Origin of the sequence: Vandammella animalimorsus (assembly GCF_002285285.1) — a bacterium.
GTDB lineage: Bacteria > Pseudomonadota > Gammaproteobacteria > Burkholderiales > Burkholderiaceae_C > Lampropedia > Lampropedia animalimorsus.
In genome coordinates this window covers 1-112550 of record NZ_NSJF01000005.1, presented here as the reverse complement: position 1 = coordinate 112550, position 112550 = coordinate 1, and the positions used below count along the sequence as shown (strand labels likewise).

Here is a 112550-nt window from a genome sequence, read left to right as displayed (position 1 = left end):
TTGGGGGGCACTGATAGAATCGCCTCTCGTTGAACAGGGCCGGGCGGTGCATTGCATTGACCGGCTTGTTTTTTCGTCGTGCGCCTTCAATGAAGTTTCCCACTTTGGCGCGCCGCTCGAAATGACGAAAGCCCATGCCAACGGTGGCCGCGCCAGGCCCACTGTGGCGCGCGGCACCAGCGGCCCGGCCCAGACGCACCGGGCTTGTTCGAGTCGTCCATGGATCAGGATGCGATGTCTGATTTGAGTCTTCCCCTGCAGCAGGCCAAAAGCCAGTTGCCCGTCTCCAGCTATTTTGACCAGGCGCTGTTCCAGCGTGAGTTGCAAACCCTGTTTGCCGCCGGGCCGCGCTACATGGGCCACCAGCTGGCCGTGCCCGAGCCCGGCGACTACTTTGCCCTGCCGCAAGAGCAGCAAGGCCGTGCGCTGGTGCGCCAGCGCGATGGCTCCGTGGCGCTGATCTCCAATGTCTGCCGCCACCGCCAGGCCGTGATGCTGCAAGGCCGTGGCAATCTGCAAAACAACGCCAAGGGCAGTGCGGCAGGCAACATCGTCTGCCCACTGCACCGCTGGACCTACAGCGAAAACGGCACGCTGCTGGGCGCGCCGCATTTCCCGCAAGACCCGTGCCTGAACCTCAACCAGTACCGGCTGCGCGAGTGGAACGGCCTGCTGTTCGAGGACAACGGCCGCGACATCGCCGCTGACCTGGCCCGGCTGGGCCCGCGCCACGCACTGAGCTTCGAGGGCTTTGCGCTGGACCACGTGGAAATGCACGAGTGCAACTACAACTGGAAGACCTTCATCGAGGTCTATCTGGAGGACTACCACGTCGGCCCCTTCCACCCTGGGCTGGGCAACTTCGTCACCTGCGACGATCTGCGCTGGGAGTTCGGGCAGGAATACTCCGTGCAGACCGTGGGCGTGGCCAATGCGCTCAAGCAATCGGGCAGCGCCGTTTACCAGCGCTGGCACGAAGTGCTGCTGCGCTACAACGAAGGCCGCCTGCCCGAGCACGGCGCCATCTGGCTGACCTATTACCCGCACATCATGATCGAGTGGTACCCGCACGTGCTGACGGTCTCCACGCTGCACCCCATCAGCGTGGACAAGACCATGAACGTGGTGGAGTTCTATTACCCCGAGGAAATCGTCGCCTTCGAGCGCGAATTCGTCGAGGCGCAGCGTGCGGCCTACATGGAAACAGCCATCGAGGACGATGAAATCGGCGAGCGCATGGACGCCGGGCGCAAGGCCTTGTTCGCGCGCGGCGATAACGAAGTCGGCCCCTACCAAAGCCCGATGGAAGATGGCATGCAGCACTTCCACGAGTGGTACCGCCGCGCCATGGCCTTCGAGGACGCGGCAAGCTAGAGCGTGTTCAAAGCGCCAACCCACAAAAGACAAAGCCCGTGCCGGCAAGTGAGAGCGGCACGGGCTTTGTTTTTGTGCAGATGCTGACTCAGCGGTGCTTGAGCCAGTGCACATAGGCATCGCCCAGCCACTGCACCAGCGTCACCAGAACGATCAGGATGGCGATGACGATCAGGCTGACCTGGTTGTCAAAGCGCTGGTAGCCGTAGCGGATCGCCAGATCGCCCAGCCCGCCCGCGCCCACCGCGCCAGCCATGGCGGTGTAGCTGATCAGCGCCACCAGCGTGACGGTAAAACCGCCAATGATGCCGGGCAAGGCCTCGGGCAGATAGACATGGCGCACGATGTGCCATTTGCGGCAGCCCATGGCCTGGGCCGCTTCGACCAGGCCGCGGTCCACCTCACGCAGGCTGACTTCGGCAATGCGGGCAAAGAACGGCGTGGCGCTGATGGACAGCGGCACGATGGCGGCCCACACGCCGATGGAGGTGCCCACCAGATAGCGCGTGACTGGCAAGAGCGCCACCAGCAGCACGATGAAGGGCACGGCGCGAAAGCCGTTGACGACTGCGCCAAATACGCGGTGCACCGCCGGCGAGGCCAGCAGCCCGCCCGGCGCCGTGAGGATCAGCAGCAAGGCCATGGGGATGCCGCCCAGCAGCACGATGGCGCCCGAGACGGACACCATCAGCAGCGTATCCAGCAGGGCCTGCCAGTAAGTGGCCAGCGGAATGCTGAGTTCAAACATGGCGCTCTCCTGAAATTGCGGCCAGGCCGGCATCGCCCAGCGCGACGTGCTCCAGCGCGATATGGCCCAGCAGCTGGGCGCTGTGGGCGATGGCCTGCTCGCCCTGGCACAGGGCCTGCAAATCGGGCAAGGGGGCGCTGCCGCCCACGGCCAGCAGCAGGCGCCCGTAGGCATGGCCCTGGATGCGATCGACCCCGCCGTGCAGCAGGCGCACCGGGCCAGGCAGCGCCTGGGCAATGCGCAGCAGGTCGGGCTCCAGAGCGCCCGCGCCGGTGTAGCCCAGCTGCAGCACGCGCGCATGGCCTGCGCCATTGGCCGGGGCCTGGGGCAGCAGCCGCGCGCGCAACTCATCGGGCAACTGCTGCTGCAGCGGCGCCAGCAGCGCCTGCGTGGCCGGGTGCTGCGGCGCGCCAAACACCTGCCAAACGGGGCCCAGTTCGGCAATGCGGCCCTGCTCCAGCACCAGCACATGATCGGCAATCTCACGGATCACGCTCATCTCGTGCGTGATGAGGATGACGGTAATGCCCAGGCGGCGATTGATGTCGCGCAGCAACTGCAAAATGGCCTGCGTGGTCTCGGGATCCAGCGCCGAGGTGGCCTCATCGCACAGCAGGATCGGCGGGTTGTGCACCAGCGCCCGGGCAATGCCCACGCGCTGCTTTTGCCCGCCCGAGAGCTGGCGCGGGTACATGGATTTCTTGTCGGCCAGGCCCACCAGCTCCAGCAGCTCCTGCACGCGCGCATGGGTCTGCGCCGCACTGCAGCCGGCCACCTGCATGGGCAGCGCCACGTTGTCCCACACGGTCTTGAAGGCCAGCAGGTTGAAGTGCTGGAAGATCATGCCGATGCGCCGCCGCTGGCGCACCAGCTCATGCTGCGACAGACGGCCAATATCCACGCCCTCGACCAGCACGCGGCCCTCGGTGGGCTCTTCGAGCCGGTTGATGGTGCGCAGCAGGCTGGACTTGCCCGCGCCACTGCGGCCAATGATGCCGAACACGCTGCCGCGTGCAATGGCCAGGTCAATGCCGGCCAGCGCCTGCAAGGGCCCGGCCGAGGACTGGTAGGTCTTGCCCACGCCCTCGAACACCACGGCCGCATCGGCATGACCAGGGGGCCGCGGCGGCTGCGGCGGCATGGCTTCATGCGTCATTTCTTACTCTCATTCATCAAGGGCATTCAGAGGGAATCATGGGGCGGCCTGTGCGGCCAACGCGCCCACACCGCCCAGGCCACGCCAGCGTCAGGCTTGCCAGACCCTGGCGGCAGGTTCAGGCCAGCTCCTCAACGCCACGGTTGGCCAGCGCATCGGCGCGCTCGTTGCCGGCAATGCCTGCATGGCCCTTGACCCAGCGCCAGTCGATCTGGTGGCCGCGCTCGTGCACCAGCGCATCGAGCTCGCGCCACAGCTCGGCATTCTTGACCGGCTGCTTGCTCGCCGTCTGCCAGCCCCTGGCCTTCCAGCCATGGATCCATTCGGTGATGCCCTTGCGCACGTACTCGCTGTCCAGATACAGCGTGATGCGGCAGGGGCGCTTGAGCAAGGCCAGGGCCTCGATCACGGCGCGCAGCTCCATGCGGTTGTTGGTGGTGCTGCGCTCGCCGCCCCAGATCTCCTTGCTGTGCCCCTGCGACTGCAGCAGCGCCCCCCAACCGCCCGCGCCGGGGTTGCCTTTGCAGGCGCCATCGGTGTAGATCGTGACCTCGTTCAGGGCGGGGGGCATATCAGCAAGGAAAACAAAACGCTGGCCGCGCCAAAGACGCGGCAAAAGCGCGCATTCTATGCGGCTGCGTTACCAGGGATGAACTTGCGCCCTGGCCATCCAGGGAATTTGCAGCGCCAGAAAAAGGATTGAGACTGAGCATCAAAACCACTTGCAGCTCATGTATGGTGGCGGCCTGATTGCAACGCGCCGGTCGACCTGGCCGGTGGCCCATCCACCCTGCCCCTTTAAGGAGTTTTTGTGAGCCCTATTCGCCCTTTGAAATCACCAACCCGCCCTGGCCTGCTGCGGCGCGCCCTGTGCGCTGCCCTGCCCGCTTTGCTGGCCATGCCGGCGCTTGCCCAGGCCCAGCAGGCAGCCGTCCCATTCCCCAGCCGCACGGTGACGCTGATCGTCAACGGCGGCGCCGGCAGCCTGCCCGATTTGTTTGCCCGCCCGCTGGCCGAGAAGCTGCACGCCACGCTGGGCCAGCCCGTGGTGGTGGACAACCGCCCCGGCGCAGGCGGCATGGTGGCCATGAAGCAACTCAAAGAGAGCGAGCCCAGCGGCCACACGCTGGCCATCATCACCAACGCCCATGCGGTCTGGAGCCCCTACATCTTCCCCAAGCTGAGCTATGAGCCTGCGCGCGATCTGCTGCCCGTCAGCCCCATTGCCGTGCTGCCCATGGCGCTGGTGGCCCACCCCGGCCTGGGTGCGGCCAACGTGGCCGAGCTGGTCGAAAAAGCCAAGGCGCAGCCCGGCGTGCTGAACTATGCCAGCTCGGGCAATGGCAGCCCGCCGCATGTGCTGTTCGAGTTCTGGCGCCGCCAGGCGGGCATCGAGCTGCAGCACATTCCCTTCAAGACCGGCCCGGACGCGCTGACGGCCACGCTGGCAGGCGACACGCAGCTGTACTTTGCCGGCACGGCGCTGGTCGAGCCCATGGTGCGCCAACAGCGCCTGAAGGTGCTGGCCGTCAGCCCCAAAGTGGACAGCCCCAGCTTTGCCGGCGCGCCCACGCTGGAGCAGGCCGGCTACCCCGGCTTTGAAAGCGCCGTCTGGCTGGGCGTGGCGGCCCCGGCGGGCACGCCGCAGGCGGTGGTCGAGCAGCTCAACCAGGCCATTGGCCAGGCCCTGCGCGACCCAGGCTTTATCGACACCATGCGCCGCAACGGCTCCATCCCGCTGCACGAGAGCGCGGCCGCGTTCGCGCAGCGCATTGAGCAGGAGCGCAGCCACTGGGGCCCACAGCTGCAAAAACTCGGCATCCTGCCCGATTGATTTGGGGCGCCGCTTGCGGCTGCGCGCGGCGGCTGGGGCGGCCCCTCAAGCCGCCAATCAAGCCGCCGCAGGCGCCAGCCAGCGCTCGGCCAGCCGCGCCAGATAGCTGGCCCCCAGCGGCAGGATGGCATCGTTGAAGTCGTAGCTCGGGTTGTGCACCAGGCAAGGGCCATCGCCATGGCCGTCAAGGCGATGGCCTCCATCGCCATTGCCGATGAAGGCATAGCAGCCCGGGACTTTCTGCAGCATGAAGGCAAAGTCCTCGGCGGCCATGATGGGCGTCTGGCGCAGCACGCGCTGCGGCCCGACCAGCTCCTGCAGCACGGCCTGTGCGAACGCCGTCTGCGCTTCGTGGTTGACGGTTGCCGGGTAGATGCGGTTGAACTCCAGCTGCCCATTGGCGCCGTGGGCGCGGGCCGTGAACTCCACCAGCTCGCGCATGCGCTGTTCGATCACGTCCAGCACCGGCTCGGTGTAGGCGCGCACCGTGCCGCCCATGCGGCATTGCTCCGGGATGACGTTGAAGGTATCGCCGGCCTGCAGTGTCGTCACCGAAACCACGGCCGACTCCAGCGGCGGCTTGCTGCGGCTGACGATGCTTTGCAGCGCGCCGATCAACTGCCCAGCCACGACGATGGGATCGACCGCCAGATGCGGCATGGCCGCGTGCCCGCCCTTGCCCTGCAGCGTGATTTTGAACTCGCTGTTGGAAGCCAGCACCGGCCCGCTGGACAGCGCAAACGAGCCCGCCGCAATGCCCGGCATGTTGTGCATGCCGAACACCGCCTCCAGCGGATAGCGCTGCAGCAGCCCCTCACGCAGCATCACGTCCGCGCCGCCGCCGAACTCCTCGGCCGGCTGGAAGATCAGCGCCACCGTGCCAGCGAAATCGCGCGTCTGCGCCAAGTACTGCGCCGCGCCCAGCAACATGGCCGTGTGCCCATCGTGGCCGCAGGCGTGCATGCGCCCGGGCATGCGGCTGGCGTGGGCAAAGCGGTTGTGCTCGTCCATCGGCAGCGCGTCCATGTCCGCGCGCAACCCCAGCATGCGCGGCTGCGGCGCAACATGCCGGCCCTCGATCAGCCCCACCACCCCGGTGCGCGCCAGGCCCGTGTGCACCTCAATACCCCAGCTGCGCAGCCTGTCGGCCACCAGCCCGGCTGTGCGAAATTCCTCGAACCCCAGCTCCGGGTGAGCATGCAGATCGCGGCGGATGGCCGTCAACTCGTCATGGCGCTCAGCAATGGCAGCAATGGGGGACATGGGCTCTCCTGGTGCAATCGAAAGCCGGGCATTGTAGGAGCCCGTGCAAGAACAGCCGAAAAGCAGCGACAGCCCCGGCCGCTGCGACCCAGCTTGCGCGACAATCGCGCCCGTCAACACGCCCATGCCCGCAGCCGTCATGCCCATCGTCACCCACATCCTGCCCTTTGCCGCCGTGCATGGCATGCAGGCCTTTTTCTCGGCCAGCGGCGCGCAGCTGCAACTGCCGGCGCTGCAGGCCCTGCTGGGCCAGGTGGCTGCGCCGCAGTGGCTGGACCTGCCAAGCGACAGCCCGCTCATGCCCCACGAGCTGGCACTGCTGCAGGCAGCCTGGCCCGATACGGCCGAGGCCGCTGCCGCTGCCGCCACGGCTGCGGCAAACGCACCCGGCGCCGCCCAGGGCCTGCCCGCGCTGGCGGCGCTGCGCGCCTTGCAGCATGGCCTGGCCGTGCAGCCCGGCCAGGGCTGGGCGCTGGTCACCCCCTGCCACTTGCAGATCCGCACCGATGCCATCGTGCTGCACGACCCAGCCCAGCTGGCGCTCAGCCCGGCGCACAACGCCGCGCTGCTGGCGGCGCTGCGCGCGCTGTGGAGCGACGACGCACAAGGCCAGGCCGAGGATGGCCTGCAACTGTGGCCGCTGCCCGATGGCCAGTGGCTGGCGCAAGCGCCGTGGCTGGCCACTCTGGCCATGCCCTCGCTGGAGCGCGTCATCGGCCAGGATGTGCGCCACTGGCTGCCCGGCCTGGGCGGCGCACGCGGCCCGGCCAGCACCTTGCAACGCCTGCAGACCGAGGCGCAAATGCTGCTCTACACCCACCCCGTCAACGACGAGCGCGCCGCGCAAGGCCAGGCCCCGGTCAATGCGCTGTGGTTCTCCGGCACGGGCGTGGTGCCGCCGCAGGCCGCCGCCGCGCAGCCGCGCCTGGCGCACATCCACCTGCACACGGCGCTGCGCGACGCCGCGCTGGCGGGCAACTTCCACGCCTGGGCCGCGCAATGGCAGGCGCTGGACGCCAGCCTGCTGCAACAGTTGCTGGCCACGCCGCCCAGCGCCGAAGGCCCGGCCTGGCAACTGCTGCTGGCCGGCGAGCGGCGCGCCGCCTGGCTCAGGCCGCAGGCGCCGCACTGGCTCCAGCGCCTGCGCCAGGCCCTGGGCCTGCGCCCGCGCGACGCTGCCATGCAGCTGCTGCAGCAACTGTAGATCGGCCGCCAGCGCCCCGAACACCTCGATCACAGCACAGCCCAACAGGACAGCCCCGCCTTGAAATACCGCCAGCGCCCCACAGCCCCGCAAGCCCAGCAGGCCCTGCAGCAAGCCGGCATTGCGCCGCTGCTGGCCCAACTCTATGCCGCACGCGGCATTGCCGATGCCCGCGAGCTGGACACCCGGCTGCAGGCCCTGCTGCCACCGACCACGCTCAAGGGCGCGGCCAGCGCCGCCGCCCTGCTGGCCCAGGCCATCGCCCAGCGCCAGCGCATCGGCATCGTGGCCGACTACGACTGCGACGGCGCCACCGCCTGCGCCGTGGCGCTGCGCGGGCTGCGCATGCTTGGCGCGCAAGACCTGCACTACCTGGTGCCCAACCGCATCGAAGACGGCTACGGCCTCACCCCCCGGCTGGCCGAACGCATGCACGCCAGCGGCACGCAGCTGCTGGTGACGGTGGACAACGGCATCGCCAGCATCGAAGGCGTGGCCCGCGCACGCGCGCTGGGCATGCAGGTGCTGATCACCGACCACCACCTGCCCGGCCCGGCCCTGCCCCAGGCGGACGCACTGGTCAACCCCAACCAGCCCGGTTGCAGCTTCCCCAGCAAACACCTGGCCGGCGTGGGCGTGATGTTCTACACCCTGCTGGCGCTGCGCAGCCTGCTGCGCGAGCGCGGCCAGTTCACGGCCCACAACCAGCCACGGCTGGACAGCCTGCTGCCGCTGGTGGCGCTGGGCACCGTGGCCGACGTCGTGCCGCTGGACGCCAACAACCGCCTGCTGGCCAGCCAGGGGCTGGCGCGCATCCGCGCCGGGCACATGCCCGCTGGCATGGCCGCGCTGTTCGAGCTCAGCCGCCGCAACCCGGCGCGCGCCCACGCCAGCGACCTGGGCTTTGCGCTGGCGCCGCGCCTGAATGCCGCCGGCCGCCTGACCGACATGACCATCGGCATCGAATGCCTGCTCACCGACGACGCCCAGCGCGCCGCCGAGCTGGCGCAGATGCTCGACGACATCAACCGCCTGCGCCGCGACCTGGAAGCGGACATGAAGCAAGTGGCCATCGGCAGCGTGCTGCAAAACCTGGCCCGCGCCCCCCGCCTGCCCGCGGCCATCACCGTCAGCGACGGCGGCTTTCACGAAGGCGTGGTTGGCATCGTCGCCGCGCGCGTCAAGGAGCAATTTCACCGCCCCACCTTCGTCTTCGCCCCCAGCGCCGCCGAGGACGGCGCCGGCCTGCTCAAAGGCTCGGGTCGCTCCATCGCCGGCTTTCACCTGCGCGACGCGCTGGATCTGCTGGCCAAGCGCCACCCCGGCGTGCTGGAAAAATTCGGCGGCCACGCCATGGCCGCCGGCTGCACGCTGCGCAGCCAGGCCCTGCCCATCTTTCAGGACGCGCTGCAACGCATCGCCGAAGAATGGCTGGACGAAGCCGCCCTGCACGGCCAGACCTGGTGCGACGGCCCGCTGCCGGCGCAATACCGCAGCATCGAAACGGCCGAACTGCTGCAAACCCAGGTCTGGGGCCAGGGCTTTGCCGCCCCGCTGTTCATGGAGCCGCTGCACGTGCTGGAGCAGCGCGTGGTCGCCAGCCGCCACATGGCGCTGAAAGTGCTGCACCACGGCCAGGTGGTCGAAGGCATCTGGTTCGGTCGCACCGAACGCCTGCCCGAACAGGCCGAGCTGGCCTATCGGCTGGAGACCGACGAATGGATGGGCCGCAAACGCCTGCGCTTTCTGGTCGAAGCCATGGCCGATTGAGCGCCGTCACAGTGATGGAAATGACGGTGTAGGAGGCTATTGGCCCAGCTGGCCGCTGGCCCACTGCCTGGGCGGCATTCCCAGCTGGCGGCTGAAGACCTTGCTGAAATGGCTTGCGCTGCCAAAGCCGCAGCGCTGCGCGGTCTGGGCGATGGAGTGGCCCTGGGCCAGCAGGCTCTGGGCCAGATCCAGCCGGATGGCGGTCAGGCGCTCGTGCACGCTGCATGCGTATAGGGCCTGAAAACCCGCTTGCAGGCGTTTCTCGTTCAGGCCCACGGCCTGGGCCAGCGCGGCCACGCTCCAGGGCTGCTCGCAGGCGCTCTCCAGCAGGGCATTGGCCCGCAGCAGCCGAGGCCGGTCGGCCGGTACGGCGCGCCGCAATTGGCCGTGGCCTTGCTCGATGCTGCAATGCTGGAGCACGGCGGCCAGGGCCTCGGCGGCCTTGGCGCACAGCAAGGCGCTCTTGGCCTTGCAATCGGGCAAGCAGCCCTGCTGGCGCGCCAGCTCCACGGCGATGCGCTGCAACTGGCTGAACACTGGCAGCACGGCTGCACAGGCATCGAGGTGGCGCATGCCATGGCGGGCCTGGCGCAGCAGGGCCTGCATGTCCTGCATGCCCATGCCGGTCAGGCCCCGCAGCGCCTGCGGGCTCAAGTGCAGATTGAGCAGGCGAAACGGCCCGGCGCCAGAGAGCACGTTCCAGCCGCGGGTGTGCTGGCCAGCGGCCATCAGCAAGGCCTGGCCCGCGCCCAGGCCAAAGACGGCACCATCCTCGAATGCGGCCTCCATCTGGCCTTCGAGCAGGATGCTCAAGGCCAGCGCAGGCGCCGAGGCGGACTCAAAGGCCCAGTCCTCGCCAGGCCGCCCATTCATGCCGCAAAGGTTGATGCCCTCGTTGGGGCGCTCCAGCCAAATGGCCTGCCGCCAAGCCTGGGGCACGCCGCCCAAGGCGCTATCCATCAGCCGGGCCGGGTCTTGCACTGGTGCATTGCGTGTGTGCATAGGCATTTTCCGTAATCGACAAATTCCGCCCCGAAACCGCGCATCGGCCCGAATGGCTCGCAAGATGATACGCATTCGCATGCAATTGCAAACGATTGTATGGCGCGCTCCCCGGCAGGCTTGGCGCGGCCCGCAGGCGCATCGGCAGGTGCAGATGGCAGTTCAGCATCCAGGTCATCCGCGCCATGCGCGCAGCCGCGGTTTGCAATGGCCGATCCGTTTCCCGTTGTTCCGCCGCCGCTTTCGCCCATGGGCACCTCCCCTTCACCCCACTGCATCCCGCCAGGCTGGCCGCATGTGCTGGCCGCCATTGGCGCGGTGTACGTCACGCAAACCATCGTCACCGGGCTGGTCACGCAGGCCTTGCCCACACTGCTGCGCGATGCTGGGGCCTCGCTGACCGTGGCGGGGCTGACGGCCTTGCTGTGGGCGCCCTGGGGGCTGCGTTTTTTCTGGGCGCCCCACATTGAACGCTGGCGTCTGCCTGCCGGGCAAACGCAACGGCGCTCGCGCGCCCTGGTGCTGACCGGGCAATGGCTGATGGCCGCCGTGCTGGCGGCGTTGGGGCTGGCGGGCCTGCTGCTGCCACTGACGTTGAGTGCGCACGCGCCCTGGATTCTGGCGGCACTGCTGCTGGCCGCGCTGCTGGCCGCCACGGCGGACGTGGCCTGTGACGGCTTTGCCGTGGAGCAGCTCAGCGCGCGCTGGCGCGGCTGGGGCAATGCCGTGCAGGTGGGCGGCAGTTATGTGGGCGCGATGCTGGGCGCGGGCGGATTTTTGCTGCTCGCAGGCCGACTGGGCTGGCCAATGGCGCTGTGCCTGACGGCCGTGCTCATGGCGTTGCTGAGCTTGCCCATGCTGATGCTGCGCGAGCCAGCCGGCCCTGCCTGCCAGACCTTGGCGCACCGCCCCGGCATCGCCCACGCGCTGCGCCGCCCAGAGCTGCGCACGGGCCTGATGCTGTTGTTGCTGTGCAGTGCGGGCGTGCGGCTGTCGCTGGGCATGTTCGGGCCGTTGTTGCTCGACCGTGGCATGGACTTGCAGCAGGTGGGGTGGGTGTTCGGCACGCTGCAGCTGAGCGCTGGCCTGGGCGGCGCGATTGTGGGCGGCTTGCTGGTGCGGCGCTGCCCCGGCTGGCGCGCCGTGGCTGTGGCGATGTGCTGCAAGGCCATCGTGCTGGCGGCATTGACGCTGGCGGCGCGGCCCGAGGCGAGCGCCAGCGCAGCGGTTCTTGTGGCGCTGATTGGCTTGATGTTCACCGTCATGGCCTGCCTGTGGGTGGCGTTGTATGCGGCCTTGATGGGCTTGGCTTCGCCCTTGCAGCCGGGGGTGGATTTCACGCTGTGCCAAAGCGCCGATGCGCTGCTGGCGCTGGCCGGCGGCGTGCTGGGCGGCTGGCTGTCGCAGCGCCTGGGCTACGCCGCCTGTTTTGCGCTGGCGGCCTTGCTGGCGGCGCTGGCCATGGTGCGGGTGAGCCATCAGGTGAAGCAGCAAGCACGCCAGAACCAAGACAGCGCCGCCAATGCAGGAGCCGCGCCATGAGCCAGAACACCACCCGGCCCAGCGCCTGGGCCATCATGCGCCCGGTGCAAGGCCGCATCCGCCGCGCCATGGCCTGGTCCGCCATCGCTTCGGCCACGGTGCTGGGCGCGATGGCGGCCCTGGCCTGGGCCATGCACGCCCTGCTGCAAACGCCCCGGCAGTACCCGTGGCAACCGTTGCTGGTCTGCCTGCTGCTGACGGTGCTGGCCTTCACGCTGCGCCTGCGGGCCTCGCATGTCTCGCACTGCGCGGCCTTTCGCCTGGAGGCGTTGCTGCGCACCACGCTGGCGGGCCATCTGGCCCAGGTGCCGCTGGGCCAGGTGCAGCAACTGGGCAGCGCCGCGTTGACCAAGGTGCTGATGGAGGACGTCAAATCCCTGCATGTTTTCGTGGCCGATGCCACGCCCCTGTATGCGCGGGCCTATGCCGCGCCGCTGTTGACCGGCGTGCTGCTGTACGCGCTGGATTGGCGGCTGGCGCTGGCTGCCACGGCCGTGCTGGGCATCGGCATGACCACCGTAGCGCTGGCCTGGCGCGGCAGCGCCCAGATGATGCGTCGCTACCACGCGGCTGGCGAGCGCGTGGCCCGCGCGGTGGTGGAGTACGTGCAGGCCATGCCGGTGGTGCGCAGCTTCGACACCGGCGCGACCACCTTTGGGCGCTACCAGCGCGCCCTGGAGGACTACCGCGCCGTGCTGCTGCGCTGGTACCGCATGGCAGGGCTGCCCTCGCGTCTGTCGCAAATCATCCTCAGCCCCTTGCCCACCCTGGCGGCGCTGCTGTGGCTGGGCGCATGGCTGCTGGCGCAAGGCAGGCTCGATGCCGCGCCCTGGCTGGCCGCGCTGCTGATCGGCACGGGCATGGCCGAGGCGCTGATGCCGCTGATGGCGCTGCGCCACCTGATCGGCAAGACGCAGATGAGCATCCAACGCATCCATGAAATCCTGCAACTGCCGCCGCTGCCCTTGCCCGCGCCGGGTCAGGCGCAAACGCCGCGCGACGCCAGCGTGGTGTTCGAGCAGGTCGATTTCCGCTACGGCGACGATGGCCCGCTGGCCTTGCAGGGCGTGGGCTTTCGGGCGCCGCCGGGCAGCGTCACCGCGCTGGTTGGCCCATCGGGCGCGGGCAAAAGCACCGTGGCGCAACTCATCCCGCGTTTCTGGGATGTGAGCGCCGGGCGCATTCTGGTCGGCGGCGTGGACGTGCGCCACATGCAACCCGATGTGCTGATGCGTCAGGTCGGCTTCGTGTTTCAGGACGTTTTTCTGCTGGCCGACAGCATCGCCAACAACATCCGGCTGGGCGTGCCAGAGGCCACGATGGAGGAGGTGATCGCCGCCGCCCGCTGCGCCCAGGCGCACGCATTCATCGAGGCCTTGCCGCAGGGCTATGACACGCAGGCGGGCGAGCGCGGCGTGCGCCTTTCTGGCGGGCAGCGCCAGCGCATCGCCATTGCGCGGGCCATTTTGCAGAACCGCCCGATTCTGATGCTGGACGAGGCCACGGCCTACGCCGATGCGGAAAACGAAGCCGCCATAGTGGCCGCGCTGGCGCAACTCATGCGCGGCAAAACCGTGCTGATGGTGGCGCACCGCCTGCCCACCATTCGCACGGCCGATCAGATTCTGGTGTTCCAGCAAGGGCGGCTGGCCGAGCAAGGCCGCCATGACGACTTGCTGGCGCAGGGCGGCCTGTACGCCCGCCTGTGGCGCAACCATGAACAGGCGCGCGACTGGGCCTTGTCGGGCAATCATGCGGCAAGCCATGCATCACGCCGACAAGGAGAGCAGGCATGAACCGCGCCGCGTCCGCCCCTCGCATCACCCCCTTGCGCCAGACCTGGCGGCAACTGATGCACAGCGCCCGCTCGCGCGCGCCGCGCCTGCGCGCCAGCCTGATCGCCCTGGCGCTGGCCAGCGCCACCCAGGGGCTGGCCCTGGCCTGCCTGATGCCCTTGTTCCAGGCCCTGATGCCCGCGCCCGACTGGCGTGCCGCCTGGCCCTGGTTGGTCGCCATGACGCTGGCCATGATCGCCAGCATGGCATTGCGCTGGCGCGCCATGGCCTTCGACTACGGCGGCGACATGGTGCAAAACAGCCACGAGCTGCGCACCGCCCTGGGCGAGCAACTGCGCCGTATCCCACTGCAAGAGCTGCAAAGCCGCCGCGCGGGCGAAGTCCACGCTGCACTGCTGGGCGGGGTGGATGAAAACCTCAGCTATCTGCTGACCGTGGCCCAGATGATGGCCAACGCCCTGTTGACCCCCGTGGTCGTGGCCCTGGCCGCGCTGTACTTCGACTGGCGCATGGGCCTGCTGTTGCTGTTGGTGTTTCCGCTGCTCGTGCCGTTGTACCGCTGGCGGCGGCCGGCCTTCGGGCGCGGCATGCGCATGTTGGCCGAGGCCGACGCTCGCGCCAGCGCCGATGCGCTCGAATACATCCAGGGCTTGCCCGCCTGGCGCGCGGCCTGTTGCACCGGCGAAGGCGCGCAACGCCTGCAAGCCAGCATCGAGCAACTGGAGGCCGTGCAAACCATCGGCCTGCAAAAAGGCGCCAGGCCCAATCTGGCGCTGGCCGCCGTGATGGAGCTGGCCGTGCTGCTGGTGGTGTGCGCGGGCGCGCTGCTGGTCACCGCAGGCGCGCTCGATACCGCCATTCTCGCGGCCCTGATGGTGCTGGCCGTGCGCTTTGGCGAGCCATTGGCCAACTTCGTGCTGTACGCCAAGGTCATCGACCTGATTGAAGCGGCGCTGGGCAAGATCGACGCCCTGCTGCGCATCGCCGCCTTGCCACAGGCCACGCCAGCGGCCCAGCCGCAAGGCTTTGCCATCGCCATCGAAAACGTGGACTTTCGCTATGCCAATGCCAGCGCGCAGACCTTGCACGGCATCAGCGCCCAATTGCCAGAGCGCAGCCTGACCGCGCTGGTTGGCCCCTCGGGCAGCGGCAAAAGCACGCTGGCGCGCCTGCTGCTGCGCCATGCCGATCCACAGGCCGGGCGCATCACCATCGGCGGCGCCGATCTGCGCGCCCTGACGCCAGAGCAGCTCAACGGGATGATTTCCGTGGTGTTCCAGGAGGTGTATCTGTTTGACGACAGCATCCTGGCCAACATCCGCATGGCCAGGCCCGAGGCGAGCGACGCGCAGGTGCGCGCTGCGGCGCAAGCGGCCTGCTGCCACGAGTTCATCAGCCGATTGCCGCAAGGCTATGACACCCGCGTGGGCGAGATCGGCGCGCGGCTCTCGGGCGGCGAACGCCAGCGCATCAGCATTGCCCGCGCCATGCTCAAGGACGCGCCCATCGTCATCCTCGACGAACCCACCGCCGCGCTGGATACCGAAAGCGAAATCGCCGTCCAGGCCGCCATCGACGCGCTGGTGCGCAGCCGCACCGTGATCGTGATCGCCCATCGCCTCAGCACCATCGCCGCTGCCGACCAGATTCTGGTGCTGGACGACGGCCGCATCACCGAGCGCGGCCGGCATGCGCAATTGCTCGCGGGCAACGGGCGCTACGCCCGCATGTGGCGCGCCAGCGAAAGCGCCAAGCACTGGAGCGCCCACGGCGCGCCCGAATCTTGCCCATCCCGCCAATCCCCCCATAACCCCTCACCGACAGGAGACTGAACCATGCGCCTTCATCCACCTTTTGTCTTGTGCTGCCTCAGCCTGGCGCTGCTGCCAGCGTATGCCACGCAAGCGGGCGACAGCGCGCAGCCAGACCGCGAGGCGGCCACGCTGCCCGCCGTCGTCGTCTCGGCCAGCAAGCGCGACGCCGAGCTGGAACAACTCAACGGCGCCGCCAGCGTCGCCAGCCGTTGGGCGCTGGAGGACGCCCAGGTTGCCAGCACGCAGGAGCTGGGGCGCGTGTTCCCCGAGCTGCAAATGGCCTACAGCGGCAGCCAGCTCTACCCGCAAATCACGCTGCGCGGCGTGACCTCGGCGCAAGACTTCTACAACCCGGCGCTGACGGTGTACGTCGATGGCGTGCCGCAGGTGCCCACCGCCGCGCTGCAATCGCTGCTGGACGCCGAGCAGGTGGAACTGCTCAAAGGCCCGCAAGGCACGCTCTACGGCAAAAGCGCCCAGGGCGGCGTGCTCAACATCGTCACGCGCCAGCCGGACAACAGCGCGCAGGCGCTGCTGCGCGCTGGCGTAGCCAGCCACCGCGGGCACCAGGCGCAGGCCAACATCTCCGGCCCGCTGGTGCGCGATCTGCTCTACGGCGCCGCCTCGCTGTCCAGCCAGCGCACGAGCGGCCCTTTGCACAGCGACGTGCTCGGCTCTGATCTGGGCGGCTCGCGCTCGCGCGCCGGTCGGCTCAAGCTGCGGCTGGCGCCCGCCGCTGCCCCCTGGGAGCTGGGCCTTGCCGCCGCGCGCGACTGCATGCGCGGCCAGCAAGACGTTTACACCCCTTTCGACGCCATCGACGCACGCACCGCCTATACCATGCCCGGCCTGCCCGAAGCCTGGCGCGAAGTGCGCCAGCAGCGCTGCACCAACAGCCTCACCGGCTCAGGCCAGTACCAGTGGCAGGACTGGCAACTCAGCGCCATTGCCAGCACGCAGCGGCTGCACCTGGATGCGCGGCAATTTCCCTTTGCCATGCAATATTCCTGGCAGCCCGAGCACTGGCGGCAAAACGTGCAGGAACTGCGCCTGGCCACCCGGGCTGGCGTTGCGCGGCGCTGGAATGGCGTGTTCGGCCTGTACCGGCAGGACGTGCGCCAGCAGCGCGACTACACCATCGACTTCGTTTTGCCCGTACACAGCCCCATGCTGCAAAGCCACTCGCACAACCGCAGCGAAACCCTGGCCGCCTACGGCGACATCACCTGGCGCCTTACCCCAAAGCTGGATCTCACTGGCGGGCTGCGCTTCTCGCGCGACAGCGCCCGCACCCATTTCGAAGGGCACATGATGGGCAGCCCCATCGCAGGCCAGCGCCGCACGCGCGAGCACACCACTTTGGGCCATCTGGCCGCGGGCTACCAGTTCAGCAGCGCCTGGCGCGGCTACCTCAACCTGGCGCAAGGCTACAAGCCAGCGGGCTACAACCTCGCGCCCACCAGCCTGGCCGATGCCGAAGGCTTTGACCGCGAGCGCTCCACCAGCATCGAAGCAGGCGCGCGCTACAGCACCGACAGGCTGCGTTTGCAACTGGCGCTCTACCGCATCGCCACGCGCGACGCCCAGCTCTACGGCGACAGCCAGATGGGCACCCAAACCCTGAAAAACGTCGGCGATACCCGCTCCAGCGGTCTGGAACTATCGGCCCAGTGGCGCGCCAGCCCGGCTTGGACGCTGGCGGCCTCGGGCTTCGTCAACCAGGCGCGCTTTCGGCGCTACAGCGCCAGCAGTTGCCAAGGCTGCGGGCGCAACCGCGTCCCCTTCACCCCCAGCCATGGTCTGAGCCTGAGCGCCACGGGCCGCGTGCCACTGGGCCAGACCACGCTGCGCCCACAACTGCGCCTGCGCCACACCGGCGCTCACTATTTCGACAGCGCCAATGCGCTCAAGCAAAAGGCCTACACCCTGGTGGACGCCGCACTGGCCTGGAGCCCATCGCCCCAACTGGAGCTGAGCCTTTACGCGCACAACCTGACGGACAAACGCTACCGCAGCTATGGCTTTGCCTACGGCCCGCTGGGCAGCTTTGCGCAAGTGGCGCCGGGCAGAAGCCTGGGGCTGACGGTGACCTGGGCGTATTGAAGAAGCCCCGCTGCACCCTGCTGCGCCACGGCGATAATGCGGCCCTTTGCCCCAGGCAGTTTCCTGCCCGCACGCCGTGGCCATTCCGCAGCATTTTCTGGACGAGTTGAACGCGCGCACCGACATCGTCGATGTGGTCGGGCGCTATGTCACGCTCAAAAAGGGCGGCGCCAATCTGCTGGGGCTGTGCCCGTTTCACGAGGAAAAGTCGCCCTCTTTCACCGTCAGCCCGAGCAAGCAGTTCTATCACTGCTTCGGCTGCGGCAAGCATGGCAACGCCATTGGCTTTTTGATGGACTATGCCGGCTTGGGCTTTGTCGATGCCGTCAAGGAGCTGGCGCAGCGCGCCGGCCTGCCCATGCCGCGCCAGGAGCGCGAATCGCCCACGCAGGCGGCCGAGCGCCAGCAGCGCCGCCAGCAGCAAAAGACGCTGGTCGAACTCAACGCCCAGGCGGCTGCGGCCTACAAGCAGCACCTCAAGCAGGCCAGCGAGGCCATTTTGTATCTGAAGGGCCGGGGCGTGAGCGGCGCCATCGCGGCGCGCTTTCAGCTGGGCTACGCGCCGCCGGGCGAGCATACGCTGGCTGCCGTGTTCCCAGACTACGCCGACCCGCAACTCGAAGACGCCGGCCTGGTGATCTACAAGGCTGAAAGCGGCCGCCGCTACGATCGCTTCCGCGACCGGCTGATGTTCCCGATCCGCAATGTGCGCGGCGAGACCATCGGCTTTGGCGGGCGCATCATGGGCAACGGCCAGCCCAAGTACCTGAACTCGCCGGAGACGCCCATCTTCCACAAAGGCCGCGAGCTGTATGGCCTGTTCGAGGCGCGCCAGGCCATCCGCAGCCAGGGCTATGCGCTGGTCTGCGAAGGCTATATGGATGTGGTGGCGCTGGCGCAGTGGGGCTTTGCCAACGCCGTGGCCACGCTGGGCACGGCCTGCACCGAGCACCACGTGCAACTGCTGCTGCGCCACACCGATCAGCTGGTGTTCGCCTTCGACGGCGACAGCGCCGGGCGCAAGGCCGCAGCCAAGGCGCTCGAATGCGCCCTGCCCTTTGCCGACGAGCGCCGCAGCATGCGCTTTCTGTTCCTGCCCAAGGAGCACGACCCAGACAGCTTTATCCGCGAGCGCGGCGAGCAGGCCTTTGCCGAGCAGGTCGAGCTGGCCATTCCGCTGAGCCAATATCTGCTGCAAGTGGCCAGCCAGGATTGTCAGCTGGCCACCGCCGAGGGCCGTGCGCGCATGGCGCACCGCGCCCTGCCGCTGTGGGCCATGCTGCCCGAGGGGGCGCTGAAGCTGCAAATCCGTGACGAGGTGGCCCGCATCGCGCAACTGGCGCGCGAAGACTTGCAGCAGCTATGGCAACAACAGGCCGCTGCCTTGCGCCCTCAGCCCACTCAGCGTAGCCCGCATCCGCAGCCTGACGCCGCCAGCGCGCGCGCGCTCGGCAGCGCCTACGCCCCCGCCGCCATGCCGCCACCGCTGCACGAGCCGCCCATGCAGGCCTGGCCCGATGAATTCGACGGCCCGCACCAGGGCCTGCCCTACGAGCCACCACTGGACGGCATGCACGACGGCGGCGCGCCGCAATACCCGCCTGCTGCGGCCTGGCCCGGCGAGCCCGCGCCCCATGCCTGGCCGCGGCGCGACGGGCAGCCGCCCACATGGCGGCGCAACGCAACGCACGGCGGCGGGTTGGGCGGCCTGGGCGCTGCGGTGCGCACGCCGCAGCGGCTGCGCCCGCTGCGGCGCGAGGAACACGCCGCCTGCGTGCTGCTGGCCCACATGCCCCTGCTGGAGAGCCTGAGCCAGCAAGACCTGGGCCTGCTGTGCCGCCTGCCCGCACCGGACGGGCAGCTCTTTGCCTGGCTCGACGACCACTACCAGCAGTACGGCGCGCAAAGCTGGGCCGAGCTACAGCCGGCGCTGCAACAGGCCCCGCCCGCCGCCCTGGCCCGGCTGCTGCCGCACATCCAGCGCATCAGCGAGCATCCGCTGGAAGACTACCGCGACGAAATCGCCAGCGCGCTCAAGCACATCATGATCCGCCAGCTGCAAATCGAGATCGACGCCGTGACAAAAACCTACGGCCACGACAGCCAGGCCGGCGCCAAGCTGCGTCAACTCACCAGCCACCTGGCCGCGCTGAAGTAAAGCCCGTCATGCCGCCGCCCATGGATTGCGCCGCATCCACCGCCGAGCCTGCCAGGTCAGCCACGGCACAGCAGCTGACCGTGGCCGAGCTGGTGCGCCTGGGCCAGCGCAGCGGTTTTGACTACCGCTTCCCGCAGCTGGAGGCGCAGCGCGGCGACATCGGCGCCATCTGCGTGGCCTGCGGCCAGGTGCAAGAACATGTGCTGCGGCCAGGGCTGAAGCTGGTGCTGTCCGATCTGCAGGTGCAGCACAGCTACCAATCGCATTCGCACAATGCGGCTGCTTTGTCGGTCAGCGCGCTGTTGCAGGGCCAGGCCGAGGTGCGCCTCAACGCCAGCGGGCGGGCAGCCGACAGCAGTGTGTCGCTGCGCGCGCGCCACTGCGCCGGCATGGTGTACGACGAGGCCACGGCGCTGTCTGGCCACCATGCCGCAGGCCAGCGACTGCGCAGCGTCAGCGTGGTGCTTGAGCAGGCCCAGGCGCTGGGCGCAGACCCGCAACTGGCCGAATGGGCGCAGCAGGCCCTGCGGCCAAGCCGGCCTCAACTGCAGCGCTGGGCCCTTGATCGGCATTTGCTGCAGACCCTGCAGGCGCTGTTCGCCCCAGCCATGCTGCCGGCCGCGCAGGCGTTGCTGCGCGAGGGCCTGGCGCTGCAAATGCTGGCCCAGGCGCTGCAGCCCCTGGCCGCCACAGACCAGCGCCGCGACAGCGCAGCGAGCACCAGCGAGGTCAAGCGCCAACACGCCGCCACACGGCTGAGCGAGCGCGACCGGCGCCTGCTGGCTCGCGTGCATGAGCAATTGCGCGCCGCGCCCGGCCAAGCCTACACGCTGCACGAGCTGGCGCAGCTGGCCTGCATGAGCCCCAGCGTGCTGCGCGTGAAGTTCCAGCTCGCCTACGGCTGCACGGTGTTTGACTGGCTGCGCAGCTGCCGCCTGGAGCAGGCGCGCCAGCAGCTCGAACAGGGCAGCAGCATCGCCCAGGCAGCGCTGCTGGCCGGCTACGCCCACCCCACCAACTTCACCGCCGCCTTCCGCGCGCATTTCGGCCTGGCCCCCAGCGCCTGGCTGCGCCAGCGTTGAGCCTACGCAGTGCGCGGTCGCATTGCGTCATTGCGCATCGCCTTGCCGCGTTTGCGCATAGCCGGCAGCAGCAGGCGTTGCCGATACTGTGGCGCGCACAGCCAGGCCCTTACCTGCCAACGCGGCAGCCCAGGCCAAGCCATGCCTGAGCAACAGCTCTCAGAAACCGGCTCTCGGATCCTTCGCTCCGCACTCATGCCCCCCTGGCATCGGGCGATCTGCTGCGCCCGAAGAATCGCCCATGGCGCCAGTCATGGGCCGTGTTGTGCACATTGCAGCCCCCAGCCGTGGGCGAGCGCCATGCGCGGCGATTGTGAGAGCCTGTTCAAAATCTTTGCACGGCGGTCAAGAGAGCGGATTTGGGCGCTCTGCTGCGCCCGCAAAGCCTCGCCATAGCCCCAGCTATGGCTGCGTTTTGCGCCTTGCAGCCCACCCCAAACCGCTTCTTGCCCACTCGCACCGAGATTTTGAACAGGCTCTGAGAGCGGGTGTTTTCCCATTGCTTTTTCATCCCACTGCACTGCCATGGCCTCGATCTGCCCACCCCGCGCCGCTTCTGCGCCTGCACGCCCACCCTACCCCATCACTGGCCTGGCCAAAGCCCTGCGCCTTTTGAGCGTGGGCAGCGCCCTGCTGGGCCTGACCAGCGCATGGGCGCAAGCTGCGCCCACCCCTTCAACATCTGGGGCCGAGCTGGAGGCCATCACCGTCACCGGCAGCAGCCCCGAGGCGCTGCTGGAGACCGAAGGCGCCGGCAACTACACGGCGCGGCTGAGCAACTCGACCACCGGCATCCCGCAAGAGCTCAAGGACAGCACCCAGTCCGTGAGCATCGTCACCAGCCAACGCATGCTCGATCAGCCTGAGCTGGGCCGCCTGATCGACGTGCTCAACAACGCCACGGGGCTGAGCTCGCAGCAAAACGACATTGACCGCTTCAGCATTTCCGCGCGCGGCATGAACGTGGGCAGCGTCTCCTACGATGGCGTGACCAACTACTACGACACGCGCTTCAACTACGGCGACAACCTGATGGACACGGCCTTGTACGACCGCATCGAGATCGTGCGCGGCGCCACCGGCTTCATGACCGGGCCAGGCAATCCCTCGGCCTCGATCAACCTGGTGCGCAAGCGCCCGCAGCGTCAGCTCCAGGGCAGCGCAGCGCTGGGCCTGGGCAGCTGGGGCCTGCGCCGCGCCCAAGCCGATGTCTCCGGCCCGCTGAACCAGGCCGGCACGCTGCGCGCACGCGCCGTGGGCGTGCGTCAAACGCGCGATTCCTTCATCGATCGCTACAGCGAAGCGCGCAGCACCCTCTACGCCACGGCCGAGACCGATCTTGGCCCATACAGCACGCTGCGCCTGGGCGCCGATTGGCAGCGCAGCACCCCAACCGGCACCATGTCCGGCGGACTGCCGCTGTTCCACAGCGACGGCAGCCTCACCCGCTACGGCCGCTCGGTCAACACCGCGCCGCACTGGGCGCATGCGCGCACACGCAGCCTCAACAGCTATCTGACGCTGGAGCAGCGCCTGGGCAGCGGCTGGCAGGCCACGCTGAACTACACGCACAGCGACAACCGCCTGGACTTCAACAACAGCTACGTCGCTGGCCATCCAGAGCCGCTGGGCAACACCGGCATGGCCACCAGCTACATCAACCACATCAGCGGCAGCCGCGTGCAGCGCACGCTCGATGCCAAGCTGCACGGCCACTACCGCGCCTGGGGCCGCACCCATTTGCTGCGCCTGAATTACAACCACAACCGCAACCGCTACGACAACGGTTACCACAACCCGCTGCCGGGGCAGTTGCCGCCCAGCTGGGGCGATTTCAGCCGACCGGACTTTGATCTGCCCCAACCGCAGTGGCTACCAGAGCGCTTTACGGCGCTGCGCGGGCGCCGCACGCAAAACGCCATCTCCGGCATCACCGAGCTGGCGCTGGCCGAGCCGCTGGCGCTGACGCTGGGCCTGCGGATGAACGGCTACCGTGTGCACGACGACAGCTTTGGCCCCTACTTCACGCCCTACAGCAACCGCCTGCAGCGCGCCTCGCACTACCTCGGCCTGAGCTACAAAATCGGTGCGCAGCATGCGCTGTACGCCAGCTACACAGACATCTTCCAGCCCCAATCGACGCTGGATGCGCAGGGGCGCTACCTGGATCCGGTGATCGGGCGCAACTACGAAGCGGGCTTCAAGAGCAGGTTGCGCGAAGGCCAGCTCAATCTGGCGCTGGCCGCCTTCGAAACCCGGCGCGACAACGTGGCCGTGGCTACCGGCGAGCGCCTGCCCGGCGGCCAGCCCGTGTATCGCGCCGTCAATGGCGCCAAGACGCGCGGCGTCGAGCTGGAAATCTCCGGCGCCCTCAGCCCGCGCTGGAACCTGCACGCTGGCTGGAGCAGCTTCGTCGCGCGCGATGCGCAAGGCCAGCGCATCGGCCGCGAAACGCCCAACCGCAGTTTCAAGCTCTTCACTACCTATCGCCTCAGTAGCGCGCTGGCGGGGCTGCAAATTGGCGCTGGCCTGAACTGGTACGGCGCCACGCAACGCACGGTGCGCAACCCGCAGCGCCAGAACGTGCTCATCGGCCAAGGCGCGCACCAGATCGCCAGCCTGATGCTGCGCTACGACGTCAACCGCGCCGCAGCGCTGTCGCTGCACATCAACAACCTGTTCGACGCGCATTACTACACCAACTATGGCCAGTTCACCCAATACCAGTGGGGCGCGCCGCGCAACGCCATGCTGCGCCTGAGCTACCAGTTCTGAGAGCCTGTTCAAAATCACGGCGCGAGTGGGCAAGAAGCGGTTTGGGGTGGGCTGTAAGGCGCAAAACTCAGCCATAGCTGGGGCTATGGCGAGGCTTTGCGGGCGCAGCAGAGCGCCCAAATCCGCTCTCTTGACCGCCGTGCAAAGATTTTGAACAGGCTCTGAGCCCACTGCGCCGACACCGGCCACACGCTGCTGGCCGGTATCACCTATCATTGCCGCCCTGTTTTGACACAAGGAGCATGAAATTGCTGAAACTCCCCAAACTCCATAGCTTGGCGCTCGCCCTGGCCATGCTGGGCGGCACGGCCATGGCCGCCGATGAGGCCAAGAAGCCGGCCGAAGTGGACGGCCTGCTGACGGTCCAAAGCGCGCACTCGGCCGCAGAGTCGGTCAAGCGCATCGAAGAGGCGCTCAAGGCCAAGGGCCTGACGATCTTCACCGTCATCGACCACCAACAAGCCGCCAAGGACCATCAACTGGACATGCCAGCGGCCAGCGTCATCGTGTTCGGCAATCCCAAGCTGGGCACGCCGATGATGCAGCAGGCCCCCACGCTGGCCATCGACCTGCCCTCCAAAGTGCTGGTCTGGGAAGACGGCAAGGGCCATGTGTTCGTCTCCATGAACACCGCCAGCTACATGGGCCAGCGCCACCACCTGCCCGCGGACGTGACCGCGCCGCTGGCTGGCCTGGAAAAACTGGTGCCGGCTGCAGTGCAGTAAGTGCGGCAAGTGCAATAAGCACTGCCACACCACGATCCAAAAAAAAGGGGCCATCCAAGGCCCCTTTTTTGTGTTGGCCGTTACCCGGCCGATTGTTGCTCTTGATCAGTGCGCCTTGCCGTGGCCTTCATGGCCGGAATGACCTTGCTGGCCCTTGCCGTGTTCGGCATGGCCGTCGCCATGGCCGTGCCCGTGGTGCTCGTGCCCGCCCATTTTGTGCTCCTTGACCGGCACCTGAATGTCGATGGCGCCGACCTTCTCGAACTGCAGCGTCAGCGAAATGGTTTGCCCGGCTTGCAGCGGCTGCTTGAGCTGCATCAGCATGACGTGCAGCTTGTTGCCCTGACCCAGCGTCAGGCTTTGGCCAGCGGGCAGCTCGATGCCTTCGACCTGGAACATGCGCATGACATCGTTCTCGATCTTCATGTCGTGCAGCTCGGTGCGCTCGGCCACTGGGGATGAGGCGCTGACGAGGCGATCGGCCTGCTGGCCATGGTTGGTCACGGCAAAGTAGGCGCTGCTGTTGGGCACGCCCGGGCGGCTGGCGCGGGCGTGCGGGGCGCTGATCTCCAGCTCCTTGAGGCGGTACTCCTGCGCTTGCGCCAGACCAGCGCCAGCGCCAACTGCAGCCAAGCCCAGCAGCACAGTCGCAGCCATGCGGGGCAGACGAGTCAAAGAAAAAGACATGAAAAGCTCCTGAGAAAAAAGAAAGCGGGCCTGCGCCGCACCAAGTGCTCAAAGTGCGCCAGGCCATGTGGCGATGCGCCGCCCTGTTGGCAAGGCATGGCCCAGCAGCACGCGCCAGATGCTCAGCCACGCCAACAGCGGTGTATGCAGACGCAAAAATGCCTTGTTTCAAGCCCAATCAGCGCCGGATTCTAGGGCTTGTCCCGCAGTGCCACTGGCAAAGGCCTGGCACGGCGCTTCATGCGCAGCGCACCGAGGCTGCGCAGGCATTTCACACAGTGCAAGGATGCTTGGGGCTTGTCATCCACAACCCACCCAAGCCGACCATGCTTGCCTTTGCCCTGACGCCCCCCGCCCCTTCGGGCGCCCCTGCCCATCCTGCCGATGCCTGCAGCTTGCAGGCAAGCGGCCAACTGCCTTGCCTGGCACAAGCCACAGCGCCTGGCGCGCCGCGCGGGCTGCGCCGCCTGGCGTTGGCGATGCAGTGGGCCGCGCAGCGCCATTTGCAGCGCCGCGCGCGCCGTTGCCATACCGATTGATGGCGGTACGCGTCGGCCATGGCCGCTTGGGCCGCTTGGGCCGCTTGGGCCGGCTCAGCCCGCGCCGAACAGGTGCTGCCTGAGCTGGGCCAGCTTGTCGCGCAGCGCGGCGGCCTGCTCGAACTCCAGGTTGCGGGCGTGCTCGTGCATTTGCTTTTCCAGCCGCTTGATCTCGCGCGAGGCGTCTTTCTCGCTCATCTCCAGCAGCTCGCCGGTGTAGGCGGCCTGCTGGGCCTGGGCCTGTTTCTGCCGATCGGCTTTTTCGCTGTAAACGCCGTCGATGAGGTCGCGCACCTGCTTGCGGATGGTGCGCGGCGTGATGCCGTGGGCCTGGTTGTGGGCCATTTGCTTGTCGCGCCGCCGCTGGGTCTCGCCAATGGCGCGGCGCATGGAGTCGGTCATCTGGTCGGCGTACAGAATGGCCTTGCCACGCGCGTTGCGGGCGGCACGGCCAATGGTCTGGATCAGGCTGCGCTCGGCGCGCAGAAAGCCTTCCTTGTCGGCGTCCAGAATGGCTACCAGGCTGACCTCGGGGATGTCCAGCCCCTCGCGCAGCAGGTTGATGCCCACCAGCACGTCGAAGCTGCCCAAGCGCAGGTCGCGGATGATTTCCACGCGCTCGACCGTGTCCACATCGCTGTGCAGGTAACGCACCCTGACGCCGTTTTCCGTCAGGTAGTCGGTCAGCTGCTCGGCCATGCGCTTGGTCAGCGTGGTGATGAGCACGCGCTCGTCCTGCTGCACGCGGCTGCGGATTTCCTGCAGCACGTCGTCCACCTGGCTGGCCGCCGGGCGCACTTCGATTTCCGGGTCCACCAGGCCAGTGGGGCGCACGATTTGCTCGACGACCTTGCTGGCGTGCTCTTGCTCATAGGCCGCGGGCGTGGCCGAGACGAACACCACCTGGCGCATGCGCTGCTCGAACTCGGCGAACTTCAGCGGCCGGTTGTCCAGCGCGCTGGGCAGGCGAAAACCGTAATCGACCAGGGTTTGCTTGCGCGCGCGGTCGCCGTTGTACATGGCGTTGAGCTGACCGATCATCTGGTGGCTCTCATCCAGGAACATCAGCGCATCGGCGGGCAGGTAATCGGTGAGCGTGGGCGGCGGCTCGCCAGGCTGCGCGCCTGAGAGGTGGCGGCTGTAGTTCTCGATGCCCTTGCAGTGGCCCACTTCGCTGAGCATTTCCAGGTCGAAGCGCGTGCGCTGCTCCAGCCGCTGGGCCTCAACCAGCTTGCCCATCTCATGCAGCTGCTGCAGGCGCTCACGCAGCTCAATCTTGATGGTCTCGATGGCGGCCAGCACCTTCTCGCGCGGCGTGGCGTAGTGGCTGCTGGGGTAGACCACGAAGCGCGGCACCTTTTGCACCACGCGGCCGGTGAGCGGGTCGAACAGGTGCAGCGCCTCCACCTCATCGTCGAACAGCTCGATGCGCAGCGCCAGCTCGGAGTTTTCCGAAGGGAACACGTCGATGGTGTCACCGCGCACGCGGAAGGTGCCGCGCGCAAAATCCATGTCGCTGCGCCGGTACTGCATGCGCACCAGTTGCGCAATCAAGTCGCGCTGATTGGCCAGGCCCCCACCGCGCAGAATCAGCCGCATCTGCATGTAATCCTCTGGCGCGCCAATGCCGTAGATGGCGCTGACGGTGGCCACGATCACCACGTCGCGCCGCTCCAGCACGCTCTTGGTGGCCGAGAGGCGCATCTGCTCGATCTGCTCGTTGATGGCCGAGTCCTTCTCGATGAACAGATCGCGCTGCGGCACATAGGCCTCGGGCTGGTAGTAGTCGTAATAGCTGACGAAGTACTCCACCGCGTTTTTGGGGAAGAACTCGCGGAACTCGCTGTAAAGCTGCGCCGCCAGCGTCTTGTTGGGCGCGAACACGATCGCCGGCCGCCCCAGCCGCGCGATCACGTTGGCCATGGTGAAGGTCTTGCCCGAGCCGGTCACGCCCAGCAGGGTCTGGAACACCTCGCCGTCCTGCACGCCTTCCACCAGCTCGGCAATGGCCGTGGGCTGGTCACCCGCGGGCGGATAGGGCTGGAACAGCTGAAAGGGGGAATCGGGGAAGGTGACGAATTGGCCCTGCTGCGGGGCCGGCGGCGTAGCTGTGGACATGGGTGCCAAAGGATGCAACCGCATTGCGGCGAGAAGAAGCGCAGCACAGGGCATGGCGCAACCAGACAAAGCGCAGATTGTGCCTGCCCTGCTGCCCGGGCCGCCGCGTTCGGCCTGGCGCGGCTTGCGCGCGGGCCTTGGTCTTTTTTTGGGGGATCAGCCCGCAGCCAGCCACTGCGCCGGGGTGTGCACTGGCAGGCTGCAGAGGGCGAAGTCGCGCACATTGCGCGTGATGATGGCCTGCGCGCCGCAGGCCTGTGCAGCGGCGGCGAGCACGGCGTCTTCAAAGTCGGCCATGGGGCTGCGCAGCGCGGCGTCCAGCACGGCGCGGGTGACGGGGGCCACGCCGCACAGGGCCAGCAGGTCTTGCAGCATGGCGCGCGAGCGCTCACGCCCCACTTGCTTGCAGGCCAGGTAGTCGATGGTCGTCAAGGTGGTGGCGCACAGCACGGCCTGCAACTGGCCCCGCTCGGCCTGCTCGAACAGGGCGCAGGCCTGGGCCGCAAAGGGCTGGCGCAACAGCAGCAGGTCGAGCACGACGCAGGTATCCAGCAGCACCGTCTGGCCTGGCGGCAAGTAGCGGGCGGGCGGCTCCTGCACGCTGGCGGGGGCGCGGGGGCGGGCGGCCATGGGCATCAGCCGTGTTTTTGCAGCAGGTGCTGGCGGTAATCGTCCTCATCCAGCGGGCTGCCCTGCAGCGCGCCCAGCAGGCCTCTGGTGCGCGGCGCGGCGGCCGCTGGCGGGGCTTGGGGCGGCTGTGGTTGGGTCAGGCGGGCGAAGTACGCGGCCACCAGCTCCGAGACGGAGCGGCCATCGCGCTCGGCATAGGCCTTGGCCTGGCGAATGAGTTCGGCGTCCAAACGTAGGGTCAACTTGGTTTGCATGGCGGCCTCTCTGAATGACGTATCAAGATAGAAAAATTGTACGTCAGCGCATGCAAGAACATGCTCTACCCTCCAGCGCGCGCCGCTGCAAGACTGCCATCAGCTCAGCCCCAGCGCCATTACGATAACGGCCATGGCCACGCCCGCTTCCTCCCATTCTGAACCTGCTGCTGCCCGCGCGGCGGCGGCTGATGCAACGCCCGATGCCGCACCCAATGCTACGCAGTTGCCGGGCTTGCCAGGCAGCGCAGCAGCGCGATCAACGCCGGGCATTCAAAGCGGTGACGTGCTGTATCTGCAGCTGTTCGACAGCTTGCCGCTGCCGGCGTTCATTCTGGCTTCGGATGGCTTTGTGATCGATGTCAACCCAGCTGCGGCCGCGCTGTTTCAGCAAACGCGCCCCCAAGTTCGGGGACAGCCACTGCCGCAATTGCTGCAGGGATTGAGCGCCACTCAGCACGAGGAACTGCTGCAAACGCTGCGGCAAGGGCAGGCCTATTTCATGCAAGCGCCAGGCCAGCGCTCACTGGCTTTGTACGCCATGCCCCTGCCCTACCCCATGGCAATGCTGCAAGCGGCCAGCCATACCCCGCCGCACTGGCTGGTATTGACCCATCGCCTGCACAGCCACAGCAGCGACCACTACGCCGAGCTGTTCGAGGCCATCGATCAAGGCGTAGTCGTCTACGATGCGCAGGGCACCTTGCAGCACATCAACGATGCCGCCATGCGCATCCTCAACCATGCCCCAGGCGACGACAGCTGGCGCGCCACTTTCCACTCCAACAGTTGGACCACAGTGGATGCGCATGGCATGCACCTGCCGCGCGAGCAAACGCCAGCGGCAATTGCTCAACGCAGTGGCAAGCCTGTGCTCAACCGCATCATGGGCCTGTACCAGGTGCATGCGCGGCATTTCCGCTGGCTGCAAGTCAGCGCCATCCCGCGCTTTGCCAGCACGGCCCGGCCTGGTGATGCACCGGTGCAGGTCATTTCACTGATCCGCGACATCACCGAGTCGCGGCGCGATCAGCATCTGTTCACGCGGATGCAAGCCCTGTCCACTGCCGGCGCCTGGGAATGGGAGCGAGGCACGGACCGTTGCTTTCTCACGCAAGGTGCGCTGCGCATTTTGCGGCTGGAGCGGCCACCGGCTTCGCTGGCAGGGCTGCTGGCCTGCTTCATACCGCCCGACAGCCAGCGCCTACAGCAAGCCCTGGAGCAAGCTCTGAGCTCACAAAAAGCCTTCACGCTGGAGCTGCGCCCCCACCCGCAGCCCAACGAGCCCGAGCACTGGGTGCGCATGCAGGGCGAGCCGGACATGCTCGACCCCTTTACCGTGCGCATCAGTGGCACGCTCGAGGACATCAGCCGCAGCAAGCACATGGAGCAAAACCTGCTGCACAAGGCCCGCACCGACCCGCTGACCGGCCTGCTCAACCGCGATGCGCTGTTGGAGGAACTGCACAGGCGCCTGCTGGGCAAATCGCCCCTGCTGGCGCTGCTATATGTCGATCTGAACCGCTTCAAGGTCATCAACGACGCGCTGGGCCACTACATCGGCGACCAATTGCTGCGCGCAGTCGCACAGCGCCTGCGCAGCGCCGCGGGCGAGCAGGCCCTGTGCGCGCGCATGGGCGGCGACGAATTCGTATTTCTTTGCCCAATGATCACCCCAGGCCAGCCCATTGCGCTGGCGCAGCGCATCCTGCAGCAACTCTTGGAGCCATTTCAGATTGAGCACGAGAGCATCCGCATTGGCGCCAGCATTGGCATTGCCATTGCGCCGCGCGATGGCCGCGACAGCGATACCTTGCTGCAAAACGCCGATGCCGCCATGTACGAGAGCAAGCGCCGGGGCCACGGCAGCTGGCAGCTCTATAGCGAGGATCTGGCGCGGCGCCAGCACGACCGGCTGCAAATGGACAACCTGATGCGCAGCGCCATCGACAAGGGAGAGCTGCAATTGCTCTACCAGCCCCAGGTACACCTACAAAGCGGCACGCTGATCGGCGCCGAGGCACTGCTGCGATGGCGCAGCCCACAGTTGGGCGAAGTGCCGCCGGAGACCTTTATCGCCCACGCCGAGCACAACGGTGAAATCATGCGCCTGGGCGCCTGGGCTTTGAACGAAGCCTGCCAACAAGTGCGCCGCTGGCGCAACGCCGGGCTGAACACCGTACCCATTGCCGTCAATGTCTCCTACCGCCAGTTCCTCGCTGGTGATCTGGCGCACATCGTGGTGCAGGCCCTGCAGCAAGCCCACCTGCCCGGCGCTGCGCTGGAGCTGGAGTTCACTGAACGAGTCCTGATCGAGGACGAGCCGCTGACCACACGCACCATCTCGCATTTGCGAACCTTGGGCGTGCGGCTGTCGATCGACGACTTCGGCGAAGGCTACAGCGCCTTGAACTACCTGCGCCGCCTGCCCATCCACGGCCTCAAGCTCTCGCGCCTGTTCCTGCAAGGCGCGCCCTACAACGCCTCGGACACAGCCATTTGCCAGGCCGTGGCAGCCATCGCCCAAGGCCTGGGCCTGGGCCTGGTGGCCGAAGGCGTGGAGCGCATCACACAACGGGACTTCCTGCAAAGCCTGGGCGTGGCCTACGGGCAGGGCTATTTGTTCTCCCCCCCGCTGAGCGCAGAGACTTTCGCCCAATGGCTCAAACAACCACAGTTCAGCAACCACCGACCAGAGCCATAGAGTGCACACCAACAACACCTACAATTGCCGGCTCGCGTTTTTTCCTGTCTTTTTCCTTCGTTTCAAGGACGCTTCATGTCATTGTTTTCCGCCGTCGAGATGGCCCCTCGCGATCCCATTCTGGGCCTGAACGAACAATTTGCCACCGACACCAACCCCAAAAAAGTGAACTTGGGCGTTGGCGTGTACTTTGACGAGAACGGCAAGCTGCCCTTGCTGCAGGCAGTGCAACAGGCCGAGGCCGCCTTGCAAGCTGAGCCCAAGGCGCGCGGCTACCTGCCCATCGACGGCTTGCTGGCCTACGACCAGGCCGTCAAGGAGCTGGTGTTTGGCAAGGATTCGGAGCCCGTGACATCGGGCCGCGTGGCCACCGTGCAGGCCCTGGGCGGCACGGGCGGGCTGAAGGTCGGCGCGGACTTCCTCAAGAAGCTGCTGCCGCAGGCCAAGGTCTTGATCTCCGACCCGAGCTGGGAAAACCACCGCGCCATCTTCCAAAACGCGGGCTTTGAAGTGGGCACCTACCGCTACTACAACGCCGCTCAGCGCGGCATCGATTTCGAGGGCCTGCTGGCCGATTTGCAGGCCGCCGCCGAAGGCACCATCGTGGTGCTGCACGCTTGCTGCCACAACCCCACAGGCTACGACCTCACGCCCGAGCAGTGGGACCGCGTCGTGCAGGCCGTGCAGGCCCGCAAGCTCACGCCCTTTTTGGACATGGCCTACCAGGGCTTCTCGCAAGGCCTGGCCGAGGACGGCGCCGTGGTGGGCAAGTTCGTGCAAAGCGGCCTGACCTTCCTGGTCTCGACCTCTTTCTCCAAGAGCTTCAGCCTGTATGGCGAGCGCGTGGGCGCGCTGTCGGTCGTGGCCGCCAACAAGGATGAAGCCGCGCGCGTGCTCAGCCAGCTCAAGATCGCCATCCGCACCAACTACTCCAACCCGCCCACACACGGCGCCGCCGTCGTGGCCTACGTGCTGGGCAAACCCGAGCTGCGCGCGCTGTGGGAGCAGGAGCTGGCCCAGATGCGCACCCGCATCAAGGCCATGCGCCAGAAACTGGTCGATGGCCTGAAAGCCGCAGGCGTGCAGCAGGACCTGTCCTACATCACCACCCAGGTGGGCATGTTCAGCTACTCGGGCCTGAGCAAGGCACAGATGGAGCGCCTGCGCAATGAGTTCGGCGTTTATGGCGTGGACAGCGGTCGCATCTGCGTAGCCGCGCTGAACGAGAACAACATTGGCCACGTCTGCGAATCCATCGCCAAGGTCATGTGAGAACCTGTTCACGATCTTGCCCACACAGTGGGCAAGATCGTGAGCGGAGCTTTCCATCCTGCCTGGCAAAAGCAAAAGCGCCCGCATTTGCGGGCGCTTTTTTCGCAATGGTCAGCCGCCTGCCTCAGAGCCTGTTCAAAGTCTTGGCGCGAGCGGACAAAAAGTGGTTTGGGATGGGCTGCAAGGCGCAAAACGCAGCCATAGCTGGGGCTATGGCGAGGCTTTGCAATGGCAGCAGACCGCCCAAATCCACTTTCTTGCCAGCCGTGCAGAGACTTTGCACAGGCTCTCAAGAATCCTTGGGCAGCTTGCAGGTGTTCACACCCAGCAGCGGATAGGCCGGGCAGAAACGGAACAACCCGGTGGCCAGAGGCAGCACACCCAGCCAGCCCCACCAACCCACAGTGCCCGTGGCTGCCAAGGCAATCAGCACCAAGCCCACGACGATGCGCGCAATGCGATCAATCCCGCCAACATTGAATTTCATCCGAGAACTCCTTCACGTTCCTTTTTCACATTCCTCTTGCCAGGCCCTGCAACAGCCGGGCCGGCAAAACATCGATCCAATATCCAGTCGGTGGCGCGCATCACTGCGCCGCATCCTGCGCCTTCTCTCCGCCAAACTCCTCGTAAGCGGCCAGCGCATTGGCAGCATACATCAGCGATGGGCCACCGCCCATGTACACGCACATGCCCAGCATCTGCAGCAGCTCAGCGCGCGTGCAGCCCAACTGCACCAGCGCCTTGGCGTGGTAGCCCAGGCAAGGATCGCAACGCGCTGCCACGCCCAGCGCCAGTGCAATCAGCTCCTTAGTTTTCTTGTCCAGCGCGCCATCGGCCAGCGCTGCCTGCGACAAGGCGCCAAAACCTTTCATGGTGTCCGGCATGTCCTTGCGCAGCGGCGCCAGCCATGACGACGTGTGCTCGATAATTTCGCGGTAGCTTTTGCTCATGCTCGACTCCTTGTAGCTTGCCATACAATTAACAGGAATACATTTTATATTTAAAAGAACTGTATGCTGGCCCCCGCCCCCTCCCACATGACTGAAACTGCTGAAACTGCCGTATTGACGCCTGAGCTCATGCGCTCGGGCGCCGGTCAAGCCGTGACCGTACTCAAACTACTGGCCAATGAAGACCGCCTGCTGCTGCTGTGCCATCTGGCACAGGGCGAGAGCTGCGTCAGCGATCTGGCCGCAGCCCTGGGCATTCGCCAGCCCTCGCTGTCGCAGCAACTGGCCATCTTGCGCAGCGAGAATGTGGTCAGCACCCGGCGCGACGGCAAGCGCATCTTCTACAGCATCGCCCAACCCGAAATCCTGCAGCTGCTGCAGCTGCTGCACACGCTGTACTGCCCCAACTTACAGGGCAGCAGCGCCAATGGCGCCACCCCAGTCCAAGGCTGCGCTGCTGCGGCTTGAGGCAATGCCCTCGAGGAGCTTGTTGGCGCTCTGTGCACAGCCAATAAAAAAATACGGCCCTCAGTGGGCCGTGTTTTTTTGAAGGGGTGAAAAGAGATTCTGTACCGTCCTCTCACACGTTGAACAGGAAGTTCATCACATCCCCATCCTGCACCACGTAGTCCTTGCCTTCGGCGCGCATCTTGCCCGCTTCCTTGGCGCCTTGCTCGCCCTTGTATTGAATGAAGTCGTCAAAGCCGATGGTCTGGGCGCGGATGAAGCCACGCTCGAAGTCGCCGTGGATCACGCCAGCGGCCTGCGGCGCGGTAGCGCCTTTCTTGATGGTCCAGGCGCGCACTTCCTTGACGCCAGCGGTGAAGTAGGTCTGCAGGCCCAGCAGTTCATAGGCGGCGCGGATCAGGCGGTTCAGGCCTGGCTCGCTCTGGCCCAGCTCCTGCAGGAACAGTGCGCGATCCTCAGGCTCCATGCCGGCCAGCTCGGATTCGATCTTGGCCGAGATCGCCACCACGGGCGCGCCCTGGCTGGCGGCGTAATCCTGCAGGCGCTGCAGCAGCGGGTTGTTCTCGAAGCCATCCTCGCTGACGTTGCCGACAAACATGGCTGGCTTGGCGGTGATCAGGCTCAGCGGCTTGAGCAGGGCCAGCTCCTCGGCGTCCAGGCCCAGGGTGCGGATGGGGCGGGCCTCGTCCAGCGCGGGCTGGATGCGCTGCAGCAGCGCCAGCATCTTGGCCGCATCCTTGTCGTTGCCGGACTTGGCCAGCTTGGCGTAGCGCTGGATGGATTTTTCCACCGTGCCCAGGTCGGCAAGGCACAGCTCGGTCTGGATGACTTCAATGTCGGCAATGGGATCGACCTTGCCGGCCACGTGCACGACGTTGGGATCCTCAAAGCAGCGCACCACGTTGACGACGGCGTTGGTCTCGCGGATGTGCGCCAGGAACTGGTTGCCCAGACCCTCGCCCTTGCTGGCGCCAGCGACCAGGCCTGCGATGTCCACGAACTCCACCACGGCGGGCACGACGCGCTCGGGCTTGACGATCTCCGACAGTTGCGCCAGGCGCGGATCGGGCACCTCGACCACGCCCTCATTGGGCTCGATGGTGCAAAAGGGGTAGTTCTCGGCGGCGATGCCGGCGTTGGTCAAGGCGTTGAAAAGGGTGGACTTGCCCACGTTGGGCAGGCCCACGATGCCGCATTGCAGACTCATGCTGTGTTGTTCCTGATGGGGTGCACAAAAATGGGCGATTTTATGCGGCCTGCCCCTGCCCGATGGCGTGCCACAGCATGGGCGACCCGACGGCGGCGGCCTCTGCCCCATTCTGCGCCAGCGCCTCACCCCGGCAGCCCTTGCCCAATGGCGCCCGGCCTGTCAAGGCGCTTGGTGGTGCATTGCTTTTATTGGATTTGGACTGGGGTCAGGGGTTGGCATTGGCCGTTGCGGCATTCATAGACGCCGCCAGCGCCCTCCACCACGGAGGGCGATGCCGCCGGGCGCTTTTTGTCCAGAACGACGCGGTTGCCTTGACGGTCAATGAAGCTGCCGCGCTGCTGCTGGTGGGCGGGTGATTGCGATGTGGCGCAGGCGCCCAGCAGCAAGGCGGCGGCCAGAATCAGTGCAGATTTCATGGCGTTGGGTGTTCTCATAGCGGTTCAGAGCCTGTTCAAAGTCTCGGAACGAGCGGGCAAGAAGCGGTTTGGGATGGGCTGCAAGGCGCAAAACGCAGCCATAGCCCGGGCTATGGCGAGGCTTTGCAACGCCGCAGACCGCCCAAATCCGCTTCCTTGACCGCCGTGTAGAGACTTTGAACAGGCTCTCAGAAAGGAGTAATCAGATCCCTGGCGCACAGCACACTGGGGGAGGAGCTACAGCTTTGGCCCTGGCCGCCAGGGTCGTTTTTGCAGGCCGCGATGGCGCTTTTTTCGGCTTCATTACGAAAATCCTGGTGCGCATGACCGCCTTTGTCGAGGTGATCGCCCAGATTGCCCAGAGGCACAGCGGGGCTGACATAGAAGCGCGAGTAGGCCCTGCCGCCGCCGTTGGGCAGATAGCGGCTGGCCTCAACAATGGCAGTGCAGGCGTTGGCCACCCGGGCAATCACACGGCAATCGCTGAAGCGCCTCGAAATGCAGTCCTCCATGGCCTTTTGCTCGGCTTTGTGCGGGTCGTTGGCCGTGGCCATGAACAGCGAGCCCCGGTTGTGTGTGGGGTCGCGGCGCAGTTGGGGGGCGTCAAAGCCGACCACCGCCACACCGAAGCCAAGCTGGTGTCGCCAGGCAGTCGTGTTGTTGAACTGGCAACCGCCAATGTCCCGGCAATATTGCTCAAACGAAGACAGGGGCTGAGCGGGCTGGGCAGGCGAGGGGGCGGTGGCGCAATTGGCCGAGCCACACATGTGCAAGTTGTGCAGGATGGCCGGGGGGATGTAGCCGGGCATGTTGGGGTTGTTTTGGGCACGGGCCGGCAGGGCAGACACGGCAGACAGGGCTGTGCACAGGGCGCCCAGCAGCAGCGGCAGGCGCTGCAGACGGCGGGCGCAAGGCAGGCGAAAAACAGCGGTGGGGCTCATGGTGCAGCCTTTGCTCTGGGATGATGGGCGGCGCAGAAACCGGCAAGAGCCAGACAATGCCACAGGGCGCCATGCACCGCAAGAGCCGGAGAAATCCAGGGCCAAGAGGCCATTGCGGCGCTTGTAGCCGCCATAACCCGCCGGCGCTGCGCCCTCGCCACTGGACTGCACAGTGCGGCATCCATGGCGATGGCGATGGCGATGGCGATGGCGATGGCGATGGCGATGGCGATGGCGATGGCGATGGCGCTTGGCTGCCCTGCCTGCCTTGCGCAATGCGGATGATGAAGCGCAGGGCCAAGACACTGGCCCGGCCCGGCCAGCGAAGCCCCCTACAATCGCCGCCATGTCGAAAAGCGGTTTTGATGTATGCATTCGCGGCGCAGGCATCGTGGGCCAGACATTGGCCCTGCGCCTGGGCCAAGCCAAGCTGCGCGTGGCGCTGGTTGATGGCGCTCCCGCCGATGGGCCAGCGCAGCGCGCGCGCGATGTGCGCGCCTACGCGCTGAACCAGGCCTCGCGCCAGCTGCTGCAGGAGCTGCGCTGCTGGCCCGAGGGCGATGCCGTGACCGCCGTGCGGCACATGCATGTGCGCGGCGATGCCGGCGGCGCCGTGCGCTTTGATGCGCCGCACAGCCGAGCCATCAAACAGCAGCCCGGCCAGACGACCGCGACCGCCGCCGATGCGCTGGCCTGGATCGTGGACGTACCGGCGCTGGAGGACGTGCTGCGCACCGCGCTGCGCTTTCAGCCTGGGGTAGAGCTGGTCAGCGACGCCGTGCCAGCGACGCTGACGGCCATTTGCGAGGGCAAGGCCAGCACTTCGCGCGCCGAGCTGGGCGTGGAGTTCGACCACTTCGATTACCCACAGCATGCCGTGGCCACCCGGCTGCGCAGCAGCCAGCCGCACGGCGGCACGGCGCACCAATGGTTTTGTGGCGAACACATCCTGGCGCTGCTGCCACTGGGCGGCGCGCAGGGCGACGAGTACGCCGTCGTCTGGTCCACCAGCGTGGCGCAGGCCCAGCGCCTGGTGGCGCTGGATGAGGCCACCTTCGTGGCCGAGCTGCACGCCATTGCCACCGGCGCTGCGGCCGCAGGCCCGACGCCCCACGGCCAGGGCCTGCCACCGCACACGCAATTCACACTGAGTGCGCCGCGCGCGCGCTGGCCGCTGCGTCTGGCGCAAGCGCGCCAGTGGGCCGGCCCCATGCCAAGCGCCCCCGACGCCGCCTGGGTGCTGCTGGGCGATGCGGCGCACACCGTGCACCCGCTGGCTGGCTCGGGCCTGAACCTGGGCTTGGGCGATGTGGCCGCGCTGGCCGATGCGCTGCTGCAGCGCCCGGCCTGGCGCAGCGTGGCCGACCAGCGCCTGCTGCGCCAGTACGCGCGCCAGCGCAAGGCTGCGTTGCTGCCCATGGCGACCGCTACCGACGGGCTGCAATGGTTGTTCTGGCAACAGCAGCCCTGGCTGCAGGGCCTGCGCAACTGGGGCATGCGCGGCTTTTCGGCCAGCGGGCCGCTCAAGCACTGGGTTATGCAGCAAGCCATGGGCGGCACAGCCGCACTGCCCATGCCGCCCGGCCTGGGCACAGCCCACACACCACTGCAGCCGCCACGCCCGTGATGCGCGGCCTGCGTGCAGCGCCGCATTGCATTGCGGTCGCGTTGCGTAAAAACCTCCCCAAGACCATGCCCGCGCCCCAGTGCAGGCGATCCTGCTATGCTGCGCGCGCTGTGCTGATGCCTTCTTTCGACACCTTCTTTCCAACCCGTTTCCCAACCATGCACACTGCTTTGACTCCCCCCATGGCCGCTTCTACCTCGACCCGCGCCCGCGCTGCGCTCTGGAAACCGCTGGCGGCCAGCGCGCTGCTGGCACTGGGCAGCCTCAGCGGCACAGCCCACGCCGATGCCGACGCCATCCGCAAGGCGCTCAGCGAGCGCATCACCCAGCTCAAGGACATCGACGAGGTGCGCGCCACACCCATGCAAGGGCTGTTCGAAGTGCGCAAGGGCACGGACTTGTTCTACACCAATGCCTCGGGCGATTTCCTGATCCAGGGCGAGCTCTACGACACCAAGGCCATGCGCAACCTGACCGAGGACCGCATCAATGCGCTGACGGCGGTGGAGTTCAGCAAGCTGCCCTTCGATGACGCCTTCACCATCGTGCGCGGCGACGGCAGCCGCAAGATCGCCGTCTTTGCCGACCCGAACTGCGGCTACTGCAAGCGTTTCGAGCGCGATCTGCGCAACGTCGACAACATCACCGTGCACGTGTTCCTCTACCCCATCCTCAGCCCGGACTCGTTTGAGAAATCGCGCGATGTCTGGTGCGCCGAGGACAAGGCCACCGCCTGGAACAGCTGGATGATCCACAACAAGACCCCGGCCTCGCAGGCCTCCTGCGACAAGCACGAGGCGCTGCAGCGCAACCTGGCCTTCGGCCGCCAGTACAAGATCACCGGCACGCCCACGATCTTCTTCGAGGACAATGCCCGCGTGCCCGGCGCCGTGCCCGCCGAGCGCATCGAGCAAAGGCTCAAGGAAATTGCCGAGAGCAAGAAAAAATCCTGACCGCACTCCCTGCCCTGCAAGCCAGTCCCGGACTGGCTTTTTCTTTTCCGCCCGCGCCGCGACATGCCTGCGCGGCGCGCGCCCTTCATACGCCATGCCCAGCCAGCCCAAGCCCCCTGCCCCGCCCGCATTGCCCGTTCAATACATCGTCGAGCCCAGCGACCCGCACGGCCACCAGTTCCACGTCACGCTGCACATTGCCGCGCCTGCGGCAGAGCAAATCGTCTCGCTGCCGGTGTGGATCCCCGGCAGCTATCTGGTGCGGGAGTTTGCCCGCCACCTGCACGGCCTGCAGGCCAGCCAGAGCGGCGCGCCCGTGGCCGTGCGCGCGCTGAGCAAGAACCGCTGGCACATCGCCGCTCAGCCTGGCAGCGCGCTGACGCTGCGCTACCGCGTCTACGCCTTCGACCACTCGGTGCGCGCTGCCTGGCTCGATGGCGAGCGCGCTTTTTTCAATCCCACCAGCCTGTGCCTGCGCGTGCACGGCCAGGAAGCACAGCCCCACGGCCTGCAGCTGCCGCGCCCCGATCACGCGCCCGACTGGCGCGTAGCCACGGCGCTGCCGGCTGCCGAGGTGGACGAGGCCGGCTTTGGCCTGTACTGCGCCGCCGATTACGACGAGCTGGCCGATTCGCCTGTGGAGCTGGGCGCGTTCTGGCAGGGCCAGTTCAGCGCGCGCGGCATCGTGCACCGCTTCGTCGTCGCCGGCGCCACGCCGGCCTTTGACGGGCAACGCCTGCTGCAGGACGCACAGCGCATCTGCGAAGCCGCCATCGACTTCTGGCACCCACCGGGTGCAGGGCATTCGGGCAGCGTCGAACATCCACCGCACGGGCACTACCTGTTCCTGCTCAACGCCGTAGGCAGTGGCTATGGCGGACTGGAGCATCGCCACAGCACGGCCCTGATCTGCCAGCGCAGCGACCTGCCGCGCCAGGGCGCGGCCGAGCAGCCCGAGGGCTACACCACGCTGCTGGGCCTGATCAGCCACGAATACTTCCACACCTGGAACGTCAAGCGCCTGCGCCCGGCCGAGTTCGCGCGCTACGACTACGACCAAGAAAACTACACCGAGCTGCTCTGGTTCTTCGAAGGCTTTACCAGCTACTACGACGACCTGCTGCTGCGCCGCGCCGGCCTGCTGGACGACGCCCACTACCTCAAGCTGCTGGGCAAGACCATCCAACAGGTCGAGCAAACCCCGGGCCGCCATGTGCAAAGCGTGGCCCAGGCCAGCTTTGACGCCTGGATCAAGTACTACCGACAGGACGAAAACACCGCCAACGCCACCGTCAGCTACTACACCAAAGGCGCGCTGGTGGCCCTGTGCCTGGATCTGCAACTGCGCCAGCATGGCCGCTGCAGCCTTGACGATGTGATGCGCGCACTGTGGCAACGCTCCAATGGCGGCCCCATCGACGAGGCCGCCGTGCTGGACGTGCTGGCCCAGCTCAGTGGCCGCGACTGGCAAGCCGAGCTGCAGCAGTGGGTGCACAGTACGGCCGCCTTGCCGCTGGCCCAAACCCTGGCCAGCGCCGGCCTGGCGCTGGAGCACAAGCCCGCCAGCTGGGCGCAGCGCCTGGGCTTGCAGCTGCGCGAAGGCCAAGGCAGTGCGCTGACCATCGCCCGCATCCACAGCGGCAGCGCTGCCGAACGCGCCGGCATGGCCGTGGGCGACGAATGGCTGGGGCTGGCACACAGTCATTCAGGTGGTGCAAGCGCTGGCGGCGCAGCGGCCCAACCGAGCGATGCGGCAGGCTGGCGTCTGAAAAAACTCGACGAGCTCGACGGCCTGCTGCCCGATGCCAGCGCCGCCCAAGGGCCGCTGCGCGTGCTGCTGGCGCGCGATGGCCGCCTGCTCTGGCGCACACTGCAGCTGCCCGCCACGCAAGAGGTCGCTGGCGACGTGCGGCTGCAGCCGCTGCCTGAGCCCACCGCCCAGCAGGCCCAGACGCTGCGCAGCTGGCTTGGCCCAGCCACGCCCCCGACCGCACACCCATCCCCGCAGACCCGCGCCGGATGAGCCCGCTGCCAATCAAACCGCAGATCACCCACCCGCAAGGGCGCGCAGCGCCGCGATTCGTGCAGCGCTTGCCTCTGAGCCGCCTGCGATCGGACTTATAGTGATGCGGTTTTGCATGCGCCTACCCCAAGCGCCCCGCCGGCAGCGCAGCGAAAACCCCATTCTTTTTTCACTTTTTCAACAAGGAGACCCAACCCATGGCCTACGAAACCATTGAAGTGCGCACCGAAGCGGAAAAAGTCGGCATCATCACCCTCAACCGCCCAAAGGCCCTCAACGCCTTGAACGACCAGCTCATGACCGAGCTGGGCCAAGCGCTCAAGGCCTTTGACGCCGACGACAGCATTGGCTGCATCATCGTCACCGGCAGCGAAAAAGCCTTTGCCGCCGGCGCCGACATCACGGCCATGGCCAAGTACAACTTCATCGACGCCTACAAGGGCGACTTCATCACCCGCAACTGGGAAACCATCCGCAGCGTGCGCAAGCCCGTCATCGCCGCCGTCAGCGGCTACGCCCTGGGCGGCGGCTGTGAGCTGGCCATGATGTGCGACTTCATCATCGCCGCCGAAAACGCCAAGTTCGGCCAGCCCGAAATCAAGCTGGGCGTGATCGCCGGCGCAGGCGGCACGCAGCGCCTGCCGCGCGCCGTGGGTAAGGCCAAGGCCATGGACATGAACCTCACCGGTCGCATGATGGACGCGCAGGAAGCCGAGCGCTCCGGCCTGGTCAGCCGCGTGGTGCCCACCGACAAGCTGATGGAAGAAGCCCTGGGCGCGGCGCTGACGATCTGCAGCTACTCGCTCATTGCCGCCATCGCCGCCAAGGAAGCCGTCAACCGCGCCTTTGAAAGCGGTCTGTCCGACGGCGTGATGTTCGAGCGCCGCCTGTTCCACGCGCTGTTTGCCACGCAAGACCAGAAGGAAGGCATGGACGCCTTCGTCAACAAGCGCCCAGCGCAGTTCAAGAACCAATAAAAACCGCCACAGGCATCGCCTGCGATGCCTGTATTCCAAGCGCCCTCACCGGGCGCTTTTTCATGTGCTGCGCCGGGGGCAGCAAAGGCGCATCTTGCCAGCGCTCACCAACGCCCGCTGGCCTGCAGTTGCGTCAGCAGGCCATCGCAAGCGTCCTCCACCAAATCCAGCACCTGCTCGAAACCCTCAGCCCCGCCATAGTAGGGATCCGGCACCTGCGTGACCGTATGCCTGCTGGCAAAAGCCGCCAGCCGCTGCAGCTTGTGGCGCTGCGCAGGCGGGCACAGCGCCTGGGCCAGGCGCTCATTGGCTGCATCCATCACCAGCACCAGATCAAACGCTGAAAAATCCCGCGCCTGCAGCTGCCGCGCACGCTGGCCGCTGAGGTCATAGCCACGCCGCAGCGCATGCTGCTGGGCGCGCGCATCGGGCGGCTCGCCCACGTGGTAATCGTGCGTGCCGGCCGAATCCACCTCGACCGCCTGCTGCAAACCAGCCGCGGCCACCTTGGCCTGCAACACGCCGTGGGCCGTTGGGCTGCGGCAAATATTGCCCATGCACACCATCAACACCCGCACAGCCTGCCCAGGCGGCAAATGCTGCAGGTGCTCCAGCACAGGGGGGCGAAGGGTCATGGCCATCTCCTCAAAAAACCGATTCCAACAATCCAGAAAATCTCTACCAAGGCCCGGCAGCGCAAAAATGTCGCGCGCACAGCAGCAGCCCTGTCGTGCACGCCATGCTATCGGATGAGCAGGCCATGGTGCGGCGCATACAATCGCGCACTTTGCCGCCCCTTGTGCGCCGCAGGCGCTTTGTCTTTAGCCCCTTTCACATGCCCCAGTCCGCCACATCCCCCATTGGTGTTTTCGACAGCGGCATTGGCGGCCTGAGTATTCTGCGGGCGCTGCGCCAAGCGCTGCCGCATGAGCGCTTTGTGTATTTCTCCGACGCCAGGCATGCGCCTTATGGCGAGCGCGACGATGCCTTCATCACGCAGCGCTGCATGCAGATCACGCAGCAATTGCTGGAGCAGGCGCGCATCAAGCTGCTGGTGGTGGCATGCAACACCGCCACGACCGTGGCCATCGGCCAGTTGCGCGAGCACTTTGCCGATTTGCCCATCATCGGCGTTGAGCCGGCCATCAAACCGGCCGTGCAGGCCAGCCGCAGCGGCCAGGTGGCGGTGCTGGCCACCGAGCGCACGCTGCGCAGCCGCAAGTACCAGGCGCTGCGGCAGCAGTGGGCCACGCAAGCGACTGTGCACGATGTACCCTGCCCAGGCTTGGCCGCAGCGATTGAGCAGGACGATACGGCACTGATCGACGCACTGTGCGCCCGCTACATGGCGCAGGCGTTGCGCCCTGCGACTGAAGATGCGACGGAGACGGCAGTGGATTGCATCGTGCTGGGCTGCACCCACTACCCACTGGCGGCCGCGGCACTGCTGCGCCATGCGCCTGCAGGCGTAAGCCTGATCGACAGCGCGGCAGCTGTGGCCCAGCAAACGCAGCGCCGCCTGGAGCAGGCGCAGCTGCTGGCCAGCGCCGCCGCCCCCTGCCCTGCCTCGCCAGGCGAGCCTGCAACGGCCTGGCTGGAGCTGCGCAGCAACGGCGATTGGCAGTTCCTGCAGTGCCAGGCGGCACGGCATTTGCCGCCGCATTGAACGAGCGCTGTCCGGCCACAGCCGCGGCCATGACCATGCAACCATGACCATGTAAAAAAGCACAGCCCGCATTTGGCGGGCTGTGCAAATACCGGGCGTTTGCGCAAAAGCTCAGGGGCTGCTCTTGATCTCAATGCAGGTGGCGCGGGCGGCGTCCGCCGCCGTGGCCACCACCTGGGCCTGAGCCGCCGCGCGGCGGGCGGCCCAACTCCAGCGAGCTGACCAGCGCATCGAAGCGCCCGGTAAACAGGCGGTCGATTTCCTGCACGACGCCGGTGAGCTCGCTGGCCTCGAAGTGCCGTTCCATCAGCGCCACCACATCCTGCACCAGCAGGTCGCGCTGGATTTGCATGATGGCCGAGGGCGTGGGACCGACAAACAGCAGGAAGAAGTCATCGCGCGCTTCATCTTCGTGGGCGGGGCCGTCTTCCTCATCGGCCTCGTCGAACGCGCGGTCGTAGAAGGTCACTTCGATCACGCAACCGCGGTCGGCCAGGTCGTTGAGGTTCATGCAAACCTCGTCGATGACTTGGCGAAAGTCCTCGTCTCCACGCACCGTCCAGCACATCTGCAGCGCGTGCTCGCGGGCGATGAATTCAATGCCCGGCTCTTCTTCGTAGTAGCCCACGGCCGCAGCCGCCAGCGAACGCGCGCCGGCATAGCGCCACATGGGCTTGAGGGCCTCCTCGATGGCGGCAAAGCCCACATCGGGGCGCACGAAGACTTGTCCATGCACGTGGATTTCAAATGGGTAGTCGTTATCGTTGGTCATAGCAGGCCTTCGGTTCAAGTGCGCGGCAGCAGGCCCAGGCCCGCTGCGCCGCAGGGCTGACACTATAACGCGCTGGGCAAGGCCGCGATGCAGGGCGGGCCGTTTCGGCGCCGACTGGGCTTACTGCGGCGGCTGGCCCCACTGCGCGATCGCGTCGATGGCCAGGCCGTAGCCGGCCACGCCCAGGCCGCACATCACGGCCTTGGCCGCGCTGGCGATGTAGGAGTGATGGCGAAAGGGCTCGCGCGCGTGAACATTGCTGATGTGCAGCTCGATCAGCGGTACGCCAGTGCCCTTGATGGCGTCGTGCAGCGCGATGCTGGTGTGGGTGTAAGCGCCGGCGTTGAGCACCACGCCAGCCAGCATCCCTTGCTGATGCAAGCGTCCTGCTTCGTGGATCCAGTCGATCAGCGCGCCTTCGTGGTTGCTCTGGTGACAGCGCGCCTGCAAGCCATGCTGCGCGGCGCGCTGCTGGCACAGCGCCTCCACATCGGCCAGCGTCTGCTGACCATAGACCTGGGGCTCGCGCGTGCCCAGCAGGTTCAGGTTCGGACCGTTGAGGACGAAGACGATGCGGCGGGCTGCGGTGGTGTCGGTCATGGCGGACAAACGCTCAGGAGTTCAGGTCAAGGCTTGTTGGGGATGGAAGTGGGGCCGGGGCAGCGAACGCCCTGCCAACCGGCAGGCTTTGAACAGGTTCTTAGAACCGGCGCAATCGGGCGATCAGGCTGGAAGTGTCCCAGCGCCCGCCGCCCAGGGCCTGCACGTCGGAATAGAACTGGTCCACCAGCGCCGTCACCGGAAGGTGGGCGCCATTGCGGCGGCCTTCGGCCAGCACCAGCCCCAGGTCCTTGCGCATCCAGTCCACGGCAAAGCCGAAGTCGAACTGGCCCTGGGCCATGGTCACGGCGCGGTTTTCCATCTGCCAGCTTTGCGCTGCGCCCTTGCTGATGACGTCGATGACCTTGGGAATGTCCAGCCCGGCCTGCTGGCCAAAGGCCACGGCTTCGGCCAGGCCCTGCACCAGGCCGGCAATGGCGATCTGGTTGACCATCTTGGTCAGCTGCCCGGCGCCAGCCGGGCCCATGAGCGTGAAGGCGCGCGAAAACGCCGCCGCTACGGGTGCGACGGCATCGAAGACAGCCTGCTGGCCACCGCACATGACGGTGAGCTGGCCATTTTGCGCCCCGGCCTGGCCGCCGGAGACAGGCGCATCAAGAAAGTGCAGCCCGCGCTGCTGCGCCAGCTGCGCCAGCTCGCGTGCCACATCGGCCGAGGCCGTGGTGTGGTCCACATAGATCGCGCCAGCGGCCATGCCTTCGAAGGCGCCGTCGGGGCCGCTGGTGACGGCGCGCAGGTCGTCGTCGTTGCCCACGCAGCCCAGCACGATGTCGGCGCCCTGCGCCGCCTCGGCTGGTGTGGGCGCGTGGCGCAGCGGCTGCGCCAGGCCCAGGGCAGAGAACTCCTGCAGCCATTGCTCGGCCTTGCTGGCCGTGCGGTTGTAAACCGTCACCGCATGGCCGGCTGCAGCCAGGTGTCCGGCCATGGGGTAGCCCATGACGCCCAGGCCAATGAAGGCCAGGCGCTTGGGCGGGACGGGGTCATAGGTTCTGGGGCGGATCGATGCGCTCATTGCGGGAGTCCATCTTGCAGGTCAAAGAAAAAAGGCCGCAGCGTGCGGCCATGGTGGCGTGCATGGGCGATCACACCACGGAGAGGTGTTCGGTGCCAGCGGCCAAGTCCTTGGTGCGCGCGCGCGTGCTGTGCAGCTTGATCTGCAGGCGCAGATCATTGAGCGAGTCGGCATTGCGCAGCGCATCTTCGTAGCTGATGACGTTGGCCTCGAACAGGTCGAACAGCGCCTGGTCGAAGGTCTGCATGCCCTGGTTGCGGCTGAGCTTCATGGCCTCCTTGATCTCAGCCACCTCGCCCTTGAAGATCAAATCGGCCACGCGCGGGGTGTTGAGCAGCACCTCGATCGCGGCGATGCGCCCCTTGCCGTCCTGGCGCGGGATCAGACGCTGCGACATGATGGCGCGCAGGTTCAGCGACACGTCCATCAGCAGCTGGGCGCGGCGCTCCTCAGGGAAGAAGTTGATGATGCGGTCCATGGCCTGGTTGGAGCTGTTGGCGTGCAGCGTGGCCAGGCACAGGTGGCCGGTTTCGGCAAAGGCGATGGCGTGCTCCATGGTCTCGCGGTCGCGGATCTCGCCCATGAGGATCACGTCCGGCGCCTGGCGCAGCGAGTTCTTCAGCGCCACCTCCCAGTTGTCGGTGTCCAGGCCGATCTCGCGCTGGGTGATGACGCAGTTCTTGTGCGCATGCACGAATTCCACCGGATCCTCGATGGTGACGATGTGACCGTAGGAATGCTCGTTGCGCCAATCCACCATGGCCGCCAGCGAGGTGGACTTGCCCGAGCCGGTGGCGCCCACCAAAATGCACAGGCCGCGCTTGCTCATGGCCACGTCCTTGAGGACCTGCGGCAGGCCCAGGCCATCGATGGTGGGCACATTCAGCGGGATGACGCGCAGCACCAAGCCCACGTGACCTTGCTGCACGAAGGCGTTGACGCGAAAACGCCCCACGCCCGCGGGCGAGATGGCGAAATTGGCCTCCTTGGTGCGCTCGAACTCGGCGGCCTGCTTGTCGCTCATGATGGAGCGCGCCAGCGCCAGCGTGTGCGCCGGCGTCAGCGGCTGCGGCGAGACCTTGGAGACCTTGCCGTCGACCTTGATGGCCGGCGGGAAGTCGGCGGTGATGAACAAATCGCTGCCATTGCGGCTGACCATCAGCCGCAGCAGGTCGTTGATGAATTTACTGGCCTGATCGCGTTCCATTGTCTTCTCCCTTGATGATCGGGCTGGGTCTGCGCCGCAGACCGCATGGGCCAGAGGGCCCGTTGTTCTTCATTTGAGCTTGGAGCTCACCGCGCGCAGCCGCACCGACAACTTGCGAGCCAGCAGCAGCACCAGACGGGCTGCCAACTGCGCTTGATTGTGCATCATTTCATCGAGCCCATCGCGCGTGAGCACGGCCAGCTCGCAGGGCGTGAGGCTGACGCAGGATGAAAAGCGCAGCCCCTGATCGAGCAACGACATCTCGCCGATCAGGTCACCCACATGGGTCTCCGCCATGCGCACCGGCTGGCCATTGGGGCCTGCGCGCTCCACGGCCATCACGCCATTGAGCTGCACCATCATGTAGTCGCCGTATTCATCCTGCTGGATGATCTCGCGGTCAGCCGGCAGGCTGTGGTATTCGAAGAAGCTGCCCAGCAGCGCCAGCTCCTGGCGGTTGAACGGTTGGCTGGGGCTTTGACGCGCCCAGGCCGCTTGCAGCAGGCCGATGCCGCGCTCCTGGCCGATGCGCCGCGCGCCCAGCTCCTGGGCGCGGGCACTCCAAGGCACGATCACCTGCGCGCTGCCGGCATGCGGCAGGATCAGCGACTGAAACAGTACCGACTCCGACTCATTTGCTGGCCTTGCCAGTTGCGCCGGCTCGGCCGGCTGCACCACCATGGCCGAGTGGCCATTGCCCCCTGTTGGCGACCATGGCATCGTGCCCTCGCTGCGCTCCCTCTCTTTTTTTCTATTACCCCACCACACAGACCACTCTCCAGCCCATCAGACGGGGAAGTTTTCCGGCATCTTGGCCTTCAGGCGCGCGTCGCGTGCGCTGATGACGTTGCGCCGCACCAGCTCCACCAGATTCTGGTCCAAGGTCTGCATGCCCTGGTTCTGGCTGGTCTGGATGGTTGAGTACATCTGCGCCACCTTGGCTTCGCGGATCAGGTTGCGGATCGCGGGCGTGCCCAGCATGATCTCATGCGCGGCCACACGCGAGCTGCCATCCTTGGTCTTGAGCAGCGTCTGCGAGATCACGGCCTCCAGCGATTCAGACAGCATGGAGCGCACCATCTCCTTTTCCTCGGCGGGGAAGACGTCGATCACGCGGTCGATGGTCTTGGCCGCGCTGGAGGTGTGCAGCGTGCCGAACACCAAGTGGCCGGTCTCGGCCGCCGTCAGGGCCAGGCGGATGGTCTCCAGGTCGCGCAATTCGCCCACCAGAATCGCGTCCGGGTCTTCGCGCAGCGCAGAGCGCAGCGCGGCCGTGAACGAGTGCGTCATCGGCCCGACTTCGCGTTGGTTGATCAGGCACTTCTTGCTCTCGTGCACGAATTCGATCGGGTCCTCCACCGTCAGGATGTGGCCGTACTCGCTCTCGTTGAGGTGGTTGATCATCGCCGCCAGCGTGGTGGACTTGCCAGAGCCGGTCGGCCCGGTCACCAGAATCAGGCCACGCGGCTTGAGCGCCAAATCGGCAAAGATGCGCGGCGCATTGAGCTGCTCCAGTGTCAGCACCTTGCTGGGAATGGTTCGGAACACCGCGGCCGCGCCACGGTTCTGGTTGAAGGCGTTGACGCGAAAGCGCGCCAAGCCGTCGATCTCGAACGAGAAGTCCACCTCCAGGAACTCCTCATAAGTCTTGCGTTGGGCATCGCTCATGATGTCGTAGACCATCGAGAACACCGTGCGGTGATCCAGCGGCTCGACGTTGATGCGTCGCACGTCGCCGTTGACGCGAATCATCGGCGGCAGGCCCGCCGAGAGGTGCAAGTCCGATGCCTTGTTCTTGACGCTGAAGGCCAGCAATTGGGTGATGTCCACGTTTACATTTCCTATCAGTCGATACGATTGCAGGCGATTATCACCATTCGCGCCCCGCCTCACAACCGCCTGCCAAAGCACAATCCACAGCGTTGACGCCCAGCCCGGGCCGCACATTGCCTAGGGAAAGGGGGCCCGCCTGGCCTCATCCAATGCCTCGCCAAGCGGCGCAGGCGCAATTGATCACGTTGTTTACTCTGTCGCCAATTGCCAACGTTTACGCTGCGGCGCTGCACACAGTGCAACAAAAACGGCCCCGCAGGGCCGTTTTTGACGAGGGATCAAGAGAGCAGATCAGTCTGCGTACTGGCCAGCCGCCTTGATCACAGCGCCCCATTTCTCGATTTCCGAAGCGACAAAAGCCTTGTGCTGCTCGGGATTGGTGCGCTCGTCTGTGGCCACAACCGCACCCAGATCGCTCTGGCGCTTGATGAACTCGGGATCCTTGAGCGCTTCCTTCAGGGCGGCGTTGAGCTTGCTCACCACTTCCTTGGGCGTGCCCTTGGGCGCATACAGACCGTGCCAGATCGTGACATTGAAGTCCTTCAGGCCGGCCTCGTCCAGCGTCGGCAGCTCCTTGTAGGCCTCGGCCTCCAGGCGCTTGGGCGTGGTCACGGCAAAGGCCTTGACCTTCTTGGCCGAGACGTGCGGCGTGGTGTTGGTGGTCTGGTCGCACAGCAGGTCGATCTGGCCAGCCAACAGGTCGGCAATGGCCGGTGCGGTGCCGCCGTAGGGCACGGTCACCATCTGGATCTTGGTGGCATCCTGGAACATCAGGCCGCACAGGTGCGAGGCCGAACCCAGACCGGCGTTGCCCAGGTTGACGCCATCCTTCTGGCTCTTGACCCAGCTCATCAGCTCGGAGTAGTTGTTGGCTTCCAGCGTCGGGCGGCTGATCAGCGTCATCGGCACATCATTGATGATGCCCAGGTACTCGAAGTCTTCCTTGACGTTGAAGGACAGCTTGCGATAGAGCGAAGGCACGGTGGACATGCTGATGTGCGCCACCAGCAGGGTGTGTCCATCGGGCTTGGCGCGTGCGGCCTTGGCCAGGCCAATGGTGCTGCCGGCGCCTGCGGCGTTGTCGATCACGATCGAGGCATTGCCCAGGTGCTTGCGCAGTGCATCGGCGAAATCGCGCGCCACCTTGTCGGTGGGGCCGCCTGCGGAGAACGGAACGATGATGGTAATCGGCTTGCTGCCAGGATAGTCCTGCGCCTGAGCAGGTTGTGTCAAAGCCATGGCAGCCAGGCTGACGGGAAGCAGAGCCAATGCAGAGAGTCGACGAGCCATCTCACAGTCCTTTGATGAGAAACAGGGTCTTGGAAAAGGCGCCGATGCCTTGCACAGGCATCGGCGCCGACAGGGATTGCCGCATTGTAAATTGCATTTATTCACAATTAGGCCAGAGCCGCGCTGGCTTGTCACAATCGTTGCAGAAGCGTCAAGTTTCTGCTGCCAAACCCGTCGAGAGTCGGAGAGTCGGCACTGAAACTTCAGCGCGGTGGGCAGGGCTTTTGTTCTCAGAGCGTGTTACGCACGCTCTAAAGATGGCCCCAGACCAGCATGGCCTCGCGCGCGCCCACCTGCAACTGCACCTTGGCGCCCACGGGCAGGCAGACCTTGGTGGGCACGTGCCCGAAGGGCAAGCCAGTCAGCACTGGCAGGCCGGTGCGCTCACGCAATGCGGCAACGATGCTGCCCAGGTGATAGCCGCGCTCGCGCGGGGCCGGCGGCGCTTCGGTGAAGTGGCCCAGCAGCAGCGCCTGCTGGCGCGCCAGGATGCCGGCCTGCTCCAGCTGCACCAGCATGCGCTCGACGCGGTACGGAGCCTCGCCCACATCTTCCAGAAACAGAATGCCGCCCTCGATGGCCGGCAGGTGCGGCGTGCCAATCAGCGAGGCCAGCACGGCCAGATTGCCGCCCCAAAGCGTGGCCTGGTCGATGTGCAGCCCCTGGTAGGCCGCAGCGCAGTCTTTGCCAATGCGCCAGCCTGTGCCCTCGGCAATGCCATAGGCCACGTCCTCGAAGCAGGCCTGGGTGATCTCATCGGGCGGCTCGGCAGTGCCGAAGTCGACGCACAGGCTGGCGCCGGCCCAGCTGATGGCGCCGGTGTGCGCCAGCAGCGCCAGCTGCAGCGCCGTGAAGTCGCTAAAGCCCATGAACTGCGTGCCCTGGGCGATGGCGCGCGCCAGCAGCGCGTAATCAATGTGCGGCAACAGATGGTTCAGGCCGTAGCCGCCGCGGCTGATCAAGGCCACATCGGCGCCGCTGCGCGCCGCACGGTGCAGCGCGTCCAGGCGCTGGGCGTGCGTGCCGGCAAAGCGGCTGTCGCGCCACAGCGCGCCCTCATCGAGCGTGACGGCAAAGCCGGCCTTCTCCAAACGGCGCATGCCACGACGCAGCGCGGCACGGTCGCGCACGGCGCCGCTGGGCGAATACACATAGACCTGGCGGGCACGGTCAGGCACAGGCTCATGCCCGTCATGCTGGGCCTGGCAAGCACAGGTTGGGGTGCAGGGGTGGGTGGCTGCAGGCATGTTCTCTCTGCAAGAGGCTATGGCTGGCCCGCAAGAATCACCGTGCACACAGGCCGCTGGATTGATGCGGGCCTTTCTCATCAAGGGGTGGGCCAGGGCTCAGCGTAAGCGCTGACCTGTGGGCGCGGCGGCGTGCTGGGCGTGTGCGGCGGCGTGCCCAGGTTCAGCAGGCCGAGGATGCGATCGCCCGGCTCGAAGCCCATGACGCGCTTGAGCAAATCGGGCAGCACCCCAGGCGCGGTGGACCAAAAGCCATGAAAGCCCAGGAAGTGCGCAGCATTGAGCATGTTCATCACCGCTGCGCCGCAGGCCAGGGTTTGCTCGAAATCGGGCGCCTTGGGGTGCGGCACCTGCCGCTCGGCCAACACGATGACCACAGGCGCCGTGGTGAGCTTGGCGGTGAACTTGCCGTGCATGTCCTGCGCCTGCGGCGTTTGCGCCTCGGGGCAGGCCAACACCTGCTGCAGCAGCTGCTGGCGCTGCCCATCGCGCACGTATTTGAAGCGCCAAGGCATCAGGCCGGCGTGGTCGGGCGCGCACGCGGCCGCGCCGAGGATGCGCTGCAAGGTCTCCTCGTCCGGGCCGGGCTGGGCCAGGGGCCAGGCCGAGCGGCGCTGCAACATGCGCTGCAGCGCGGCATTGCCTGGCTGCTCGGGGGCACTGGTGGGTGACATGAAAATCCTTTCATTACAAGAACCTGTTCAACATCTCTGCACGGCTGGCAAGAGCGCGAATTGGGGTGGCCTGCTTGCGCTGCAGACGCCTGGCCATCGTTTCGGCTATGGCGGCGTGATATGCGCAAAGTGGCGCCCGGCTGTCCATCCCCAGCCGCTTCTTGCCCGCGCGCACCGAGATTTTGAGCAGGCTCCAAGAGGGCCATCGGGTTGGCTGGGGCGGGCTGCGCCGCGACAAATCAAGGCATACTGCCTGCCCTTGCTGCGTCGGCTCGGGGCCTGCCCACGGCGCTGGCGCGCAGCGCGGCTGAATGCCATGCCGTCTGCGCCCAACTCGTGAATAGGCCCCGAAGAAGCTGCGCGATCATACCGGCCCAAGCCCAAGCCCAAGCCCAAGCCCAAGCCCAAGCCCAAGCCCATGTGCCAAGCGCCATGCGCCATGCGGCTGCTGGCCAGTTTCTTCTCAAGGCCCATCATTGCCCGCCATGCCGTTGAACCCGCCCCACTTACCCGATTGCTCCCCCGCCCTGCCCTGCGGCCTGTTGGCTCGGGCCACTGCCGCCTGTAGGCCCGCTCGCTGGCCCGATGGCTGGCGCTTGGCGCTGCTGTGTGGCTTGTTGGGGCTCATGGGGCTGCTGGCGGCCTGCAGCAGCAAGCCGCCGCCGGCGCAGTGGCAGGTGCGCTCGCTGGCCTCGGCCGAACTGGCCCAGGCCGCCTACCTGGATGGCGACGAGCGCGTGGCACAGCTGGAGTGGCAGCGCGCGCGCCAGCAGGTGGCGCGCACCGGCAGCCCAGAGGCACTGGCCCTGCTGGTGCTGCGCCAGTGCGCGGTGCAAATGGCCAGCCTGGACTGGCAGCCTTGCGCCGATTTCACGCCGCTGGCGCCGGGCGCTTCGGCCCAGGCGCGCGCCTATGCGGCCTATCTGGGCGGCCAGGCGCTGGATGCGGCGCAGCGCAACGCCCTGCCCGCGCCACAGCAGCGCATTGCCGCGCACCAGCAGATCGACGCGGCCAGCCTGGGCGCGCTGCAGGCCATCGAAGATCCGCTCTCGCGCCTGCTGGCAGCGGCCTTGCTGCAGCGCCGCAGCGCCCAGGCCTCGCCCGAGCTGATGGCGCTGGCCATCGACACCGCCTCGGCCCAAGGCTGGCGCCGGCCGCTGCTGGCCTGGCTGCTGCGCCAGGCGCAGTACGCACGCGCGCAGGGCTTGGACGAGCTGCTGGCACAGACCGAGCTGCGCATTGCCATCGTGCAGCGCCAGGGCGCGCTGGCCAGCCCCTCACCCCAAGCCACGGCGCCCGCAGCGGCAACGCCTGCCGGGCGCTGATCGCCTCCCTTCATCCCCCATCGCAACCGCCACGCGCACGGCGCATGGCCCACGGTGTTTTCCCCATGCAAATCGACATCCAAATCCTCGACCCCCGCCTGCACGAGCAACCGCCCGCCTACGCCACCCCTGGCAGCGCCGGGCTGGACCTGCGCGCCTGCCTGCAAGAGCCGCTGACGCTGGCGCCCGGCTCGCCGGCGGTGCTGGTGCCCACCGGGCTGGCCATGCACCTGCAGGACCCGGGCTATGCCGCGCTGATCCTGCCGCGCTCGGGCCTGGGCCACAAGCAGGGGCTGGTGCTGGGCAATCTGGTGGGGCTGATCGACAGCGATTACCAGGGCCAGCTGATGGTCAGCGCCTGGAACCGCGGCCAGCAGCCCATCGAGATTGCCCCGCTGGAGCGCATCGCGCAGCTGGTGATCGTGCCCGTGGTGCAGGCGCAGTTGCGCGTAGTCAAGCAATTTGCCCCCAGCAGCCGCGGCACTGGCGGCTACGGCTCCACGGGCACGCGCTGAGCCGGGCTCACCCCTCAAACCGGCATGGCGGCAAACTCGGCCACGCGCTGGGCGTGGTTGGCCGGGGTGATGGCCCAGCGCCGGCTGTCTTCGTATTCGAACTGCGCACCAAACCGGCCGTCGCTGCCCAAGCGCAGCAGGCAGGCCAGCCAGGGGCTGCCAGTGGGGCTGTCCTGGGCCATGGCCTGGGCCAATTGCTCAAGCAGCTCCAAAGTGTGGCCGCCGCGCGGTGCAACGGCATGGGTCTTGCCTTGGGCATCGAAGGCAAAGCCGCCCATGCCGCCGCAGCCGTCGTATTCGCCGATCAGGATCAGCTTGCTCCACTGCGGCGGCAGTTGGATTTCCTGCAAGGCGCTGCGCAGCACCTGGGTCAGCAAGTCCCCGGCCTGGGGCAGCAGTTCGTCGGAATGGCCCATGTCTCTCTCCTGAGCTGAAGGGTTTGCGCACGGTCTGAGAACCTGTTCAAAATCTCGGTGCGAGCGGGCAAGAAGCGGTTTGGGATGGGCTGCAAGGCGCAAAACACAGCCATAGCTGGGGCTATGGCGAGGCTTTGCAACGCGGCAGACCGCCCAAATCCGCTTGATTGCACACCGCGCAGGGATTTTGAACAGGTTCTAAGCGCGCGTGCCGCATCTTTGCGCAGCGCGCGCCAGCCTTGGCATTACCCGCCCGGCGGCGGCATTGCGGCAAACTCGGCGATGCGCTGCTCGATGTTGGCGGGCGTGATCTGCCAGCGTTGGGCGTCAGCGTATTCGAAGTCGGCATCGAATGGCCCATCGCTGCCGATGCGCAGCAGGCAGGACAGCCAAAGGCGGCTCGGCTCAGCCGCGCCCGCCGCTGCGGCGTCGGCCTCGGCCATGGCCTGGGCCAGGCGCTTCATGGCGCGCACGCTCTGGCCACGCGGCGCGACGGGGTGGGCCTGGCCTGCGGCATCGAAGCAAAAGCCGCTCATGCTGGCAAAGCCCTGGCCACGCACGCCCACCAGGATGAGCCTGCGCCATTGCGACGGCAGTGTCACTTCCTGCAAGGCGGCATGGCACAGTTGCCGCAGCAGTTCATCGCGCTCGCTCACGTCGCTCTCCTTTCAAGGTTTTGACAGGCAGCGGCTTTCATGCCCCCTCTGCGCATTGGCCAGAGAGGGGCATGAGCCTCAACGCTGCACCTGCGCCTTGTAGGCGCCGTAGCCCTGCTCCTCCATCTGCGCCAGTGGGATGAAGCGCAGGCTGGCGCCGTTGATGCAGTAGCGCAGGCCGCCCTTGTCGCGCGGGCCGTCGGGGAAGACGTGGCCCAGGTGCGAATCGGCCGTGCGGCTGCGCACTTCGACGCGGCGCATGTTGTAGCTCAGGTCTTCGTGCTCGGTGACGGCAGCCTGCTCGATGGGGCGGGTGAAGCTGGGCCAGCCGCAGCCGGAATCGAATTTGTCGGCCGAGCTGAACAGCGGCTCGCCGCTGACCACGTCCACATAGATGCCGGGCTCGAACAGGTGATCGTAGGCATGGCTGAAGGCGCGCTCGGTGCCGCTTTGCTGGGTGATGCGGTACTGCTCGGGCGTGAGCTGCTGGCGCAGCGCCGCGTCGTCGGGCTTGCGCCAGGCTTGCGCGTCAAAACCCGCGCCCTGGCTGCTGCCCTGGGCGGCCTGGGCCTGCTGGCCTTGCATGCGTTGCTGGCGGCCCTGCAGCGGCTCATCGGCCTTGCGGATGTCGATGTGGCAATAGCCGCCCGGGTTCTTCAGCAGGTAGTCCTGGTGGTACTCCTCGGCCGGGTGGAACTGGCGCAGCGGCAGGTTTTCCACCACCAGCGGCTGGCCGTATTTGCGCTGCTCGGCGGCCAGCGCGGCGGCAATGAGCGGTTGCTCGGCAGCGTCGGTGTAGTAGATGCCAGTGCGGTACTGCGTGCCGCGGTCGTTGCCCTGCCGGTTCAGGCTGGTGGGGTCGATGACGCGAAAGTAGTACTCCAGGATGTCTTCCAGGCTCAGGCGATCTGCGTCGTAGTCCACGCGCACGGTCTCGGCATGGCCGGTGCCGCGGTGGATCACGTCCTCATAGCTGGGCTTGTCGGTCTTGCCGTTGGCGTAGCCGGAGACGGCATCGACGACGCCGGGCACGCGCTGGAAGTAGGCCTCCAGGCCCCAGAAGCAGCCGCCGGCCAGGTAGATGGTTTTGCGATTCATGGTGTGCTCCTCCTGTGGTGCGGGGGATGGGGTGGGGCTGGCTGCCGCAGCGGCATCCAGCGGGGCCTGGGCATTGGTCAGCAGGGCCTGCAGTTGCGCTGCGTTCAGGCTGCCGCGCACGCTGCGCAGCAGCTGGCCATCGGCATCGAACAAGGCCCAGGAAGGATAGACGCGGATGCCCAGCGCCTGGGTAATGCTGCCGCCGTGGTCCAGCAGCACGGGCAGCTGTGGGTATTCGAGCCGCGAGTACCAGCGCTCAAAGGCGCCGCTGGCCTTCTCGCCCAGGTGGCCGGGCGAGGCCAGGCTGACCAGGTTGACGTTGCCCAGCTGCCCGTCGCGCACCCAGTCGTTGGTCTGCTGCAATTCCGACAGGCACAGCGGGCACCAGCTGGCCCAGAACTTGACCAGCGTGGGCCGGCCCGGCTTCAGGTGCACGCTGGCGGGCTGGCCGCGCACGTCCTGCAGCGCGCTCAGCGTCGCCCAGGCCGGCGCGGGCGCGGGCTTGTCGGCGCGCGCCAGCGGCAACAGCAGCAGCACGGCGGCAGCGATGGCTGCGGCAAGAAGGCACAGCGCCAGCCAGCCGCGCTGGCGCATTGCGTGTGATGGCATGGTTTCTCTCCTTTGCAGTCGATGGACACTGCCATAGTCGCGCCAGCGGCCCAAAACCTGACAGGCCTTGTGCGCGACGCGCCCAGCGCCCAGTCAAGCGCCCGGCCCAGCGCGGCTCAACGAGCGGCGGGCTGCGCGGGCGTCGGGCGCGGCTGGCTGCGGCGCTGCTGCACCTGCTGGCTGTAGCGGATGATTTCCTTGGCCAGGGTCTCGCGGCCGACGCGGCGCGCAAAGTCCACCGCCGTCATGCCCAGCTGGTTTTTCATCAGCGGATCGGCCCCTTCCTGCATCAACAGCCGCGCCACGGCATCGGTGCCGTATTGGGCGGCCATCATCAGCGGCGTGGTGCCGTTGGGCGATTGCGCATCGATATAGGCGTGCTGCGCCAGCAGCAGCTCGGTGATGGCCACCTGGTGCTCCTCAGAGGTGCCCGAGGCGGCGTAGTGCAGCGGCGTCCACTGCGGCTTGTTGACGTGCGCGCCCTGGCGCACCAGCCGCGTGACGGCGTCGAGATTGCCCCGGATGGCGGCCATCATCAGCGGGCTTTCGTCGCGCGCATTGCGGTATTCGACGTTGGTGCTGCGCGAGCCCATCAGCGCGTTGAAGACGTTCAGGCTCTCCAACTGCAGCGCCAGCGTCATCGGCGTCTGGCCGCTGGCCGCATCGCGCACATTGGGGTTGGCGCCCTCGGCCAGCAGACGCTGCATGGCCGAGCCGTTGTCGCGCTTGACGGCGGTGAACAGGCGCTCGACGCCGGGCTCATTCTGGCGTGCAACCTGCGCGGCCTTCGCGCCCGGCTGTTGGGGCTGCTGCGCCCAAGTGGCTTCTGGCGCGGCCAGCAGGCCCAGCGCCAGTGTGGCAGCCACGCCAGCCAGGGCCTGGGCCAGCGTGCGGCGTTGAAGGCCAGGGGTTTGCAGGGCTTGCTTCATGCGGCAGTCACTCCATGGAAAAGGCTGTGGAAATTTTCGCTGCTGGCCTGGCCAACCTCCTCGGCGCTGATGCCGCGCAGCGCAGCAATGCACTGCGCCACGTGCGGCACGTAGGCCGGGCTGTTGGTCTTGCCGCGGTGCGGCACCGGGGCCAGATACGGGCTGTCGGTCTCGATCAGCAAGCGATCGAGCGGCACGTAGCGCGCCACCTCCTGCACCTGCCTGGCGTTCTTGAAGGTGACGATGCCGGCAAAGGAGATGTAATAGCCCAGCTCCAATACCTGGCGTGCGATGGCAACGTCCTCGACGAAGCAGTGAAACACACCGCCGGCCTGATTGCCGCGGCCATCCTCGCCCTCCTCGCGCAGGATCTCCAGCGTGGCCAGCGCCGAGTCGCGCGTGTGAATCACCAGCGGTTTGCGCAAGGCCCTCGCGGCGCGAATGTGCACGCGAAAGCGCTCGCGCTGCCAATGCATGTCGGCGATGCTGCGCCCGCCCTTGCGGCCGGGCATGTCGTAATAGTCCAGGCCGGTCTCGCCAATGCCCACGACCTTCTCGCGCGCGCCCAGCGCCAGCAGCGTGTCCAGATCGGGCTCGGCCACGCCCTCGTTGTCCGGGTGCACGCCCACCGTGCACCAGATGTTGGGGTGCTGCAGCGCCAGCGCGTGCACGCGCTCGAATTCCTCCAGCGTGGTGCAGATGCACAGCGCCTTGTCCACCTGCGCGGCCTGCATGGCCTCGCGAATGGCAGGCAGCTGCGGGTACAGCTCGGGGAAGCTCAAATGGCAATGCGAATCGATGTACATGAAACAGAAATGCAAATACTGCCCGCGCCAGGGCAGCCAAACCGAGTGATCAAGATGCAGCCGCTGCTTTCAACGCCAGGCAACGGAAAACCGGCCCATGCGGGCCGGTACTGCGCCGGGGCGATCAGGGTGGCGAGAGACCTCAAAACCTGTTCACACCGTGTGCGTGGGGCGGTCGGAGTTCAGCGCCGAGCCCAGGCGGTTCTCGATCTTGGTGCGCAACTCGGCCGATTTTTCGTCGGCCGGAAATCGCACGCCCACGCCTTGCGTACGCCCGCCCGAGGCCCCGGCCGGGGTGATCCAGGCCACGGTGCCGGCAATGGCGTACTTCTTGGGGTCATCGGGCAGCGTCAGCATGACGAAGATGCTGTCGCCCATCTGGTACTCACGCTGCGTGGGCACGAAGATGCCACCCTCCTTGAACAAAGGGATGTAGGAGGCATACAGCGCCGCCTTTTCCTTGATGTTGAGCTGGATCACGCTGGGGCGCGCGCTCTTGCTGGTGTCGTCTGCGGTGGCATTCATGGTGAAAAGGCGTGGTTCGATGGCAAGGAGCTGCCGCAGCAGCGGGCACGTCTGCGTGCATCAGGCGCGTAAGTTTAGGGCACTGCGCGCCTGCTCCACAAGCGCGGCCAGCATCAGCTCCTGCGCGTAGGGGTGTTCACTGGTGCGAGCGGCCTGCGTCAGCTCGGCCGACCAGCGCCCCAGGCGCTCGAAGGCGCGCTGACGCTGCGCTGCGGCGGCGCTTGCCTCCGCCGCCCCGGCCTGCGGCCCGGCCGCGGCCCAGCCTGGCAGGCAGGCGGCCAGGGCCGCGCGGCTGAAGTAGCGCGGCGCGGCGCCAGCCACCAGGGCCATGGCGTCGTGGCAAATCTGCTGCAGCACGGCAATGGCCTGGCTGGGCGTGGCCTCGGCCAGCCAGCCGGGCCGGCCCTGGGCCAATTGCCCGGGCAGGGCCAGCCACTGCTGGGCGTCGAAGCCCGCTTGCAGCAAGGCCAACGCATCCTGCGGACGGCCACCGGCCGCGGCCAGCGCGGCCTCGATCTGCTGCGGCGCCGCGCCCGAAGCGGCCAGCCATTGCTGCACCTGCTCGGTGGCGGGCCATTGCATCTTCCAGGCGTGGCAGCGGCTGCGAATGGTGGGCAGCAGCCGGTGCGCGGCCTGGCTGGCGAGCACGAAGCGGGTATTGCCTGGCGGCTCCTCCAGGGTTTTGAGCAGTGCGTTGGCCGTCACCAGGTTCATGTTCTCTGCCGGATAGACCAGCACCACCTTGCCACGGCCGCGCGCATCGGTACGCTGGCTGAAGGTGATCATCTGGCGCATGGCCTCGACGCGGATCTCCCGGCTGGGCTTGCGCTTGGCATCGCCCTCGGCCTCTGGCGTGGCCCAGCCCCATTGCAGCTGCAACGCCTCGGGCAGCAGCACCAGCAAATCCGGATGGGTGTGCACGGTCATGGCATGGCAGCTTTCGCACTGGCCACAGGCCGGCTGCAGCGCCGCGCCATTTCCTACAGGCTGGGCTTCACACAGCACGGCCTGCGCCCAGGCCAGGCCCAGCTCGAACTGCCCCAGTCCTGATGGCCCTTCGAGCAACAACGCATGGCCGCTTTGGCGCAGCAGCGCCTGCAGCTGCGGCTGCAGCCAGGGCATGGGCGGTGCGACCGCCGGGGTGGGCGCTGAAGCGGTGGCGGTGGGACGTTTGGCCATGGGTGCCTGCCTGGGTGCTGGGGTTTGCGATGGTGGTGCGCGCCAGTGTCAAGCCTGCGGGGCAGGCGCCAGCAAGCCACGCGCGCGCAGCGCCGCCAACACCTCGGCCTGCACCTGGGCCAGCGGCGCATCGGCATGGATGCGCACGAAGCGCCCAGGATGCTCGGCAGCGCAGCGCGCATAGCCTTGCGCCACGCGCTCGAAAAATGCCTGGGCCTCCTGCTCGAAGCGGTCGGGCGTGCGCGCCTGGCGCAGGCGCTGCGCGGCCACGGCTGGCGGCAGGTCGAACCACAGCGTGCAGTCCGGCTGCAGCAAGCCGCTTTGGCCACAGGCGCCGGCATCGGCGGCATCGACCTGCTGGGCGTGGGCATTGGCCGGGGATGGCGGCAGCGCGTGGCCGCCCTGCACCCAGGCCTGCAGCTGTTCGATCCAGGCCCAGGGCTGGCTGCGCCCGCCCCCCTGGTAAGCGAAGGTCGCGTCGGTGAAGCGGTCGCACAGCACGGTCGTGCCCTGGCGCAGCGCCGGCGCAATGACTTGCAGCAGGTGCTCACGCCGGGCGGCAAAGGCCAGCAGGGTTTCGCTCAACGCATCCATGCGCTCGTGCAGCAGCAGCTCGCGCAGTCGCTCGCCCAGCGGGGTGCCGCCAGGCTCACGCGTACACAGCACGCTCTGGCCCTGGGCGCGCAAGGCTTGGGCCATGGCGTCCAGATGGGCGGACTTGCCTGCGCCGTCGATGCCTTCGACGCTGATGAACCAGCCGCGTCGCGCGGGCAGCGGCGCGGGCGATGGGGGCTGCGCCTGTGGCTGAGTGCTGGCCTGACTCATGGCTTGCCCCGGATGTAGCGATCCACCGCGCGGTTGTGCTGCTGCAGGGTATCGCTGAATTCGCTGGAGCCATCGCCGCGGGCCACAAAGTACAGCGCGCTGGTTTTCTCCGGCTGCACCGCCGCCAGCAGCGATTGCTTGCCGGGCATGGCAATGGGTGTGGGCGGCAGGCCGGCGCGGGTGTAGGTGTTCCAGGGCGTATCGGCCTCCAGGTGGCGGCGGCGCAGACGGCCATCGTAGGCATCGCCCAGGCCGTAAATCACGCTCGGGTCGGTCTGCAGCAGCATGCCTTTGTTGAGCCGGTTGATGAACACCCCGGCGATGCGGCCACGGTCGCTGTGCCGTCCGGTTTCCTTTTCGACGATGCTGGCCAGGATCAGCGCCTCATCGGGCTTTTTCAGTGGCAGATTGCGGTCGCGCTGTTGCCAGGCGGCCTCCAGCATGCGGTCCATGGCCTGCAGCGATTGTTCGAGCACGGCCAGATCGCTGCTGCCCTTGGCAAAGAAATAGGTGTCAGGGAAAAAACGCCCCTCGGGGTGTACCCCTTCGCGGCCGAGCTGGGCCATGATTTGCGCATCGCTCAGCCCCGTTGTCTGGTGCTGCAGCGGCTGTTGGGCCAGCAGTTGGCGCATTTGCTTGAAGGTCCAGCCTTCGACGAAGGTGATGGATTGCAAGGTTTGCTCGCCACGCACCAGGCGCCCCAGCACCTGCCGGGGCGTGACCCCGCTTTCGAACTCGTAGTAACCGGCCTTGATGCGCTGGCCCTGGCCGCTGGCGCGCAGCCCCCAATACAGCAGCGCGGGCGGCAGCCGAAACACCTTGGCATCGACCAGCGCCTGCGCCACGCCGCGCGGCGTGGCGCCGCGTGCGATCGTCAGCTCGGCCGGCGCAGGCTCAATGTGCAGCGGCTGATCGCGCCACCACAGGCCATAGGCCAGCGCCGCGCCCAGCAAAGCCAGCATCACTAACAAGAACAAAAACAACTTGCGCAGCAAGGGAGGGCTTCCTTCTGTTAAAAACCGGGCCGCGCCGCCATCGCGCCAGGGCCGGAAAAGCCGCGCACGATAGCACGAAACCCCGCGCCATCCGCGCCCGCCTGCGGCCCCTGCCGGCCCCATCCCCTTCCCGTCATACCGCCCAGATCGACCCCATGTCTACGCTTGCCGCCCCTGCCCTGCCCAATGCCGACGCCACTATTTGCCCCATCACCGAGCTGGGCGTGCTGCACTGCAGCGATGACGATGCGTTGCAATTCTTGCAAAGCCAGCTGAGCAACGACTTCTCCCTGCTGGGCCACGACAGCGCGCGCCTGGCGGCCTACCTGAGCGCCAAGGGCCGCATGCAGGCCAGCTTCATCGGCGTGCGCCTGGGCCCCACAGACGTGCTGCTGCTGGTGCACCGCAGCCTGCTGGCGGCCGTGCAAAAACGCCTGTCCATGTTCATCTTGCGCGCCAAAGCGCGCCTGAGCGACGCCAGCGCGCAATGGCAGCTGCACGGGCTGCTGGGCCAGGCCGCCATTGACCAGGCCATCTCAGCCACGTTGGCCGAAGACGCTGGCGATGCCAACGCTGCGCCAGCCCCGCTGGCCCCCTGGCAAACCGTGGCCAACGCCGCTGCGCGCAGTGGCGCAACGGCCGATGCCGCGCCGGCCTGGGTCATCGGCCTGTACCCGGCCGCCGGCCTGCCCCGGGCGCTGCACATCGCCCCCAGCGGCAGCGCCGCCGGCCTACCCGCCACATTACCGCCGCAGGCCTGCACCGCCTGGGCGTATTCAGAGGTACTGGCTGGCGTGGCCACCATCAGCGCCCCCGTGGTCGAGCTGTTCGTGCCGCAAATGCTCAACTACGAGTCGGTGGGCGGCGTCAGCTTCAAGAAAGGCTGCTATCCCGGCCAGGAAGTGGTGGCGCGCAGCCAGTTTCGCGGCGCCATCAAGCGCCGCGCCTTTCTGGCCAGCGGCCAGGCCAGCCAACTGCCCGAGCCCGGCACGGAAGTCTTCAGCGCCAGCGACCCCGACCAGCCCTGTGGCGTCATCGTGCAATCGGCCTGGCACAGCCAGGCAGAAGTCAGCGGCAGCAACCCGCGCCCCTTTGCCGCCATCGTCTCGCTGAAAACGGACTGCGCCAGCCAGCCACTGCAAATGGCAGCCCCCGGCAGCAGCGCCACGCCGCTGCAGATCCATCCCATGCCCTACCCGATCCTGGACGATGTGTGAGGCGGCACACGCAAAGGGGCGCCGCTGCGCCTATGCAACCCCGCCGCTGAAGTCGGCACAGCCGTTCAGCGCCGCCCGGCGCGGCTGAACAGCCAGATGCCGGCCACGACCAGCGCCGTGCCGGCGGCCAGCCATGGGGTAAATGGCTCGCCCAGCAGCCAGACGCCCATGGCAATGGTTGACAGCGGACCGATCATGCCGATCAGCGCCGTCAGGCTGGCGCCGATGCGCTCCATGGCCATCATCACCATCAGCACGGGCGCCACGGTACAGGCCGTGGCGTTGAGCAGGCTCAGCCACAGCACCGGCGTGGCCACCTGCTGCGCAGCGCTCAATGGGCGGGTCAGCAGGAACTGTGCAATACAGCACAGACAGGCAAAGCTGGTGGCCAGCCCGACCAGGCGCAAAGCCCCCAGGCGCTGCACGTATTCGCCGCTGAAAAACAGGTACAGGGCATAGCTGACGGTGCCGCCAAAGACCAGGGCCGCCCCCAGGGCGGTGTCGGCCGTGCCCGGCAGTTGCATCTCTCGCCCGAAGACCAGCAGCGCGCCGCTGTAGCTCACAAGCACGGCCAGCCAGTGGCTACGGCTCAGACGCGCGCCGCGCAGCAACCAGCCCAGCAACATGACCAGGGTGGGCGTCAGGTAGAGGATGAGCCGCTCCAGCCCGGCGCTGATGTATTGCAGGCCCATGAAGTCCAGCAGGCTGGCCAGGTAGTAGCCCGAGATGCCCAGGCCCATGACGGCCAGCATGTCGCGCCGCGTCAGAGGCGGCTTGCCGCGCCCGCCCCACCAGGCCATGGCGATGAAAAACGGCAGCGCAAACAGCATGCGGTACATGATGAGCGTGACCGCATCGACGCCATGCCGATAGGCCAGCTTGACGATGATGGCCTTGCCGCTGAAGGCCACGGCTCCCAGCGCCGCCAGTAACAAGCCCGAAGCCATGGACGGCGCAGGACTGGGAGCTGCCGGGGTGGCAATGGCAGGGGATGGTGCGGTCGGCATGGTGGACAAATGCGAGGGAAGGTCTGCCCCGCACCGCGCACTTTTCGAGGCGCTTGGATACAGGTACGGGCGCGCATTATTCCAGCAACTAAAAATCGTTTGCAGCGACGAGCGCAAAAACAAAACCCGGCCATGGGCCGGGTTGGATGGAAATGGCGCCTGGCCGCCACCTCTCTTGTACAAGGGTGTGGGCCAGGGCGCCGCTTGACAGACCGGCCGATCAGGCAGATCAGGCCGGTGTCGTCAATGGCGCATCAGAAGCCGCCCATGCCGCCCATGTCGGGCATGGCGGGGGCTGCCGGCGCGTCCTCCTTCGGGGCTTCGGCGATCACGGCTTCGGTCGTGAGGAGCAGCGAGGCCACGGAAGCGGCGTTTTGCAGCGCAGTGCGGGTGACCTTGGTGGGGTCCAGAATGCCCAGCTCCAGCATGTCGCCATAGCTGTCGTTGGCGGCGTTGAAGCCGAAGTTGCCCTGGCCTTCCAGCACCTTGTTGACCACCACGGAGGGCTCGCCACCGGCGTTGGCGACGATTTCACGCAGCGGCGCCTCGATGGCCTTGAGGATCAGGCGGATGCCCGCTTCCTGCTCTGCGTTGTCGCCCTTGAGTTTGCCTTCCACGGCAGACTTGGCGCGCAGCAGAGCCACGCCGCCGCCAGCGACGATACCTTCTTCCACGGCAGCGCGGGTGGCGTGCAGGGCGTCTTCGACGCGGGCCTTCTTCTCCTTCATTTCCACTTCGGTGGCTGCGCCGACCTTGATCACGGCCACGCCGCCAGCGAGCTTGGCCACGCGCTCTTGCAGCTTCTCACGGTCGTAGTCGCTGGTGGCTTCTTCGATCTGGATGCGGATTTGCTTGACGCGCGCCTCGATGTCGTCGGCCTTGCCTTCGCCGTCGATGATGGTGGTGTTTTCCTTGCCCACTTCGATGCGCTTGGCTTGGCCCAGGTCGGCCAGGGTCACCTTCTCCAGGCTCAGGCCCACTTCCTCAGCGATGACCTTGCCGCCCGTCAGGATGGCGATGTCTTCCAGGATGGCCTTGCGGCGGTCGCCAAAGCCGGGGGCCTTGACGGCCACGACTTTCAGGATGCCGCGGATGGTGTTGACCACCAGCGTGGCCAGGGCCTCACCCTCAACGTCCTCAGCAATGATCAGCAGCGGACGGCTGGCCTTAGCGACGGCTTCCAGCGTGGGCAGCAGGTCGCGGATGTTGCTGATCTTCTTGTCGAACAGCAGCACGAAGGGGTTGTCCAGCACCGCCACTTGCTTGTCGGGGTTGTTGATGAAGTAGGGGCTGAGGTAGCCGCGGTCGAATTGCATGCCTTCGACGACGTCCAGCTCATTGTTCAGGCTCTTGCCTTCTTCCACGGTGATCACGCCTTCCTTGCCCACTTTGTCCATGGCTTCGGCAATGATCTTGCCCACGTCCTCATCGCTGTTGGCGGAGATGGAGCCAACCTGGGCGATTTCCTTGGAAGTGGTGATTTGCTTGGATTGCTTCTTCAGCTGCTCGACCAGCTCGGCCACGGCCTTGTCGATGCCGCGCTTGACTTCGATCGGGCTGTGGCCAGCGGCCACGTACTTCAGGCCTTCGCGCACGATGGACTGGGCCAGCACGGTGGCGGTGGTAGTGCCGTCACCGGCGATGTCGTTGGTCTTGGAAGCCACTTCCTTGACCAGCTGAGCGCCGATGTTCTGCAGCTTGTCCTTGAGCTCGATTTCCTTGGCCACGGACACACCGTCCTTGGTCACAGTGGGGGCGCCGAAGGAGCGCTCCAGCACCACGTTGCGGCCCTTGGGGCCCAGGGTGACCTTGACGGCGTTGGCCAGGATGTTGACACCTTCGACGATGCGAGTGCGTGCATCGGTGCCGAAAACTACGTCTTTTGCTGCCATTTTGAAAAATCTCCAGTGGGAATGAGCGCTGACCGCACTGCTGGGGCGGAGCCAGGCTCAAAAAAATGAATGGGTGCGGCGGGCGCGGGATTACTTCTCGACGACGGCGAAGATGTCGTCTTCCTTGAGCACCAGCACTTCCTGGCCGTCAACCTTGACGGACTGGCCACTGTACTTGCCGAACAGCACGCGGTCGCCGACTTTCACGTCCATGGACAGGCGGTCGCCATCGTCGTCGCGCTTGCCAGGGCCCACAGCCAGCACTTCGCCCTGATCGGGCTTTTCAGCGGCGTTATCGGGGATGACGATGCCCGAAGCAGTGGTGGTTTCGTTTTCCAGACGCTTGACGATCACGCGATCGTGCAAAGGACGCAGAGCCATGTGTTCTCTCCTGAGAATTGCAAAAAATTGAACGGCGGGTCTGTCGCATCCACTGATACGCGGCGTGCTGAGGATTGCAGACCCCATTGGCTGGGCAAGTCACAGCAAAACAACTGCTAGCACTCACCCGCAACGAGTGCTAATGATACGGACGAAAAAAGCCATTTCAAGGGACTGCTTCGCAAATTTTTTGCGCGTCTCGCGCGCCTGGCTTTGCTACGCTTGCATGCCCATGCGCCCTTATGCACAGCCCGCCTCGCAGCACTTGTGCTGCGCGCCTGTGCACACAAGCCTAGGAATTGCTGAGATTGGGTTTGCAAAGCGGTTTTTCGAGGCAAAAGCCGCAAATGCAAGGCGAAGACGCCGAAAACGCAGCAATTGCTGTTTTTGACCGCAAGCACTGCTGCAGCACGCAATCTCAACCAACCCCAAGGCGGGACTTATTTCTTTCTACGGCCATCACCCCATCACGACGAACACCAGCCATGCCCACTCCAGCTTCTGCCCACAAGATTCTCGTCGTCGGCGGCGCCGGCTACATCGGTTCGCACATGGTGAAACATTTGTGCCAACAAGGCTTGGCCGTGGTCGTGCTCGATGACCTCTCGGCCGGCTACGCCGATGCGGTCGTGGCCAGCGCCGAGCTGGTCGTTGGCTCGGCAGCCGACGCTGGCCTGCTGGCGCAATTGTTCGCGCGGCACCGCTTCGATGCGGTGATGCACTTTGCCTCTTTCATCCAGGTCGGCGAGTCGGTGACGGAGCCTGCCAAGTACTACGCCAACAATGTGGCCGCCACGCTGACGTTGCTGCAGACCATGCGCACGGCTGGCGTGCAGCGCTTCATCTTCTCTTCGACGGCGGCCGTTTATGGCAACCCACAGCAAGTGCCCATCGACGAAGAGCATCCCAAGCAACCCATCAACCCTTATGGGCGCAGCAAGTGGATGGCCGAGCAGATGCTAGAGGATTTTGACCAGGCCTATGGGCTGAAGTCGGTCTGCCTGCGCTATTTCAATGCGGCCGGCGCTGACCCCGAGGGCGAGTTGGGCGAGCGCCATGTGCCCGAGACACACCTGATCCCGCTGGTGCTGCAGGCCGCTGCCGGACGGCGCGCGGCCATCTCGGTGTTCGGCACGGACTACGACACGCCCGATGGCAGCTGCATCCGCGACTACATCCACATCGACGACCTGTGCCAGGCCCATGCCCTGGCGCTGCAACACCTGCTCGCAGGCGGCCCCAGCCTGCGCCTGAACCTGGGCAATGGCCAGGGCTTTTCGGTTCTAGAGGTGATCGAGGCTGCACGCCAGGTCACCGGTCGCGACATCACCGTGCGTCTGGAGCCACGCCGGCCGGGCGACCCGGCGCGCCTGGTGGCCGATAGCCGTCTGGCGCGCGAGCTGCTGGGCTGGCAACCGCGCTATGCCGACTTGCACACCATCATCGCGCATGCCTGGGCCTGGGAACAAACCCACCGCTGGCCCCAAAACCCAAAACCCGCGTGACGCCATCGTACCCACCGCCCCAGCTCGGGCGGCACTGCATACAACGCTCAATGGGTGGGGGAAGTGCCTATCGGATATGCGTTCGTTCCAAGGGTTGTTGCGATTTAGAGCGTGTGATGCACTTTTCGCCCCCCGCGCTGGCCCCAAAACCGTGTCATCGCAAGGCGGCGCGCGCCGCCAAGGCTGGCTGCCTTGGCAAGCGTGCCAACGCGGCGAGTGCATGGTTTTGGGGCCAGCCCTAAGGGAGAGCGCCCCGGCACGCGCATTGCGGCGTTGCCGTTTCCTTGCAGCCCGTCAGGCTGCGGCGCAAACGGCGCCTTGCACTGCACACGCCGGGGCGCTCTCGCGGGAGGTGCAAAGTGCATAACACGCTCTAGAGCCTGTTTCCACTGCCGGGCAAGCCCTCAACTGGTTTTGCCCCTCAGCGGAAAGAAATGTAACAATTATTCAAATCAATGGGTTAGCGCTGCCCATGAAATTTTTAGCTTGTCACAATATCCGACACAGCGCTGCGCAAAGGCGGATGACTCTGGTGCGGGCTCAAAGGCTCACACTGTCCCCTGGTCGACATTTCCGGCTTTCGCGCATGGCATCACCTTTTTGAACAGTGAATTTATGAACACCGAAAACGACACCCTGCCCGAACATGTCGCCACACAGCCAACGACGGCAGGGCGTGGCGACAAGATTCTGGTGGTTGATGACGATGCGCGCATCCGTGATCTGCTGCGCCGCTACCTGGCTCAGGAAGGTTTCGAGGTCATGGTGGCCGAAGATGGCAAGGCGCTCAATCGCATCATGCTGCGCGAGACGTTTGATTTACTGGTGCTCGATTTGATGCTGCCGGGTGAAGACGGTCTGTCCATTTGTCGGCGTCTGCGCGGCAACAACGACCGCACCCCGATCATCATGCTCACGGCCAAGAGCGAAGACGTGGACCGCATCGTTGGCCTGGAAGTAGGCGCTGACGACTATGTGGGCAAGCCCTTCAACCCACGAGAGCTGTTGGCTCGCATCCACGCTGTACTGCGTCGCCGCCCAACCATGGAGGCGCCGGGTGCGCCAGCAGGCGACAACGCCATCGTCAATTTCGGCGCCTTCCGCTTCGACATGGGCGCCCGCACGCTGCACAAGAATGGTGAAGAATTGCCGCTGACCACGGGCGAGTTCGCCATGCTCAAGGCCCTGGTGCGCCACCCGCGCCAGCCGCTCTCGCGCGAGAAGCTGGCCCTGCTGGCCCGCGGGCGCGAGTTTGAGCCCTTTGACCGCAGCCTGGATGTGCAAGTCTCGCGACTGCGCAAGCTGATTGAGGAGGACGCGACCTCGCCGCGTTACATCCAGACGGTCTGGGGCGTGGGCTACGTGTTCGTGCCTGACGGAAACCACTGACCCACTGACAAAGAAAGAGGAAATCCTTGTGTGGGCAAGCCGCCGCGCCTCCGCCCTGAACTTGTCAAGTTCGCACACATGGTCAAGAGACCGCTGCACCATAGTCAGACAGAGTGCCGCTTGCAACCATGAACCGGGCCACAATGGCCCGGTTTTGCTGTGCGCATGCGGCCATGCAACCGCTTGCCTGAAGCAGTGAATGCCTTGGCCCCGGCCGCTTTTACGTAGAACAAGGGTGCCTCACGCCGCTGTGTCGCACCGTTTTTACACTGCCACCATGAAAACCCTCGCTTCCACCGATGACGACGATGCGCCGCTTGAAGAAACCCATGGAGCGCGCCAGCGCCGCATCCACCTCAGCCTGTTCTGGCGCACCTTCATCCTGCTGTCGCTGCTGCTGGTGGCCACCATCGTGGTCTGGATTCAATCATTTCGCGCCCTGGAATTCGAGCCACGCACGCTGCACACGGCAAAGCAGATTGCCACCATGGTCAATCTCAGCCGTGCCGGGTTGACGCACTCGGACGCGATCGCACGCGTCTCACTGCTCAAGACGCTGTCAGAGCAGGAGGGTATGCGCATTCAGCCACATGAGCCGGCAGACACCTATGAGCTGATGACCGATTCGGCATTGGGTAACAAGCTCAGCGCCGAATTGCGCAACCGCCTGGGCATGGAGACCCTGGTGGCCAAGAAGGTCAATGGCACCCCCGGGCTGTGGGTGAGCTTTCGCCTGGGCGACGACTACACCTGGCTGTTGATGGACAGCTCGCGCCTGAGCCCGGTGGGCGGGCGCACCGTGCTGTTGTGGCTGATGGCGGCGGTGGGCATCTCGCTGGCTGGCGCGGCGGTCATCACGCGGCTGCTCAACAAGCCGATCAAGGAGCTGTCCAATGCCACCTTCCGCCTGGGCTCAGGCGATTTCGGCAACAGCCAGCTCAACGAGGAGGTGGCCACCAGCGAGATCCGCGCAGTGAACATCGGCTTCAACCGCATGGCCGAACAGCTCTCCAAGGTCGAGCAGGATCGCGCCGTGATGCTGGCGGGCATTTCGCACGACCTGCGCACGCCGCTGGCGCGGTTGCGGCTGGAGACGGAGATGAGCGTGGCCGACGAGCTGGCGCGCGAGCACATGGTGGCCGACATCGTGCAGCTCGATGCCATCATCGACAAGTTCATGGATTACGCCCGCCCGGTGTCCGGCAAGCGCAACAGCGTCAACCTGCAAAGCATCGTCTCCAACTGCGTGTTCTCCATCCAGGAGTTGGGCGAGATGGAGATCAGCACCCGCGTGCCGGGCGATTTGTACGTCTACGCCGATGAAATCGAGCTCTCGCGTGTCGTCACCAATTTGCTCGAGAACGCTCGCCGTTACGGCAAGACGCCAGAGACAGGCATCGCGCAGGTGGAGATCGTCGCCAGCGAATTTTCAGGCTCCAAATACGTGCTGCTCAAAATCCGCGACCACGGCGCCGGCGTGCCTGAGGCGGAGCTGGGCAATCTGCTCAAGCCCTTCTTCCGTGGCGACAGCGCCCGCACGGCCGCAGCCGGTGCCGGCCTGGGCCTGTCCATCGTGGACAAGACAGTGCAGCGCATGGGCGGGCGCTTTTCCCTGACCAATGCCAGCAGCGGCGGTCTGGTGGCGCACATCCGCCTCGATCAGGCGCCCAGCAATGCGCAGTGGAAGGACGAGCAACGCCTGCAGCGGCCCAAGGTCAAGCGCAACGCCTCCCCACCCACGCAGTTCTGACCTCCACAATCAAAAAAGTCCTCGCATCTGCGAGGACTTTTCGGGCGGGTTTCTGAGTACCTGTCTGCAACCTCACTTGAGATTGCCGGAGAGGAACTTGGCCAGCCGCTCGCTGCTGGGGTTGGCCAGTACCTGGCGCGGATCACCCTGCTCTTCGATGCGGCCTTGGTGCAGGAACACCAGATGGTTGGAGACCTCGCGCGCAAAGCCCATCTCGTGCGTCACGACCACCATGGTGCGCCCTTGCTGAGCCAGTAACTGCATGATGCGCAGCACCTCACCCACCAGCTCCGGATCGAGCGCGCTGGTGGGCTCGTCAAACAGCAGCACCTCAGGCTCCACGGCCAGGGCGCGGGCGATCGCCACGCGTTGCTGCTGCCCGCCCGAGAGTTGGCTGGGGTATTTGTCGCCCTGGCCTGTCAGCCCTACCATGTCCAAATAACGCGCAGCAGCCTCCAGCGCCTGGGCCTTGGGCTGCTTGAGCACGTGCACTGGCGCCTCGATGATGTTTTGCAGCACGGTCATGTGGGCCCACAGATTGAAGTGCTGGAACACCATGGCCAGCTTGGTGCGAAAGCGCTGCAGCTGGGCCATGTCTGCGGCATGAAGCTCGCCATCGGCCTGCTTGCGCAGGCCCAGCTCTTCGCCCTTGAGCAAAATGCGCCCCTGGTTGGGGCGTTCAAGCAGGTTCATGCAGCGCAAAAAGGTGCTTTTGCCCGAGCCCGAGCTGCCGATGATGCTGATCACATCGCCTGCGCGAGCCGACAGTGACACGCCGCGCAGCACCTGATGCTCGCCATAATTCTTGTGGATGTCCAGCACCTGGAGCTGGATGTCGGCGGGTGCGTGCTCTGTCATGGTCATGCCTGGTTGCCTCGTGGGTTCAGTGCGAATGGGGCTGTAGATAGGCCGTATAGCGCTTCTCGGCCAGGCGGAACAGGCCCATCATCGTGAAAGTGACGACCAAGTACAGCGCGGCAGCAAACAGATACGCCTCGAAAGTCAGATAGTAATCGCGGTTGACCTTGCTGGCTGCCGAGGTCAACTCGAACAGCCCTGGCACTGAACTGGCCAGACTCGTGCCGTGCATCATCTGCATTACTTCATTGCTGTAGGGCGGCAGCGCACGGCGCATGGCGCTGGGCAGGACAATGCGCCGCATGACTTGCCAACGCCCCATGCCCATGGCGTAGGCGGCCTCCACCTCGCCACGGCTGGTATCGCGAATCGCCCCGGCCAGGATTTCCGCCAAATAGCCCGCGTGGTTGATGCTGAAAGCCAGCATGGCGCAAAACAGCGGATTCTTGAAATGCGTCAGCGGCCAGACCGTGTCCCACAGCGCCTGTACCCACTGCAGCTGGGCGATACCGAAATAGATCAGGTAAATCTGGATCAGCAGCGGCGTGCCACGCACAAAGTAGGTGAAGGTCGAGGCTATGCGCTGCAGTATCCAAGAGCGTGACACCAGCATCAGCGCAAACACCACGCCGGCAATGCCACCTGCCAGCAGCAAGCCGGCCAGCATAGCAAACGTGCTCCACAAGCCCTTGAAATACAGCTGCAGGGTTGCAGGCTCAAAAATCACAGCCCATTGCATGCGTCACTCCCACTCATAGGCTGATGGTCTCGCTGCCCAAACTGTAGCGCGCATGGATCTTGCGCAGCACCCACAGCGACAGGCTGGTGAACAGCAAATAAATGCCCGCCACCAGCAAAATGAACAGGAAGGGCTCGCGCGTGGCGCGACCAGCCTGCGTGGCCAGATAGGTCATGTCTTGCAGATTGATCAGGCTGACCAAAGCCGTGGCCTTGATCAGCGCCATCCAGCTGTTGGTGAAGCTGGGCACCACGTAGCGGATCATCTGCGGCAGCGTGATGCGGCGAAACACCTGCCAGCGCTGCATGCCAAACGCCAGGGCGGCCTCGCGCTGGCCGATGGGAATGGCCTTGATGGCGCCACGGAAGTTCTCCGTCATATAGGCCCCGTAGATGAAGCCAATGGTCAGCACCCCGGCCATGAACGGATTGATGGAGATGCCCTGCGTGTAGCCCAGGCGCTCCAGCAGCAGATTGAGCAGCGTGGTGCCGCCATAGAACACCAAGAGCAGCAGCAGCAATTCAGGCACGCCACGCACCACCGTGGTGTAGACCTGCCCCAGCGCCATCGCCAAGCGATTGCGCGAGAGCTTGGCCCCCGCCCCCAGCAGCCCCAGCACGATGGCCACCAGCAGCGAAGCCAACGACAGCGCCACCGTCAGCAGCGCCCCTTGCAGGATGGAAAGATAGTAGCCAGTCATGACCAGACCTGTTCACGCGCCCAACGCACCAGCCGCACACTCAATGTCAGCACACACGCCAAGCGCCCAACGGCAAAAGCCTGGATGAGGCGTCATGGCGAACGCCCCAGCCAGACCTTCCTTTGCGCCAATCGGCCGAATGTGGCTGCACCGAGCCTGCGCCCTGGGCAGCAAACCCAAGGGCATGCTTTGCGCGCGCCCGTTCAATCAATCCGCCCCGTACGGGTCGAAATCGAAATATTTCTTGGCAATTTCCTGGTATTTGCCGTTTTCACGCAGGGTCTTGATGCCCTTGTTGAGCTGCTCCTTGAGCTCGGGCTGGCCCTTGCGCAGTGCAATACCCATACCTTCGCCAAAGTACTTCTCGTCCAGCAGGTCAGGGCCGACGACCTTGAAATCCTTGCCTTCAGGCTTGCCCAGGAAGGCGCCATCGACCTCCATCTTGTCGGCCACCGTCCCATCAAGGCGCCCAGACTTGATGTCCAGGTACACCTGATCCTGCGCCTCATAGCCCATCAGTTTCACGCCACGGGGGGCCAGCTCGCCCTCGGCATAGCGCTGCATGGTGCTGCCCTTGAGCACGCCCAGGGTCAGGCCCTTGAGAGAGTCCAGATCCTTGAAGTCCACCGAGTTTTTGACCACGATGACGCTGGGCGTCTTGTAGTAACGGCCAGTGAAATCGATCACGCGCTTGCGCTCTTCAGTGATGTTCATATCGCTGATGATCACGTCGTAGCGGCGACTTTGCAGGCCAGGAATCATGGCATCCCAAACCTGCTCAACAAACACGCATTTGCGCTTGAGTTCCTCGCACAGCGCATTGGCGAAGTCGATATTGAAGCCTACCAACTCGCCCTTGGCATTCTTGTAGACCATGGGCTCATAAGTCGGATCCACGGCCACGCGCAAATCCTGCGCCCAGGCCATCGAAGAGCCCATCGCCAAGGCAGCGGCGACAGCAGCGCCAAGGAGTCGTTTTTTCATCATGATCCATCCTGAGAAGGCAATGCCGGGCGGGGCAATGGCGCCCGCCCCCGGCCAGTCCAAATCACGCCGGGTAAGTCTGCATCGGCAATGGCCCACCGCAAAAATGCAGCATTGCCACCGCCCATGCCTGCAAAGCACCGGCCACATACGTGCGATTCTAGTGCGTCAAAAACGCTCTCGCGCAAGCCAATGGCCGCTGCACAGCGCATTTACGGGTAAACCATCGCATCGCAGGTCTTTTACTTGGCTTAATATCGGTAAGACCATAGTTTTTGCCTCGTAAAAACCTTAAAGTTATAATGGATTGCTTACCGCTCAGCACTTTGCTTCCGATCTCAAACCTCGTTTCCTTTTCGCGGCCAGGAAGGCCAATCCGCCGGGCACGGGTGCGGCAGCCGCCCAGCGCCCCTGAACACCGGGGGCTTCGCCACCCCAACGCCCCAAGAGCGATTCTGGCTGTCATGCTGCCTCTGCGGCCTGCCAGCCCTCTCGACCGCACAGGCCTGTCTACCCCCCATAACCTAGCTGGCGCCAAATCGCACACTGGCTGGGGCGCCGCCACGCATTTCCCATGGCCTGCACGGTGCAATGCCGTTGCCTGCCAGGCGGCTGGTGCCGGGGCCACACTGTGACGAGCCGTACCTTTGTGCATCTTGCACACCCACAGGCACCCGGTGGACAGACCAGCCTGCTTTCCCCCAACCAATGACGAAGGACCCCCTCCCTGATGGCCAAAAGCATCCAGATCGAACATGTATTCAAAGTCTTTGGCGACAAACCCGAGCAGGCCATTGCACTGGCCCGGCAAGGCCTGGACAAGCAGACCATTCTGGAGCGCACCGGCCAATCCATCGGCGTATTCGACGCCCACTTTGACATCGAAGCCGGGGAGATTTTCGTCATCATGGGCCTGTCGGGCTCTGGCAAAAGCACTCTGGTGCGCATGCTCAACCGGCTGATCGAGCCCAGCAGCGGCCGGATTCTGGTGGACGGGCAGGACATCAACGCGCTCAGCGAAAACGCACTACGCGCCTTGCGCCGCAAGGACATCAGCATGGTGTTCCAATCCTTTGCGCTGATGCCGCACATGAGCGTGCTGGACAACACGGCCCTGGGCCTGGAGCTGGCCGGCGTGGACAAGCCCACGCGCCAGCGCGCCGCTCAGGATGCCCTGGAGCAAGTCGGCCTGGGCAGTTGGGGCGCCAGCTATCCGGACGAGCTCTCCGGCGGCATGCAGCAGCGTGTGGGGCTGGCGCGCGCGCTGGCGGCCGATCCGTCCATTTTGCTGATGGACGAGGCCTTTTCGGCGCTGGATCCGATCATCCGCACAGACATGCAGTCTGAACTACTGCGCCTGCAGGAGGCCAAGCCGCGCACCATTGTTTTCATCTCGCACGATCTGGATGAGGCCATGCGCATTGGCAACCGCATTGCCATCATGAAAGACGGTCAGGTGGTGCAAGTGGGCACGCCCGAGCAGATTCTGCGCAACCCCGCCAATGACTACGTGCGCAGCTTCACCAAGGGGGTCGATGCATCCATGGTGTTCAAGGCCAGCGACATCGCGCGCCTGTCGCAGCCCGTGCTGGAGATCAAGCCAGGCAAGGGCCTGCGCGCAGCGCTGCGCATTCTGCAAGAGCAGGACCGCGAGTTCGGCTATGTGGTCTCGCGCGGCCAACGTTTCGAGGGCATCGTCTCGATCGACTCGCTGCGCGAAGCGCGCGATGGCAGCAACGAGCTGCAGCCACTGTCCGATGCCTTTTTGCCCCAGGTCATCAGCGTGCGTGGCGATGAGCTGGTGGCCGATGTCGTAGGCCGCGCCGCCGAGCCGCGCTACCCGCTGCCCGTGCTGGGCGAGGACGGGCAGCTGCTGGGCATGGTCAGCCGCACCAGGCTGCTGCGCTTTCTCGATCGGGAAACCCCGCCGCTGCCCAGCGAGCCCGCCACGGCCCAGCCCGCCGACAGCGCCGCCGCACCCTGAGCCTGCCCCTGCACCACTCTTCCCGTATCGCCCGTATCGCCCGTATCGCATGAGTTCCACGCACCACGACAACCCTTGGGCCGCCACGGCCGCCCCAACCGCCAGCTCCCAGTCCGCATCCCCGGCCGCAGCAGCAGCGGACAATCCCTGGGCTTCCGCCGCCCCCGCCCCATCCACTGCCCCGGCAAGCCCGGCCAACCCCTGGGGCGGTGGCGGCACCAGCGCCAATGCAGACTGGCTCTCCAGTAGCGCAAACGCCGACGCCAGCACGGCAGCCGATGGATTTGCCCTTCACCAGCTCTGGGATGGCAGCCTGCCCGTGCAGGACTGGATCAACCAAGGGCTGAATTGGTTCGTCGCACACTTCCGGCCCTTTTTCCAGACCATTCGCACTCCCATCGACACCACGCTCAGCGGCATTGAGCAGGGGCTGCTGAGCGTACCCACGCTGGGCATGATTGCCATCCTGGCGCTGCTGGCCTGGCAGTTTGCTGGGCGGCGCGTTGCCATTGGCGCCTTGCTGTCGCTGCTGACCATTGCCATGCTCGGCGTCTGGCCCGAGGCCATGGTCACACTGGCGCTGGTGCTCACCTCACTGGTGTTCTGCCTGCTGATCGGATTGCCCATGGGTATTTTGCTGGCCAGCAGCGACCGCGCCCAGCGCATCGCACGCCCTGTGCTCGACGCCATGCAAACCACCCCTGCCTTCGTGTACCTGGTGCCCGTGGTAATGCTGTTTGGCATCGGCAACGTGCCCGGCGTGATCGTGACCATCGTGTTCGCGCTGCCGCCACTGGTGCGGCTGACCAATCTCGGGATCCGCCAGGTACGCCCCGATCTGGTGGAGGCCGCCCGCGCCTACGGCGCCTCGCCGCTGCAGCTGCTGGCCAAAGTGCAGCTGCCATTGGCCATGCCCTCCATCATGGCTGGCGTCAATCAGGCGCTGATGCTGTCGCTGTCCATGGTGGTGATTGCTTCGATGATCGCTGTCGGCGGCCTGGGGCAGATGGTGCTGCGCGGCATCGGTCGCCTGGACATGGGCTTGGCGACCGTAGGCGGCTTGGGCATCGTACTGCTGGCCATCACGCTCGACCGCATCACCCAAACCATGGGCCAACCCCGGCGAGCCGGGCAGTCCTGGCGTCAACAAGGCCCGTTAGGTCTGCTGAGGCGATTAGTGCAGCGTCCCCCTGCAGCACCCGTTGCCAGGCATGACCCAGTCGCAAAACCAGTCAAAGCGGCTGCCGCATCGCGCCCAGCGCATGGCCATTGAGTGTTGCGCTGCCCACACTTTTTTCTTGTAGGAGAAGGCCCGTGTCAATGTCCCTGCCCCGCCTGATTCAACCCTTGACCGCCGCCGTTTTACTGAGCGCCGCCTTGCTGCCGGCAGCCCCAGCCCAGTCTCAAGCTGCGGCCGTGCCAGTCAAGGCCATCAAAACCAATCTGGCCGAGGAGAGCTTTCAGACCATGGTAGTCAACCGTGCATTGCAAGAGCTGGGCTTTGCCGTGCAGCCCATTCTGGAAGCCGACCTGACTGCCGCCTACCTGGCCATTGCCAATGGCGATGCCACATACACCGCCATCAATTGGTGGCCCTTGCACCAAGGCATGTACGAAAAGGCTGGCGGCGACCGGGTCTTCTTCCGCCAGGGCGTGTTCATCGACGGCGGCGCGCAAGGCTATCTGATCGACCGCAAGACCGCCACCGAGCACCGCATCACCAATCTGGCCCAGCTCAAGGACCCGGCCATCGCCCGGCTGTTCGACCACGATGGCAACGGCAAGGCCGACCTGACCGGCTGCAACCCGGGCTGGGGCTGCGAGCTGGCCATCGAGCACCAACTCAGCGCCTATGGGCTGCGCGAGACCGTCGAGCACCGCCAAGGCAATTACAACGCGCTGATGGCCGATACACTGGAGCGCTTCCGCGCTGGCCGGCCCATCCTCTACTACACCTGGACGCCCTATTGGGTCAGCGGCGTGCTGCGCCCCGGCCAGGAAGTGAGCTGGCTGGAGGTGCCCTTCACCGCCCTGCCCGATTTGAGCGGCGACGTCAAGCAGGCCCAAACCACGCTGCCCGATGGCAAGAACTATGGCTTCCCGATTGCCCGCGAACACATCGTGGCCAACCGCCGCTTTGCCCAACAGCACCCGGCAGCCGCCAAATTGTTTGAGATCGCCCGCATCCCCATTGCCGACATCAACGCCCAAAATCTGCGCATGCAGCAGGGCGAAAACAGCCCCGCCGATCTGGAGCGCCACACCGAGGCCTGGATTCAGGCCAACCGCTCTACCTTCGACGGCTGGCTGCAACAAGCCAGGGCCGCACAGGCCCAGAAGGCTCCCGCGCAGCGCCAGCGGCCATGAGCCCCCAACGCGCTGCCCTGCTGAAGGACGGCCTGCAGGCTTGGCAGCAGCGCACTTGGCCCGGCATGTGCCAGCGCCACAGCGTGCAAAGCCCCCTTCGCATCGCCAGCGCCGCGCTGGCGTCATTTCTCATCCACGCACACGAAAGGAAGAACCATGAAACACCTGCACACCATCGGCCTGCGCCCACTGACCATGGCCGCCTTGCTCAGCCTGGGGCTGGGCGCTGCGGCCCAGGCGCAGGAGCTGCCGGGCCAGGGCGTGCGCGTCACCCCCATCAAAAGCTCGATCGCCGAGGAAACCTTCCAGACCCTGCTGGTGTCGCGCGCCCTGGAAAAGCTTGGCTATGAAGTGGCCGACATCAAGGAGACCGAGTACGCCACCGGCTTCGTCGCCATCGCCAATGGCGACGCCACCTTCATGGCCGTGAACTGGAAGCCGCTGCACGACGACTTCTACAAGAACGCCGGCGGCGATGCCAAGTTCTACCGCGAGGGCACCTACGTCACCAACTCGCTGCAGGGCTACTTGATCGACAAGAAAACCGCCGATGCCCACGGCATCAACAATCTGGAGCAGCTCAAGAAGCCCGAGATTGCCAAGCTGTTCGACACCAATGGGGACGGCAAGGCCGACCTGACCGGCTGCAATCCCGGCTGGGGCTGCGAGGCCGTGATCGAGCACCACCTCAAGGCCTACGATCTGGCTGGCAGCGTGACGCACAACCAGGGCAGCTACTCCGCCCTGATCGCCGACACCATCGCCCGCTACAAGCAGGGGCAGCCGGTGCTCTATTACACCTGGACGCCGTACTGGGTCTCGGGCGTGCTCAAACCCGGCAGCGATGTGGTCTGGCTGCAAGTGCCCTTCACCTCGCTGCCGGGCGAGCAGGCCAAGGTCGAAACCAAGCTGCCCGATGGCTCGAACTACGGCTTCCCGGTCAACACCCAGCACATCGTAGCCAACAAGCAGTTTGCCCAGCAAAACCCCGCTGCGGCCAAGCTGTTCGCACTGATGCAGCTGCCCATCGCCGACGTCAACGCCCAGAACCTGCGCATGCAGCAAGGCGAAAACAGCGCCGCCCAGGTGGCCCGCCACGTCGACGGCTGGATTGCCGCCAACCAAGCCACCTTCGACGGCTGGATCGAGCAGGCCAAGGCCGCCGCGAAGAAACCATAAAAGCCACAAGTGGGCGCAAGAAAAAAGGGCCACTGCCGCCCCGCGCCCCGGTTGCACAAAAGGCATGAGCCTCTTTGCTGGCCCATGCCTTTTCATTGCCGCACACGTCCGAATGCAAACAAGCGCACAAAACAAAACCGCCAGCAGCCTGCTGCTGGCGGTTTCTGGAATTTTTGCCCCGTAGGGCTTGCGCCCGCAACAACCAGGCACAAGAAAGCGACTGGGCCCTGTAAGAGGCGCAGCGCGGCGCAATCAGCGCTTCTGGCGGTACTTGCGCAATGCCGCAATCTGTGCGGCCAACACTGCCAACTCGGACTGGGCAGCGGCCAGATCAATATCGCTCTTGGCGTTGCGCAGCGCATCCTCGGCAGCCTGCTTGGCGCGATTGGCCTTTTCCTCGTCCAGATCTGCGCCGCGCACAGCCGTATCGGACAGCACGGTTACCCGATCGGGCTGCACCTCCAGAATGCCACCGGCCACGAAAACGAACTCTTCCTTGCCATCGGGCAACTCGATGCGCACTGAGCCCGGCTTGATGCGGGTAATCAGCGGCACGTGGCGCGGCAGAATGCCCAGCTCGCCGGACTCACCCGGCAGTGCGACAAACTTGGCTTCGCCCGAGAAGATGGATTCCTCGGCACTGACCACGTCGACGTGAATGGTGTTCATTGGCGTTCCTTGCAACAGTTTCCGGGCAGGCCATGTGCCAAAGCCCTGCAAGGCCCGGGCAGACGCAGACTGGTAAGCCGCGCTTCCGGGCCTGCGGGCCGAGGCCGCATGGCCTCAGGCCAATCAGGCCAGCTTCTTGGCTTTCTCGATGGCTTCGTCGATCGTGCCCACCATGTAGAAGGCCTGCTCGGGCAGGTGATCGACCTCGCCATTGGTGATCATCTTGAAGCCACGGATGGTCTCCGACAGCGGCACGTACTTGCCAGGCGAGCCGGTGAAGACTTCGGCCACGTGGAAAGGCTGCGACAGGAAACGCTGAATCTTGCGCGCGCGGGCCACAACCAGCTTGTCTTCCGGTGCCAGTTCGTCCATGCCCAGAATGGCGATGATGTCGCGCAGCTCCTTGTAGCGCTGCAGCGTGCCTTGCACAGCACGTGCCACCTGGTAGTGCTCCTCACCGACGACTTGAGGGTCAAGCTGGCGGCTGGTCGAGTCCAGCGGATCCACGGCCGGATAAATACCCAGGGCAGCGATGTCACGCGAGAGCACCACTGTCGAGTCCAAGTGCGCAAACGTTGTTGCGGGTGAAGGATCGGTCAAGTCATCGGCCGGCACGTACACGGCCTGGATCGAGGTGATCGAGCCCACCTTGGTCGAGGTGATGCGCTCCTGCAGGCGGCCCATCTCCTCGGCCAGCGTAGGCTGGTAGCCCACAGCCGAAGGCATACGGCCCAGCAACGCGGACACCTCGGTACCGGCCAGCGTGTAGCGGTAGATGTTGTCCACGAAGAACAGCACGTCGCGACCTTCGTCACGGAAGGATTCGGCAATCGTCAGGCCGGTCAGCGCCACGCGCAGACGGTTGCCCGGCGGCTCGTTCATCTGGCCATAGACCATGGACACCTTGGAATCCGCCAGGTTTTCCTGGTTGACCACCTTGGCATCCGACATTTCGTGGTAGAAGTCGTTGCCCTCACGGGTGCGCTCACCCACACCGGCAAACACCGACAGACCCGAGTGCGCCTTGGCGATGTTGTTGATGAGCTCCATCATGTTTACGGTCTTGCCCACGCCGGCACCACCGAACAGACCCACCTTGCCGCCCTTGGCAAACGGGCACACCAAGTCGATCACCTTGATGCCGGTCTCCAACAGCTCCTGCGATGGAGAGAGCTCGTCATAGGCAGGCGGCTTGCGGTGGATGGACGCGGTCTGCGTCTGGTCCACTGGGCCACGCTCGTCGATGGGGTTGCCCAGCACGTCCATGATGCGGCCCAGCGTGGCCGGGCCCACGGGCACGGTGATGGGGTTACCAGTGTTGACCACTTTCAGGCCGCGGCGCAGACCGTCGGACGAGCCCAGCGCAATGGTACGAACCACGCCGTCACCGAGCTGCTGCTGCACTTCCAGCGTCAGCGCAGAGCCTTCCAGCTTCAGCGCATCGAACACATGGGGCACGGCATCCTGCGCAAACTCCACGTCCACCACGGCGCCGATCACTTGAACAATTTTTCCTTCAGCTTGAGCCATTTCCATTCCCAATCAAATATGTTTAAACGGCAGCCGCGCCTGCGACGATTTCCGACAGTTCGGTCGTAATGGCCGCCTGGCGGGTTTTGTTGTAGACCAGTTTGAGTTCGTCGATCACGTTGCCTGCGTTGTCGGTGGCGGCCTTCATGGCCACCATGCGGGCAGATTGCTCCGAAGCCATGTTGTCGGCTACCGCTTGGTAGATCAACGACTCAATGTAGCGCACCAGCAGCTCATCAATGACCGTCTGCGCATCTGGCTCGTAGATGTAGTCCCAGTCAGCGGCCTTCTTCTGCCCGGGCTGCGCGGCCAAATGTTCCGGCTGCAGCGGCAGAAGCTGCTCAATCACCGACTCCTGACGCATGGTGTTGATGAAGCGGGTGTAGCTCAGATAAACGGCATTGATCTCACCGGCCACATAGGCATCGAGCAGCACCTTGACGGGGCCGATCAGCGCATCGATGCGCGGGGTATCGCCCAGCGCCGTGGCTTCAGCCACCACCGGCGCGCCGATGCGGTTGAGGAAGCCCAAGCCCTTGCCGCCGATGGCCACCGCACGGATGGCATCGCCTTTTTTCTGCAACTCGCCAATCTTGTTGGTTACGGCGCGCAACACGTTGGTGTTCATGCCGCCACACAGCCCCTTGTCGGTGGTCACGACAATCACCCCGGCCGCCTTGGCATCGTTTTGCACCATGAAGGGGTGACGATACTCAGGGTTGGCTGCTGCCAAGTGGGCAGCAATGGTACGGATTTTGTCGCTATAAGGGCGTGCAGCCTGCATGCGCTCCTGTGCCTTGCGCATCTTGGACGCGGCCACCATTTCCATGGCCTTGGTGATCTTCTTGGTGTTTTCCACCGACTTGATCTTGCCGCGTATTTCCTTTCCTGCTGCCATAGAAAACTCCTGTACTTGAGGTCAGTGCGCTGAAATCAGGCGAACGATCTCTTGAAGGATTCAATGGCAGAGGTCAGCTCGGCTTCCGCATCCTTGTCCATCGCCTTGTTGCTCAGCAGCTTGTCGAGCAACGCGCCATGCGATGTCTGCAGGTATTGGTGCAGGCCTTTTTCGAAGTCCAGCACGCGCTTGACCTCGACGTCGTCCAGGTAGCCCTTGTTAACTGCAAACAGCGAAGCGGCCATCAAGGCGATGTTCAGCGGCGAGTACTGCGGCTGCTTGAGCAGTTCGGTCACGCGCGCGCCACGGTCGAGCTGCTTGCGTGTGGCCTCGTCCAGATCAGAGGCGAACTGGGCGAACGCTGCCAGTTCACGGTACTGCGCCAAGTCGGTACGGATACCACCGGACAGGCCTTTGATCAGCTTGGTTTGTGCCGCACCACCGACGCGCGAGACGGAAATACCAGCGTTGATGGCAGGACGGATGCCTGCGTTGAACAGGTTGGTTTCCAGGAAGATCTGGCCGTCCGTGATGGAGATCACGTTGGTGGGCACGAAGGCAGAGACGTCACCGGCCTGGGTTTCGATGATGGGCAGCGCAGTCAACGAGCCGGTCTTGCCCTTGACCTCGCCCTTGGTGAATTCCTCGACGTAGTCGGCATTCACGCGGGCAGCGCGCTCCAGCAGGCGGCTGTGCAGGTAGAACACGTCGCCAGGGAATGCTTCGCGACCGGGCGGGCGGCGCAGCAGCAGCGATACCTGACGGTAGGCCACGGCCTGCTTGGACAGATCGTCATAAACGATCAGCGCATCCTGACCACGGTCACGGAAGTACTCGCCCATGGTGCAGCCCGAATAGGCCGAGACGTACTGCATCGCGGCCGACTCCGAAGCCGTGGCCGCCACGACGATGGTGTATTCCATGGCGCCGGCCTGCTCCAGAGCGCGCACCACGTTCTTCACCGACGAGGCCTTCTGACCGATGGCCACGTAAATACAGGTAACACCCTGACCTTTTTGGTTGATGATGGCATCGATGGCCACGGCCGTCTTGCCGGTCTGGCGGTCACCAATGATCAGCTCACGCTGGCCACGGCCGATCGGCACCATGGAGTCGATGGACTTCAGACCGGTCTGCAGCGGCTGGTCCACAGACTGGCGGGCAATCACGCCGGGCGCAACCTTTTCGATCACGTCGGTCTGCTTGGCGTTGATCGGGCCCTTGCCGTCAATGGGCTGACCCAGCGCATTGACCACGCGCCCCACCAGCTCGGGGCCAACGGGCACTTCCAGAATGCGACCTGTGGTCTTGACCACATCGCCTTCGGAGATGTGCTCATACTCACCCAAAATCACGGCACCGACGGAGTCGCGCTCCAGGTTCAGCGCCAGGCCATACGTGGGGTTGCCGCTCTTGTCTGCCGGGAACTCCAGCATTTCACCCTGCATCACCTCGGACAGGCCATGAACGCGGACAATGCCATCAGTGACCGACACCACGGTCCCTTGATTGCGCACATCGGCACTGGATTCCAGCCCTTCGATGCGGCTTTTGATCAGCTCGGAAATTTCTGCTGGATTGAGTTGCATGACTCGTTCCTTGTTGCTTGATTTTGACTACAGGGTCACACGCACTTGCGAGTTCCGTACTTACGTACCGATCAGGCGGTCAACACTGCTTTCATTTGTTCCAGACGGGCCTTGACTGAAGCGTCGAACTCTTCATCGCCCACAACCACTCGAACACCGCCAATCAATGACTCGTCGAGTTCGACCGATAGATTGAGCTTGCGCCCAAAGCGCTGCTCCAGCGACGGCCGCAGCTCCTGCAATTGCACCTCAGACAAGGGAAACGCACTGTAAACCACGGCATCGGCCACACCCAGGCGCGCATTACTCAAGGCACGGAATTGCTGGGCGACCTGCGGCAGCGCGGCCAGACGACCGTTGTCGACCACCACCTTCAAAAAATTGCGTGCCAGCGCAGGCAACTCCTGCCGACTGACGCCGCCGAACAATGCCATTACATCGTCCTGGCTGACCTTGGGGCTTTGCGCAACGCGCAAGACCTCTGCATCTGCCGCGACGGCCGCAAACACATCCAACCATTGCTGTGTTTGCGCCGCATCGACATCACCCACAGCCTTGTACAAGGCTTCAGCATAAGGGCGAGCAATCGTGGCCAATTCCGCCATGTCGCACCCCCTTTACAGCTCAGCCTTGAGGCGATTGAGCAGGTCCGCGTGCACGCCCGCATTCACCTCTTTGCGAAGAATTTGCTCCGCACCCTTAACGGCCAGCACAGCCACCTGATCGCGCAGGGACTCGCGCGCCTGGGCCAGCTGCTGATCGGCATCGGACTTGGCTTGAGCCAGAATCTTTTCGGCCTCTTGCGTGGCTCGGGACTTGGCCTCATTGACGATGGCCTGCGCGCGACGCTCAGCATCAGCCAACAGGGAGGCCGTCTCATCGCGCGATTGGGCAAGTTGCTGCTCCACGCGCTGGTTTGCCGCCGCCAGATCAGACTTGGCCTTGTCAGCCGCAGCCAAGCCATCGGCGATTTTTTGCGCCCTTTCATCCAAGGCCTTGACAATGGGCGGCCACACGAACTTCATCGTGAACCACACCAAGATCAAGAAAACAATGGCCTGAAAGAACAGTGTCGAATTGATATTCATTGCAACACCTCCTTAACGTGGCGTTGAACGAAATCAGACCGTCGGAACGAAGGGGTTTGCGAATGCGAACAGCAGAGCAATGGCCACACCGATCAGGAAGGCAGCATCGATCAGACCAGCCAGAATGAACATCTTGGTTTGCAGATCGTTGATCAGCTCAGGCTGACGTGCCGAAGACTCCAGGAACTTGCCGCCCATCAGTGCGATACCGATCGAGGCACCAATGGCACCCAGGCCCACGATCAGACCACAAGCCAGAGCAACCAGACCGTTGATGTTGCCAATGATTTCCATGATTTTTCCTTCAGTTAGTGGAGGTTGAGAAAAAGAAACAAAGCCACAGCAACAGCGCCCCATCAACCATTGAACGTTGACAGAGCGCCGCCGCCAATACCCATCAGTGCGCGCTGTGCGCCTGACCCAGGTAAATCAGCGCAAGCATCATGAAAATGAATGCTTGCAGAGTAATCACCAGAATATGGAACACCGCCCAGATCGTACCGGCAATCACATGCCCCAATCCCAGCAGCGCACCACCCATGGACAGAGCTGCATAACCGCCCATCAAAGCAATCAGCATGAACACCAGTTCGCCCGCATACATGTTGCCAAACAATCGCATGCCGTGCGACACAGTCTTGGAGACATACTCAATGATTTGCATCAGGAAGTTCACCACTCCCAGAATGACAGCAAAGATGGGATTCTTGGAGGTACCAAAGGGCGCAGTCACCAACTCATGGGCCCAGCCACCCCAGCCTTTGATCTTTACCGAGTAGTACAGACACAGCAGCAGCACCGCAATCGACAGACCAAAAGTAGTCGACAGATCGGCCGTAGGCACGACGCGCAGATAGGCATGATGCGGATCAGCACCCACGGCCTCATAACCTTTGGCCCACAGGTGAGGCAACAAGTCCACGGGCAACAAATCCATGGCGTTCATCAGGAAAATCCAAACAAACACAGTCAATGCCAGAGGCGCAATGAACTTGCGGCTTTCGGCATTGTGGATATTGGCCTTGGCCTGACCATCAACCATTTCAACCAACAGCTCCACCGCCGCCTGAAAACGACCCGGCACGCCGGAGGTGGCCTTCTTGGCAGCCCGGTACAGCACATAGACGCCAAGCAGACCCAAACCCAGCGCAATCAGAATCGAGTCGTAATTGACAACAGAGAAATCAACGATGAAACCTTGCTTGAGGTTGGTCCAATGACCCAAGTGGTGAACGATGTACTCGCTTGCCGTCTGTCCTTCAGCATTCGCAGCCATAAGCCAACTCTTTTCAATCGTTGCGGATTCCACCAGAGCGCGCCATCCAAACCGGGGCGATCCAGTACATATTGACGCTCAGCACCACCGCCAGCAGCAATGCCAGCCAACTCACCTTGCCGAGCACAACGGGCGCCAGCGCCATCAACACCACCGTCAAAAGCAGCTTGAGCATTTCATGCGCAACCAGAGCTGTCAGCCCAGGCTGGCTGACAACCACCTTGGCGTACAGCGCAGCGGGCAGCGCGATCGCCAGGTACCCGTAAAACCACGAGATTATAGCCACACTTTCTTGCAAAACCAGCCAAAGGGCGCCGCCTCCCAGCAGCGCAGCCAGTCCCTGCCAGAGCAAAACTTTCCAAGGAGAAATGGTGCGATGTCGCTGCCGCCATTGCGCGGCCTGCTCGGCATCCAGCGGCGGGGCTTGCTCGTCCTCGCCCGACTCCTGAGCATCCCACACCGAGCCTTTCCCTATCTGCGCGCGCGCTGGCGGCTGTTGCCCATCAACCATGTCTTAGCTCTCCCTGCTGACCCGGGACACCCCCGCTGAACGCCAGCGCCAGGACCGAGTCGAGCGATTATAGGAATGCCCTTGCACTGACCTTGAGCGCCCTCATGTACGCAGCAGCGATCTCTACAATCCAATCGCCAGGCCGCTTTGCAGCCAGGCCTTCTTCACATCCCTTCCATCTTCTCCTTGCAAACGAAGTTGTCAGCCATGACCCAACAGGACCCCAGCCCTCCCCCATCCCAGCAAGACTCCCTGATTGATTTTCCGGCGCCATTTCCCATCAAGGTTATGGGCGAGAACAGCTCCGCCTTCCTGGAAGCCATCAAAGCCATCGCAGCCCGTCACGACCCACAGTTCGACGCAGCCACCATCGAATTGCGCGAAAGCGCCCAGGGCAAATACCTGGGCATCACCATCACGGTGTTGGCCACCAGTCGCGAGCAGCTCGATAACATCTATCGAGAGTTGACGGCGCATCCGCTGTCCAAGATGGTGCTCTGACTCCTGCTTGCCGTGATCGTCCGCCACCTCGGCCTCGTCGACTACCCTCCCACTGCCGCAGCCATGCAGCAGTGGACGGCTGCGCGCACGGCCACGCAGTGCGATGAGCTTTGGATTTGCCAGCATCGGCCCGTGTTCACGCTGGGCATTGCGGCCGATACGGGCCATGTGCTCGATGCCGGCGCCATCCCCGTCGTGCCCACGACGCGCGGCGGCCAGGTCACCTACCACGGCCCAGGACAGATCGTGGCCTACCCGCTCGTCGACCTCAAGCGCCAAGGCCTGTTCGTCAAGGAGTACGTGACCCGGCTCGAAGCGGCCATCATCGGCACGCTACAGGCCTTTGGCATTGCCGGGCACAGGGTGGCTGGCGCCCCGGGCGTGTACGTACGGCCCCAGGCGCCTGGCGATACCTCGCCGCTGCCGGCACAAGCATCAGGCACGCCGCCGACCTTCCATGGCCTGGCCAAGATCGCCGCGCTGGGCGTCAAAATCAGCCAGGGTCGCAGCTACCACGGCCTGGCATTGAACGTGGCCATGGATCTGAGCCCCTATCAGCGCATCAACCCCTGCGGCTACCAGGCGCTGGCAACCACCGACATGCATACAATCGGCGTGCCCGCGCATCCGCAGCGCGTCAGCGCCACGCTGGTGGCGCAGTTACGCCAGCAATTACAGCCGCTGGCAGAGGCCCCGCCACACGCCCCCCCATCATGAGCACACCGCCCACCGTCCATCCGGCAGCCCCATCGGCGCCCGCCTACGACCCCACGATCAAGCAAAAGGCCGCTGCCAAGCTGGCGCGCATTCCAATCAAGGTCGAGCACGGCGAGGTACTGAAAAAGCCCGACTGGATCCGAGTCAAGGCTGCCTCGCCCTCTACGCGCTTCTACGAAATCAAGCAAATCCTGCGCGAGCACCGGCTGCACACCGTGTGCGAGGAGGCCAGCTGCCCCAATATTGGCGAGTGCTTTGGCAAAGGCACGGCCACCTTCATGATCATGGGTGACAAGTGCACGCGCCGCTGCCCATTCTGCGACGTGGGCCATGGCCGCCCCGATCCGCTGGATCCAGACGAGCCACTGAACCTGGCCAAGACCATTGCAGCGCTGAAGCTGCGCTACGTGGTCATCACCAGCGTGGACCGCGACGACCTGCGCGACGGCGGCAGTGGCCATTTCGTGGCCTGCATCGAGCGCACGCGGCAGCTCTCACCACAGACGCAGATCGAAATCCTGGTGCCCGACTTTCGTGGCCGCGACGACCGCGCACTGCAAATCCTGCTGGCCGCACCGCCTGATGTGATGAATCACAACCTGGAGACTGTGCCGCGCCTTTACAAGCAGGCCCGCCCCGGCTCTGACTACCAATTCAGCCTCAACCTGCTGAAAAAATTCAAGGCCCTGAACCCGACCGTGCCGACCAAGAGCGGCCTGATGGTAGGCCTGGGCGAGACAGACGAGGAAATCCTGCAGGTCATGCGCGACATGCGCGCGCACGACATCGATATGCTGACCATTGGCCAGTACCTGGCCCCGTCGGGTAGCCACCTGCCTGTCAAGCGCTATGTGCACCCGGACACCTTCCGCATGTTCGAGGACGAAGCCTACAAAATGGGCTTCACGCACGCTGCCGTCGGCGCGTTGGTGCGCAGCTCCTACCACGCCGACGAGCAGGCCCATGCCGCCGGCTTGAGCCAAGCCTGAAGACAGACCTGCTCAAGGCTGCGCCTGTGCGCATCAGGGCGGCAGACGCCTCAAATGTCTGCCCCTGGGTTGGCCGTCAGGCGGTAGCCCACCCCACGCACTGTTTCGATCATCCTGCCAGCCTCGGCCAGTGCTTCGCGCAGGCGCTTGATGTGTACGTCAACGGTGCGCTCCTCAATGAAGACGTGATCGCCCCAGACCTTGTCCAGCAGCGCGGCGCGGCTGTGCACGCGCTCGGGGTATTGCATCAGGTAATTGAGCAGCCGAAATTCGGTGGGCCCCATCTTTAAAGGCCGCCCGCCCAGCATGACACGGTGGGCAGCGGCGTCCAGGTGCAACTTGCCAATCTGCACGGCATCGCCAGCCTGCTCCGGCGCACGGCGGCGCAACACGGCGCGGATGCGCGCGAGCAGCTCCTGGATCGAGAATGGCTTGGTGAGATAGTCGTCGGCGCCAGCATCAAGTCCAGCGATCTTGTCTGGCTCATCGCCGCGCGCGGTCAGCATCAGAATCGGCACGGTTTTGGTGCGTGACTGAGTGCGCCACTGGCGTGCCAGCGCCAATCCGCTCTGGCCCGGCAGCATCCAATCCAGCAGGATGATGTCGGGCAGGACGCGATTGATCTCACACTGCGCGGCCTCCCCATCGCTGACACACACGGGCTCGTATCCATGGTGGCGCAAGTTGACGGCGATCAGCTCGCTAATGTCCTCCTCGTCCTCCACAATCAAGACACGCACTGCATTGCCTGGCGTACTCATCGGCCTTCCCTTTTGCTGTGTGGTTGAGTGATGCGGCATGCCGTCATTGCAGCGCGGACTGCACCTGCTCCACCGGGGTGTGGCGCACATCCTTGCCCTTGACCATGAAGACGATCAGCTCGGCCAGATTTTTGGAGTGATCGCCAATGCGCTCGATGGACTTGGCCAGCAACAGCAACTCCATGCTCAGGGTGATCTTGCGCGGGTCTTCCATCATGTAAGTCACCAGCTTGCGCACATAGCCCTCGAACTCGCGGTCGATCACGTCGTCCTGGCGCAAGATGCCCACCACGTCGCCCACATCGTGGCGCGCAAACGCATCGAGCGCGCGGCGCAGCTGCGCAGCGGCCAACTCGCCCGAATACTTCAAGTCCATGATCGGCAGGTTCAGCGGCGTGCTGCTGTCGATCAAGGTCTTGATCATGCGGCCCATCTTGCTGGACTCATCGCCGATGCGCTCCAGGTTGGAGGTGGCCTTGGAGATGGACAGCAGCATGCGCAAGTCCTTGGCCGTGGGCTGGCGCGTGGCGATGATGGTCGAGAGGTCGGCGTCGATGTCCACCTCCAGCGCGTTGACGCGGTCTTCCAGGCGCGCAATCAGCTCGACGGCCTGCAGGTCGAAATGGCTCAGGGCCTCGATGGCGTTTTTGATCTGCGCTTCAACCAAGCCGCCCATTTCCATGATGCGTGCGGAAATGGACTTGAGCTCGGCATCGAACTGCGATGAAGAATGTTGGTCGGGCATGGGGAAATCTCCTTAGAACCTGTTCAAATTCTCGGTGCGAGTGGGCAAGAAGCGGTTTGGGATGGAATGCAAGGCGCAAAACGCAGCCATAGCCCCAGCTATGGCGAGGCTTTGCAACGCCGCAGACCGCTCAAATCCGCTCTCTTGACCACCGTGCAGAGATTTTGAACAGGTTCTTACTGCGGCGCTGCGGGGCGCCTCAGCCGAAACGGCCGGTGATGTAATCCTCGGTTTCCTTGCGCTGGGGCTTGATGAACAGCTCCTTGGTGGGGCCGAACTCCATCAGATCGCCCAGATACATGTAGGCGGTGTAATCGCTGCAGCGCGCGGCCTGCTGCATGTTGTGCGTGACGATGACCACGGTGTACTCGTCCTTGAGCTCCTCGATCAGCTCCTCGATCTTGCTGGTCGAGAGTGGATCGAGCGCTGAGCAAGGCTCGTCAAGCAGCAACACCTCGGGCATCACGGCAATGCCGCGCGCAATGCACAGGCGCTGCTGCTGCCCGCCCGAGAGGCCCGAGCCGCTTTGGTGCAGCTTGTCCTTGACCTCGTTCCACAGGGCTGCCTTGCGCAGCGCATTCTCGACGCGGTCGTCCATCTCGGACTTGGACAGGCGCTCGAACAGACGCACGCCAAAGGCCACGTTGTCGTACACCGACATCGGGAACGGCGTGGGCTTCTGGAACACCATGCCCACGCGCGCGCGCACCAGCGCCACATCCAGGTTGCGCGAGAGCAGGTTCTCGCCATCGAGCATGATCTCGCCCTCGGCGCGCTGCTCGGGGTAGAGCTCGAACATGCGATTGAAGGTGCGCAGCAGCGTGGACTTGCCACAGCCCGAAGGGCCGATGAAGGCCGTGACCTTCTTCTCCGGGATTTCCATGCTGATGTTCTTGAGCGCATGGAACTTGCCGTAATAGAAATTCAGATTGCGCACTGCAATCTTGGCCCGCTCCTGCGGTTTGCTCATTGCCGTATTCATGGGCAGATGTCTTCGGGGTTGATTGGTGGGGCAGATGCGCTCAACGCTTCTGGCGCGTCACGTAGCGGGCCAGCACATTCAGGCCCAGCACCGCCAGCGTGATGAGAAACACCCCAGCCCAGGCCAGTTGCTGCCAGTTCTCGTAGGGGCTCATGGCGAACTGGAAGATCACCACCGGCAGGCTGGCCATGGGCTGGCCCATGTCGGTGTTCCAGAACTGATTGTTCAGCGAGGTGAACAGCAGCGGCGCGGTCTCGCCGGAGATGCGGGCCACGGCCAGCAGCATGCCGGTAATGACGCCCGAGCGCGCCGCACGCAATGTGACCATGCAGACCACCTTCCACTTGGGCGCGCCCAGCGCATAGGCCGCCTCGCGCAGGCCATTGGGCACCAGCATCAGCATGTTCTCGGTGGTGCGCAGCACCACCGGCACCACCAGCAGCCCCAGCGCAAAGGCCCCGGCATAGGCAGAAAAGCCCTTGAACCTAGCCACGACGATGGCGTAAACGAACAGGCCGATGACGATGCTGGGCGCCGAGAGCAGGATGTCGTTGACGAAGCGCGTGGTCGAGGCCAGCCAGCCCCTGGGGTTGAACTCCGCCAAGCTGATGCCCGCCAAAATGCCGATGGGCGTGGCCACGAAGGTGGCCAGCAACACCATCACGAAGGAGCCATACAGCGCATTGGCCAGGCCGCCGGGCGTGTTGGGCGCCGGGGTTGATTGCGTGAACAGCGCCCAGCTCAACCCGCCCAGGCCCTGGCGCAGCGTCTCCCACAAAATCCACAGCAGCCAGAACAGGCCCAGCAGCATGGCCAGCAGCGACAGCGCAATGGCCAGCGCATTGACGCGCTTGCGGCGATTGAAGAGCAGCGCCCGCTGCTCGGCGCTGCCCTGTTTGGCCATCGGCCTGGCCTGCTTGGGCGACTGGTTCATGACTTCCTCCCTTCTCCCTTTTGCAGGTGCAGCAGCAACAGCTTGGACAGCGCCAGCACCACGAAGGTGATGAAAAACAGCAACGCGCCCAGGTAGAACAGCGAGGCCTGGTGCAGCCCGGCGCTGGCCTCGGCAAATTCATTGGCCAACGTGGCGGTGATGCTGCTGGCCGGATCGAACAGCGAGGCCGAAAGCTGCGCCACATTGCCGATCACGAAAGTCACGGCCATGGTCTCGCCCAGCGCGCGCCCCAGCCCCAGCATGATGCCGCCGACCACGCCGGCCTTGGTGTAGGGCAGCACCACCTTCCAGACCACCTCCCAGGTCGTCGCGCCCAGGCCGTAGGCCGACTCCTTGAGCAACGCCGGCGTGACCTCGAACACATCGCGCATCACCGCCGCGATGTAGGGAATGATCATGATCGCCAGGATGATGCCCGCCGGCAGCAGGCCAATGCCCATGGGCACGCCGCCAAACAGCGCCCCCAGCACTGGCACATCGCCCAGCAGGGTTTGCAGCGGCTTCTGGAAATACTCCACCAGCACCGGCCCGAACACCATCAGACCCCACATGCCATAGACGATCGAGGGCACGGCCGCCAGCAGTTCGATGGCCGTACCCAGCGGGCGCTTGAGCCAGGGCGGGGCCAGCTCGGTCAAAAACAGCGCGATGCCAAAGCTCACTGGCACCGCGATCAGCAGCGCGATCAGCGACGTGGCCAAAGTGCCGTAGATCATCGACAGGCCGCCGAACTCCTCCAGCACCGGATCCCATTCGGCGTCGAGAGCAAAGCCCAGGCCAAAGGCCTGGATCGCCGGCCAGGCCGCCGCCAGCAGCGACACCATGATGCCCGCCAGCACGGCCAGCGTCAGCACGGCCGCGCCGCGCGTGAGCAGGCCAAACAGCAGATCGGGCAACTTGCCCACCCTGCGCTGCGGGGGCTTGGACCCCTCTTGCCGCAGCGGCCGCTGGCGGACCTGGGCATCGGAGCCAGCGGGGTTCATCGCAGGCATGGTCAAGGCATCAGACATGGCCGCCTCTTGTGTGTTGCTTCGCATGGTTCACGCTGCAGCAGCGTGCCGCAGCCGTCCTATCACTTCCAGGCAATGGGCCGGCCGTCCGCATCGCGGATGCCCTCAACCCACTGCTTGCGCACCATGTCCTTGACGCTGGCGGGCAGCGCCACATAGTCCAGCGAGGCCGCCGGCGCATCGCCATGCTGATAGGCCCAATCAAAGAACTTCAGCGTGGCCACAGCCTTGCCGGCATTGTCCTGCTTGGCGTGCATCAGGATGTAGGTCGTCGTGGTGATGGGCCAAGCGGCCGCGCCCGGCTTGTTGTTGAGCACCTGGTAGAAGCTGCTTTGCCAATCAGCGCCTTCGGCGGCGGCCTTGAAGGACGCCTCGCCCGGGTGCACGAACTGCCCGTCCTGGTTCTGCAATTGCGCATAGGCAATCTTGTTCTGCTTGGCGTAGGCGTATTCCACATAGCCGATGGAGCTGGGCAGGCGGCTGACGAAGGCCGCCACGCCCTCGTTGCCCTTGCCGCCCGAGCCGGTGGGCCACTTCACGGCCGAGCCCTCGCCCACCTGCTCCTTCCAGGCCTGGCTGACCTGGCTGAGGTAATTGGTAAAACCAAACGTCGTGCCCGAGCCATCGGCGCGGCGCACCACGGCGATCTGGTCATCGGGCAGCTTCAGCTCGGGGTTGAGCGACTGGATCGCCGCATCGTTCCACTTGCGCACCTTGCCCAGGTAGATGTCGGCCAGCACCGGCCCCGTCAGGCGCAGCTGGCCCGGCTCCACCCCCTTGATGTTGACCACCGGCACAATGCCGCCGATCACGGTGGGAAACTGCACCAACCCCTTCTCCTTCAGCACATCATCCTTGAGCGGCGCATCGGAGGCACCGAAATCCACCGTGCGCGCCTCGATCTGGCGCAGCCCCGCGCTGGAGCCTACCGACTGGTAATTGATGCGCAGCTGCGTGGCCGCGTGGTAGTCCGAAGCCCACTTGGCATACACCGGCGCCGGGAAACTGGCGCCCGCGCCATTGACGTCCTGCGCCCAGGCGCTGCCAGCCACGGACAAGGCCAGGCCGCATGCAGCCACTGTACGGAAAACAAACTTGCTCATTGGATTCCTCATGAACAGATCGGGGGATGGTGAAAGAAGTCATCAGCGCGCCTGTGCCGGCCCTGACGCCACGCACTTTAAAAAAGCTTTGTGACGTCTGTATGACATGCCCTGCCACCGCAAGCGCCACGGCATTGGCTTTCTGTTACGCTGCGCGCCCCGCGCACGGCTGCCGTGCGTCAGCTGATTTCTTGCCTACCCATGCCTGCCACAGATTTCGACGACCCTCTCGCCCCCGACGATGCCCCGCCCAGCAGCAGCGCCTGGAGCAAGCCCCGCGCGCTGTATGAGGACAAGCACCTTCTGGTGCTGTTCAAGCCCCACGAGCTGCTCAGCGTGCCCGGGCGCGGCGAGCACAAGCGCGACTCGCTGGCCTGGCGCGCGCAGCAGTACTGGCGCAATGCGCTGATCGTGCATCGGCTGGACATGTCCACCTCCGGGCTGCTGGTCATGGCGCGCAGCCCGCAGGTGCACCGCCTGCTGTCCATCGCCTTTGCGCAGCGGCAGGTGCACAAGCGCTACACCGCCGTCGTGGCCGGGCAGCTGGCCGCGCCGCCGTCCAACCCCGGCGATGGCAACGCCGCTGAGCCCGGCTGGGGCCTGATCGACAAGCCGCTGGCCCTCGATTGGGAGCGCCGACCGCTGCACATCGTCGATGAAGTGCAGGGCAAGCCCAGCCAGACGCGCTGGCGCGTGCTGCCCGCCCCGCCCGGTGCGCCGCACTACCCCATCGCCCACACCCGGCTGGATCTGGAGCCCATCACCGGCCGCACGCACCAGCTGCGCGTGCACCTGCAAAGCATTGGCCACCCCATCCTGGGCGACCCGCTCTACGCCCAGGGCGCAGCCCTAGGCGCCGCGCCGCGCCTGCTGCTGCACGCGCGCGAGCTGGGCTTTGAGCACCCCATCAGCGGCAAGCCCATGTTCTTTGAATCGCCCGCCGAGTTTTGAGCAGGTTCTGGCACCCGACAGAACACAAACGGCAGAACACAAATCGCCAGAGTGCAAAAGGCGCAGCCCTGTGACAGGCTGCGCCTTTGGTCTTGTTGCGGCTGTGCATGCCGGCCGCTGGCGCGGCATGCAGCGCATGGCTCAAAGCACTTCGAACACGCCGGCAGCGCCCATGCCGCCGCCGATGCACATGGTCACCATGACTTTCTTGGCGCCACGGCGCTTGCCTTCGATCAGCGCGTGGCCGGTCAGGCGCTGGCCGGAGACGCCATAGGGGTGGCCCACGGCGATGGCGCCGCCGTTGACGTTGAGCTTCTCGGGCGGGATGCCCAGCTTGTCGCGGCAGTAGATGACCTGCACGGCAAAGGCTTCGTTGAGCTCCCACAGGTCGATGTCCTCGACCTTCAGGCCCAGCTTCTTGAGCACCTTGGGCACGGCAAAGACCGGGCCGATGCCCATTTCATCGGGCTCGCAGCCGGCCACGGCAAAGCCCAGGAAACGCCCCAGCGGCTTGAGGCCATGGCGACCCGCGTAGTCCTCGCTGACCAGCACGCAAGCGCCCGCGCCATCGGAGAACTGGCTGGCATTGCCAGCGGCGATGGTGCCGCCGGGCAGGGCCGGCTTGATGTTCTTGATGGCGTCCACCGTCGTGCCGGGGCGAATGCCCTCGTCCTGCGAGACGGTCACGCGCTTGGTGCGCATGCCGGTCTTGGGGTCGGCCACGCCGGCGATCACGGTGATGGGGGCGATCTCCTCGTTGAACAGCCCAGCTTCCTGCGCCGCCGTGGCTTTTTGCTGGCTGGCTGCGCCGTATTCGTCCATCTGCTCGCGCGTGATGTTGTAGCGCTTGGCCACCTGCTCGGCCGTTTGCAGCATGGACCAATAGATTTCCGGCTTGAGCTTGGCCAGCTCCGGGTCCATCAGCATGTGCTGGTTCATCACCGGCGCGACGCAGGAGATGCTCTCCACGCCACCGGCGACGAACACATCGCCCTCGCCAGCGATGATGCGCTGCGCAGCCGTGGCGATGGTTTGCAGGCCCGAGGAGCAGAAACGGTTGATGGTCTGGCCCGAGACGCTGATGGGCAGGCCGGCGAGCAGGGCGATCTGGCGCGCGATATTGGCGCCGGTGGCGCCTTCGGGCGTGGCGCAGCCCATGAGCACGTCCTCGATGTCGGCCGCCTCGATGCCGGCGCGCTCGACGGCGTGCTTGACGGCGTGCGCGCCCAGCGTGGCGCCGTGCGTGAGGTTGAACGAGCCCTTGAAGCTCTTGGCCAGAGGCGTGCGTGCGGTGGAAACAATCACTGCATTGGTCATGTCGGTAATCCTTTTACTTGAACTGCTTGCCTTCTTTGGCCAATTGCGCCAGCAGCGCGGCCGGTTGCCAGAACTGCGCATCGTCGTGCGGGTTCTGGGCAAAGTGCTTCATGGTTTCGACGACGTTGAACAGCCCCAGCTCGTTGGCATAGTTCATCGGGCCGCCGCGCCAGAACGGGAAGCCGTAGCCATACAGGTAAACGATGTCGATGTCGCTGGCGCGCTGGGCGAAGCCCTCCTCGACGATGCGCGCGCCCTCGTTGACCAGCGACAGCACCAGGCGCTGCACGATTTCTTCATCGCTGATCTTGCGCGGCGTGATGCCGATGTCCTTGCGGTGCTGCTCGATCATGTCCAGCACCTCCTGATTGACGATGGGCTCGCGCTTGCCAGGCTCGTAGTCGTACCAGCCAGCGCCGGTCTTCTGGCCAAAGCGGCCCTTCTCGCACAACAGGTCGGCGGTCTTGCTGTAGCGCATGTCCGGCTTTTCCACGGCGCGGCGCTTGCGGATCGCCCAGCCAATGTCGTTGCCGGCCAGATCGCCCATGCGGAATGGCCCCATGGCAAAGCCGAATTTCTCGATGGCCTTGTCCACCTGCTGCGGCGTGGCGCCCTCGTCGAGCAAGAAGCCCGCCTGGCGGCCGTACTGCTCGATCATGCGGTTGCCGATGAAGCCGTCCGTCACGCCGGCCACCACCGCCACCTTGCGGATCTTCTTGGCCAGCGCCATCACCGTGGCCAGCACGTCGTGCGCGGTTTTCTCGCCGCGCACCACTTCAAGCAGCTTCATGACGTTGGCCGGGCTGAAGAAGTGCAGGCCCACCACGTCTTGCGGGCGCTTGGTGAAGGCGGCAATCTGGTTCAGGTCCAGCGTCGAGGTGTTCGAAGCCAGGATGGCGCCGGGCTTGAGCACTTCGTCGAGCTTCTTGAACACCTGCTCCTTCACGCCCATGTCCTCGAACACGGCCTCGATGACCAGGTCCACGTCCTTGAGGTCGTCGTAGCTCAGCGTGGGCTTGAGCAGCGCCATGCGCGCCTCGTACTTGTCCTGCGCGAGCTTGCCCTTCTTGACCTGTGCCTCGTAGTTCTTGCGGATCGTGGCCAGGCCGCGATCGAGCGCCTCCTGCTTGGTCTCCAGGATGGTGACGGGAATGCCGGCGTTGAGGAAGTTCATCGCAATGCCGCCGCCCATGGTGCCCGCGCCGATCACGCCCACCGCCTTGATGTCGCGCTTGGGCGTATCGGCCGGCACGTCGTTGATCTTGGAGGCCGCGCGCTCGGCAAAGAACAGGTGGCGCAGCGCGCGCGACTCGGGCGTCCACATCAGGTTGATGAACAGCTCACGCTCCTTGGCCAGGCCGTCGTTGAACTTCATCTTGGTGGCCGCTTCCACAGCCTCCACGCACTTGAGCGGCGCGGGCAGATTCTTGGCCACGGCGCCCACGGTGTTGCGCGCGAACTGGAAGAAGGCCTCGCCCTGCGGGTGCTTGGCCGGCAGGTCGCGCACCTTGGGCAGATCCTTGACCTTGGCCACGGATTTGGCAAAGGCCAGCGCCTCCTCCAGCAGCTGTTCGGGCTGCTGCACCACTTCGTCGAACAGTTTTTGCCCCGGCATGCTGGCCAGCAGATCGGCATCGACGCTCTCGCCGCTGACGATCATGTTCAGCGCGGCCTCCACGCCGATGGCGCGGGGCAGGCGCTGCGTGCCGCCCGCGCCGGGCAACAGGCCCAGCTTGACCTCGGGCAGGGCCACCTTGGTGCCCGATGCCACCACGCGGTAATGGCAGGCCAGTGCCAGCTCCAGGCCGCCGCCCATGACCACCGTGTGGATGGCCGCCACCACCGGCTTGCTGGCGTTTTCCACCACGCCGATCACGCTGTGCAGGTTGGGCTCGCGCATGGCGGCTTCCTTGCCGAACTCCGTGATGTCGGCGCCGCCGCTGAAGGCCTTGCCCGCCCCGGTGATCACGATGGCCTGCACGCCATCGTCGGCCAGGGCCTGGTTCATGCCATCGACGATGCCTTGGCGCGTGGCATGGCTCAGCCCGTTGACGGGCGGGTTGTCCAGCGTAATCAGTGCCACGCCGTCGAGCACCTTGTATTCAGCCGTCATGAAGTCTCCTTAGAAACGATTGATAAAAATAGAACGGTCGTGCTATTTCCGCCGCGCATTCTACGGGAGTTGCGCGCCGCGCCACAATCTCACAGGGGACAGGGATGCAAAGAATGCGCCCCAAGCAAACGTGCCAGACACGACAAGGGCCGCCCGAAGGCGGCCCAGCGAGATTGATTGCTGTTGATTGCTGCGGGGGATTCTTCCTCCCCCCCCTGCGGCGGGATTACTCCACCATCAGGCGCTGCGAAGCGCTGGCCTGCTTCTTGGGCAGGGTCAGCACCAGCACGCCGTTGTCGTACTTGGCCTTGGCGGCGGCAGCGTCGATGTCCTGCGGCAGCTGGAAGCTGCGCGAGACGGAACCGTAGTAGCGCTCGCTGCGCAACACCTTTTCGCCCTCGCCCTGCTGGCTGTCGTGCTGCTTGATCTCGGCGCTGAGCGTGACGACGCTGCCATCAATGGAGACATGGATGTCCTCCTTGCCTACGCCTGGCACTTCGGCCAGCACTTTGTAGGCGCCATCGCTCTCGCTGACGTCGATCTTGATCTGCGCGGCGCTGGGCAGCGGGTCACCGTGCAGCGGCTTGATGAAAAAGCCCGGCGCGATTTCCTTGAACAAATCGTCGAACAGGCTGCCACGCATACGGCTGAGTTGGTTGCTCATGAAGTCCTCCTTGCTTTGTGGATGGGCTGGCGCATGGCGCCAGCGGCTTGTCATCCATCTATTGGCAAAGCGACTATTTTCAAGAGGCGAAGCTCAAGCCAGCGCGGGCGGCGCCAATTCTTCACGGGCGTAGGCCTGCACGGTGGCAAAAGCCTCCTCGGCCGCCTGCATCATCTGGCTTTCTTCCTCGGGCGAGAGCGGCGCGGCGTCCAGCGCCGCGGTGAAGGCGCGCCAGTGCCGGGCGGCGCCATCGGGGTGCGCGGCCAGGTGGCGCGCGCCAAAATCCCGCCCCAGGCCCAGCTTCTCGCTGGCGATCTTGAACAGGATGGTGCCGCCCAGGTTCGAGCCCTCGGCCACGTACAGCCAGCCCAGCGCCGTGGGCAGCGGCGTGTCAGACCCCAGGCGGGCGGGCTCGTCCGCGGGCTGCGGCTGCTGCAGATCCTGCAGATCGGCGGCGATCTCCGGCAGGCGGCAGCGCTGCGCCAAATCGGGCACCAATGCCGCTACCGCAGGCTGGGCGTACAAGGCCTCGATGTCGCGGTGAAAGCGGTACTGCACGCGCAGAAAGCGCCCGAACTGCTCGCGACTGGCAAAGATGTCGGCCGCCATGATGCTTTTGTCCAGTGTGTCATGCACATCATGGGTGGCCGCCTTGAGACGCTGGCTGCGCGTGGCAACAGAGGATGAGGGTTCGCTCATGGGCTGGCTCCGATGGGTGATTGCAAATCGCCAGCGATTGTAAGTGCAGCCATGGCGGCAAGGCCTTGCACAAAGCCCCGGCAACAGCCCTTCAGCCCGGTTAGGAAAAGTGCATCTGGCAGCTATTGATTTCACGTTACCACTTATGATCGCCGCCATCGCTGCGGCAGCCATGGCTGCCGCGCTGCACGCTGGCGCATCGGCGCCTGTGTTTCCTCTCTCTTGTGATTGAAAGGCCATTGCCATGCAACGCTTCTCCTCCCACCGCACCGTGTGCGCCGCCCTGTTGCTCAGCAGCTGCCTGCTGGGAGCCGCCCATGCACATGGAAAGCACGACGACCATGACCATGACGACGATCACGCACAGCGCCCGCACGTGCATGGCGTGGCGCACCTGGATGTGGCGCTGGAAGGCAAGCAGCTGCTGCTGGAGCTGACCTCGCCGCAGGCCGACATCACCGGCTTCGAGCATGAGGCGCGCTCCAAGCAGGATAAGGAGGCGCTGCGCAAAGCCCGCCAACAGCTGAAACAGGCCGCCAGCCTGTTCAGCCCCTCGGCCGCAGCCGCTTGTGAGCTGAAAAAGGTGGACATCGACGGCCTGGAGGAAGAGCACGACCACGACGACCACCCACACGGCAAAAAGCACGACCATGATCATGACGACAAGCATGAGCACGCCGACGTCGAGGTCAGCTACCGCTTCGACTGCGCCCGGCCCGAGGCGCTCGAAGCCATCGAGGTGCAGCTGGCCAAGACCTTCGCCAGCCTGCACACCATTGAGGTGCAGCTGGCCATGCCTCAGGGCCAGTTCCAGCGCACGCTCAAGAACGGGCAAACGCGCCTGAGCTGGAAATGATCCCGCTGGCCGCAGCAGCGCCGCAGCCCGCAGCAGCAACAGCCGCCACGCCGGCCATGGTGCAGGTGCGGCAGCTGCGCTATCAATGGCCAGGGCAGGCGCGGCCTTGCCTGGAGATCGAGGAGTTCAGCGTCCGCCACGGCGAAACGGTGTTCCTGCACGGCCCCAGCGGCAGCGGCAAGAGCACACTGCTGTCGCTGCTGGCCGGGGTGTTTCTGCCGCAGCAGGGTCAGGTATTGCTGGACGGGCGCGACTGGGCCAGCCTGGGGCGCTCACAGCGCGATGCCTGGCGCGCCCGGCAGCTGGGCTACATCTTCCAGCAGTTCAACCTGTTGCCCTACCTGAGCGTGCAGGACAACGTGCTGCTGCCTTGCCGCTTCGCGCCCGAGCGCGCACAGACCGCACAGCGCCAGCACGGCAGCCTGGAGGCTGGCGCCCGCCACTGGCTGCAGGCCATGGACCTGCCCGCCAGCCTGTGGCACAGCCCGGCGCGCTCGCTGTCGGTCGGCCAGCAGCAGCGCGTGGCCGCCGCCCGCGCCCTGATGGGCATGCCGCCGCTGGTTATTGCCGATGAGCCGACCTCGGCGCTCGACGAAGACCGCCGCGATGCCTTCATGAACCTGCTGCTGGCCGCCTGCGCCCAGGCCGGCAGCAGCGTGATCTTTGTCAGCCACGACCAGCGCCTGGCCCCGCGCTTCATGCGCCAGGTGGCGCTGGAGTCCATCAACCGCGCAGCCGCCGCTGCTTGAGCGCCCCCCGTTCTGCCCATGCACGCCTTGTTTCGCCTGGCCTGGCAAAGCGCCTGGAACCGCCGCTTCACGCTGGCGCTGACGATGTTTTCCATTGCCCTCTCGACCTTCATGCTGCTGGGCGTGGAGCGCATCCGCAGCGATGTGCGCGAGGGCTTTGGCTCGGCCGTCTCGGGCACGGACTTGATCGTCGGCGCCCGCACCGGCTCGGTGCAGCTGTTGCTGTATTCGGTGTTCCGCATCGGCGCGGCTACCAACAACATCCGCTGGCAAAGCGTGCAGGACATCGAACGCATGCGCGGCGTGCGTTGGGTGATCCCGCTGTCACTGGGTGACTCGCACCGCGGCTACCCGGTGCTGGGCACCAGCGCCGATTACTTCACGCATTTCCGCTACGGCCAGAAGCAGTCGCTGCAGCTGCGCAGCGGCAAGCCGTTCGAGGACTTGTTCGACGCCGTGCTGGGCGCCGACGTAGCGCGGCAGCTGGGCTACCGGCTGGGCGACAAGATCACCCTCACCCACGGCGCTGGCGGCCCAATCAACACCGTCGAGCACGACGACAAACCCTTCGTCGTCAGCGGCATCCTGGCCCCCACGGGCACGCCGGTGGATCGCACTGTGCACATTAGCCTGCAGGCCATGCAGGCCCTGCACGTGGACTGGAGCAATGGCGTGCGCCTGCCCGGCAGAAGCGTCAGCGCCCAGGCCGTGCGCGACATGGACTTGAGCCCACGCAACGTCACGGCCGTACTGATCGGCCTGCAATCGCGCGCGCAGGTCTTTTCGCTGCAGCGCCAGATCAACCAATACCGCGGCGAGCCGCTGATGGCGGTGCTTCCAGGCGTGGCCATGGACGAGCTCTGGGGCGTGATCGGCACCGGCGAGCGCGCCTTGCTGCTGATGTCGGCCCTGGTGGCCTTCGTCAGCCTGCTGGGCATGGTGGCGGTGGTGCTGGCCGGCCTGAACGAGCGCCGCCGAGAGCTGGCCGTGCTGCGCGCCGTGGGCGCACGGCCGGCGCACATCATCTGGCTACTAGCGCTCGAAGGGGCGCTGGCCACCGGCCTGGGCGTATTGCTGGGCATCTTGGCCCTGGGCCTGAGCGCCGCCGCGGCCGCCCCCTGGTTGCTGAACCAATTCGGCCTGCACATCCACTGGTGGCAAGTCACGCCGCTGCAATGGTGGATACTGCTGGGCCTGCTGTGTACGGGCTTTGCCGCCAGCCTGATCCCCGGCTGGCGGGCCTACCGGCTGTCGCTGGTCGATGGCCTGGCCCCGCCGGTGTAAGCGCCCGTGTAAGAACCTCTGTTCAAAGCACCGATCCACGAGCCGATGGCGGCAAATGCCGCCTCATTGCATTCACCTCTTTTTGCTGCTGCCATGACTATGCTTCGCCGCACCTGCCTTCGTTTTGCCGCTGCCGGCCTGGCCGCCTGCGCGCTGCCCGCAGCCCCACTGCTGGCCAAGGGCGACAAGCCCATTGCCCTGAGCTGGGACGAGCTGGTGCCCAAGGACTGGGACCCCAGCGCCGAGTTCACCGACCTGTTCGAACAGGGCGCCGACACCTGGGAGGACAGCGACCCGCGCGCGCAAAAGCTCTACGAGCGCATGCGCAAGGTCTGGGATGCGGCCCCCACCGTCGACCGCTTCGACGGAAAGACCGTGCGCCTGCCGGGCTACGTCGTCGCCCTGGAAGAAGGCAAGGACGGCCTGAGCGAGCTGCTGCTGGTGCCCAACTTCGGCGCTTGCATCCACACGCCGCCGCCGCCGGCCAACCAGATCATCCACATCAAGCTGGCCCAGCCCGTCAAGGGCTTCAGCTCGCTCGACGCCGTCTGGGCCACCGGCACGCTGAAGGTCACGCGCAACCAATCGGACATGGGCGTCAGCGGCTACAGCCTGCAGGCGGCCAAGCTGGCCCCGTACAAAGACTGACCCTCTGCACGAGCCATGCCGCAACACCCTTCATCGCCCAGCCTCTCGCTCCAGACGCTGCGCCACGGCCCAGCCCGCTTGCGCAGCGCCGCCGCACTGGCCCTAGGCTTGGCCTTGCTCGCCACGCTACCAGCACAGGCGCAGGCCAGCCATCAGAAGCAGCACCAGAACAACGCCGCAGCGCCGGCGACCAGCCTGCCCGCCCCCTTCGCCGCCGCGCTGCGCAAAGCCCAGATTCCGCCCGAGGCCGTGGCCCTGTGGGTGCAGGCCGTGGACGGCCAGGCCACGCCGCGCGCGGCGCACCGCGCCGCCCAGCCCATGAGCCCGGCCTCGACCATGAAGCTGGTCACCACCTATGCCGCCTTGGATCGGCTGGGCCCGGCCTACACCTGGAAGACCCGCATCTACACCGATGGCCAGCTTGACAACGGCAGCCTGAGCGGCAACGTCTACATCCAAGGTGGCGGCGACCCAAAGCTCGTCATGGAGCGCCTGTGGCTGCTGCTGCGCCAGCTGCAACAGCACGGCGTGCGCGTCGTGCTGGGCGACATCGTGCTCGACCGCAGCGCCTTCGCACTGCCGCCGCACAATGCCGCGGCCTTCGACGACGAGCCGCTGCGCCCCTACAACGCCGCGCCCGATGCGCTGCTGCTGAACTTCAAATCCGTCATCCTGCGCTTCGTGCCCGACCCGGCCAGTGGCCGCGCGCAAGTGCAACTCTCGCCGCCCATGGCCCAGCTGGAGCTGCCCGCCAGCGTGCCGCTGAACCCCTCGGCGCGCCATTGCCCCAGCAACTGGCGCGCGCAGCTGCAGCTGGACGTCAGCCAGCCCGGGCGCTGGCGCATGGGCGGCAGCTATCCCTCGGCCTGCGGCGCACTGAACTGGGCCGTGGCCTACCCGGACCCTGAGGGCTTTGCCAACAAGGCCATTGAAGGCATGTGGCGCGAGCTTGGCGGCAGCATCACCGGCCAGGTGCGCAGCGGCCGCACCCCTGGCGGCCTGCAGCCCAGGATCACCGAGCCCTCGCTGTCGCTGGCCGAGATCGTGCGCGACGTCAACAAGTACAGCAACAACGTCATGGCCGACCACGTCTTCCTGGCGCTGGGCCACGCGGGCGCGCCAGCCGGCCAGGCCATGGACTTTGCCAGCGCGCAGCGCGCCATAGGCCAGTGGTGGCACAGCCGCATCGGCAACCCGCCAGGGACGCTGCACATCGACAACGGCTCGGGCCTGAGCCGCGATGCGCGCATCACCGCCCAGGCCATGGGCCAGATGCTGCGCCATGCCTGGCATTCGCCGGTGATGCCGGAGCTGGTGGCCTCGCTGCCGGCCACCGGCGTGGATGGCACCATGCGCCGCAGCCGCGCCGCAGCCGCACACCTGAAGACGGGCTCGCTGCGCGACGTCAATGCGCTGGCCGGCTACGTACACGGCCACAGCGGCAAGCGCTACGCACTGGTGGTCATGATCAACCACGCCAACGCCGCAGCCGCTCGCGGCCCAGTCTTCGATGCGCTGATCGACTGGGTGGCCAATGACTGAACGGGTATGGTGGCGATGGTTGCCAAAACGCAACCGCACTGGATTTTCTGGCCGAACGCCTCGGCGATAATCGCGCCCGGTCATCGCGCGCTGCAGGCCGACGATGCAGACACGCAGTGGCTGGCTGACCGGGGCTGCGCCCCAAGCCCGGCCTTTTTCATCGATTCGGGAGAGTGACCCTTGTTTTCCATCATCCAAGCCGCTGGCTGGCCCATCTGGCCCCTGATCTTTTGCTCCATCATCGCCCTGGCCATCATCGCCGAACGCTTCTACAGTTTGCGGCGGCCAGGCATCGCCCCTTTGGGCCTGGTCAATGAGGCGAAGACCGCATCGGCAAAGTACATCCCGCCGGGCGACGTGATCGACAAGCTGGAAAACAGCAGCGCGCTGGGCGAAATCCTTGCGGCAGGCCTGCGTGCACTCAAGGCCAACCCGCGCGCCAGCGAAGATGAGCTGCGCCAGGCCATGCAAAGCCGCGGGCGCGTGGTGGTGGGGCGCATCAGCAAATTCCTGCAGGCCCTGGCCACCATTGCCTCGGCCGCGCCACTGCTGGGTCTGCTGGGCACGGTCATCGGCATGATCGAGATTTTTGCCTCGCAAGGCTCGATCGACTCGGGCGTGATCCAGGGTGACCCCGGACGCCTGGCGCACGGCATTTCCGTGGCGCTGTACAACACCGCTTTTGGCCTGATCGTGGCCATCCCTGCGCTGATCTTCTGGCGTTATTTCCGCAGCCGCGTCGATGCCTATGTGCTGGAGATGGAAGTGGCTGCGGAGGCCTTCCTCAAGCACCTCAAATCCCTGCAGCAATGAACTTCCAAGCGCCCCACTCCAGCGGCTTTGGCCATGCCAGCAGCGAGCCGGAGATCAACCTCATCCCCTTCATTGACGTGCTGCTGGTCATCCTGATCTTTCTGATGCTGACCACGACCTACAGCCGCTTCAACGAGCTGCGGCTGAACCTGCCACTGGCCAATGCCGAGCAGTTGCAGCAGCGCCCGCACGAAGTGAGCGTGTCGCTGGACTCCGGCGGCAACGTGGCCGTGGACGGGCAGGTGCTGGGCCAGGCCACCCCTGCGCAACTGACCCAGGCACTGCGCCAGGCCGCCGCCGCCAAGCCCGAGGCCATGCTCATCATCAGCGCCGATGGCCTGGCCTCGCACCAATCGGTCATCACCGTCATGGAAGCCGCGCGCAACGTCGGCCTGGCCCGCGTGACCTTCGCCACCCAGGCCTCAGGCGGGCAGTGATGGCGCTGGCCCCAGTACGGGTGGTACGCGGCGGCGCACAGCGCGCCCAAGCGCAGGCCACCTCCCTCTGCTGAGCTTCGCCTGACCTCCCCCACGCCACGCGCCCCCATGCCGCTGCAGCCCTGGATCGAACACCGCTGGCGGCAGGCAGCGCCGCGCTGCCACCCGGCCGATGTGCTGTTGCGCCCGCTGTCCTGGCTGTATGGCAGCGCCATGCGCACCCGGCGCTGGCTGTATGCACAGGGCCTGCTGGCCACCCATGCCTTGCCCGTGCCTACGGTCGTCATCGGCAACGTCATCGCCGGTGGCGCGGGAAAAACCCCTTTGACCATCGCCTTGGTGCAGGCCCTACAGGCCCAGGGCGTGCGCGTGGGCGTGATCTCGCGCGGCCACGGCCGGCAACGCCCGCCCCAGGGCCCGGACTGCCTGCAAGTCTTGCCCGACAGCAGCGCCCAGACCGTGGGTGATGAGCCCCTGCTGATCCAGCAACGTACACAGGCGCCGGTCTTCGTTGCCAGCCAACGCCATGCGGCCGGCCTGGCCCTGCTGGCGGCCTATCCGGACACCGAACTGCTGCTGTGCGACGATGGCCTGCAGCACCTGGCCTTGCAGCGCGATGTCGAGTTGTGCGTGTTCCCCGACTGGGGCGCAGGCAATGGCCGGCTGCTGCCTGCTGGCCCGCTGCGCGAGCCCTGGCCCAGGCCAGCGGATTTCGTGCTGCAAACCACCCCAACAGCGCTGCCCGTTGCGGGCAATCGGCATTCACCACACACTGTCTGGCCCATCGTGCGCCAGCTGGCCGGCCACGCCATCAATGGCCGTGGCCAGCGCCTGCCACTGCATCACTGGCAAACACCCCCTGCGCAAGATGCTGACCCGCCACCGCTGGCGGCTGTCGCCGGCATTGCTCAGCCAGAGGCCTTTTTCGCCATGCTGCGCGCCCATGGTCTAAAACCCAGCCACTGCATTGCCCTGCCGGACCATGCACACTTCGCCCCCCTGCCCACCGCGCTGGCGCATTGGCCCCGCCACGCGCCTTTGCTGTGCACGGAAAAAGATGCCGTCAAACTCTGGCCTCACTGGCCCGAGGCCTGGGCCGTGCCCTTGCAGTTGCAATTGCCCGCAGCGCTTCCTGCAGCCGTGCTGGCACTGGCCCGCCAACGCTTTGCCGCCCGCAGCAGCAGCCCCCGCAATGACGCTATGACCCGCTGAACAGGCTCCCAGAATCTGTCCAAGGCCCTCGACACGGATGGCAGGAAGCGAGTTGCGAGGACCGCAAGGCAACGCCTGATGTGTGTGTCCCGCGGCCGAACCGGGTGACACGGCAAGGCTTTGCTACAAACCAAACCGACCCAATCCGCTGCATCGCCCACTGTGCCGGGATACTGGATAGAGGTTTACTCCTCCTGCCCAAGAAAGCCGCCGCTTTGGTGCCGCCACAGCCGCGCATAAATGCCGTCTTGGGCCAGCAGCTGGGCATGGCTGCCTTGTTCGACGATACGGCCTTCGTCGATGACGATCAGGCGATCCATCGCAGCGATGGTGGACAGCCGATGCGCAATGGCGATCACGGTCTTGCCCTGCATCATGGCGTCCAGGCTGTGCTGGATGGCCGCTTCCACTTCCGAATCCAGCGCGCTGGTGGCTTCGTCGAGCAACAGAATCGGCGCGTTCTTGAGCATGACGCGTGCAATGGCAATACGCTGGCGCTGCCCGCCCGAGAGCTTCACGCCGCGCTCGCCGACCATGGTGTCCAAGCCACGGCGCCCTTGCGGGTCGCTGAGTTGCTCAATGAAGTCGGCCTGGGCGCGCTGCACCGCAGACAGGATTTGCGCCTCGGTGGCATCGGGCAGGCCGTAGGCGATGTTGTCGCGCACCGAGCGGTGCAGCAAGGAGGTGTCCTGCGTGACCATGCCGATGGCTGCACGCAGGCTGTCCTGTGTCACTTGGCTGATGTCTTGCCCGTCGATGCGGATCTGCCCGCCTTCCAGATCGTAAAAGCGCAGCAGCACATTGAGCAGGCTGGACTTGCCCGCGCCCGAGCGCCCCACCAAGCCGATCTTCTCACCCGGCTGCACCGTCAGGCTCAGGCCGTCGAACACTTGGCGCTGCGGCCCGTAGCGAAAGCGGATGGAGTCGAACTCCACCAAGCCGCGTGAGACATGCAGCGCAGACGCCTGCGGCGCATCCTGCACCTGGGCCCGCTTGGTCAGTGTGGCCATGCCGTCCTGCACCGTGCCGATGCTCTCGAACAGCGAGGTCAGCTCCCACATGATCCAGTACGACAGGCTGTTGACGCGCAGGGCCATGGCCATCACGGCGGCCACGGCGCCCAGGCCGACTTCACCGGCCTGCCACAGCCAAAGCGCCAATGCGCCGGTCGAGAGCATCAGGCCTACGCTCAGCGCCTGATTGGTGAGCTCGAAGCCACTGACCAGGCGCATCTGGCGGTAGCCCGTATCCATGAACTCCTCCATCGCTGCACGGGCGAAGTGGGCTTCGCGCTGCGTGTGGGAGAACAGCTTGACAGTCGTGATGTTGGTGTAGGCATCCGTCACACGCCCGGTCATCAGCGAGCGGGCATCGGCCTGCTCCTGACCGACCTTGCCCAGCCGAGGCACGAAAAATCCCATGGCTGCGCCAAACAGCAGCACCCAGACCACGAAAGGCAACATCAGGCGCACATCGAAACTGCCGGCCAGCACAATGATGGAGAAGAAATACACGCCGATGCCCAGCACGATCTCGGCCACGACCATCAGCACCTCGCGCACGGCCAGCGCCGTCTGCATGACCTTGGTCGTCACCCGACCGGCAAACTCATCGGCGAAAAAGCCCAGGCTTTGCTGCAACATCAGCCGATGGAAATGCCAGCGCAGACGCAGCGGCAGGTTGATGGCCAGCGTCTGGTTTTGCACCAAGCTGCGCCAGCCCACCAGCGCAATACTGCCCAACATCACCAGGGCAATGCCCAACAGCACCCGCCGCTGCTGGGCCTCGCCCACGGCGTTCGACTGCCAGGCTGCGAGCAAATCCACCACCTGGCCCAGAAAGGCAAACAGCCAGGCCTCGTAAATGGACACGGCCGCACGCAAGACAATCAGCAGAACGATGTACTTGCGCATGCCTTGGGTGCAGGCCCAGATGAACCGCGCCACGCCGCCGCCGGGCAGTGGTTGGGGCGCCGCTTCAGGAAAGGGCTCCAGCAGACGCTCGAACCAGCCCAGCAAAGCCTTACGCATCGTCAATCCTCTCTTCGCTTGCCGCTCTTGCCCTGCGCCCGGCCTCAAATCGGCTGGGCAATCAAGTCATGCCCTTGGGCCTGCACGATTTTTGCCTTGGTGAATTCGCCCACCTTCAAGGTTTTGCTCACCTTCTGGGGCGGCAGCAGATGCACGATGCCATCGATTTCCGGCGCATCGGCGTAGCTGCGCCCACGCCCACCCTTGCGCCCCAAGGCAGGTGCGTGATCAACCAGCACCTGCATCACATGCCCGACGCGGCGCTGCAGCCGCTGGCTGGAAATGCGCTCGGCCACCGCCATGAAGCGCGCCCGGCGCTCCTCACGCAGCGCCTGCGGCAGCATCCCGGGCAAGTCATTGGCCGCTGCACCCTGCACGTCGCTGTAGGCAAAGCAACCGGCGCGATCGATTTGCGCCTGCTCCATGAAGTCCAGCAGATGCTGGAACTCTTCCTCCGTCTCACCCGGGAAGCCGGCAATGAAGGTGCTGCGCAGCACCAGCTCGGGGCAAAGTTCGCGCCAGCGCTGGATGCGCTCCAGATTCTTTTCACCATCGGCCGGGCGCTTCATGCGCTTGAGCACATCCGGGTGACTGTGCTGGAAGGGCACATCCAGATAGGGCAAGACCTTGCCCTGGGCCATCAGCTCAACCACGGCATCCACGCTGGGATAGGGATACACATAGTGCAGTCGCACCCACGCCTTGTACTGCGCGGCCAAATCACCCAGGGCCTGAACCAGCTCCAGCAAGCGCGTCTTGACAGGCTTGCCATCCCAAAAGCCTGTGCGGTATTTCAAATCCACCCCATAGGCCGAAGTGTCCTGACTGATGATCAGCAACTCCCTGACCCCACCCTCAAACAAGGCTTGCGCTTCCCGGAGCACATCACCTACCGGACGAGATACCAGATCGCCACGCATCGACGGAATGATGCAAAAGGTGCAGCGGTGGTTGCAGCCTTCGCTGATCTTCAGATACGCGTAATGCTTGGGGGTCAGCTTGAGACCAGCCTCGCCAAATCCTCCCGGAACAAGATCCAAAAAAGGATCGTGCGGCTTTGGCAAGTGTGCATGTACCGCATCCATGACCTCCTGCGTAGCATGCGGCCCTGTGACGGCCAGCACGCTAGGATGCATTTGCTGCACCAGGTTTTCACCATCATCGGCCTGGCGAGCGCCCAGACAGCCCGTGACAATGACTTTGCCATTGGCTGCCAATGCCTCACCAATCGTATCCAGACTTTCTTTTACTGCATCGTCGATAAAACCGCATGTATTGACGATGACCAAATCCGCCCCTTCGAATGTTTTGGCTGTGCGGTAGCCCTCGGCACTGAGTTGGGTAAGTATCAGCTCGGAATCGGTTAATGCCTTCGGACAACCCAAGCTGACAAAACCAATCTTGGGGGCTGGAGAAGCAGAAGTATTGGGCATGGTGGAAATTCTCAATAGGCATGCATTGTGACGTATGCACTTTCGAAACGGTCGGCATTCTGCACAATGAAACGAACGCATAAAACAAACCCCCCAATTCCGAGAGGAAGAGGGGGGTTTAGGGCATAGAAGCCTGACGATGACCTACTTTCACACGGGAATCCGCACTATCATTGGCGCTAGTCCGTTTCACTGTCCTGTTCGGGAT

General features: G+C 65.4%; 105 protein-coding genes. 44 read left to right on the top strand and 61 right to left on the bottom strand.

Translation table 11 applies throughout. From position 1 onward, the window contains the following. The first annotated feature begins 234 nt into the window (after window positions 1-234). A complete protein-coding gene (locus tag CK620_RS10165; protein WP_095550343.1) occupies window positions 235-1374 on the top strand; it encodes an aromatic ring-hydroxylating oxygenase subunit alpha in 1140 nt (379 codons plus the stop codon). An 88-nt stretch (window positions 1375-1462) separates the two neighbouring features. Here CK620_RS10165 and CK620_RS10160 read toward each other — a convergent pair whose 3' ends face one another. The 3 genes from CK620_RS10160 to rnhA form a co-directional block, all read right to left on the bottom strand. Continuing rightward, window positions 1463-2122 carry a methionine ABC transporter permease gene (locus CK620_RS10160; protein ID WP_095539106.1) on the bottom strand — a complete coding sequence of 220 codons (660 nt, stop codon included), beginning with the start codon at window positions 2120-2122 and terminating at the stop codon, window positions 1463-1465. Continuing rightward, complete coding sequence (locus tag CK620_RS10155) at window positions 2115-3278, bottom strand: methionine ABC transporter ATP-binding protein (protein ID WP_095550201.1); 1164 nt, start codon at window positions 3276-3278, stop codon at window positions 2115-2117. The genes CK620_RS10160 and CK620_RS10155 overlap by 8 nt, the downstream gene beginning before the upstream one ends. Window positions 3279-3396: 118 nt before the next feature. Then, on the bottom strand, window positions 3397-3837 hold the full coding sequence (gene rnhA, locus CK620_RS10150) for a ribonuclease HI (RefSeq protein ID WP_095542840.1): 441 nt from the start codon (window positions 3835-3837) through the stop codon (window positions 3397-3399). 270 nt (window positions 3838-4107) lie between these two features. Between rnhA and CK620_RS10145 the strand changes: the two genes are divergently transcribed. Beyond that, a complete protein-coding gene (locus CK620_RS10145) occupies window positions 4108-5112 on the top strand; it encodes a Bug family tripartite tricarboxylate transporter substrate binding protein (protein ID WP_238946093.1) in 1005 nt (334 codons plus the stop codon). Between the two features lie 57 nt (window positions 5113-5169). On the opposite strand, the gene CK620_RS10140 is transcribed toward CK620_RS10145, so the two are convergent. Then, complete coding sequence (locus CK620_RS10140) at window positions 5170-6375, bottom strand: M20 aminoacylase family protein (protein WP_095550200.1); 1206 nt, start codon at window positions 6373-6375, stop codon at window positions 5170-5172. A 124-nt stretch (window positions 6376-6499) separates the two neighbouring features. Between CK620_RS10140 and CK620_RS10135 the strand changes: the two genes are divergently transcribed. Then, complete coding sequence (locus tag CK620_RS10135; RefSeq protein ID WP_095550199.1) at window positions 6500-7579, top strand: phosphoglycerate mutase; 1080 nt, start codon at window positions 6500-6502, stop codon at window positions 7577-7579. A 60-nt stretch (window positions 7580-7639) separates the two neighbouring features. After that, the gene (gene recJ / locus CK620_RS10130; protein ID WP_095550198.1) at window positions 7640-9349 is read left to right on the top strand and encodes a single-stranded-DNA-specific exonuclease RecJ; all 1710 of its coding nucleotides are present in this window, start codon (window positions 7640-7642) and stop codon (window positions 9347-9349) included. Between the two features lie 36 nt (window positions 9350-9385). Here the strand turns inward: recJ and CK620_RS10125 are convergent, their stop codons facing one another. Further along, window positions 9386-10351 carry a helix-turn-helix transcriptional regulator gene (locus CK620_RS10125; protein WP_179290625.1) on the bottom strand — a complete coding sequence of 322 codons (966 nt, stop codon included), beginning with the start codon at window positions 10349-10351 and terminating at the stop codon, window positions 9386-9388. Window positions 10352-10600: 249 nt separating this feature from the next. On the opposite strand from CK620_RS10125, the gene CK620_RS10120 reads away from it, so the two are divergent. From CK620_RS10120 to CK620_RS10085, 8 genes are all read left to right on the top strand, one after another. Then, window positions 10601-11893 (top strand): MFS transporter, encoded by a 1293-nt coding sequence (locus tag CK620_RS10120; RefSeq protein WP_179290624.1) that lies wholly within the window; start codon window positions 10601-10603, stop codon window positions 11891-11893. Beyond that, entirely contained in the window at window positions 11890-13689 is a 1800-nt protein-coding gene (locus tag CK620_RS10115) for an ABC transporter ATP-binding protein (protein ID WP_238946092.1), read from the top strand. Before CK620_RS10120 ends, CK620_RS10115 begins: the two co-directional genes overlap by 4 nt. Continuing rightward, the gene (locus tag CK620_RS10110; protein ID WP_095550195.1) at window positions 13686-15521 is read left to right on the top strand and encodes an ABC transporter ATP-binding protein; all 1836 of its coding nucleotides are present in this window, start codon (window positions 13686-13688) and stop codon (window positions 15519-15521) included. Before CK620_RS10115 ends, CK620_RS10110 begins: the two co-directional genes overlap by 4 nt. Window positions 15522-15524: 3 nt before the next feature. Beyond that, on the top strand, window positions 15525-17606 hold the full coding sequence (locus CK620_RS10105; RefSeq protein ID WP_095550194.1) for a TonB-dependent receptor: 2082 nt from the start codon (window positions 15525-15527) through the stop codon (window positions 17604-17606). Between the two features lie 76 nt (window positions 17607-17682). Next, window positions 17683-19764, top strand: coding sequence for a DNA primase (gene dnaG / locus CK620_RS10100; protein WP_095550193.1), 2082 nt, complete (start codon window positions 17683-17685; stop codon window positions 19762-19764). Between the two features lie 20 nt (window positions 19765-19784). Further along, entirely contained in the window at window positions 19785-20846 is a 1062-nt protein-coding gene (locus tag CK620_RS10095; RefSeq protein WP_179290623.1) for a helix-turn-helix transcriptional regulator, read from the top strand. A 525-nt stretch (window positions 20847-21371) separates the two neighbouring features. Further along, window positions 21372-23621 (top strand): TonB-dependent siderophore receptor, encoded by a 2250-nt coding sequence (locus CK620_RS10090; protein ID WP_095550191.1) that lies wholly within the window; start codon window positions 21372-21374, stop codon window positions 23619-23621. Window positions 23622-23869: 248 nt separating this feature from the next. Continuing rightward, window positions 23870-24346, top strand: a complete 477-nt coding sequence (locus CK620_RS10085; protein ID WP_238945858.1) for a DUF302 domain-containing protein — start codon at window positions 23870-23872, stop codon at window positions 24344-24346. 105 nt (window positions 24347-24451) lie between these two features. On the opposite strand, the gene CK620_RS10080 is transcribed toward CK620_RS10085, so the two are convergent. Next, window positions 24452-25033: a copper chaperone PCu(A)C gene (locus CK620_RS10080; RefSeq protein ID WP_095550190.1), complete on the bottom strand. Its 582-nt coding sequence runs from the start codon at window positions 25031-25033 to the stop codon at window positions 24452-24454. A gap of 326 nt (window positions 25034-25359) precedes the next feature. Here CK620_RS10080 and CK620_RS10075 point away from each other — a divergent pair, with 326 nt between their 5' ends. Continuing rightward, window positions 25360-25572, top strand: coding sequence for a hypothetical protein (locus CK620_RS10075; protein ID WP_095550189.1), 213 nt, complete (start codon window positions 25360-25362; stop codon window positions 25570-25572). A gap of 54 nt (window positions 25573-25626) precedes the next feature. Here CK620_RS10075 and uvrB read toward each other — a convergent pair whose 3' ends face one another. The 3 genes from uvrB to CK620_RS10060 form a co-directional block, all read right to left on the bottom strand. After that, on the bottom strand, window positions 25627-27690 hold the full coding sequence (uvrB, locus tag CK620_RS10070) for an excinuclease ABC subunit UvrB (protein ID WP_095550188.1): 2064 nt from the start codon (window positions 27688-27690) through the stop codon (window positions 25627-25629). A gap of 156 nt (window positions 27691-27846) precedes the next feature. Further along, complete coding sequence (locus tag CK620_RS10065) at window positions 27847-28320, bottom strand: PIN domain-containing protein (protein ID WP_095550340.1); 474 nt, start codon at window positions 28318-28320, stop codon at window positions 27847-27849. 5 nt (window positions 28321-28325) lie between these two features. After that, window positions 28326-28574: a DUF6364 family protein gene (locus tag CK620_RS10060; RefSeq protein ID WP_095550187.1), complete on the bottom strand. Its 249-nt coding sequence runs from the start codon at window positions 28572-28574 to the stop codon at window positions 28326-28328. Window positions 28575-28707: 133 nt separating this feature from the next. On the opposite strand from CK620_RS10060, the gene CK620_RS10055 reads away from it, so the two are divergent. Further along, window positions 28708-31278, top strand: coding sequence for a sensor domain-containing protein (locus CK620_RS10055; protein ID WP_095550186.1), 2571 nt, complete (start codon window positions 28708-28710; stop codon window positions 31276-31278). Window positions 31279-31353: 75 nt separating this feature from the next. Next, window positions 31354-32550 carry an amino acid aminotransferase gene (locus CK620_RS10050; RefSeq protein WP_095550185.1) on the top strand — a complete coding sequence of 399 codons (1197 nt, stop codon included), beginning with the start codon at window positions 31354-31356 and terminating at the stop codon, window positions 32548-32550. A 289-nt stretch (window positions 32551-32839) separates the two neighbouring features. Here CK620_RS10050 and CK620_RS10045 read toward each other — a convergent pair whose 3' ends face one another. Further along, window positions 32840-33037, bottom strand: a complete 198-nt coding sequence (locus tag CK620_RS10045) for a YgaP family membrane protein (protein WP_095540247.1) — start codon at window positions 33035-33037, stop codon at window positions 32840-32842. 100 nt (window positions 33038-33137) lie between these two features. Further along, window positions 33138-33503, bottom strand: a complete 366-nt coding sequence (locus tag CK620_RS10040; protein WP_095542835.1) for a carboxymuconolactone decarboxylase family protein — start codon at window positions 33501-33503, stop codon at window positions 33138-33140. Between the two features lie 87 nt (window positions 33504-33590). Between CK620_RS10040 and CK620_RS10035 the strand changes: the two genes are divergently transcribed. Continuing rightward, window positions 33591-33971, top strand: a complete 381-nt coding sequence (locus CK620_RS10035) for an ArsR/SmtB family transcription factor (RefSeq protein ID WP_095550339.1) — start codon at window positions 33591-33593, stop codon at window positions 33969-33971. Window positions 33972-34083: 112 nt separating this feature from the next. Here CK620_RS10035 and ychF read toward each other — a convergent pair whose 3' ends face one another. The 3 genes from ychF to CK620_RS10020 all read right to left on the bottom strand — a co-directional run bounded on the left by ychF (window position 34084) and on the right by CK620_RS10020 (window position 36538). Next, window positions 34084-35178: a redox-regulated ATPase YchF gene (gene ychF / locus CK620_RS10030; RefSeq protein ID WP_095550184.1), complete on the bottom strand. Its 1095-nt coding sequence runs from the start codon at window positions 35176-35178 to the stop codon at window positions 34084-34086. Window positions 35179-35366: 188 nt separating this feature from the next. Then, window positions 35367-35597, bottom strand: a complete 231-nt coding sequence (locus CK620_RS10025; protein WP_095550183.1) for a hypothetical protein — start codon at window positions 35595-35597, stop codon at window positions 35367-35369. Between the two features lie 188 nt (window positions 35598-35785). Next, complete coding sequence (locus CK620_RS10020) at window positions 35786-36538, bottom strand: DUF4189 domain-containing protein (protein ID WP_143326043.1); 753 nt, start codon at window positions 36536-36538, stop codon at window positions 35786-35788. 346 nt (window positions 36539-36884) lie between these two features. On the opposite strand from CK620_RS10020, the gene CK620_RS10015 reads away from it, so the two are divergent. The 4 genes from CK620_RS10015 to CK620_RS10000 all read left to right on the top strand — a co-directional run bounded on the left by CK620_RS10015 (window position 36885) and on the right by CK620_RS10000 (window position 42118). After that, window positions 36885-38165, top strand: coding sequence for an FAD-dependent monooxygenase (locus CK620_RS10015; protein WP_095550337.1), 1281 nt, complete (start codon window positions 36885-36887; stop codon window positions 38163-38165). 182 nt (window positions 38166-38347) lie between these two features. Next, window positions 38348-39118: a DsbC family protein gene (locus tag CK620_RS10010; RefSeq protein ID WP_095542798.1), complete on the top strand. Its 771-nt coding sequence runs from the start codon at window positions 38348-38350 to the stop codon at window positions 39116-39118. Between the two features lie 94 nt (window positions 39119-39212). Beyond that, window positions 39213-41141 carry a M61 family metallopeptidase gene (locus tag CK620_RS10005; protein WP_095550182.1) on the top strand — a complete coding sequence of 643 codons (1929 nt, stop codon included), beginning with the start codon at window positions 39213-39215 and terminating at the stop codon, window positions 41139-41141. A 197-nt stretch (window positions 41142-41338) separates the two neighbouring features. Next, the gene (locus tag CK620_RS10000; RefSeq protein WP_095540239.1) at window positions 41339-42118 is read left to right on the top strand and encodes an enoyl-CoA hydratase; all 780 of its coding nucleotides are present in this window, start codon (window positions 41339-41341) and stop codon (window positions 42116-42118) included. A gap of 104 nt (window positions 42119-42222) precedes the next feature. Here CK620_RS10000 and CK620_RS09995 read toward each other — a convergent pair whose 3' ends face one another. Next, on the bottom strand, window positions 42223-42753 hold the full coding sequence (locus CK620_RS09995) for a low molecular weight protein-tyrosine-phosphatase (RefSeq protein ID WP_478212753.1): 531 nt from the start codon (window positions 42751-42753) through the stop codon (window positions 42223-42225). 200 nt (window positions 42754-42953) lie between these two features. On the opposite strand from CK620_RS09995, the gene murI reads away from it, so the two are divergent. Continuing rightward, a complete protein-coding gene (gene murI, locus CK620_RS09990) occupies window positions 42954-43784 on the top strand; it encodes a glutamate racemase (RefSeq protein ID WP_095550181.1) in 831 nt (276 codons plus the stop codon). 130 nt (window positions 43785-43914) lie between these two features. Here murI and CK620_RS09985 read toward each other — a convergent pair whose 3' ends face one another. From CK620_RS09985 to CK620_RS09945, 9 genes are all read right to left on the bottom strand, one after another. Then, a complete protein-coding gene (locus tag CK620_RS09985; protein ID WP_095542796.1) occupies window positions 43915-44556 on the bottom strand; it encodes a DUF6806 family protein in 642 nt (213 codons plus the stop codon). A 120-nt stretch (window positions 44557-44676) separates the two neighbouring features. Next, window positions 44677-45156 (bottom strand): type II 3-dehydroquinate dehydratase, encoded by a 480-nt coding sequence (gene aroQ / locus CK620_RS09980; protein ID WP_095542795.1) that lies wholly within the window; start codon window positions 45154-45156, stop codon window positions 44677-44679. Between the two features lie 100 nt (window positions 45157-45256). Continuing rightward, entirely contained in the window at window positions 45257-46189 is a 933-nt protein-coding gene (locus CK620_RS09975; RefSeq protein WP_095542794.1) for an NAD(P)-dependent oxidoreductase, read from the bottom strand. A gap of 70 nt (window positions 46190-46259) precedes the next feature. Further along, entirely contained in the window at window positions 46260-47396 is a 1137-nt protein-coding gene (locus CK620_RS09970; protein ID WP_095550180.1) for a PilT/PilU family type 4a pilus ATPase, read from the bottom strand. A 69-nt stretch (window positions 47397-47465) separates the two neighbouring features. Next, window positions 47466-48116 carry a cyclic nucleotide-binding domain-containing protein gene (locus tag CK620_RS09965; protein WP_095550179.1) on the bottom strand — a complete coding sequence of 217 codons (651 nt, stop codon included), beginning with the start codon at window positions 48114-48116 and terminating at the stop codon, window positions 47466-47468. A gap of 66 nt (window positions 48117-48182) precedes the next feature. Then, window positions 48183-49226, bottom strand: a complete 1044-nt coding sequence (locus tag CK620_RS09960) for a type IV pilus twitching motility protein PilT (protein ID WP_095542791.1) — start codon at window positions 49224-49226, stop codon at window positions 48183-48185. Window positions 49227-49520: 294 nt separating this feature from the next. Further along, window positions 49521-50468: a tripartite tricarboxylate transporter substrate-binding protein gene (locus CK620_RS09955; protein WP_238946090.1), complete on the bottom strand. Its 948-nt coding sequence runs from the start codon at window positions 50466-50468 to the stop codon at window positions 49521-49523. A gap of 302 nt (window positions 50469-50770) precedes the next feature. Further along, the gene (locus CK620_RS09950; RefSeq protein WP_238946089.1) at window positions 50771-51697 is read right to left on the bottom strand and encodes an LD-carboxypeptidase; all 927 of its coding nucleotides are present in this window, start codon (window positions 51695-51697) and stop codon (window positions 50771-50773) included. Between the two features lie 149 nt (window positions 51698-51846). Then, entirely contained in the window at window positions 51847-52440 is a 594-nt protein-coding gene (locus CK620_RS09945; protein WP_095542788.1) for a nitroreductase family protein, read from the bottom strand. A gap of 485 nt (window positions 52441-52925) precedes the next feature. On the opposite strand from CK620_RS09945, the gene CK620_RS09940 reads away from it, so the two are divergent. Both CK620_RS09940 and dut read left to right on the top strand, forming a co-directional pair. After that, the gene (locus CK620_RS09940) at window positions 52926-53765 is read left to right on the top strand and encodes a hypothetical protein (protein WP_179290622.1); all 840 of its coding nucleotides are present in this window, start codon (window positions 52926-52928) and stop codon (window positions 53763-53765) included. A gap of 65 nt (window positions 53766-53830) precedes the next feature. Then, a complete protein-coding gene (dut, locus tag CK620_RS09935; RefSeq protein WP_095550175.1) occupies window positions 53831-54280 on the top strand; it encodes a dUTP diphosphatase in 450 nt (149 codons plus the stop codon). A 14-nt stretch (window positions 54281-54294) separates the two neighbouring features. Here dut and CK620_RS09930 read toward each other — a convergent pair whose 3' ends face one another. The 9 genes from CK620_RS09930 to mltG all read right to left on the bottom strand — a co-directional run bounded on the left by CK620_RS09930 (window position 54295) and on the right by mltG (window position 62315). Next, complete coding sequence (locus CK620_RS09930; protein WP_095550174.1) at window positions 54295-54696, bottom strand: hypothetical protein; 402 nt, start codon at window positions 54694-54696, stop codon at window positions 54295-54297. A gap of 245 nt (window positions 54697-54941) precedes the next feature. Beyond that, a complete protein-coding gene (locus tag CK620_RS09925) occupies window positions 54942-55352 on the bottom strand; it encodes a hypothetical protein (RefSeq protein ID WP_095550173.1) in 411 nt (136 codons plus the stop codon). 78 nt (window positions 55353-55430) lie between these two features. After that, entirely contained in the window at window positions 55431-57059 is a 1629-nt protein-coding gene (gene msrAB / locus CK620_RS09920; RefSeq protein WP_238946088.1) for a bifunctional peptide-methionine (S)-S-oxide reductase MsrA/peptide-methionine (R)-S-oxide reductase MsrB, read from the bottom strand. Window positions 57060-57175: 116 nt separating this feature from the next. Next, entirely contained in the window at window positions 57176-57988 is an 813-nt protein-coding gene (locus CK620_RS09915; RefSeq protein ID WP_095550171.1) for an ankyrin repeat domain-containing protein, read from the bottom strand. Next, window positions 57985-58794 carry a TatD family hydrolase gene (locus tag CK620_RS09910; protein WP_095550170.1) on the bottom strand — a complete coding sequence of 270 codons (810 nt, stop codon included), beginning with the start codon at window positions 58792-58794 and terminating at the stop codon, window positions 57985-57987. The genes CK620_RS09915 and CK620_RS09910 overlap by 4 nt, the downstream gene beginning before the upstream one ends. Before the next feature lie 153 nt (window positions 58795-58947). Next, complete coding sequence (locus CK620_RS09905) at window positions 58948-59319, bottom strand: PilZ domain-containing protein (RefSeq protein WP_095542779.1); 372 nt, start codon at window positions 59317-59319, stop codon at window positions 58948-58950. A 60-nt stretch (window positions 59320-59379) separates the two neighbouring features. Next, a complete protein-coding gene (holB, locus tag CK620_RS09900) occupies window positions 59380-60498 on the bottom strand; it encodes a DNA polymerase III subunit delta' (protein WP_095550169.1) in 1119 nt (372 codons plus the stop codon). 48 nt (window positions 60499-60546) lie between these two features. Beyond that, complete coding sequence (gene tmk, locus CK620_RS09895; RefSeq protein WP_095550168.1) at window positions 60547-61323, bottom strand: dTMP kinase; 777 nt, start codon at window positions 61321-61323, stop codon at window positions 60547-60549. Then, window positions 61320-62315, bottom strand: a complete 996-nt coding sequence (mltG, locus tag CK620_RS09890; protein ID WP_238946103.1) for an endolytic transglycosylase MltG — start codon at window positions 62313-62315, stop codon at window positions 61320-61322. The genes tmk and mltG overlap by 4 nt, the downstream gene beginning before the upstream one ends. 158 nt (window positions 62316-62473) lie before the next feature. Here mltG and ygfZ point away from each other — a divergent pair, with 158 nt between their 5' ends. Next, on the top strand, window positions 62474-63535 hold the full coding sequence (gene ygfZ, locus CK620_RS09885; protein WP_095550167.1) for a CAF17-like 4Fe-4S cluster assembly/insertion protein YgfZ: 1062 nt from the start codon (window positions 62474-62476) through the stop codon (window positions 63533-63535). Between the two features lie 65 nt (window positions 63536-63600). Here the strand turns inward: ygfZ and CK620_RS09880 are convergent, their stop codons facing one another. From CK620_RS09880 to groES, 3 genes are all read right to left on the bottom strand, one after another. Continuing rightward, window positions 63601-64542: a DMT family transporter gene (locus CK620_RS09880; RefSeq protein ID WP_095550166.1), complete on the bottom strand. Its 942-nt coding sequence runs from the start codon at window positions 64540-64542 to the stop codon at window positions 63601-63603. Between the two features lie 254 nt (window positions 64543-64796). Next, window positions 64797-66434: a chaperonin GroEL gene (gene groL / locus CK620_RS09875; protein ID WP_095550165.1), complete on the bottom strand. Its 1638-nt coding sequence runs from the start codon at window positions 66432-66434 to the stop codon at window positions 64797-64799. Window positions 66435-66524: 90 nt separating this feature from the next. Beyond that, on the bottom strand, window positions 66525-66815 hold the full coding sequence (gene groES / locus CK620_RS09870; RefSeq protein ID WP_095540217.1) for a co-chaperone GroES: 291 nt from the start codon (window positions 66813-66815) through the stop codon (window positions 66525-66527). A gap of 485 nt (window positions 66816-67300) precedes the next feature. On the opposite strand from groES, the gene galE reads away from it, so the two are divergent. The 3 genes from galE to CK620_RS09855 all read left to right on the top strand — a co-directional run bounded on the left by galE (window position 67301) and on the right by CK620_RS09855 (window position 71459). Beyond that, on the top strand, window positions 67301-68320 hold the full coding sequence (gene galE / locus CK620_RS09865) for a UDP-glucose 4-epimerase GalE (RefSeq protein ID WP_095550164.1): 1020 nt from the start codon (window positions 67301-67303) through the stop codon (window positions 68318-68320). A 615-nt stretch (window positions 68321-68935) separates the two neighbouring features. Beyond that, complete coding sequence (gene ompR, locus CK620_RS09860) at window positions 68936-69709, top strand: osmolarity response regulator transcription factor OmpR (protein ID WP_095543251.1); 774 nt, start codon at window positions 68936-68938, stop codon at window positions 69707-69709. Between the two features lie 277 nt (window positions 69710-69986). Beyond that, a complete protein-coding gene (locus CK620_RS09855; RefSeq protein ID WP_095550163.1) occupies window positions 69987-71459 on the top strand; it encodes an ATP-binding protein in 1473 nt (490 codons plus the stop codon). 72 nt (window positions 71460-71531) lie between these two features. Here CK620_RS09855 and CK620_RS09850 read toward each other — a convergent pair whose 3' ends face one another. The 4 genes from CK620_RS09850 to CK620_RS09835 all read right to left on the bottom strand — a co-directional run bounded on the left by CK620_RS09850 (window position 71532) and on the right by CK620_RS09835 (window position 74740). Further along, window positions 71532-72323 carry an ABC transporter ATP-binding protein gene (locus CK620_RS09850; protein WP_275250708.1) on the bottom strand — a complete coding sequence of 264 codons (792 nt, stop codon included), beginning with the start codon at window positions 72321-72323 and terminating at the stop codon, window positions 71532-71534. 19 nt (window positions 72324-72342) lie between these two features. After that, window positions 72343-73056 carry an ABC transporter permease gene (locus tag CK620_RS09845; protein ID WP_095543237.1) on the bottom strand — a complete coding sequence of 238 codons (714 nt, stop codon included), beginning with the start codon at window positions 73054-73056 and terminating at the stop codon, window positions 72343-72345. Window positions 73057-73069: 13 nt separating this feature from the next. Continuing rightward, window positions 73070-73756, bottom strand: coding sequence for an ABC transporter permease (locus CK620_RS09840; protein WP_095550162.1), 687 nt, complete (start codon window positions 73754-73756; stop codon window positions 73070-73072). 207 nt (window positions 73757-73963) lie between these two features. After that, complete coding sequence (locus CK620_RS09835) at window positions 73964-74740, bottom strand: transporter substrate-binding domain-containing protein (RefSeq protein WP_095550333.1); 777 nt, start codon at window positions 74738-74740, stop codon at window positions 73964-73966. A gap of 730 nt (window positions 74741-75470) precedes the next feature. Between CK620_RS09835 and proV the strand changes: the two genes are divergently transcribed. The 4 genes from proV (at window position 75471) to proX (CK620_RS09815) (ending at window position 80270) form a co-directional block, all read left to right on the top strand. After that, window positions 75471-76724, top strand: coding sequence for a glycine betaine/L-proline ABC transporter ATP-binding protein ProV (gene proV / locus CK620_RS09830; RefSeq protein ID WP_095550161.1), 1254 nt, complete (start codon window positions 75471-75473; stop codon window positions 76722-76724). 49 nt (window positions 76725-76773) lie between these two features. Further along, a complete protein-coding gene (gene proW / locus CK620_RS09825; protein WP_095550160.1) occupies window positions 76774-77997 on the top strand; it encodes a glycine betaine/L-proline ABC transporter permease ProW in 1224 nt (407 codons plus the stop codon). Between the two features lie 47 nt (window positions 77998-78044). Beyond that, window positions 78045-79091, top strand: a complete 1047-nt coding sequence (gene proX, locus CK620_RS09820) for a glycine betaine/L-proline ABC transporter substrate-binding protein ProX (protein WP_095550159.1) — start codon at window positions 78045-78047, stop codon at window positions 79089-79091. Window positions 79092-79286: 195 nt separating this feature from the next. Further along, complete coding sequence (gene proX, locus CK620_RS09815; RefSeq protein WP_179290640.1) at window positions 79287-80270, top strand: glycine betaine/L-proline ABC transporter substrate-binding protein ProX; 984 nt, start codon at window positions 79287-79289, stop codon at window positions 80268-80270. Between the two features lie 252 nt (window positions 80271-80522). Here proX (CK620_RS09815) and CK620_RS09810 read toward each other — a convergent pair whose 3' ends face one another. The 9 genes from CK620_RS09810 to CK620_RS09770 all read right to left on the bottom strand — a co-directional run bounded on the left by CK620_RS09810 (window position 80523) and on the right by CK620_RS09770 (window position 87831). Beyond that, window positions 80523-80939: a F0F1 ATP synthase subunit epsilon gene (locus CK620_RS09810; RefSeq protein ID WP_095540190.1), complete on the bottom strand. Its 417-nt coding sequence runs from the start codon at window positions 80937-80939 to the stop codon at window positions 80523-80525. Window positions 80940-81062: 123 nt separating this feature from the next. Further along, the gene (atpD, locus tag CK620_RS09805) at window positions 81063-82469 is read right to left on the bottom strand and encodes a F0F1 ATP synthase subunit beta (RefSeq protein ID WP_095540264.1); all 1407 of its coding nucleotides are present in this window, start codon (window positions 82467-82469) and stop codon (window positions 81063-81065) included. Between the two features lie 22 nt (window positions 82470-82491). Then, entirely contained in the window at window positions 82492-83367 is an 876-nt protein-coding gene (gene atpG / locus CK620_RS09800) for a F0F1 ATP synthase subunit gamma (protein ID WP_095543232.1), read from the bottom strand. A 35-nt stretch (window positions 83368-83402) separates the two neighbouring features. Further along, window positions 83403-84956 carry a F0F1 ATP synthase subunit alpha gene (atpA, locus tag CK620_RS09795; protein WP_095543231.1) on the bottom strand — a complete coding sequence of 518 codons (1554 nt, stop codon included), beginning with the start codon at window positions 84954-84956 and terminating at the stop codon, window positions 83403-83405. A gap of 71 nt (window positions 84957-85027) precedes the next feature. Next, a complete protein-coding gene (locus tag CK620_RS09790; RefSeq protein ID WP_095543230.1) occupies window positions 85028-85561 on the bottom strand; it encodes a F0F1 ATP synthase subunit delta in 534 nt (177 codons plus the stop codon). A 12-nt stretch (window positions 85562-85573) separates the two neighbouring features. Then, on the bottom strand, window positions 85574-86044 hold the full coding sequence (locus CK620_RS09785; protein ID WP_095540186.1) for a F0F1 ATP synthase subunit B: 471 nt from the start codon (window positions 86042-86044) through the stop codon (window positions 85574-85576). A gap of 33 nt (window positions 86045-86077) precedes the next feature. Then, a complete protein-coding gene (atpE, locus tag CK620_RS09780) occupies window positions 86078-86338 on the bottom strand; it encodes a F0F1 ATP synthase subunit C (protein WP_420823123.1) in 261 nt (86 codons plus the stop codon). Window positions 86339-86441: 103 nt separating this feature from the next. Further along, window positions 86442-87320 carry a F0F1 ATP synthase subunit A gene (atpB, locus tag CK620_RS09775; protein WP_095550157.1) on the bottom strand — a complete coding sequence of 293 codons (879 nt, stop codon included), beginning with the start codon at window positions 87318-87320 and terminating at the stop codon, window positions 86442-86444. A 13-nt stretch (window positions 87321-87333) separates the two neighbouring features. After that, window positions 87334-87831 (bottom strand): ATP synthase subunit I, encoded by a 498-nt coding sequence (locus CK620_RS09770; RefSeq protein ID WP_143326041.1) that lies wholly within the window; start codon window positions 87829-87831, stop codon window positions 87334-87336. Window positions 87832-88038: 207 nt separating this feature from the next. Here CK620_RS09770 and CK620_RS09765 point away from each other — a divergent pair, with 207 nt between their 5' ends. The 3 genes from CK620_RS09765 to lipA all read left to right on the top strand — a co-directional run bounded on the left by CK620_RS09765 (window position 88039) and on the right by lipA (window position 90038). After that, window positions 88039-88332, top strand: a complete 294-nt coding sequence (locus CK620_RS09765; RefSeq protein WP_095550155.1) for an HP0495 family protein — start codon at window positions 88039-88041, stop codon at window positions 88330-88332. 63 nt (window positions 88333-88395) lie between these two features. Beyond that, a complete protein-coding gene (lipB, locus tag CK620_RS09760; protein WP_238946102.1) occupies window positions 88396-89049 on the top strand; it encodes a lipoyl(octanoyl) transferase LipB in 654 nt (217 codons plus the stop codon). Next, the gene (lipA, locus tag CK620_RS09755) at window positions 89046-90038 is read left to right on the top strand and encodes a lipoyl synthase (protein ID WP_095543224.1); all 993 of its coding nucleotides are present in this window, start codon (window positions 89046-89048) and stop codon (window positions 90036-90038) included. Before lipB ends, lipA begins: the two co-directional genes overlap by 4 nt. Window positions 90039-90088: 50 nt before the next feature. Here lipA and phoB read toward each other — a convergent pair whose 3' ends face one another. The 6 genes from phoB to pstS all read right to left on the bottom strand — a co-directional run bounded on the left by phoB (window position 90089) and on the right by pstS (window position 95594). Continuing rightward, on the bottom strand, window positions 90089-90799 hold the full coding sequence (gene phoB / locus CK620_RS09750) for a phosphate regulon transcriptional regulator PhoB (RefSeq protein ID WP_095543223.1): 711 nt from the start codon (window positions 90797-90799) through the stop codon (window positions 90089-90091). A 43-nt stretch (window positions 90800-90842) separates the two neighbouring features. Then, a complete protein-coding gene (phoU, locus tag CK620_RS09745) occupies window positions 90843-91544 on the bottom strand; it encodes a phosphate signaling complex protein PhoU (RefSeq protein ID WP_095550153.1) in 702 nt (233 codons plus the stop codon). Between the two features lie 199 nt (window positions 91545-91743). Then, window positions 91744-92514, bottom strand: coding sequence for a phosphate ABC transporter ATP-binding protein PstB (gene pstB, locus CK620_RS09740; protein WP_095550152.1), 771 nt, complete (start codon window positions 92512-92514; stop codon window positions 91744-91746). Between the two features lie 52 nt (window positions 92515-92566). Beyond that, window positions 92567-93430, bottom strand: coding sequence for a phosphate ABC transporter permease PstA (pstA, locus tag CK620_RS09735; RefSeq protein ID WP_095550332.1), 864 nt, complete (start codon window positions 93428-93430; stop codon window positions 92567-92569). 26 nt (window positions 93431-93456) lie between these two features. Next, on the bottom strand, window positions 93457-94464 hold the full coding sequence (pstC, locus tag CK620_RS09730) for a phosphate ABC transporter permease subunit PstC (protein WP_095550151.1): 1008 nt from the start codon (window positions 94462-94464) through the stop codon (window positions 93457-93459). 89 nt (window positions 94465-94553) lie between these two features. After that, the gene (pstS, locus tag CK620_RS09725; protein ID WP_095550150.1) at window positions 94554-95594 is read right to left on the bottom strand and encodes a phosphate ABC transporter substrate-binding protein PstS; all 1041 of its coding nucleotides are present in this window, start codon (window positions 95592-95594) and stop codon (window positions 94554-94556) included. A gap of 201 nt (window positions 95595-95795) precedes the next feature. Here pstS and CK620_RS09720 point away from each other — a divergent pair, with 201 nt between their 5' ends. Then, entirely contained in the window at window positions 95796-96545 is a 750-nt protein-coding gene (locus CK620_RS09720; RefSeq protein WP_095543219.1) for an RluA family pseudouridine synthase, read from the top strand. A 141-nt stretch (window positions 96546-96686) separates the two neighbouring features. Here the strand turns inward: CK620_RS09720 and CK620_RS09715 are convergent, their stop codons facing one another. The 4 genes from CK620_RS09715 to CK620_RS09700 all read right to left on the bottom strand — a co-directional run bounded on the left by CK620_RS09715 (window position 96687) and on the right by CK620_RS09700 (window position 101338). Continuing rightward, on the bottom strand, window positions 96687-97862 hold the full coding sequence (locus CK620_RS09715; protein ID WP_095550149.1) for an acetyl-CoA C-acyltransferase: 1176 nt from the start codon (window positions 97860-97862) through the stop codon (window positions 96687-96689). 13 nt (window positions 97863-97875) lie between these two features. After that, window positions 97876-99975, bottom strand: coding sequence for a 3-hydroxyacyl-CoA dehydrogenase NAD-binding domain-containing protein (locus tag CK620_RS09710; RefSeq protein ID WP_095550148.1), 2100 nt, complete (start codon window positions 99973-99975; stop codon window positions 97876-97878). Between the two features lie 226 nt (window positions 99976-100201). Then, window positions 100202-100639 carry an Hsp20/alpha crystallin family protein gene (locus CK620_RS09705; protein ID WP_095543247.1) on the bottom strand — a complete coding sequence of 146 codons (438 nt, stop codon included), beginning with the start codon at window positions 100637-100639 and terminating at the stop codon, window positions 100202-100204. Between the two features lie 93 nt (window positions 100640-100732). Beyond that, window positions 100733-101338, bottom strand: a complete 606-nt coding sequence (locus tag CK620_RS09700) for a biliverdin-producing heme oxygenase (protein WP_095550147.1) — start codon at window positions 101336-101338, stop codon at window positions 100733-100735. Window positions 101339-101582: 244 nt separating this feature from the next. On the opposite strand from CK620_RS09700, the gene CK620_RS09695 reads away from it, so the two are divergent. The 9 genes from CK620_RS09695 (at window position 101583) to lpxK (ending at window position 108879) form a co-directional block, all read left to right on the top strand. Next, the gene (locus CK620_RS09695; RefSeq protein WP_095550146.1) at window positions 101583-102194 is read left to right on the top strand and encodes a DUF2796 domain-containing protein; all 612 of its coding nucleotides are present in this window, start codon (window positions 101583-101585) and stop codon (window positions 102192-102194) included. Next, on the top strand, window positions 102191-102943 hold the full coding sequence (locus tag CK620_RS09690; RefSeq protein ID WP_420894221.1) for an ABC transporter ATP-binding protein: 753 nt from the start codon (window positions 102191-102193) through the stop codon (window positions 102941-102943). The genes CK620_RS09695 and CK620_RS09690 overlap by 4 nt, the downstream gene beginning before the upstream one ends. Before the next feature lie 18 nt (window positions 102944-102961). Then, complete coding sequence (locus tag CK620_RS09685; protein WP_095543214.1) at window positions 102962-104227, top strand: ABC transporter permease; 1266 nt, start codon at window positions 102962-102964, stop codon at window positions 104225-104227. A 93-nt stretch (window positions 104228-104320) separates the two neighbouring features. Further along, complete coding sequence (locus tag CK620_RS09680; RefSeq protein WP_095543213.1) at window positions 104321-104875, top strand: DUF3299 domain-containing protein; 555 nt, start codon at window positions 104321-104323, stop codon at window positions 104873-104875. Between the two features lie 15 nt (window positions 104876-104890). Next, on the top strand, window positions 104891-106417 hold the full coding sequence (dacB, locus tag CK620_RS09675) for a D-alanyl-D-alanine carboxypeptidase/D-alanyl-D-alanine endopeptidase (protein ID WP_095550145.1): 1527 nt from the start codon (window positions 104891-104893) through the stop codon (window positions 106415-106417). Between the two features lie 6 nt (window positions 106418-106423). Further along, entirely contained in the window at window positions 106424-106594 is a 171-nt protein-coding gene (locus tag CK620_RS14085; protein ID WP_172424336.1) for a hypothetical protein, read from the top strand. Window positions 106595-106597: 3 nt separating this feature from the next. Next, window positions 106598-107230: a MotA/TolQ/ExbB proton channel family protein gene (locus CK620_RS09670; RefSeq protein WP_095543211.1), complete on the top strand. Its 633-nt coding sequence runs from the start codon at window positions 106598-106600 to the stop codon at window positions 107228-107230. Next, the gene (locus CK620_RS09665) at window positions 107227-107667 is read left to right on the top strand and encodes an ExbD/TolR family protein (RefSeq protein ID WP_095543210.1); all 441 of its coding nucleotides are present in this window, start codon (window positions 107227-107229) and stop codon (window positions 107665-107667) included. The genes CK620_RS09670 and CK620_RS09665 overlap by 4 nt, the downstream gene beginning before the upstream one ends. A gap of 108 nt (window positions 107668-107775) precedes the next feature. Next, a complete protein-coding gene (lpxK, locus tag CK620_RS09660) occupies window positions 107776-108879 on the top strand; it encodes a tetraacyldisaccharide 4'-kinase (protein ID WP_095550144.1) in 1104 nt (367 codons plus the stop codon). A 185-nt stretch (window positions 108880-109064) separates the two neighbouring features. Here lpxK and CK620_RS09655 read toward each other — a convergent pair whose 3' ends face one another. After that, a complete protein-coding gene (locus CK620_RS09655; protein WP_238946087.1) occupies window positions 109065-110909 on the bottom strand; it encodes an ABC transporter ATP-binding protein in 1845 nt (614 codons plus the stop codon). Between the two features lie 44 nt (window positions 110910-110953). Beyond that, the gene (rimO, locus tag CK620_RS09650) at window positions 110954-112342 is read right to left on the bottom strand and encodes a 30S ribosomal protein S12 methylthiotransferase RimO (RefSeq protein ID WP_095550142.1); all 1389 of its coding nucleotides are present in this window, start codon (window positions 112340-112342) and stop codon (window positions 110954-110956) included. Window positions 112343-112550 lie beyond the last annotated feature (208 nt).

What these genes read in the sequence shown, in the direction of transcription:
- CK620_RS10165 (WP_095550343.1), top strand. Translation starts at nt 235, where the DNA reads ATGTCTGATTTGAGTCTTCCCCTGCAGCAGGCCAAAAGCCAGTTGCCC.
- CK620_RS10160 (WP_095539106.1), bottom strand. Translation starts at nt 2,122, where the DNA reads ATGTTTGAACTCAGCATTCCGCTGGCCACTTACTGGCAGGCCCTGCTG.
- CK620_RS10155 (WP_095550201.1), bottom strand. Translation starts at nt 3,278, where the DNA reads ATGACGCATGAAGCCATGCCGCCGCAGCCGCCGCGGCCCCCTGGTCAT.
- CK620_RS10140 (WP_095550200.1), bottom strand. Translation starts at nt 6,375, where the DNA reads ATGTCCCCCATTGCTGCCATTGCTGAGCGCCATGACGAGTTGACGGCC.
- CK620_RS10135 (WP_095550199.1), top strand. Translation starts at nt 6,500, where the DNA reads ATGCCCGCAGCCGTCATGCCCATCGTCACCCACATCCTGCCCTTTGCC.
- CK620_RS10125 (WP_179290625.1), bottom strand. Translation starts at nt 10,351, where the DNA reads ATGCACACACGCAATGCACCAGTGCAAGACCCGGCCCGGCTGATGGAT.
- CK620_RS10120 (WP_179290624.1), top strand. Translation starts at nt 10,601, where the DNA reads ATGGGCACCTCCCCTTCACCCCACTGCATCCCGCCAGGCTGGCCGCAT.
- CK620_RS10115 (WP_238946092.1), top strand. Translation starts at nt 11,890, where the DNA reads ATGAGCCAGAACACCACCCGGCCCAGCGCCTGGGCCATCATGCGCCCG.
- CK620_RS10110 (WP_095550195.1), top strand. Translation starts at nt 13,686, where the DNA reads ATGAACCGCGCCGCGTCCGCCCCTCGCATCACCCCCTTGCGCCAGACC.
- CK620_RS10105 (WP_095550194.1), top strand. Translation starts at nt 15,525, where the DNA reads ATGCGCCTTCATCCACCTTTTGTCTTGTGCTGCCTCAGCCTGGCGCTG.
- CK620_RS10095 (WP_179290623.1), top strand. Translation starts at nt 19,785, where the DNA reads ATGGATTGCGCCGCATCCACCGCCGAGCCTGCCAGGTCAGCCACGGCA.
- CK620_RS10090 (WP_095550191.1), top strand. Translation starts at nt 21,372, where the DNA reads ATGGCCTCGATCTGCCCACCCCGCGCCGCTTCTGCGCCTGCACGCCCA.
- CK620_RS10080 (WP_095550190.1), bottom strand. Translation starts at nt 25,033, where the DNA reads ATGTCTTTTTCTTTGACTCGTCTGCCCCGCATGGCTGCGACTGTGCTG.
- CK620_RS10075 (WP_095550189.1), top strand. Translation starts at nt 25,360, where the DNA reads ATGCTTGCCTTTGCCCTGACGCCCCCCGCCCCTTCGGGCGCCCCTGCC.
- uvrB (WP_095550188.1), bottom strand. Translation starts at nt 27,690, where the DNA reads ATGTCCACAGCTACGCCGCCGGCCCCGCAGCAGGGCCAATTCGTCACC.
- CK620_RS10065 (WP_095550340.1), bottom strand. Translation starts at nt 28,320, where the DNA reads ATGGCCGCCCGCCCCCGCGCCCCCGCCAGCGTGCAGGAGCCGCCCGCC.
- CK620_RS10060 (WP_095550187.1), bottom strand. Translation starts at nt 28,574, where the DNA reads ATGCAAACCAAGTTGACCCTACGTTTGGACGCCGAACTCATTCGCCAG.
- CK620_RS10055 (WP_095550186.1), top strand. Translation starts at nt 28,708, where the DNA reads ATGGCCACGCCCGCTTCCTCCCATTCTGAACCTGCTGCTGCCCGCGCG.
- CK620_RS10050 (WP_095550185.1), top strand. Translation starts at nt 31,354, where the DNA reads ATGTCATTGTTTTCCGCCGTCGAGATGGCCCCTCGCGATCCCATTCTG.
- CK620_RS10045 (WP_095540247.1), bottom strand. Translation starts at nt 33,037, where the DNA reads ATGAAATTCAATGTTGGCGGGATTGATCGCATTGCGCGCATCGTCGTG.
- CK620_RS10040 (WP_095542835.1), bottom strand. Translation starts at nt 33,503, where the DNA reads ATGAGCAAAAGCTACCGCGAAATTATCGAGCACACGTCGTCATGGCTG.
- CK620_RS10035 (WP_095550339.1), top strand. Translation starts at nt 33,591, where the DNA reads ATGACTGAAACTGCTGAAACTGCCGTATTGACGCCTGAGCTCATGCGC.
- ychF (WP_095550184.1), bottom strand. Translation starts at nt 35,178, where the DNA reads ATGAGTCTGCAATGCGGCATCGTGGGCCTGCCCAACGTGGGCAAGTCC.
- CK620_RS10025 (WP_095550183.1), bottom strand. Translation starts at nt 35,597, where the DNA reads ATGAAATCTGCACTGATTCTGGCCGCCGCCTTGCTGCTGGGCGCCTGC.
- CK620_RS10020 (WP_143326043.1), bottom strand. Translation starts at nt 36,538, where the DNA reads ATGAGCCCCACCGCTGTTTTTCGCCTGCCTTGCGCCCGCCGTCTGCAG.
- CK620_RS10015 (WP_095550337.1), top strand. Translation starts at nt 36,885, where the DNA reads ATGTCGAAAAGCGGTTTTGATGTATGCATTCGCGGCGCAGGCATCGTG.
- CK620_RS10010 (WP_095542798.1), top strand. Translation starts at nt 38,348, where the DNA reads ATGGCCGCTTCTACCTCGACCCGCGCCCGCGCTGCGCTCTGGAAACCG.
- CK620_RS10005 (WP_095550182.1), top strand. Translation starts at nt 39,213, where the DNA reads ATGCCCAGCCAGCCCAAGCCCCCTGCCCCGCCCGCATTGCCCGTTCAA.
- CK620_RS10000 (WP_095540239.1), top strand. Translation starts at nt 41,339, where the DNA reads ATGGCCTACGAAACCATTGAAGTGCGCACCGAAGCGGAAAAAGTCGGC.
- CK620_RS09995 (WP_478212753.1), bottom strand. Translation starts at nt 42,753, where the DNA reads ATGACCCTTCGCCCCCCTGTGCTGGAGCACCTGCAGCATTTGCCGCCT.
- murI (WP_095550181.1), top strand. Translation starts at nt 42,954, where the DNA reads ATGCCCCAGTCCGCCACATCCCCCATTGGTGTTTTCGACAGCGGCATT.
- CK620_RS09985 (WP_095542796.1), bottom strand. Translation starts at nt 44,556, where the DNA reads ATGACCAACGATAACGACTACCCATTTGAAATCCACGTGCATGGACAA.
- aroQ (WP_095542795.1), bottom strand. Translation starts at nt 45,156, where the DNA reads ATGACCGACACCACCGCAGCCCGCCGCATCGTCTTCGTCCTCAACGGT.
- CK620_RS09975 (WP_095542794.1), bottom strand. Translation starts at nt 46,189, where the DNA reads ATGAGCGCATCGATCCGCCCCAGAACCTATGACCCCGTCCCGCCCAAG.
- CK620_RS09970 (WP_095550180.1), bottom strand. Translation starts at nt 47,396, where the DNA reads ATGGAACGCGATCAGGCCAGTAAATTCATCAACGACCTGCTGCGGCTG.
- CK620_RS09965 (WP_095550179.1), bottom strand. Translation starts at nt 48,116, where the DNA reads ATGCCATGGTCGCCAACAGGGGGCAATGGCCACTCGGCCATGGTGGTG.
- CK620_RS09955 (WP_238946090.1), bottom strand. Translation starts at nt 50,468, where the DNA reads ATGGCTTTGACACAACCTGCTCAGGCGCAGGACTATCCTGGCAGCAAG.
- CK620_RS09945 (WP_095542788.1), bottom strand. Translation starts at nt 52,440, where the DNA reads ATGTCACCCACCAGTGCCCCCGAGCAGCCAGGCAATGCCGCGCTGCAG.
- CK620_RS09940 (WP_179290622.1), top strand. Translation starts at nt 52,926, where the DNA reads ATGCCGTTGAACCCGCCCCACTTACCCGATTGCTCCCCCGCCCTGCCC.
- dut (WP_095550175.1), top strand. Translation starts at nt 53,831, where the DNA reads ATGCAAATCGACATCCAAATCCTCGACCCCCGCCTGCACGAGCAACCG.
- CK620_RS09930 (WP_095550174.1), bottom strand. Translation starts at nt 54,696, where the DNA reads ATGGGCCATTCCGACGAACTGCTGCCCCAGGCCGGGGACTTGCTGACC.
- msrAB (WP_238946088.1), bottom strand. Translation starts at nt 57,059, where the DNA reads ATGCCATCACACGCAATGCGCCAGCGCGGCTGGCTGGCGCTGTGCCTT.
- CK620_RS09915 (WP_095550171.1), bottom strand. Translation starts at nt 57,988, where the DNA reads ATGAAGCAAGCCCTGCAAACCCCTGGCCTTCAACGCCGCACGCTGGCC.
- CK620_RS09910 (WP_095550170.1), bottom strand. Translation starts at nt 58,794, where the DNA reads ATGTACATCGATTCGCATTGCCATTTGAGCTTCCCCGAGCTGTACCCG.
- CK620_RS09905 (WP_095542779.1), bottom strand. Translation starts at nt 59,319, where the DNA reads ATGAATGCCACCGCAGACGACACCAGCAAGAGCGCGCGCCCCAGCGTG.
- holB (WP_095550169.1), bottom strand. Translation starts at nt 60,498, where the DNA reads ATGGCCAAACGTCCCACCGCCACCGCTTCAGCGCCCACCCCGGCGGTC.
- tmk (WP_095550168.1), bottom strand. Translation starts at nt 61,323, where the DNA reads ATGAGTCAGGCCAGCACTCAGCCACAGGCGCAGCCCCCATCGCCCGCG.
- ygfZ (WP_095550167.1), top strand. Translation starts at nt 62,474, where the DNA reads ATGTCTACGCTTGCCGCCCCTGCCCTGCCCAATGCCGACGCCACTATT.
- CK620_RS09880 (WP_095550166.1), bottom strand. Translation starts at nt 64,542, where the DNA reads ATGCCGACCGCACCATCCCCTGCCATTGCCACCCCGGCAGCTCCCAGT.
- groL (WP_095550165.1), bottom strand. Translation starts at nt 66,434, where the DNA reads ATGGCAGCAAAAGACGTAGTTTTCGGCACCGATGCACGCACTCGCATC.
- groES (WP_095540217.1), bottom strand. Translation starts at nt 66,815, where the DNA reads ATGGCTCTGCGTCCTTTGCACGATCGCGTGATCGTCAAGCGTCTGGAA.
- galE (WP_095550164.1), top strand. Translation starts at nt 67,301, where the DNA reads ATGCCCACTCCAGCTTCTGCCCACAAGATTCTCGTCGTCGGCGGCGCC.
- ompR (WP_095543251.1), top strand. Translation starts at nt 68,936, where the DNA reads ATGAACACCGAAAACGACACCCTGCCCGAACATGTCGCCACACAGCCA.
- CK620_RS09855 (WP_095550163.1), top strand. Translation starts at nt 69,987, where the DNA reads ATGAAAACCCTCGCTTCCACCGATGACGACGATGCGCCGCTTGAAGAA.
- CK620_RS09850 (WP_275250708.1), bottom strand. Translation starts at nt 72,323, where the DNA reads ATGACCATGACAGAGCACGCACCCGCCGACATCCAGCTCCAGGTGCTG.
- CK620_RS09845 (WP_095543237.1), bottom strand. Translation starts at nt 73,056, where the DNA reads ATGCAATGGGCTGTGATTTTTGAGCCTGCAACCCTGCAGCTGTATTTC.
- CK620_RS09840 (WP_095550162.1), bottom strand. Translation starts at nt 73,756, where the DNA reads ATGACTGGCTACTATCTTTCCATCCTGCAAGGGGCGCTGCTGACGGTG.
- CK620_RS09835 (WP_095550333.1), bottom strand. Translation starts at nt 74,740, where the DNA reads ATGAAAAAACGACTCCTTGGCGCTGCTGTCGCCGCTGCCTTGGCGATG.
- proV (WP_095550161.1), top strand. Translation starts at nt 75,471, where the DNA reads ATGGCCAAAAGCATCCAGATCGAACATGTATTCAAAGTCTTTGGCGAC.
- proW (WP_095550160.1), top strand. Translation starts at nt 76,774, where the DNA reads ATGAGTTCCACGCACCACGACAACCCTTGGGCCGCCACGGCCGCCCCA.
- proX (WP_095550159.1), top strand. Translation starts at nt 78,045, where the DNA reads ATGTCCCTGCCCCGCCTGATTCAACCCTTGACCGCCGCCGTTTTACTG.
- proX (WP_179290640.1), top strand. Translation starts at nt 79,287, where the DNA reads ATGGCCGCCTTGCTCAGCCTGGGGCTGGGCGCTGCGGCCCAGGCGCAG.
- CK620_RS09810 (WP_095540190.1), bottom strand. Translation starts at nt 80,939, where the DNA reads ATGAACACCATTCACGTCGACGTGGTCAGTGCCGAGGAATCCATCTTC.
- atpD (WP_095540264.1), bottom strand. Translation starts at nt 82,469, where the DNA reads ATGGCTCAAGCTGAAGGAAAAATTGTTCAAGTGATCGGCGCCGTGGTG.
- atpG (WP_095543232.1), bottom strand. Translation starts at nt 83,367, where the DNA reads ATGGCAGCAGGAAAGGAAATACGCGGCAAGATCAAGTCGGTGGAAAAC.
- atpA (WP_095543231.1), bottom strand. Translation starts at nt 84,956, where the DNA reads ATGCAACTCAATCCAGCAGAAATTTCCGAGCTGATCAAAAGCCGCATC.
- CK620_RS09790 (WP_095543230.1), bottom strand. Translation starts at nt 85,561, where the DNA reads ATGGCGGAATTGGCCACGATTGCTCGCCCTTATGCTGAAGCCTTGTAC.
- CK620_RS09785 (WP_095540186.1), bottom strand. Translation starts at nt 86,044, where the DNA reads ATGAATATCAATTCGACACTGTTCTTTCAGGCCATTGTTTTCTTGATC.
- atpE (WP_420823123.1), bottom strand. Translation starts at nt 86,338, where the DNA reads ATGGAAATCATTGGCAACATCAACGGTCTGGTTGCTCTGGCTTGTGGT.
- atpB (WP_095550157.1), bottom strand. Translation starts at nt 87,320, where the DNA reads ATGGCTGCGAATGCTGAAGGACAGACGGCAAGCGAGTACATCGTTCAC.
- CK620_RS09770 (WP_143326041.1), bottom strand. Translation starts at nt 87,831, where the DNA reads ATGGTTGATGGGCAACAGCCGCCAGCGCGCGCGCAGATAGGGAAAGGC.
- CK620_RS09765 (WP_095550155.1), top strand. Translation starts at nt 88,039, where the DNA reads ATGACCCAACAGGACCCCAGCCCTCCCCCATCCCAGCAAGACTCCCTG.
- lipB (WP_238946102.1), top strand. Translation starts at nt 88,396, where the DNA reads ATGCAGCAGTGGACGGCTGCGCGCACGGCCACGCAGTGCGATGAGCTT.
- lipA (WP_095543224.1), top strand. Translation starts at nt 89,046, where the DNA reads ATGAGCACACCGCCCACCGTCCATCCGGCAGCCCCATCGGCGCCCGCC.
- phoB (WP_095543223.1), bottom strand. Translation starts at nt 90,799, where the DNA reads ATGAGTACGCCAGGCAATGCAGTGCGTGTCTTGATTGTGGAGGACGAG.
- phoU (WP_095550153.1), bottom strand. Translation starts at nt 91,544, where the DNA reads ATGCCCGACCAACATTCTTCATCGCAGTTCGATGCCGAGCTCAAGTCC.
- pstB (WP_095550152.1), bottom strand. Translation starts at nt 92,514, where the DNA reads ATGAGCAAACCGCAGGAGCGGGCCAAGATTGCAGTGCGCAATCTGAAT.
- pstA (WP_095550332.1), bottom strand. Translation starts at nt 93,430, where the DNA reads ATGGCCAAACAGGGCAGCGCCGAGCAGCGGGCGCTGCTCTTCAATCGC.
- pstC (WP_095550151.1), bottom strand. Translation starts at nt 94,464, where the DNA reads ATGAACCCCGCTGGCTCCGATGCCCAGGTCCGCCAGCGGCCGCTGCGG.
- pstS (WP_095550150.1), bottom strand. Translation starts at nt 95,594, where the DNA reads ATGAGCAAGTTTGTTTTCCGTACAGTGGCTGCATGCGGCCTGGCCTTG.
- CK620_RS09720 (WP_095543219.1), top strand. Translation starts at nt 95,796, where the DNA reads ATGCCTGCCACAGATTTCGACGACCCTCTCGCCCCCGACGATGCCCCG.
- CK620_RS09715 (WP_095550149.1), bottom strand. Translation starts at nt 97,862, where the DNA reads ATGACCAATGCAGTGATTGTTTCCACCGCACGCACGCCTCTGGCCAAG.
- CK620_RS09710 (WP_095550148.1), bottom strand. Translation starts at nt 99,975, where the DNA reads ATGACGGCTGAATACAAGGTGCTCGACGGCGTGGCACTGATTACGCTG.
- CK620_RS09705 (WP_095543247.1), bottom strand. Translation starts at nt 100,639, where the DNA reads ATGAGCAACCAACTCAGCCGTATGCGTGGCAGCCTGTTCGACGATTTG.
- CK620_RS09700 (WP_095550147.1), bottom strand. Translation starts at nt 101,338, where the DNA reads ATGAGCGAACCCTCATCCTCTGTTGCCACGCGCAGCCAGCGTCTCAAG.
- CK620_RS09695 (WP_095550146.1), top strand. Translation starts at nt 101,583, where the DNA reads ATGCAACGCTTCTCCTCCCACCGCACCGTGTGCGCCGCCCTGTTGCTC.
- CK620_RS09690 (WP_420894221.1), top strand. Translation starts at nt 102,191, where the DNA reads ATGATCCCGCTGGCCGCAGCAGCGCCGCAGCCCGCAGCAGCAACAGCC.
- CK620_RS09685 (WP_095543214.1), top strand. Translation starts at nt 102,962, where the DNA reads ATGCACGCCTTGTTTCGCCTGGCCTGGCAAAGCGCCTGGAACCGCCGC.
- CK620_RS09680 (WP_095543213.1), top strand. Translation starts at nt 104,321, where the DNA reads ATGACTATGCTTCGCCGCACCTGCCTTCGTTTTGCCGCTGCCGGCCTG.
- dacB (WP_095550145.1), top strand. Translation starts at nt 104,891, where the DNA reads ATGCCGCAACACCCTTCATCGCCCAGCCTCTCGCTCCAGACGCTGCGC.
- CK620_RS14085 (WP_172424336.1), top strand. Translation starts at nt 106,424, where the DNA reads ATGGTGGCGATGGTTGCCAAAACGCAACCGCACTGGATTTTCTGGCCG.
- CK620_RS09665 (WP_095543210.1), top strand. Translation starts at nt 107,227, where the DNA reads ATGAACTTCCAAGCGCCCCACTCCAGCGGCTTTGGCCATGCCAGCAGC.
- lpxK (WP_095550144.1), top strand. Translation starts at nt 107,776, where the DNA reads ATGCCGCTGCAGCCCTGGATCGAACACCGCTGGCGGCAGGCAGCGCCG.
- CK620_RS09655 (WP_238946087.1), bottom strand. Translation starts at nt 110,909, where the DNA reads ATGCGTAAGGCTTTGCTGGGCTGGTTCGAGCGTCTGCTGGAGCCCTTT.
- rimO (WP_095550142.1), bottom strand. Translation starts at nt 112,342, where the DNA reads ATGCCCAATACTTCTGCTTCTCCAGCCCCCAAGATTGGTTTTGTCAGC.